At 59.4% G+C, this 109,984-nt stretch carries 86 protein-coding genes, 7 tRNA genes, 1 rRNA gene and 1 pseudogene; 38 read left to right on the top strand and 57 right to left on the bottom strand.

All coding sequences use genetic code 11. The annotated features are described in order from the left end of the window. Both folP and DWX25_RS07220 read right to left on the bottom strand, forming a co-directional pair. Positions 1-714: dihydropteroate synthase (gene folP / locus DWX25_RS07225; RefSeq protein WP_117807882.1), on the bottom strand; the 714-nt coding region annotated here is incomplete at its 3' end. A 94-nt stretch (positions 715-808) separates the two neighbouring features. Further along, entirely contained in the window at positions 809-1,561 is a 753-nt protein-coding gene (locus tag DWX25_RS07220; RefSeq protein ID WP_117798835.1) for an NAD-dependent protein deacylase, read from the bottom strand. 135 nt (positions 1,562-1,696) lie between these two features. On the opposite strand from DWX25_RS07220, the gene DWX25_RS07215 reads away from it, so the two are divergent. After that, positions 1,697-2,515 carry an exodeoxyribonuclease III gene (locus DWX25_RS07215; RefSeq protein ID WP_117743664.1) on the top strand — a complete coding sequence of 273 codons (819 nt, stop codon included), beginning with the start codon at positions 1,697-1,699 and terminating at the stop codon, positions 2,513-2,515. A 532-nt stretch (positions 2,516-3,047) separates the two neighbouring features. On the opposite strand, the gene DWX25_RS07210 is transcribed toward DWX25_RS07215, so the two are convergent. Genes DWX25_RS07210 through DWX25_RS09755 form a run of 4 tightly spaced genes read right to left on the bottom strand, consistent with a single transcriptional unit; the run spans position 3,048 to position 6,210 of the window. Then, a complete protein-coding gene (locus DWX25_RS07210; RefSeq protein ID WP_117798834.1) occupies positions 3,048-3,761 on the bottom strand; it encodes a DUF6580 family putative transport protein in 714 nt (237 codons plus the stop codon). Positions 3,762-3,765: 4 nt separating this feature from the next. After that, positions 3,766-5,199, bottom strand: a complete 1,434-nt coding sequence (locus tag DWX25_RS07205) for an ABC transporter ATP-binding protein (protein WP_233505201.1) — start codon at positions 5,197-5,199, stop codon at positions 3,766-3,768. Between the two features lie 20 nt (positions 5,200-5,219). Beyond that, positions 5,220-6,107, bottom strand: a complete 888-nt coding sequence (locus DWX25_RS07200) for an energy-coupling factor transporter transmembrane component T (protein ID WP_233514243.1) — start codon at positions 6,105-6,107, stop codon at positions 5,220-5,222. Continuing rightward, entirely contained in the window at positions 6,076-6,210 is a 135-nt protein-coding gene (locus DWX25_RS09755) for a hypothetical protein (protein WP_255412948.1), read from the bottom strand. Before DWX25_RS09755 ends, DWX25_RS07200 begins: the two co-directional genes overlap by 32 nt. Positions 6,211-6,306: 96 nt before the next feature. Between DWX25_RS09755 and glmU the strand changes: the two genes are divergently transcribed. The 6 genes from glmU to gltA all read left to right on the top strand — a co-directional run bounded on the left by glmU (position 6,307) and on the right by gltA (position 13,881). Then, positions 6,307-7,719, top strand: coding sequence for a bifunctional UDP-N-acetylglucosamine diphosphorylase/glucosamine-1-phosphate N-acetyltransferase GlmU (glmU, locus tag DWX25_RS07195; RefSeq protein WP_117798832.1), 1,413 nt, complete (start codon positions 6,307-6,309; stop codon positions 7,717-7,719). Positions 7,720-7,911: 192 nt separating this feature from the next. After that, positions 7,912-8,898 (top strand): ribose-phosphate pyrophosphokinase, encoded by a 987-nt coding sequence (locus DWX25_RS07190; RefSeq protein ID WP_089573682.1) that lies wholly within the window; start codon positions 7,912-7,914, stop codon positions 8,896-8,898. Positions 8,899-9,461: 563 nt separating this feature from the next. Beyond that, positions 9,462-10,478, top strand: coding sequence for an endonuclease domain-containing protein (locus DWX25_RS07185; RefSeq protein ID WP_233505614.1), 1,017 nt, complete (start codon positions 9,462-9,464; stop codon positions 10,476-10,478). A gap of 351 nt (positions 10,479-10,829) precedes the next feature. Further along, positions 10,830-11,459 carry an aminoacyl-tRNA hydrolase gene (gene pth, locus DWX25_RS07180; RefSeq protein ID WP_199412331.1) on the top strand — a complete coding sequence of 210 codons (630 nt, stop codon included), beginning with the start codon at positions 10,830-10,832 and terminating at the stop codon, positions 11,457-11,459. Between the two features lie 182 nt (positions 11,460-11,641). Further along, positions 11,642-12,481, top strand: a complete 840-nt coding sequence (locus DWX25_RS07175) for a sulfide/dihydroorotate dehydrogenase-like FAD/NAD-binding protein (RefSeq protein ID WP_006235793.1) — start codon at positions 11,642-11,644, stop codon at positions 12,479-12,481. Further along, complete coding sequence (gene gltA / locus DWX25_RS07170; RefSeq protein ID WP_117734771.1) at positions 12,472-13,881, top strand: NADPH-dependent glutamate synthase; 1,410 nt, start codon at positions 12,472-12,474, stop codon at positions 13,879-13,881. The genes DWX25_RS07175 and gltA overlap by 10 nt, the downstream gene beginning before the upstream one ends. A 232-nt stretch (positions 13,882-14,113) precedes the next feature. Here gltA and DWX25_RS07165 read toward each other — a convergent pair whose 3' ends face one another. Then, complete coding sequence (locus DWX25_RS07165) at positions 14,114-20,746, bottom strand: leucine-rich repeat protein (protein WP_117798830.1); 6,633 nt, start codon at positions 20,744-20,746, stop codon at positions 14,114-14,116. A gap of 173 nt (positions 20,747-20,919) precedes the next feature. Then, entirely contained in the window at positions 20,920-22,917 is a 1,998-nt protein-coding gene (locus tag DWX25_RS07160) for an LPXTG cell wall anchor domain-containing protein (protein WP_117798829.1), read from the bottom strand. Positions 22,918-23,143: 226 nt separating this feature from the next. Here DWX25_RS07160 and DWX25_RS07155 point away from each other — a divergent pair, with 226 nt between their 5' ends. Continuing rightward, complete coding sequence (locus tag DWX25_RS07155) at positions 23,144-24,547, top strand: helix-turn-helix transcriptional regulator (protein ID WP_117798828.1); 1,404 nt, start codon at positions 23,144-23,146, stop codon at positions 24,545-24,547. Between the two features lie 51 nt (positions 24,548-24,598). Here the strand turns inward: DWX25_RS07155 and DWX25_RS07150 are convergent, their stop codons facing one another. The 11 genes from DWX25_RS07150 to purF form a co-directional block, all read right to left on the bottom strand. Next, positions 24,599-25,222, bottom strand: a complete 624-nt coding sequence (locus DWX25_RS07150; RefSeq protein WP_055251542.1) for an AAA family ATPase — start codon at positions 25,220-25,222, stop codon at positions 24,599-24,601. Positions 25,223-25,393: 171 nt separating this feature from the next. Beyond that, positions 25,394-26,032 (bottom strand): amino acid ABC transporter permease, encoded by a 639-nt coding sequence (locus DWX25_RS07145; RefSeq protein ID WP_055285379.1) that lies wholly within the window; start codon positions 26,030-26,032, stop codon positions 25,394-25,396. A gap of 3 nt (positions 26,033-26,035) precedes the next feature. Next, the gene (locus DWX25_RS07140; RefSeq protein WP_117743673.1) at positions 26,036-26,782 is read right to left on the bottom strand and encodes an amino acid ABC transporter permease; all 747 of its coding nucleotides are present in this window, start codon (positions 26,780-26,782) and stop codon (positions 26,036-26,038) included. A gap of 25 nt (positions 26,783-26,807) precedes the next feature. Beyond that, a complete protein-coding gene (locus DWX25_RS07135; RefSeq protein ID WP_117763273.1) occupies positions 26,808-27,683 on the bottom strand; it encodes a transporter substrate-binding domain-containing protein in 876 nt (291 codons plus the stop codon). Positions 27,684-27,691: 8 nt separating this feature from the next. After that, on the bottom strand, positions 27,692-28,423 hold the full coding sequence (locus tag DWX25_RS07130) for an amino acid ABC transporter ATP-binding protein (RefSeq protein WP_055251548.1): 732 nt from the start codon (positions 28,421-28,423) through the stop codon (positions 27,692-27,694). 416 nt (positions 28,424-28,839) lie between these two features. Beyond that, positions 28,840-29,283 carry a GatB/YqeY domain-containing protein gene (locus tag DWX25_RS07125; RefSeq protein ID WP_006235801.1) on the bottom strand — a complete coding sequence of 148 codons (444 nt, stop codon included), beginning with the start codon at positions 29,281-29,283 and terminating at the stop codon, positions 28,840-28,842. Positions 29,284-29,337: 54 nt separating this feature from the next. Further along, positions 29,338-30,558: a peptidylprolyl isomerase gene (locus DWX25_RS07120; protein WP_117798827.1), complete on the bottom strand. Its 1,221-nt coding sequence runs from the start codon at positions 30,556-30,558 to the stop codon at positions 29,338-29,340. Positions 30,559-30,693: 135 nt separating this feature from the next. Further along, complete coding sequence (locus DWX25_RS07115; RefSeq protein WP_117798826.1) at positions 30,694-31,155, bottom strand: PTS sugar transporter subunit IIA; 462 nt, start codon at positions 31,153-31,155, stop codon at positions 30,694-30,696. Positions 31,156-31,310: 155 nt separating this feature from the next. Next, the gene (gene purN / locus DWX25_RS07110) at positions 31,311-32,012 is read right to left on the bottom strand and encodes a phosphoribosylglycinamide formyltransferase (protein ID WP_117798825.1); all 702 of its coding nucleotides are present in this window, start codon (positions 32,010-32,012) and stop codon (positions 31,311-31,313) included. Further along, positions 32,002-33,105, bottom strand: coding sequence for a phosphoribosylformylglycinamidine cyclo-ligase (gene purM / locus DWX25_RS07105; RefSeq protein WP_117798824.1), 1,104 nt, complete (start codon positions 33,103-33,105; stop codon positions 32,002-32,004). The genes purN and purM overlap by 11 nt, the downstream gene beginning before the upstream one ends. 157 nt (positions 33,106-33,262) lie before the next feature. After that, a complete protein-coding gene (gene purF, locus DWX25_RS07100) occupies positions 33,263-34,933 on the bottom strand; it encodes an amidophosphoribosyltransferase (protein ID WP_117734783.1) in 1,671 nt (556 codons plus the stop codon). Between the two features lie 285 nt (positions 34,934-35,218). On the opposite strand from purF, the gene DWX25_RS07095 reads away from it, so the two are divergent. Further along, positions 35,219-36,448: a putative ABC transporter permease gene (locus tag DWX25_RS07095; RefSeq protein ID WP_117734784.1), complete on the top strand. Its 1,230-nt coding sequence runs from the start codon at positions 35,219-35,221 to the stop codon at positions 36,446-36,448. Positions 36,449-36,538: 90 nt separating this feature from the next. On the opposite strand, the gene DWX25_RS07090 is transcribed toward DWX25_RS07095, so the two are convergent. The 15 genes from DWX25_RS07090 to rpsF form a co-directional block, all read right to left on the bottom strand. Next, positions 36,539-36,958, bottom strand: a complete 420-nt coding sequence (locus tag DWX25_RS07090; protein WP_117734785.1) for a molybdenum cofactor biosynthesis protein MoaE — start codon at positions 36,956-36,958, stop codon at positions 36,539-36,541. A gap of 64 nt (positions 36,959-37,022) precedes the next feature. Further along, positions 37,023-38,018 carry a class B sortase gene (locus tag DWX25_RS07085; protein WP_117798823.1) on the bottom strand — a complete coding sequence of 332 codons (996 nt, stop codon included), beginning with the start codon at positions 38,016-38,018 and terminating at the stop codon, positions 37,023-37,025. A gap of 35 nt (positions 38,019-38,053) precedes the next feature. Next, positions 38,054-38,518, bottom strand: a complete 465-nt coding sequence (gene purE / locus DWX25_RS07080; RefSeq protein WP_006235810.1) for a 5-(carboxyamino)imidazole ribonucleotide mutase — start codon at positions 38,516-38,518, stop codon at positions 38,054-38,056. Positions 38,519-39,257: 739 nt separating this feature from the next. Beyond that, positions 39,258-42,572, bottom strand: a complete 3,315-nt coding sequence (gene carB / locus DWX25_RS07075) for a carbamoyl-phosphate synthase large subunit (RefSeq protein ID WP_117798822.1) — start codon at positions 42,570-42,572, stop codon at positions 39,258-39,260. Between the two features lie 98 nt (positions 42,573-42,670). Then, a complete protein-coding gene (gene carA / locus DWX25_RS07070; RefSeq protein ID WP_233505199.1) occupies positions 42,671-44,176 on the bottom strand; it encodes a glutamine-hydrolyzing carbamoyl-phosphate synthase small subunit in 1,506 nt (501 codons plus the stop codon). A 317-nt stretch (positions 44,177-44,493) separates the two neighbouring features. Then, the gene (locus DWX25_RS07065) at positions 44,494-45,459 is read right to left on the bottom strand and encodes a hypothetical protein (protein WP_117734793.1); all 966 of its coding nucleotides are present in this window, start codon (positions 45,457-45,459) and stop codon (positions 44,494-44,496) included. A 19-nt stretch (positions 45,460-45,478) separates the two neighbouring features. Further along, positions 45,479-47,251, bottom strand: a complete 1,773-nt coding sequence (locus tag DWX25_RS07060; protein ID WP_117798821.1) for an ABC transporter ATP-binding protein — start codon at positions 47,249-47,251, stop codon at positions 45,479-45,481. Positions 47,252-47,454: 203 nt separating this feature from the next. Continuing rightward, positions 47,455-48,150, bottom strand: coding sequence for an NUDIX domain-containing protein (locus DWX25_RS07055; RefSeq protein WP_199406603.1), 696 nt, complete (start codon positions 48,148-48,150; stop codon positions 47,455-47,457). Between the two features lie 21 nt (positions 48,151-48,171). Further along, positions 48,172-49,476 (bottom strand): phosphoribosylamine--glycine ligase, encoded by a 1,305-nt coding sequence (gene purD / locus DWX25_RS07050; protein ID WP_117734795.1) that lies wholly within the window; start codon positions 49,474-49,476, stop codon positions 48,172-48,174. A 118-nt stretch (positions 49,477-49,594) separates the two neighbouring features. Then, positions 49,595-50,881: an adenylosuccinate synthase gene (locus DWX25_RS07045; RefSeq protein ID WP_117798820.1), complete on the bottom strand. Its 1,287-nt coding sequence runs from the start codon at positions 50,879-50,881 to the stop codon at positions 49,595-49,597. Positions 50,882-50,974: 93 nt separating this feature from the next. Beyond that, on the bottom strand, positions 50,975-52,372 hold the full coding sequence (gene dnaB, locus DWX25_RS07040) for a replicative DNA helicase (RefSeq protein WP_117734797.1): 1,398 nt from the start codon (positions 52,370-52,372) through the stop codon (positions 50,975-50,977). 218 nt (positions 52,373-52,590) lie between these two features. Further along, entirely contained in the window at positions 52,591-53,130 is a 540-nt protein-coding gene (gene rplI / locus DWX25_RS07035) for a 50S ribosomal protein L9 (protein WP_022094073.1), read from the bottom strand. 15 nt (positions 53,131-53,145) lie between these two features. Continuing rightward, positions 53,146-53,412, bottom strand: a complete 267-nt coding sequence (rpsR, locus tag DWX25_RS07030; protein ID WP_006235829.1) for a 30S ribosomal protein S18 — start codon at positions 53,410-53,412, stop codon at positions 53,146-53,148. Positions 53,413-53,484: 72 nt separating this feature from the next. Further along, positions 53,485-53,937 (bottom strand): single-stranded DNA-binding protein, encoded by a 453-nt coding sequence (locus tag DWX25_RS07025; RefSeq protein WP_117794619.1) that lies wholly within the window; start codon positions 53,935-53,937, stop codon positions 53,485-53,487. A gap of 48 nt (positions 53,938-53,985) precedes the next feature. Next, the gene (rpsF, locus tag DWX25_RS07020; RefSeq protein ID WP_006235831.1) at positions 53,986-54,279 is read right to left on the bottom strand and encodes a 30S ribosomal protein S6; all 294 of its coding nucleotides are present in this window, start codon (positions 54,277-54,279) and stop codon (positions 53,986-53,988) included. Positions 54,280-54,784: 505 nt separating this feature from the next. Between rpsF and DWX25_RS07015 the strand changes: the two genes are divergently transcribed. Both DWX25_RS07015 and DWX25_RS07010 read left to right on the top strand, forming a co-directional pair. After that, positions 54,785-54,875, top strand: a tRNA-Ser gene (locus DWX25_RS07015). Between the two features lie 48 nt (positions 54,876-54,923). Further along, positions 54,924-55,014 (top strand) — tRNA-Ser (locus DWX25_RS07010). A gap of 161 nt (positions 55,015-55,175) precedes the next feature. Here DWX25_RS07010 and DWX25_RS07005 read toward each other — a convergent pair. Next, complete coding sequence (locus DWX25_RS07005; protein ID WP_117743357.1) at positions 55,176-56,183, bottom strand: hypothetical protein; 1,008 nt, start codon at positions 56,181-56,183, stop codon at positions 55,176-55,178. A 303-nt stretch (positions 56,184-56,486) separates the two neighbouring features. On the opposite strand from DWX25_RS07005, the gene DWX25_RS07000 reads away from it, so the two are divergent. Together DWX25_RS07000 and DWX25_RS06995 are read left to right on the top strand one after the other, a co-directional pair. Next, the gene (locus tag DWX25_RS07000; RefSeq protein WP_233502136.1) at positions 56,487-57,176 is read left to right on the top strand and encodes a trimeric intracellular cation channel family protein; all 690 of its coding nucleotides are present in this window, start codon (positions 56,487-56,489) and stop codon (positions 57,174-57,176) included. Positions 57,177-57,282: 106 nt separating this feature from the next. Further along, positions 57,283-58,428, top strand: coding sequence for a polymer-forming cytoskeletal protein (locus DWX25_RS06995; protein WP_117734801.1), 1,146 nt, complete (start codon positions 57,283-57,285; stop codon positions 58,426-58,428). Between the two features lie 127 nt (positions 58,429-58,555). On the opposite strand, the gene typA is transcribed toward DWX25_RS06995, so the two are convergent. The 9 genes from typA to DWX25_RS06950 all read right to left on the bottom strand — a co-directional run bounded on the left by typA (position 58,556) and on the right by DWX25_RS06950 (position 64,902). Continuing rightward, on the bottom strand, positions 58,556-60,394 hold the full coding sequence (gene typA / locus DWX25_RS06990; protein WP_117734802.1) for a translational GTPase TypA: 1,839 nt from the start codon (positions 60,392-60,394) through the stop codon (positions 58,556-58,558). Positions 60,395-60,511: 117 nt separating this feature from the next. Then, entirely contained in the window at positions 60,512-60,961 is a 450-nt protein-coding gene (locus tag DWX25_RS06985) for a hypothetical protein (RefSeq protein WP_117734803.1), read from the bottom strand. Between the two features lie 30 nt (positions 60,962-60,991). After that, complete coding sequence (locus DWX25_RS06980; protein WP_117734804.1) at positions 60,992-61,381, bottom strand: hypothetical protein; 390 nt, start codon at positions 61,379-61,381, stop codon at positions 60,992-60,994. Beyond that, positions 61,382-61,882: a bifunctional nuclease family protein gene (locus DWX25_RS06975; RefSeq protein WP_117734805.1), complete on the bottom strand. Its 501-nt coding sequence runs from the start codon at positions 61,880-61,882 to the stop codon at positions 61,382-61,384. It abuts the gene before it with no gap. Positions 61,883-62,068: 186 nt separating this feature from the next. After that, positions 62,069-62,145, bottom strand: a tRNA-Ile gene (locus DWX25_RS06970). A 4-nt stretch (positions 62,146-62,149) separates the two neighbouring features. After that, positions 62,150-62,225: transfer RNA gene (locus DWX25_RS06965), tRNA-Ala, on the bottom strand. 67 nt (positions 62,226-62,292) lie between these two features. After that, positions 62,293-62,369 (bottom strand) — tRNA-Ile (locus DWX25_RS06960). 10 nt (positions 62,370-62,379) lie between these two features. Beyond that, on the bottom strand, positions 62,380-63,453 hold the full coding sequence (locus DWX25_RS09715) for a VanZ family protein (RefSeq protein ID WP_233502137.1): 1,074 nt from the start codon (positions 63,451-63,453) through the stop codon (positions 62,380-62,382). Positions 63,454-63,690: 237 nt separating this feature from the next. Continuing rightward, on the bottom strand, positions 63,691-64,902 hold the full coding sequence (locus DWX25_RS06950) for a Fic family protein (protein WP_117734806.1): 1,212 nt from the start codon (positions 64,900-64,902) through the stop codon (positions 63,691-63,693). Positions 64,903-65,232: 330 nt separating this feature from the next. Between DWX25_RS06950 and DWX25_RS06945 the strand changes: the two genes are divergently transcribed. Then, positions 65,233-65,826, top strand: coding sequence for a hypothetical protein (locus tag DWX25_RS06945; protein ID WP_117734807.1), 594 nt, complete (start codon positions 65,233-65,235; stop codon positions 65,824-65,826). Positions 65,827-66,158: 332 nt separating this feature from the next. Here DWX25_RS06945 and DWX25_RS06935 read toward each other — a convergent pair whose 3' ends face one another. From DWX25_RS06935 to DWX25_RS06895, 9 genes and pseudogenes are all read right to left on the bottom strand, one after another. Continuing rightward, positions 66,159-67,811 (bottom strand): RNA-binding domain-containing protein, encoded by a 1,653-nt coding sequence (locus DWX25_RS06935; RefSeq protein ID WP_117734808.1) that lies wholly within the window; start codon positions 67,809-67,811, stop codon positions 66,159-66,161. Positions 67,812-68,872: 1,061 nt separating this feature from the next. Beyond that, a pseudogene (locus tag DWX25_RS06930) lies at positions 68,873-69,097 on the bottom strand (dTDP-glucose 4,6-dehydratase); the annotation flags it as partial. 12 nt (positions 69,098-69,109) lie between these two features. Next, positions 69,110-71,860: a DNA gyrase subunit A gene (gene gyrA / locus DWX25_RS06925; protein ID WP_199406615.1), complete on the bottom strand. Its 2,751-nt coding sequence runs from the start codon at positions 71,858-71,860 to the stop codon at positions 69,110-69,112. A 41-nt stretch (positions 71,861-71,901) separates the two neighbouring features. After that, entirely contained in the window at positions 71,902-73,932 is a 2,031-nt protein-coding gene (gene gyrB / locus DWX25_RS06920; RefSeq protein WP_117734810.1) for a DNA topoisomerase (ATP-hydrolyzing) subunit B, read from the bottom strand. Between the two features lie 105 nt (positions 73,933-74,037). Continuing rightward, positions 74,038-74,601: a DciA family protein gene (locus DWX25_RS06915; RefSeq protein WP_117794617.1), complete on the bottom strand. Its 564-nt coding sequence runs from the start codon at positions 74,599-74,601 to the stop codon at positions 74,038-74,040. After that, positions 74,588-75,694, bottom strand: coding sequence for a DNA replication/repair protein RecF (locus tag DWX25_RS06910; protein WP_117734812.1), 1,107 nt, complete (start codon positions 75,692-75,694; stop codon positions 74,588-74,590). Before DWX25_RS06910 ends, DWX25_RS06915 begins: the two co-directional genes overlap by 14 nt. Before the next feature lie 9 nt (positions 75,695-75,703). Continuing rightward, positions 75,704-76,807 (bottom strand): DNA polymerase III subunit beta, encoded by a 1,104-nt coding sequence (gene dnaN / locus DWX25_RS06905; RefSeq protein ID WP_117734813.1) that lies wholly within the window; start codon positions 76,805-76,807, stop codon positions 75,704-75,706. Positions 76,808-77,045: 238 nt separating this feature from the next. Then, complete coding sequence (locus tag DWX25_RS06900; RefSeq protein ID WP_117734814.1) at positions 77,046-78,770, bottom strand: DnaA ATPase domain-containing protein; 1,725 nt, start codon at positions 78,768-78,770, stop codon at positions 77,046-77,048. 15 nt (positions 78,771-78,785) lie between these two features. Beyond that, positions 78,786-79,931 (bottom strand): ATP-binding protein, encoded by a 1,146-nt coding sequence (locus tag DWX25_RS06895; protein ID WP_117794615.1) that lies wholly within the window; start codon positions 79,929-79,931, stop codon positions 78,786-78,788. A gap of 345 nt (positions 79,932-80,276) precedes the next feature. Between DWX25_RS06895 and rpmH the strand changes: the two genes are divergently transcribed. From rpmH to DWX25_RS06850, 9 genes are all read left to right on the top strand, one after another. Further along, entirely contained in the window at positions 80,277-80,411 is a 135-nt protein-coding gene (rpmH, locus tag DWX25_RS06890) for a 50S ribosomal protein L34 (RefSeq protein WP_019127408.1), read from the top strand. Positions 80,412-80,431: 20 nt separating this feature from the next. Further along, positions 80,432-80,770, top strand: coding sequence for a ribonuclease P protein component (rnpA, locus tag DWX25_RS06885; protein ID WP_117763255.1), 339 nt, complete (start codon positions 80,432-80,434; stop codon positions 80,768-80,770). Then, complete coding sequence (gene yidD, locus DWX25_RS06880) at positions 80,767-80,991, top strand: membrane protein insertion efficiency factor YidD (protein ID WP_117584026.1); 225 nt, start codon at positions 80,767-80,769, stop codon at positions 80,989-80,991. The genes rnpA and yidD overlap by 4 nt, the downstream gene beginning before the upstream one ends. A 29-nt stretch (positions 80,992-81,020) precedes the next feature. After that, positions 81,021-81,791: a YidC/Oxa1 family membrane protein insertase gene (locus DWX25_RS06875; protein ID WP_117734818.1), complete on the top strand. Its 771-nt coding sequence runs from the start codon at positions 81,021-81,023 to the stop codon at positions 81,789-81,791. Positions 81,792-81,835: 44 nt separating this feature from the next. Next, entirely contained in the window at positions 81,836-82,405 is a 570-nt protein-coding gene (locus DWX25_RS06870) for a R3H domain-containing nucleic acid-binding protein (protein ID WP_117743372.1), read from the top strand. A gap of 97 nt (positions 82,406-82,502) precedes the next feature. Further along, a complete protein-coding gene (gene rsmG / locus DWX25_RS06865) occupies positions 82,503-83,240 on the top strand; it encodes a 16S rRNA (guanine(527)-N(7))-methyltransferase RsmG (RefSeq protein ID WP_233505198.1) in 738 nt (245 codons plus the stop codon). 134 nt (positions 83,241-83,374) lie between these two features. After that, a complete protein-coding gene (locus tag DWX25_RS06860) occupies positions 83,375-84,175 on the top strand; it encodes a ParA family protein (RefSeq protein ID WP_117743374.1) in 801 nt (266 codons plus the stop codon). Then, positions 84,168-85,073: a ParB/RepB/Spo0J family partition protein gene (locus DWX25_RS06855; RefSeq protein WP_199412330.1), complete on the top strand. Its 906-nt coding sequence runs from the start codon at positions 84,168-84,170 to the stop codon at positions 85,071-85,073. The genes DWX25_RS06860 and DWX25_RS06855 overlap by 8 nt, the downstream gene beginning before the upstream one ends. Next, entirely contained in the window at positions 85,063-85,317 is a 255-nt protein-coding gene (locus DWX25_RS06850; protein WP_117798819.1) for a hypothetical protein, read from the top strand. Before DWX25_RS06855 ends, DWX25_RS06850 begins: the two co-directional genes overlap by 11 nt. A 199-nt stretch (positions 85,318-85,516) precedes the next feature. Here the strand turns inward: DWX25_RS06850 and rlmN are convergent, their stop codons facing one another. Further along, positions 85,517-86,569 (bottom strand): 23S rRNA (adenine(2503)-C(2))-methyltransferase RlmN, encoded by a 1,053-nt coding sequence (gene rlmN / locus DWX25_RS06845; protein ID WP_117734822.1) that lies wholly within the window; start codon positions 86,567-86,569, stop codon positions 85,517-85,519. A gap of 85 nt (positions 86,570-86,654) precedes the next feature. On the opposite strand from rlmN, the gene DWX25_RS06840 reads away from it, so the two are divergent. Then, the gene (locus DWX25_RS06840; RefSeq protein ID WP_117798818.1) at positions 86,655-87,620 is read left to right on the top strand and encodes a D-alanine--D-alanine ligase; all 966 of its coding nucleotides are present in this window, start codon (positions 86,655-86,657) and stop codon (positions 87,618-87,620) included. Continuing rightward, entirely contained in the window at positions 87,614-90,508 is a 2,895-nt protein-coding gene (locus DWX25_RS06835; RefSeq protein ID WP_117798817.1) for a helicase C-terminal domain-containing protein, read from the top strand. Before DWX25_RS06840 ends, DWX25_RS06835 begins: the two co-directional genes overlap by 7 nt. Here the strand turns inward: DWX25_RS06835 and DWX25_RS06830 are convergent. After that, complete coding sequence (locus DWX25_RS06830) at positions 90,505-91,422, bottom strand: YafY family protein (RefSeq protein ID WP_117763249.1); 918 nt, start codon at positions 91,420-91,422, stop codon at positions 90,505-90,507. The genes DWX25_RS06835 and DWX25_RS06830 overlap by 4 nt on opposite strands. Then, the gene (locus DWX25_RS06825; protein ID WP_117763248.1) at positions 91,409-92,431 is read right to left on the bottom strand and encodes a YafY family protein; all 1,023 of its coding nucleotides are present in this window, start codon (positions 92,429-92,431) and stop codon (positions 91,409-91,411) included. The genes DWX25_RS06830 and DWX25_RS06825 overlap by 14 nt, the downstream gene beginning before the upstream one ends. Positions 92,432-92,629: 198 nt before the next feature. Here DWX25_RS06825 and DWX25_RS06820 point away from each other — a divergent pair, with 198 nt between their 5' ends. Together DWX25_RS06820 and DWX25_RS06815 are read left to right on the top strand one after the other, a co-directional pair. Then, complete coding sequence (locus tag DWX25_RS06820; RefSeq protein ID WP_117763247.1) at positions 92,630-95,827, top strand: hypothetical protein; 3,198 nt, start codon at positions 92,630-92,632, stop codon at positions 95,825-95,827. Positions 95,828-95,848: 21 nt separating this feature from the next. Beyond that, positions 95,849-96,067 (top strand): hypothetical protein, encoded by a 219-nt coding sequence (locus DWX25_RS06815; RefSeq protein ID WP_117743380.1) that lies wholly within the window; start codon positions 95,849-95,851, stop codon positions 96,065-96,067. A 66-nt stretch (positions 96,068-96,133) separates the two neighbouring features. On the opposite strand, the gene DWX25_RS06810 is transcribed toward DWX25_RS06815, so the two are convergent. Then, on the bottom strand, positions 96,134-99,565 hold the full coding sequence (locus DWX25_RS06810; RefSeq protein WP_117798816.1) for a SpaA isopeptide-forming pilin-related protein: 3,432 nt from the start codon (positions 99,563-99,565) through the stop codon (positions 96,134-96,136). Positions 99,566-99,862: 297 nt separating this feature from the next. Between DWX25_RS06810 and DWX25_RS06805 the strand changes: the two genes are divergently transcribed. The 11 genes from DWX25_RS06805 to DWX25_RS06755 form a co-directional block, all read left to right on the top strand. Further along, positions 99,863-99,937, top strand: a tRNA-Gly gene (locus tag DWX25_RS06805). 555 nt (positions 99,938-100,492) lie between these two features. Next, positions 100,493-101,839 carry an adenylosuccinate lyase gene (purB, locus tag DWX25_RS06800; protein ID WP_055251306.1) on the top strand — a complete coding sequence of 449 codons (1,347 nt, stop codon included), beginning with the start codon at positions 100,493-100,495 and terminating at the stop codon, positions 101,837-101,839. 128 nt (positions 101,840-101,967) lie between these two features. Continuing rightward, entirely contained in the window at positions 101,968-102,231 is a 264-nt protein-coding gene (locus DWX25_RS06795; protein ID WP_117629999.1) for a TIGR03905 family TSCPD domain-containing protein, read from the top strand. Next, on the top strand, positions 102,231-103,442 hold the full coding sequence (locus tag DWX25_RS06790) for a twin-arginine translocation signal domain-containing protein (protein WP_117734829.1): 1,212 nt from the start codon (positions 102,231-102,233) through the stop codon (positions 103,440-103,442). The genes DWX25_RS06795 and DWX25_RS06790 overlap by 1 nt, the downstream gene beginning before the upstream one ends. Before the next feature lie 152 nt (positions 103,443-103,594). Continuing rightward, positions 103,595-104,317: a response regulator transcription factor gene (locus DWX25_RS06785; protein ID WP_117734830.1), complete on the top strand. Its 723-nt coding sequence runs from the start codon at positions 103,595-103,597 to the stop codon at positions 104,315-104,317. Positions 104,318-104,328: 11 nt separating this feature from the next. Next, entirely contained in the window at positions 104,329-105,894 is a 1,566-nt protein-coding gene (locus tag DWX25_RS06780) for a cell wall metabolism sensor histidine kinase WalK (protein WP_117734831.1), read from the top strand. A gap of 118 nt (positions 105,895-106,012) precedes the next feature. Continuing rightward, a complete protein-coding gene (locus DWX25_RS06775) occupies positions 106,013-106,891 on the top strand; it encodes a phosphoribosylaminoimidazolesuccinocarboxamide synthase (RefSeq protein WP_117798815.1) in 879 nt (292 codons plus the stop codon). After that, the gene (locus tag DWX25_RS06770) at positions 106,892-107,467 is read left to right on the top strand and encodes a hypothetical protein (protein ID WP_117734833.1); all 576 of its coding nucleotides are present in this window, start codon (positions 106,892-106,894) and stop codon (positions 107,465-107,467) included. Positions 107,468-107,556: 89 nt separating this feature from the next. Beyond that, on the top strand, positions 107,557-108,837 hold the full coding sequence (locus tag DWX25_RS06765) for an aminopeptidase (RefSeq protein ID WP_117798814.1): 1,281 nt from the start codon (positions 107,557-107,559) through the stop codon (positions 108,835-108,837). A gap of 28 nt (positions 108,838-108,865) precedes the next feature. Continuing rightward, positions 108,866-108,941: transfer RNA gene (locus DWX25_RS06760), tRNA-Lys, on the top strand. A gap of 949 nt (positions 108,942-109,890) precedes the next feature. After that, a 16S ribosomal RNA gene (locus tag DWX25_RS06755) occupies positions 109,891-109,984 on the top strand; the annotation flags it as partial.

The following is a 109,984-nucleotide window of genomic DNA, read 5'->3' as shown; positions in this document are numbered from 1 at the left end:
GACCCGCTCGGCCGCCGGTGCCGCCTGCTTCTGCTCGTCCGCAGGCTCGGGCGCGGGCTCCGGGTCGCCAAACGGCAGCGAAGGCTGCACCACGCCGCCCGGAAGCTTGGCCTCAACCTTGGGCTCGCCCAGCAGCTTGCCGCGACGACGGCGAGCCGGCTTCTCGGCCTCTCGCGCGGCCTCGGCAGCCGCCTCGCGCGCCTTCTCGGCAACAAACGCCGCGGCCGAGGTATCGAGCTGCACCGTTGCATGTGTGCGGGTAGGTGCCGCGACCTCGCCGGCGTGCATCACGATGACGCCGCAGGTGCTTGTCGCGACAAACTCGACCATCTTGGGGTCGGTGAAGCCCGTCACGTCGTTGACGATCGAGGCACCGCAGCGCACGGCCGCCTTGGCAACCGCCACGTGGCGTGTGTCGATCGAGACGATGGCGCCCTCTTTTGCCAGCGCGCGCACCACGGGCAGCACGCGACGAGCCTCCTCGTCGGGATTGACCGGGGTAAAGCCGGGGCGCGTGGACTCGCCGCCTACGTCGATGATGTCGGCGCCGGCGTCGAGCATCGCCAGGCCGTACTCGATAGCGGCATCCGCATCGAAGTGCTCGCCGCCGTCGCTAAACGAATCGGGCGTCACGTTGAGGACGCCCATGATGCGCGGACGGTCAAAGCTGAGCTCGTACTTTCCGCACCGCCATGTCTTGCTATCGTTCGCCATGAACATCCTCCTAAAATGCCCACGCCGCCGCGCTTGGGCGCTGGCGGCGGGGTCGTTTTGCAATCAGTCTTTCTATTGTATCCGCGTGCGCGGGCTAGAACGCAAACGCGGCCGCGATGTCGCAAGAAATCAGCAGGTCGGCATTTGCATCCTGATCGGTGGGAGCGAGATTGCAAATGGCCAGCGTATCGCCGGTAAAGCAGCGCGTAAGGCCCGCCGCCGGATACACCACGAGCGAAGTCCCGCCCACAATAAGGGCATCGGCCGCGGCGATGGCGGCAACGGCGCCGGTCAGCACATGCTCGTCGAGCGGCTCCTCGTAGAGCACCACATCGGGCTTGATGCGGCCGCCGCACACAGGGCACGCGGGCACGCCCGCGGCATCCTCGTGATCGCGCGCACAGATCCACTCGGCGCTATAGACTGCGCCGCACGCCTGGCAAATGTTGCGGTGGACCGAGCCGTGCAGCTCGAACACGCGCTGCGAGCCGGCCATCTGATGAAGGCCGTCGATATTTTGCGTCACCACGGCGCTAAGCTTGCCGGTCCGCTCCAGCTCGACCAGTTTGGTGTGGCAGCGATTGGGCTTGGCGCCAAGCGCGATCATCTTGGTGCGGTAGAAGTCAAAGAACTCGGCCGGATGCGCCTCGTAAAAGCTATGCGAAAGCATGGTCTCGGGCGGGTAGGCGAACTGCTGATGATACAGGCCGTCCACGCTGCGGAAATCGGGAATGCCGCTCGCCGTGGAAACGCCCGCGCCGCCAAAGAACACCACGCGCTCGTGGGTATCGAACAGCTCCGCCAGCGCCGCGGAGGCCTGCTTGGGGTCCGATATTGCCTGCGTCATACGAGTCCTCCGTCCTGGTTGGTCGGGCAGCGTCGGGCAATATCCCAGCACGCGGCCCTTGGGTTGTCACGCGTGGTGCCCGCTCCGCCCTTGTTGCGCTAATCTTAAGCCTGCCAACCCCGTCGAAAGGACACCATGCCTCAGACTTACACTTTCGCCTCGTGGAACGTCAACGGCCTGCGCGCCGTGCTCAAAAAGGACCCGAGCTTTATCCAGATCGCGCAGGAGCTCGATGTCGACATCTTGGCGCTGCAAGAGACCAAGCTGCAAGAGGGCCAGGTCGATATCGACCTGCCCGGCTATCACCAAACCTGGAGCTACGCCGAGCGCAAAGGCTATTCGGGCACCGCGGTCTTTAGCCGCCAGGAACCGCTGCGCGTGCTGCGCGCCGATGCGCTGCTGCCCTACGCCGGCGAGGGCGAGGCGGCAGAGCTCGTTGCCCAGGCCGCAACCGAGGGCCGCGTCTGCGCGCTCGAGTTCGATAAGTTTTGGTTTGTCGACGTCTATACGCCCAACGCCCAAAACGAGCTCGCCCGCATCGATGTGCGCATGGCGTGGGATGATGCCTACCGCGGCTTTTTAAGCGCACTTGAGCACGATGCCGGTAAACCCGTGGTGACCTGCGGCGACTTTAACGTGGCGCACGAGGAGATCGACCTTAAGAACCCCAAGTCCAACCGCGGCAACGCGGGTTTTTCGGACGAAGAGCGCGGCAAGTTCACCGAGCTGCTCGATGCCGGCTTTACCGATACCTGGCGCGCGGCAAACCCCGACGTCGAGGGCGTCTACAGCTGGTGGAGCTACCGCTTTAATGCTCGCAAAAACAACGCTGGCTGGCGCATTGATTACTTCCTGGTGAGCGACGCAATCGCCGGCAACGTGCGCGACACGGGCATCCGCGGTGACATCTTTGGCAGCGACCACTGCCCCGTCACCCTCGCGTTGGAACTCTAGCCCAGCTGATTCCCAGGGATGGAGGAAAACGGGTCATTTTCGCCTCGCGAGCGTGTTCGCGCAACCCGCCCGCCACGAAACCTGCCCATCTACTACGTTTAGGCCGCCACCCTCAACCACAGCGAACAACGCGAAAAGAAAACCGCAGGTAGAAAGCCTGCGGTTTTTCATAAAACGCGGTCATGGTCGGGGGTATCAGGCTAAGCGTAGTAGATGGGCCGATTTCGTGGCGGGCGGGTTCAGCTGATTCCCGGGGACGTCTGGGGACGGAAGAAAACGGATCAATTTGGCTCTCTGAGGGCCACGATGCCCGTCATGTCAACCGGCCATTTCAAAACTATGCCGGTTTACGGGGCTAAATCGCAAACCCCCAACCATACGCAATTCCGAAATAATAAAACTGCAGGTAAACGGCTTACTCTATTTCGAAAAAAGCCGGTATGGCCTGCCTGTGCCAATCTAGCCCCGTAAACCGGCATAGTTTTGAAATGTTACTTCGACAGTATTGATTCCCGCCCCGGCACAACCAACCCTACAGCCCGTACTTCACGACGACTCGGTTGATGCGGCGACACCAGGGCTTGTACAGGGCGGCCAAAAACACGCAGGTCGCGAGTCCGTGCGTGATATCGAACGGCACTGCCGTGGCAAGACGCGCCACGGCGCCTGCCCACGTGAGCGGCTGCACAAAACCGATGATGTCGTATGCGTTGATCACGACGCCATAGAGCAGGCCCGATGCAAAACCGTACGCAAGCAATGCCGGCATGCGCACGGTCCCATCCGCACGGTCGAACGCACCCGCATGCGCCAGGGCGCCGCCAACATAGCCGACGAGTCCCCAGGCATACATCTGCCACGGCGTCCACATACCCTGGCCAAAAAAGAAGTTGCTGGTCAGCGCCGCCAGCGCGCCGACCATAAACCCGTTGCGACGCCCAAGCGTCGCCCCCGCGATAATGGCGATGGCACTCACGGGTTTAAAGTCGGGAATGGGGCCAAACAAGATACGCCCCGCCGCGGCCAACGCCGCCAGAACCAGCGTTGGCATAATCTGGCGCAGGCCGGGGCGCGACGCCTCGTAGCCCGCAAAGAACAGCGCGAGCACCAACGCCACCACGACAAGCATGGCAAGCGCCGCCTGTTCAACGCCCGCCAGCAACGCCGCAGTCATCACTGCGGGGACCGCCAGCAGCAGCGGGATTTCCATCTTTGTAAGTAGGTGCGAGACGCGATAATCCGCCATTCCATCACGCCCTATAAAACACGTTGTCGGCAAAGAAGTCGGTCGGCGGCTCCACGCAGGCGATCTCGCCGTCAAACATCATGGCGATTTCGTCAGCGACCTGCTCGGCAAAGTCCAGGTCGTGCGTGGCCATGATAACGGTGCCGCCGCCCTGCGCATGCTCACGCAGGGCTCGGGCGATAATGCAGCGACTTGCCAGATCAAGGCCCTTGGTGGGCTCATCAAGCAGCAACAGCTCGGGGCCAATCAGCAGCAGCTTTGCCAATGCAAGCAGTTGACGCTGTCCGCCCGAAAGATCGTACGGGTGGCGCCCATCCAGGCCCGACAGCCCCAGACTTGCCGCGCGCTCCTGTGCTACGGCCTCGTCGTACCCGCAGGTCGAAGCCCATTCCATTAGTTCATCGCGCACCGTCTCGGCAACCAGCAACGCTTTGGGATTCTGAGGCAGCAGCGCCGCCGAGGCCGTCCCACGCACCATGTGGCCACGCTGCAGCTTAGCGGTCTTCGCCAGCACCGAGAGCATCGTCGACTTGCCGCAGCCGTTTCCGCCCACGACCGCATGCACCACGCCGGCCGAAAACGCCACGTCGAGCCCGCGCAGCACCCAGCCGGACGTTCGACCGTAGCGAAACCAGCCCTCGCGGATAGCTGCCGCCGCACTCGTCGCCGCCACCTGCGCGGGCCAGCAAGAGTCCAAAGCCAAAAGTCCCTCGCGACTACCCAAACTCGCCAGGTCAACCACCTCGCGCACGCGACCGCCCTTAATCCGGTGCGCACACGTCGCATACTCGAGCATCGACCGCGGCTGGTGCGTTGCCACAACAACCGTGCAGCCCAGCTCGCGATTCACACGAAACAGCGCATGCAAAAAATTTTTCTCGGCGACGGGGTCCAACTGGGATGTGGGCTCATCGAGCAGCAGCACGCGCGGGCGCAACGCCAGCACGGCCGCCAACGACAGCAGCTGCTTGCGTCCGCCCGAAAGCGTGTCAGTATCGCGGTGGAGCCAATCCTCCAACCCAAAGAAATAGCTGGTCTCGGCCACGCGACGGCGCATCTCGTCGCGCGACATGCCCAAGTTTTCCAGGCCAAACGCCATCTCGTGCCACACGGTCTCGCACACAATCTGGTTCTCGGGATCCTGGAACACATAACCCACGCGCTCCGCAGACGCGCGCACGTCCATGTCGGCAACGTTCTCGCCCAGCACGAGCAACTCACCAGCGCATTCACCCGTCGGCGCAATCTCGGGCTTAAGCAGCGAGAGCAGCGTCGACTTACCCGACCCGGTACCACCAACGAGCAGCGCAAACGCGCCCTGGGAAACGCGCCAATCGAGACCATCGAACACCGGCGCCTCGGCCCCGGGGTAGGCAAAGCGCAGGCCTCGCACTTCAATCGCCGGCTCATCCGAGCCGCGCGCCGCGTCCGTCATCATGCTCCCGTCCAACCGAGTCATCAGCCAAACCTCTTTTCGTCAACCACGTGCAGCGCGCAGGGCAGTGCCATCCAAGCCGCGTATACAACATAGCCCGGCCACGGCGCCGGCACCGAAAGCTGCGGGTAAAACGAATACTGCGTCGTCGCAACCCATGCCACCGCTACCGCGGCGGCACCAAACGCCGCAAGCCCAACCAGCGCGGCAACATCGCCGCGCCCCAGCCGATACCGCGCGTACGTCGTGCGACGCGTCACGGCACCCCACCCGCGCGAGCGCATCGCGTCCGCACGCTCCAGCGAATCTTCCATGCCCCAGCCCATCAGCACGCTCGACGCCCGCAGGCGCGAGCGCACGGGGTCGGCCGGCGCGCGCCCCGGCACGTCAATCGCATCTTGCACCGCCAGCACCGTGCGGCCGCGGCGCAAAAACTGCGGGATAAGCCGCATGCACATCGAGATCATGAGCGCGATCACCGGCGCGGCGTTACCCAAAAGCGCAAGCACCTTATCGTATTCGAGCATCGACGCCGCGGCCTCAAACCACAGCACGCTCGCCACAAACAGCCCGCCCATGCACAGGCCGTATACCATGCTCTCCAGATACACCGCGCGCATACCAATACGGAACAGCTCCGTCGAGCCCGAGGCGCTAAACAGAGGATTGACCAGCGCGATAATCAAAATCACCGGCAGCTGCCAGCGAAGCGCCCCCAACGTGCGCGCAGCACCGCGCGTCGCAAGCCCGTACGCCAGCCCGCCCGCAAGCGACAGCGCGATCAGCACCGGCTGCATCGAGAACATGGTGAGCCCCAGCGTCAGCACCATATAGAGCGCCGGCACCGCCGGGTGCGACATCGAGAACGCCGCGACGGGCTCACTGCCCGATTCCTCTCGCGTGATGTCCACCGGCACCCCCATCCCCTCGCTCAAACGCCAACGCCGCAGCGCCGCCGGCGCCATACACAACCAGCGCAAACGCCACACCGGCGACACCGACATCGGCCGCCATGCACCAATCGTTACGCGCTCATCATATGCCTGCGGTATCATATTGCGCCGTGTATCGTTTCCAAACACACGTCTCTATAACGTAACAGGAGATCACATGGACGCAACCGCAATTATCCTCGCCGCCGGCGAGGGCACCCGCATGAAGTCGAACCACTGCAAGGTTTCGCACAAGATCCTGGGCAAGCCCATGGTTCAGTGGATCGTCGACGCCACCATCAAGGCCGGCTGCAGCCGCGTCGTGGTCGTCATCGGCAGCCACGCCGACGAGATGCGCGCCCTTATCGACGGCGCCTACGCCACCAGCGCCACCAAAGTCGAGTGCGTCGAGCAGACCGAGCGCCTGGGCACTGGCCACGCCGTGAAGGTCGCACTCGAGGCCTGTGGCATCACGCAAGGCCCCGTCGTCGTGCTCAACGGCGACCTGCCGCTCATCACCGCCGACACCGTCGCAAAGTTCGCACAGACCGTCGCCACCGGCGAGCTCGCCTGCACCGTCATGACCATGACCCCGCCCGATCCCTTCGGCTACGGCCGCATCAAGCTGGGCGCCGATGGTCAGGTCGAGCGCATCATCGAGCAGAAGGACTGCACGCCCGAGCAGGCCGCCGCGCTGCTGGAGTGCAACGCCGGCTGCTACGCCTTTGACGGCGCGCAGCTCGCCGCCCACATTGACGAGATCGGCAACGACAACGCGCAGTCCGAGTATTACCTGCCCGACATGCTCGAAATTCTCAAGGGCCACGGCCAGGCGGTCTCCATCTTCCACTGCGATGATTACCGCGACGGTCTGGGCGTCAACAGCCGCATCCAGCTCGCGCAGCTCACCGCCATCGCGCGCGATCGCATCAACGAGCACTGGATGGCCGAGGGCGTCACCTTCATCGACCCCACGCAGGCTTGGATCGGCCCCGATGCCGTCATCGGCCGCGACACCATCGTGTGGCCGCAGACGCACCTGATCGGCCACGTCACCGTGGGCGAGGAGTGCCAGCTCGGCCCCAACAGCCGCCTCACCGACACCACCGTCGGCAGCGGCTGCGTCATCGATGAGACTATCGCCATCGAGGCCGTCATCGAGAACGGCGTCGACTGCGGCCCGCGCGCCTACCTGCGCCCGGGCACCCACATGCTCGATGGCTCCAAGGCCGGCACGCACGTGGAGATCAAGAAGTCCACGATCGGCGAGGGCTCCAAGGTGCCGCACCTGTCCTACATCGGCGACACCACCATGGGCTCCGGCGTCAACGTGGGCGCGGGCTCCATCACCTGCAACTACGATGGCGTCCACAAGCACAAGACCGTCATCGGCAAGGACGCCTTCATCGGCTCCGACACCATGATGGTCGCGCCCGCCCAGATCGGCGACGGCGCGCTCGTTGCCGCCGGCTCCGTCATCACCGAGCCGGTTCCGGCAGACGCACTCGGCCTGGGCCGCGCCCGTCAGGTAAATATTGAGGGCTGGGCCGCCGATTATCGCCGCCGTCTGCACGAGGACGACGAGGTATAACGTTTTACCAAGCACAAAAGGAGCTGTTCCATGGAGCAGCTCCTTTTTTCTATCGTGACCTGCGCAACCGGATGAGTGGTCGGTTCGTGTCCGTTGACGGTAAAGACGTTATCAAGACTCGATAAACCCCATCGCGCGGTTACAATGCAACAAGGCATCTATATGGCATTCGATGTATAAAGGAGAAGGGTAATGCCGATTAATGATCCCGAGAAGTCGGAGAATATGCGCAAGTCCATCCGCGTGTATTCCGGTTCCTCCAACCGTCCCCTCGCTCAGAAGATCGCTGAGTACCTTGGGGTCGAGCTTTCGGGCCTTACGCTAAAGCAGTTCGCCAATGGTGAGATTTACGCCCGCTACGACGAGACCGTCCGTGGCGCCGACGTCTTCCTGATTCAGTCCGTAGCCGGCGGCAACGTCAATGACATGCTCATGGAGCTGCTCATCGCCACCGACGCTGCCAAGCGCGCGTCTGCCCGCTCCATCACCGCCGTCATCACCCACTACGGCTATGCCCGCCAGGACCGCAAGGCCGGCCCGCGCGAGCCCATCACTGCCCGCCTCGTCGCCAACCTGCTCGAGCGCGCCGGCGTCAACCGCATCATCACCCTCGACCTGCACCAGGGCCAGATCCAGGGCTTCTTCGATATCCCGGTTAACCACCTGTCCGCACTGCCGCTGTTCGGCCAGTACTACAACGACATGCACTTCGACACCGACAACCTGGTTGTCGTGTCCCCCGACGTGGGTCGCGCCAAGGCCGCCAAGAAGCTGTCCGACATGCTCGGTTGCGATCTCGCCATCGCCCACAAGGGCCGTCCGCGCCACAACGCCGCCGAGGTCATGGGCATCATCGGTGACATCAAGGGCAAGACCTGCATCATCAATGACGACATGATCGACACCGCTGGCACCCTGTGCGCCAACGTCAAGGAGCTCAAGGCCATGGGCGCCGGCGACATCTACGTGTGCGCCACCCACGGCATCTTCTCCGGCCCGGCCATCGAGCGCCTGAACGACGCCCCCATCGTCGAGTGCGTCGTCACCGACGCCATCCCCGTCGAGGTCGGCGGCAAGATCAAGACCATCTCGGTCGCCGAGGAGTTCGCTCAGGCCATCTCCGCCGTTTACCACGAGGAGCCCGTCTCCACGCTCGTCGGCGGCGACTTCGCACTGTAATCCAACGCGCATCGCATCATCTTTGATGCTTTTAAAGGGTCGGAAGCTCGCTTCCGACCCTTTTTCTATCCCTCGCCAACCTTCCCTGGACAATTAGTTCAGATACGTATTTTTTTAAAGCCCCAAAGGGCCGTTCGGAGCCTTCTGAGCTCCCCGGCGGATGCCATGCCGCCCAATGCTCATCGTTTTCGAGTACAACCGCCGCATATTTACCCTCAAATCGCCCTCGAAGGCCCTTAGAAACGCCTCGAACGCCCGCCGTCTTATACGTATCTGAACTAACTGTCCAGTAGCTATCGTCAACCTTCGCGGCAGAGCTCAATTTCCTGCAATCCCCTCAACCGATTCCATCGATTTCATAACACCCAGCCGTTCATGGCGCGCAGCGCCCCGCTGAGCGAAAAGAACGGTATGGCGGTCGCATTCTGCCGCCAACTTAGTACGTTATAGCTATGACGACCGTGATTTCACATCTCTCCGCCCTCCGCGCAATTCGTCGCGCACGACGGGCGTACTCTGCCCTACCCTGGGACTCCGTTGATAGTGAACAGCAAGCACAGGCCTTGGCTAGCTGCATTCCCAATAATGACGCGATAGACTTTGGCGCACTTTCGATACTCGACGCCTGGAATGAAGATGATTCCGAACTGCTCGATCTTCTCGTTTCAAGCGAAGACAACAGACGCCCCGACAAGCGACTTTTTCAGCATATTCTCTCCGCTCCTCTTCCTGAAGGTGCAATTATGCACGTCGAGGCCGACATCTACGCAACGTCTCCTGCCATGACAGCCATGCTTTGTTCCAAAAATGAATCAGTCGCCAAAACCTTGATGCTTCTCATGGAACTGCTCGGAACCTACTCCCTTCCTCCCGGGGCAACATACCCCATTGCCTATGACGACATCTGGCCCAAGGGCGATGGCTACGAAGCGATGGACGACCTCGATTGCCGGGGCGATCGGTCGGCGGCCGAACAGCAGAACGAAACCCGCTACGAACAGGCGCACTACAAATGCGAGCCCGCCACAACTATCGAAGAGCTTGAGGCGGTCGCGCGCTTCGCCAAAAGTAGCTCATACACCTCGTTTCGCACGGCAGTCAATCTCGCCCGACCCGGATCTGCATCCCCAGCCGAATCCCTAATGTTTGCCGTTCTCGGAGCGCCCATGCGCTTTGGCGGATTCGGATGCTGCAGCCTGCCCATGGGAGGCCTGCTACTCAACCATCGAATCGACTTCGACACTCTTGCGGTCAACATGTCCTCCGGCATCCCTTACGCCATCTGCGACCTATATTGCCCGGCAGCCGGAGTCGACAACGAATACAACGGAATTGGGCATGAGCTTCAAAACGCTCGCATCCACGATGGCAATCGAAATAATGGACTCAAAGCAATGGGCATCCACGTCCTGGTTATCAATCGCGACCAAATGAAAGACCTTGTTGCACTCGAAGCCTTCGCCCAAACGATGCATCGACTCGCGGGAGTCCGATTCCGGTATCGCATCAAGGGCTATCGCAAGCGTCAGGCCGCTTGGCTCAACGCTCTGCGGGCCGGAATCGGCCTTGCGCCGGTCTAAACGGCGAATCACCCGTGCGCCGTCGAGCAGGGCTGGACAGTCAGTTCAAATACGTATAAATGAACACAGTGAATTAGGCTGTTTTACAGCTATCTCTATACCATTCGCCCTATTTGAAGGCAGGGTAGACTTCAAAACGGCGCCATATGGACTAACTAAAGCTCCAAAACAACGTATCGGCATCGAATTAAGCACTTCGAGTCCTCAGAACTTATACGTATCTGAACTAACTGTCCACCTCGGATTTTGACGGGCGTCCAAACGCCCCCAAACAACCTCAATTGCCCTCCATTTGACAGTGGCAACAGGGTCGCTCACCATAGCAGGCGACAAATCAACGAAAGGATGAACATGGCAGCTGCACAGCCGCTCAAGATTCGCATGGTTGCCGGACTTGGCAACCCTGGCGAGGAATATGCCGAGACCCGCCACAACGCCGGCTTTAAGGCGATCGACGAGCTGGCCCGTCAGGCCGGTGTCACGTATTGGAAAAACCAGGCCGGCGCCGAGGTCGCGCTCATCAACATCAACGATGCCGAGGAAGAGGACGGCAAGCGCCAGATCGTGCTGGTCAAGCCGCAGTCGTACATGAACACCTCGGGCGGCCCCATCTCCAAGCTCTGCCGCGAGTACAAGATCAAGGCCGAGGAGCTGCTCGTCATCCACGACGAGCTCGACATCCCCGCCGGCGATGTGCGCGTCAAGGTGGGCGGAGGCCATGCCGGCCACAACGGCCTGCGCTCCATCATCGACAAGATGGGCAGCCGCGACTTTAGCCGCATCCGCACCGGCATCGGCAACCCTCCCGGCAAGATGGCCGTCGCCGACTATGTGCTCAAGCAGCTGCGCGCCCGCGAGGCCGAGGACTTCCAGGACACCTGCGCCCGTGCCGCCGACGCTGCGGGCCTCGCCATCGTGCACGGCGCGATCTATGCCCGCGATCACGTAAACGGCGCCGCTTCCGCCAACGGCAAGCACTAAAACCTGTCCCTTTTTGGCAGGTCACTTTTCCCACCTGCCGAAGATACACGCAAGCGACATGCCCATGAGGGTATAATTTGCACCGTATGTCTGCACAACGCCTGTGCGCGTACGGTTCTAATCGGGCTGCCGTCCATTTCCGTGGAGGCACGGTTCGGTCGCCCTAACAAGAGAGGGGTTCTATGTATAAGATCCTGGAGAAGACGCAGTTCTCGGAGAAGGTGTTCAAGTTCCGCATCGAGGCGCCCGCAATCGCCAAGCATGCGCATGCTGGACAGTTCCTCATGGTTCGCGCCAACGAGACGGGCGAGCGCGTCCCGTTCACCCTGGCCGGCTGGAACGGTGACGAGGGCTGGGTCGAGTTCATCTTCATGGTGATCGGCAAGACCACCGAGATGCTTTCCACCTACGAGGCCGGCGAGTCGCTGCGCGACGTCGTGGGCCCGCTGGGCGTTCCCACCGAGATGGCCGAGGGCCCCTGCGCCGTCATTGGCGGCGGCGTCGGCCTAGCAATTGCCTTCCCGGTCGCCAAGCACCTGGTCGAGACCGGTCACGAGGTGCACGCAATCATGGGCGCCCGCACCAAGGACCTCCTGCTCATGGAGGACCAGTTCCGCGAGCTCCTCGACGAGGACCACATCCACATCACCACCGACGACGGCTCCTATGGCGAGCAGGGCGTTGTCACCGCTCCGCTGGAGCGCCTGCTGCAGGACAAGGCCGTGAGCCAGGTCTTCTGCGTCGGCCCCGTTCCGATGATGAAGTTCTCGACCCTCACCGCCCAGAAGTACGACACCCCCATCACCGCGTCGCTCAACCCCATCATGGTTGACGGCACCGGTATGTGCGGCTGCTGCCGCGTCGAGGTGGGCGGCGTGACCAAGTTCGCTTGCGTCGACGGCCCCGACTTCGATGCCACCCTGGTCGACTGGGATGACCTTCGTGCCCGCCAGGCCGCTTACCGTTCCGAAGAGGGCGAGTCCCTCAAGGCCTATGAGGAAAAGAGCTGCGCATGCCACTAGTTAACGGTCGTTTCGTTGCCGATATGAAGTCGCCCCGCACCCCCGATAACGAGGAGCCGGCTGCCGAGCGCGCCTGCGACTTCCGCCCCGTCGACAAGGGCTTCACCGAGGAGATGGCGCTGGCCGAGGCCGAGCGCTGCCTCAACTGCAAGAAGCCGTTCTGCGTTGAGGGCTGCCCCGTCAACATCAACATCCCCCGCTTTATCGAGCAGATCCGCGAGAAGGACTTCGGCGGCGCCCTCGATACCATCCGCGAGGACTCCATGCTTCCCGCCATCTGCGGCCGCGTCTGCCCGCAGGAGAACCAGTGCGAGGGCAAGTGCATCCGTGGCAAGAAGTCCGAGCCCGTGGCCATCGGCCAGCTCGAGCGCTTCCTGGGTGACCGCCCCGAGCTCGCCTCCACGCCCAAGATGGCCCCCAAGAACGGCAAGAAGGTCGCCGTCGTGGGCTCCGGCCCGTCCGGCATCACCTGCGCCGGCGAGCTCGCCCGCAACGGCTTTGACGTCACCGTCTTTGAGGCATTCTTTACCGGCGGCGGCGTGCTGGTCTACGGCATCCCCGAGTTCCGTCTGCCCAAGGCGGTCGTCAAGCGCGAAATTGACGGCCTGGAGGACATGGGCGTTAAGTTTGAGTACAACTCCGTCGTGGGCAACATGGCCACGGCCGAGGAGCTGTTCGAGCAGGGCTTCGACGCCATCTACGTGGCGACCGGCGCGGGACTCCCCAAGTTCCTCAACGTCCCCGGCGAGAACCTGCCCAACGTCTTCTTCGCTAACGAGTACCTCACCCGCGTGAACCTGATGAAGGCCAACAAGTTCCCCGAGTACGACACCCCCACCAAGCACGGCAAGAACGTCGTCGTCTTTGGTGGCGGCAACGTGGCTATGGACGCCGTCCGTACCGCCAAGCGCCTGGGCGCCGAGCACGCCATCATCGCCTACCGCCGTACCGAGGATGAGATGCCCTGCCGTCGCGCCGAGCTGCACCATGCTAAGGCCGAGGGCGTCGAGGTTCTGCCGCTCGTTTCCCCGCTCGAGTTTGTCGCTGGCGAGGACGGCTCCGTGTGCGCCGTCAAGGTCCAGAAGATGGAGCTCGGCGAGCCCGACGAGTCCGGCCGCCGTCGTCCGGTTGCCATCGAGGGTGCCATCGAGGAGATCCCCTGCGACGTCGCGATCTCGGCTATCGGCACCAACGCCAACCCCTTCGCTGCCAAGATCGGCGGCAAGATGGAGCTCAACAAGTGGGGCTACATCGTCGCTGACGAGGAGACCGGCCAGACCACCGATCCCCGCATTTGGGCCGGCGGCGACATCGTCACCGGTGCCGCTACGGTCATTCTGGCGATGGGCGCCGGCAAGAAGGCCGCCGCTTCCATCACCAAGAGCCTGCTGGGCGAGTAATCACCTACAGCGCTAGCCATGAAACGGCAAAGTCCCCGTCGAGCACACGCCCGGCGGGGACTTTTTTGTGCCGGCCGTCCAAACCACCACAAAGGGGACAGGCACCTTTGTGGTGGTTTTGAACTCGCCTGGTCGTTTCGTCTCAATCTGTAACACCTTGAGTCCAAATATCTGGCTTGGTGTTACAGATTGAGATTTTGTAAAAGCCGAGAATGGGCGCCGCCACCAAAACCTAGCGCTTGCGGCGCTTGGTCACGGCGACGCCGGCCGCGGCAACGGTTGCGCCGGCGATGCCCAGGGCGGCGACCGTCATCGCGGCGGAGTCACCCGTGCTGGCAAGCTCCGTGCCGCCGGATTTCTTGCCGTTTTCGCCCTTACCCTTGGACTTGTCCGTCGTCACTGTGGTCGTCGTCGAAGTCGAACCACCCGCAGGAGCCCCGGTACCGCCAGAGCCATCCGCACCGCCACCCTGCTCGCCACCGCCAGGCGTCGGCTTGGGTTCCGGCTTGGGCTCGGGCTCCGGCTTGGGATCGGGCGTCGGCTCAGGCACCGTCTCATCGGTCACCGTAATCGTAATGTTCAGACGCTCGGAATACTCGCTGTACGACATGCCGGGGCGTTGTGCCGCAATGCGCACATACATGTTGCTATCGAGCGCAATAGGCTCGATGTACTTTACGCGGCCTTCGTCACGGCAGGGGCAGGTGTCGTTGGTGGTGTACCAAATGGTCGCGTTATCCTCCGCCGAAAGCTCCAGCTTCGTACCCTTGGGCACCGTAATGTAATTCTCCTTGGGCGACCACGAGCCAAACGTCGTCGCACCAATCGTCGCCGCCGGTCGCGCCGGTCGCACGGCCTCGGCAGACACGCGCACGTCAACCTGCTTGGACAGAGCCGTGCCATCCACCGCCGCCGTCAACGTCGTCAAACCGGGCAGAGCACCATGCAGCACAAACGTCGCCGCGCCGTCCTCGCCCGTCACGGCCTGGGTGGCATCGACAGAGCAGATAGCCGAGGACTCCAGCCCAACACTAACCTTGGCGCCCGCAAACGGCTTGCCCGCCTTATCGGTCACATATGCCACCAGCTTAAAGTCGCCGCCCTCAAGCATGGTCACAGCTTGTTCCACGTTGAGCTTGAGCCTGTCGGCACGAACGCCCACGGCAAGCTCCCCGCTTGCCCAGCGCGACATGGCCGTGCCGGCATAGTTCCGAACGCCATCAAGCTCAAACGCCACCGTCGAGCCCGCCTCACGCGCATCGGCATAGCGAATGCGCAGCACGCGCGACAACGGCTTGCCATTGGGATCGTCCTGCTTGTCGAGCCACGTATACGTCACGTCGCCCAAGCCCTGCGCGCACAATGCGACCAGGGCATCGTCGCTCGCATCCATATACTGCGCAAACTCAACCTCGATGCAATCGGTATAGGCATGGGCCGAAGCCACCTCGGGCGCCGCCGTCGACACCAAACCAATGTTCACCTCAGTCTGAATCGGCGGCACGCGCAGCCAAGCGGAGCACGCCTCCTCATACCCGTCCTTGGTCACGCGCACCTGATACCAGCCGGCCGGCGTATTCCAGTTGTACGCACCGTCCGCACCCGTTGCAAGCGGATTGTCCTGCTCATACTCCTCGGCATCCCAACGCGTGGCATTGGTGCCGGCGGCATCGTCGGCGCTCCACAGCTCAACCGTTGCACCCTCGACCGTATTGGACAGCAGGCCCTCATACACCACGCCCGCAGGATCAGGTGCGGCCTTGGCGGCCACATGGCGGTAACGTGCCTCAAAGATCGACTGCATCTTCTCGTCCGAGATCAAGCCGTCCTTGTTGGCGTTATAGACCTCGGCATCGGTCAGCTCACCCCAGTTGACCGTAATACGATTCTGGCACGCGCGCTCCACCTGCTCACAGGCGACATCGTAGGCGCACTCGGCATTGATTAACTTAATCGCGCGCTCCGAGCCCACACTCGTCGAAGCCGCATCATAGGCAGCGCCCACCACGATACCCGCCGAACCGGCCGTCAGCACGCCGGCGATTGTCATAATGGAGCCCACTGCCACATCGGTGCTGTCGTGGCAGAGCTGGCGATACAGCAGATCCTCAAACGCACGCGCCTTCTCCATGGCGTCACGCAGCGCGTAAATGCACTTCCAGTCGTCCTCGGTCTTCTCGGGCTTGGCAAGCAAGCGCATATGCTGAAGCTCATAGCCTTCGCGCTCGCCCTTCATCTTCTGCATACGGACGTTCACGTTCTCCCAGTTCTTGCTGGCATCGTTCACGCCGTAAATGCCGGTAAAGATGCCGATGCCCTGGGTCGCCGAGGGAAACGCCTGGCCAGCCGCCTTCCACGCATCGGTCTTAAAGACCTGTCCGAACATCTCGCACTCGATCTTATAGCTCTTGAGCGAACGGATCGTGCGGATGAGCTTCATATGGGCGCTCACGTCGCCGTTGAGCTTCCAGGCCATGAGCCATCCGCGCACCTTGGAGTTGTTGAGGCTATGGACCACATTCCAGTTGTCGTACAGGTTGTCCAGAATGTCGCACTGCATGGCAATCGAGTTAAACAGAAGCGCCTGGTTCTTGTTGTTATTGGAGTTCTCGATAAATTCCGACTCTATATAGGCCGTCTGCTCGCCATCGGGCGCGGCGACCTTAAAGCCCTTGACGGTATCGTCATCAGCCGCCTTGTAGCTCAGCGAGCTGCCGAGCGCCTGGCCCAAATCGTTAAACCCGCTCGTCGACTGCCCGTTGTACTCGCTGGCCTTAATGCCCGCACACTTGTTGAGCGCCGCAGCGGTTGCGTCATTCCAGCTTCCGTATTGGTTGAGCTGGCCGATACCCATCGACTGGCCTACCAGATCCTCGGCCTGCTGGGCAATAAACTCCGCTCGCGACGCATGGTCGACGAGCTCCTTGATGGCGGCCGCATCCGCAGCGTTCGCGCCCTGGGCCGCTGCAAGTTCCTGGTACCAATCCTCGCCGGTGCCGTACGCGTCCTCAAAGATCATCTTGTCCACGTTGACGCCATAGCTGTCGCCCTGCTTGGTCAGCAGCGCCGACGAGCCGCCAACCGCAGCCTTGAGCTCGGCCGCAAACTGCGCGGCCTCGTCGTTGCCAGCATCATCACCCTCGCCGTCGCTGGCGGCAGGGGCACGGCGGGCCTTGCGAGCAGTTCCACCTTGGGCTTCGTCCTCTTTACCGTCCTTGTCCTCCTCGGCAAACGCATCGGCGACCATCTGGTCAATCGCGTCGTTAAAGGCCTCGTCGACATCATTAAACGAGTTATCCATCATATACTCGTGCCACTGCTGTACGGCATTCGAGAACTCCTGTTGGCGCTCCTCGGCCGCGGCGGAATGCTTTTTGGCCGAAGCGTTGGCATCAAAACTCAGCATGGCCATAAGCTGAGCATTGGAGATGCGGTAGGTCTGCGGCATAAAGATCTGCTCAAAGTTTCCGCAGTTCACATAGGTTGAGTCATTCGTCTTGTTAAACTCGTCGAGCAGCTTAAGGTAACCCTCGTCCACATACTCCGCCACATAGCGCACACGGGTGCCCTCGCGCGACTTTTGAGTCAGAGGAATCGTCACCGTCTTGCCATCCACGCAGTCCACGTACAGGTCGAGCGTGTCGGCGGCCTCTTCGTTTCCCACCTCGAGCGTGATGTCAAAGGTCCAGTAGGCGTTCTTCTTTTGTGGCAGATGATGGAAGGTCCACAGGCTCTTGCCGGTGTCCTTGCCGTCCTTGACCAGGCTTTGCGTACCGCCACGATACGTCACATCAAAGTTCCAGACCGAAGCGCCCGGAACATAGCGCACATAATTGCGAGCCGTCACATCGGCGGCAGCCGCGGCAACGTCGGTCGAACCCACACGTGCCTCGAGCATCACGCGCTCGGCGGCAAGCGTATCCTGCGGCAGGTCGTATTCAATCTTGGCACGGCCGAGTTTATTGGTCTTGCCGGTGTACTTTGCAGCCAACGAGCCCGTCCCCACGGTGAGCTGCACGCTCTTGCCCGGCGCCGCATAGATGTAGGCCACGTTGCCCAGCAGGCTGTGAACGTCGGTGCTGTCGACCTCGATGCGCGAGGCGTTGACCTCGAGCGTCGTGCTCCCCAGCGGCAATGTCACCTCGCCCAGTGTAATAAGCGGCGAGATGGCATAGATACCCGCGGCCTTAGGCTTAAAGCGCACAAACACATCGGCGCGCTTGCCCTTCCTCATATCGAGAACGAGGTTGTCGCCTTCCCATGTCGCATCAGTCCACCAGGTATTGGTGCTATCGTCGGCTTCACGAAATCCGGCGGACACGTCCTCGACCGCGTCCTTGGCCAGCGGAATCTCAATCTTGGCAGCCTGGCTGTCCTTGAGCTCGTAATGAATGCGCAGCTCGGTCTCCACGCCAACGACCGCGGACGAATCAGCGATAACCGAGCCCGCCGCCAGCCCGCGCTCGGCACGATAGGTCTCCACGTCAAACGTCGGCAAGCCGAGCGTCACGTCGAGCTGCTTGCCGTCCTCGATCTTCACCTGTTTTTGCGCGATATGCTTACCCACGGTCAGTCCCAGGCGGCTAAACGTGGAATAGCTCGTCGCTTGGATGTCGTAGCTCGTCTTGTTAAAGGCGACGATGGTGTACGAACCGGCCTTAAGGCGCGGCGTCTCGGCCTTCATGATAGGCGTGGTGCCATCGCCTTCGTAACCCATCAGATAGGTGACACCGTCGGCAACTAGCTTGCCGTCGGACGTACGGAACACCAGCACGCGGTTGGCGCCCTGGTAGTCGCCCTTGGTCGTAACCGTCGCCGTGCCCCAGGGCTTCAAGTCGATATCGACCTTGCCGGCCGAAGGCTTCACCGTCGCCGTCGCCCCACCCAGCCTGAGGCTGTCCTTGGGCTCGAGCGTTATCTCCAGATCCTGGTCCGCGTCGGCAATGGCCTGCGACACCACGAGCGCTGTGCCCTGGATACGGAAGTCGTTTTCCTTGTCACCCTTGGCAGGCTTAAGCGTCTTGCCGCCGCTCTTCACCGTCAGATCGATGTTATCGAGACTATCGAGCTCAATGCGTTCGGTCTTATCCTGGCCCACAATCGGTTCAAGATAGCCCACGTTGAGCTCAATCGCGCGCGAGGCCGGAATCTTGGTAAAGTCCTCCGCCTTAATCTCTCCGATATTCCATGTGCCCGTCATCTGGTCGCCCGGGCGCGCCAGCACCATGTCATAGTAACCGCTGAGCGAAATGCGCAGGGTGGCTGCTGTCTTGGAGAGAGCGTCCGCTGTAAAGCTGCCGTCATCGCCAACCACCAGCGGCGTGGACTGCCCCGCCTGCACGAGTGTAGCCGTCGCACTCTGGGGAAGTTTGCCCGTCACCTGGGCCGCCTCACCCATCCACTCAAACGTGTAGGCAGGCTTCGAGGAATCGACGGAGTCCTTGCGATCGGCCACGGCATCGGCAAGCTTTTTGACCATCGAGGGGTTGCCAGCCGAATCGGTCGCATAGGCATAGATGGTCTGGCCTTCACTAAAGGGAATCGCATACGTTACGCCATCGATTGTCACGCGCTCATTATAGTCGCCCGAATAGCCCGCCTCACCAAACTGAAGATCGGGGTTCATCACGCGCAGGGCAACGGCATTATGGTTCGTCTCGTTTCCGTATCTCGTGTTCTCAAAAGCTCCCCACTCTATCATTTCCACGCTTTTGGGTAGCACAATCTCTTTGCCGGCAATCGCAGGATCAAGAGAGGCGAACGCGTGCGCTCCGATATATTTAACGCCGTCGCCGATCGTCACCGACGACACATGCGAGCACCCGTCAAAGGCATAGCGCTCAATCCGCTCCACCGTGCCCGGCACGTTGATCTGGGTAAAGGTGAGTACCGTTGTGTCCGAGACATAGAACTGTGGCACGCCGCAATTGGCGAAGGCACGATAGTCGATAGTCTTAACCGAAGGCGGCAGCGTTGCCACCACCTTGTCGTCAAGTTGTTCGCAGCCCTCAAAGGCCTGCTCGGGAATCGTGGTAAAGGCCGCGTTGTTGGGCCAGGTCACCGTCTGGAGCGTCTTGCTTCCGGTAAACGCATTCCAGCCCAGCTCCTCGACCGAATCGGGCAGTGCGATTTCCTTGATGCTGCTGCCGCCCAAACCGCCCACAGAGCGGATATGCGAATCGGGGGCAAACGTAATTGATGTGAGCGCAGCGCTTCCCATACCCGTAAGGCTTACGACATGCTTGCCGTCGATGGTCGAGGGTACCTCCAACGTGGTAATGCCCGCGTCGCCATACTCGATAGAAATTTCGTTGGTGAGGCTATCGATCGAGAAGTAGTACTGCGCGGGGGTCTGCTCGCCGGCCACGTGGCCATCATCGTCTTCACCTTTTACGCCCGTGGCGCCCTTCGAGGTTGCCCAGAGTTCAAGTTCCTCGTTCCAGGTTGCCTCGGCACCGGAAGCCTCCTCTTGCTTCTGCTGCTCGGCGAGTTCCTTGCCCTCGACAAGATCGGTGGCGAGCGTACCCGCAGGTGTGCTCTCGGTCTGTCCGGCGCCCGTCAGGCCCGCCGCCGATGCAATCTCGGAGGCCGGGGGCGTAGGGGCGTCACCGGTATCGAGCACTGTGGGGTCGGCAGCGCCGGCATCGGGCATGGGGCCGGCGGAAGCAGAGTCTGACGTTTGGACGTCAGCCGAATCGGCGGAAGCGGCGTCGCCTGCTTGGCCGTTATCCGTCTGTACAAAAGTGCCGTCGGTGTTGAGGGCCTCGGCAAACGCGCCCGCGGGCAACGAACCCGTCACCATGGTGAGGGTCACAGCGACAACGGTCAGGCGGCAACAAAGCGCTCGAACAGTGGTCCACCTCATGGTCGTTCCTTTCCTGAAAACCAAAAGTCATCCAGCGTAATCGTCGTCCAAAAACAAAGCGAACGGTAGGTTCATATATACGAACCTACCGTTCTACCTGCGCAAACCACCACAAAGGGGACAGGCACCTTTGTGGTGGTTGGGGTTATTCATCCGTCGTGGCGGAGCGCAACCTAACGCTTGCGACGCTTGGTCGCAGCAACACCGGCAGCGGCAACGGTTGCGCCGGCGATGCCCAGGGCGGCGACCGTTATCGCGGTGGTGTCTCCCGTGGTAGCCAGGACAGCATCGCTCTTCTTGGCCGGCGTGGCTTTCTCAACCGTCTTGGTCGTGGTGGTTTTCGTGGCCGGCTTGGCCGCTGGTTTGGTCTCGGGCTTCACTTCGGGCTTAGCCTCGGGCTTAACCTCAGGCTGCGGTGTCGGCTTGGGATCCGGCGTAGGCTGCGGATCGGGAGTCGGCGTGGCCTCGGGCGTAAACGTTAGATCGGTGTTGAGCCACAGGGTGTAGATCCAGCCGCTCTCGGGATCAACTACACTCGCTTCGCCCATCTGGTAGCCGCACTCCTGGCCGTTGATCACCAGCTTGGTGTCGGGCGTGAAGTAGAAGCCGCGCGCGGGCTTGAGGTAGATGCCGTAGCGATAGGTCACGCCGGGTTTAAAGGCGTCGATGTGATTGGTGATGTGCTGGTCCCAAAACTCAACGGAATTCACCTCACTGCCGTCGCTACCCGTCCAGTACTCACACTGAGGAAGGGAGTTGGAGCCCGTCGGAACATTCGCCGTAAAGACCGGCTTATCGCCTGCCTTGAAGGTGGTCGTGGCGCCGTTGATCTCGATAACGTCGATGGCACGCCATTCGTCAATCGGCTGCTCGCACAGCATATTGTCAGCATCGGGCGCGAAGACGCCGTTGACGGTCTTGATGTGGTGCGCCCAATGACCGTTGACGTACATCATGCAGTCATCGGCCACGGTATTGTCGCCCTTGAGCCTCAGCTCAACGGAGTACATGTAGAACTTGCCCTCTTCGAAGTGTTCGATCCTCCTCGCGCCCGTCGGATACTTGGCAGGATCGGAATGCCAGAAGGCAACGGGTACCGACTCCCCGGATTCCATGTCGAGCTCCATCTCCTCCCAGCACTCATACGCGATCTCATACTTGTCGGCATCGGCGGCGGGGATCGTCGCGGTCGCGCGGGGCACCTCGCCGGGCGCGTAGTCGGTCTTTACGTCGTTGACGTCCAGGTTATGAAGGGCTTCGTTTTCCGATGCAACAAGCGTAATTTCGCTATTGATGGCATAGCGGAGGTAATAGTCGTACCTGGTTTCGTTGAGGATAGTCGAGCTGCCTTCATAGTCAGTTCCGGTATACTCCAGTGCCGCGCCAATATAGAGAGCCTCATTGCGCGTGAGTCGATACGAGCCGCCCGCCGCGCCACCCGTAAAGGTCAGCGTCAGCCTCATGTGATTGCCAACGGGTTCGAAGCGAGCCGTCACGTCGGACATGGACGCATCCTGAACTTCGACCAGAGTGCCCGAAGCGGCATCGGCCCTGTAGTACTTAACCTCGACGACTTCGCTCGCAAGCGTTTCTGGAATGCCACCTTCTACATCGGGAAAATCATCATAGGTATACGGCTGGCCCTTTTCGAGTGTGACATCGCACGGAAGCACGCAGTCCGTGTAGCGGGGAACCACGGTCGTATTGACCCTAACGTCGCTGCCGCCAACAACATCGGTCACACCGCAGGGCATGATGGCGTTGCTCGCCGGCATGGCGGCGTTGTCGTCGCCAGAAGCGTTTTGCCCAGCGAGCGCAGCACCGCTAGACTCATTGGCGGCATCGGCTGGGATTGTCTGCTGAGGCTCAACGGTGGCTTGCGCCGCCGGAGCAGCATCGGTTGCAGGCGCGGTCGAAGCAGCTGGTGCGGTCGTTGCAGCCGTATCCTCCGCAACCGTCGGCATCACCGGAGCCGCGGCAACCTCATCCGTCCCAGCGGCGAGATCGGCGCATTCCGTCGCCAGCGCCACGCTCGGCAGCAGCAACTGACCGACCATAAGCGCACACGCGCCGGCACAAGCGATTTTGGCACCTACACAACGCCAGGTACCATGAACCAACGAGCAGGTGCGCTCGCGCTGAGTTTGCTTATCAAAGCGGCTTCCGTACATAACGGCCTCCTTGGTCGCAGGGGCATACCACCACAAAGGTGCCTGTCCCCTTTGTGGTGGTCCTGTACCACCAAGATGCGCCAAATGACTCCGTACGCCTAGGTTCATAGATGCGAACCTAGGCCTCTACCTGCGGTTTAATTCAATATGATTTCACCATCGCCACACTCGTCCCAGGAACGCTACAATCGAGGACACGATTATTCGTCCATCCAAAGGACCGTTCTTGAACCTGAGTAAGCCTAAAATCAACGCGCTTCTGGCACTTGCGCTCTTTACCTTTGTCTTTCTTGCCGCCGAGTTTCGATTCGACATTAATGTCGGGCTGCTCGCCGGTGCCGAGCGTGTTGTGATTGCGCAGGGCTTCATCCTCGGCGCCAGCGTGATCGGCTTTATCGGATATGCGCCGCTGCTCGGGCTCGCACAGCGCAAAAGCCGGCCTCAGGCAGTTGTCAGCGCCGCCGTCCCCATCGCCATCTTGGGGTTGACTCAGATTCAGTCCCCCACGAGCCCGCTTGCGCTCGAGATTCTGGGATGCCTCGCATTCCTCGGACTCGGCCTACTGGGCGGCGCGGCACACCATGCCTTCGCAACGACATTCCAAGACGATCCCAAGCTCGCCACCGGTGCGGGAGCAGCCTATGCCGCGGGCATCCTGATGCAGTTCGCCATCAACCTGCTCAATTGCGGCGGCATCGCAGAGCTCATCGTCCTTGGCACAGCGACGATCGCTATCTCCGCCCTCAGCGTCGTTCCCCAAAAGGCTGCTGAGAGCTCCAGCCCCGCCATCAATCCCTTTGTTGAGCCATCGCACGCCCTTGCCAAGCAGGCGTGTTGGAGCATCGCGCTCGTCATGATTCTGGCCTGTCTGTTCTCTACTCTCGATAACGTGGTCACGTTCTCCAACGCCCACGGCACCATCGCCGTGCAGACCTGGCCGCGCCTCTTTTTGGCAGCGAGCGGTCTTGCCGCCGGTCTTATCTTTGATCTTGCCGAGCGTCGCTACATGGGACTCGTCATGTTCGGCGTCACGGTACTCTCCACCATTTCGATCTTAGCCGTCGAAGCAGGAGCCGATCCCAACCTGGGCCTCATTGTCTTTTACCTGAGCTCGGGCTTTTTTGTCACGTTCTTTACCGCCACGTTTACTCAGCTGGCACCGCGCATGCACGTGCCCGCCTTCTGGGCCGGCATGGGCCGTGCAGCCAATAACGTGTGCGCGTTCACCACGTCGGGCGTCTCGCTTGCGCTTGTGACCTCTGGCAACGTCGCCCTCATCATGATTGGCGCGGTCGTGCTTCTCGTCGCCGCCTGCGCGGCATTCGTTGCCGCGGGCCTATTCCGCCTGCCCCAAACCGAGCAGGAGCGCGAACATCAACAGCTTGCCGAGGAGGCGCTGGCAGCACCGAGTATCGAGGAGCAGCGTCAGGTCTTCATCACCGATCACGCTCTCACCCCACGCGAAGTTGACGTGCTGGTGGCTGTGACCCAAGATGAGCGCCCGCTCAAACAGGTCGCCGAGGAGCTTGGTATCTCGATGCGCATGGTACAGCGCCACCTGAGCTCCATTTATCAAAAGACCGACACGCAGACGCGCGCCGGTCTCACCAAGGCCTTTCCCTCGGCCTAAAACAAAAACCACCACAAAGGTGCCTGTCCCCTTTGTGGTGGTTTTGGTCGGCTAGCCTTCGAGCTGGGCCACTTTGTAGCGGTAGGCCGCCGCGATGACGTCTTTGCAGCCCTCGCGACCCAGCTTGGCGCGATTGACGACGATGTCTTTACCGCTCGTCATCTTCCACTTTCCGGCGCTATAGCGCTTATAGAACGCCTCGCGCGCCTTCTGCTGCTGTTTGACCAGCTTGGCGCCCTTCTTTTTGTTAAGGCCACGCTTCTTGCGCACAATCTCGACGCGGTCCTCAAAGGGTGCGGTCACCAACACGGCAATGTGGTTGGGGTTGTTGCGCAGCAGGTAATCGGACAGACGGCCTTCGATAATGCAGCTCTCGGTCTCGCCCAGATCCAAAATCACCTGGCTCATCTTTTGGAACAATTTATCCGAGTACGAACGCGCATCGTAGCGGTCGGGCAGAAACGCCATGTTCTCAACGGCCAGACGCTCGTCATAGGCGGCCATCTTATCGAGCGACTCGCCCGCGCGCAGCGATGCGCGCACCAGCAGCTCGTTATCGTACAGCGGAATCCCCAACTCATCGGCAAGCATGCGGCCAATCTCGTGGCCCTCGGCGCCAAAGTCGCGCGCGATGGTAATGACCACAGGATTCTTCTTGTTCTCCAGATCGCTCATCGCGATTCCTTTCTAACAAATGAGAAAAAGGCAGTCTCTGTTTCCCATTTTGTCACTTACGCCGGTCCTGGTTTCCCAAGTGCGGCAGATTGCCCCGAAAGAGGAGCGCCGCGTACTAAATGTACGCAAGCGACGATTGAGGGGCAAGGTGCCGTGCTTGGGGAAGCAGGACTATGCGGCCACGATACGACGTTGATATGCCCTCACCAGCAACGAGATACCAAAGTTGAGCACAAAGTACATCGCAAACACCAGGCCGTAGAGCATAAGCACCTGCGACAGGTCGATCGCATGGGCCATCACGACGTTTGCCGTGTACATGAGCTCGGCCACGTTAATGCCCGAAAGATACGAGCTGTCCTTGATGACGGTCGTGCACTGGCTGAACAGCGCCGGAATGATCGTCTTAAACGTCTGCGGCAGAATGATGTAGCGCATGGTGGCAAAAAAGCCAAAACCCTGGCTCTGCGCTGCCTCAAACTGGCCGCGCGGAATCGAGTTGAGGCCGCCGCGCACAATCTCGGCCATAACAGCGCTGGTAAACAGCGTAAAGGCTATGGTCGAGATCACAATGTCCAAACCCTGCACCGTAAAGTAGATAAACAGAATCCACAGCAGGTTCGGCGTACAACGGAACAGCTCGATATAGGCGCTCACCAAAATACGGAACGGGCGAGGCGCATAGCTTTTAACGAGCGCTAGCACCGTGCCAAAGATGAGCGAGAAAAAGATCGACAGCGCCGAGATCTCGATGGTCTTAACAAAGCCGCCCCAAATGTAGAGCAGGTTGGTCGCGTTGAAGATTTCCATGCGCTAGGCCTCCTCTACGTTGTCGAGCCCCAGCTCGGCCAGGCTCACGCCGCGCGGACGCTCCTTGGAGCGGCGCTCGAGCCACTGCACCAGCATGGCGAGCGGAAAGCAGATGATGAAGTACATAAGGCAGCAGACGATGTATCCCTGCAGGTAACCGTACAGACTCACAAAGTTGTCGGAACGGTACATAAGGTCGCCACCGGCTACGAGCGCCAGCACCGACGTGTTCTTGACCAAGTTGAGCGCCTGATTACACAGCGGCGGCAGGATGATCTTGAACGTCTGGGGCAGCACGATGTACCAGTAAGCCTGCGCGCGGGTGAAGCCCTGGCTCTGGGCCGCCTCCATCTGACCGCGCGGAACGGCCTCGATGCCGGTGCGGATGACCTCCGAGATGTAGGCCGCGTGGTACAGGCCCACACCCAAGAAGCCCAGCACAAACGGCGCGATGCGCACCGGCTGGTCGGCGCCGGTTATGGCCTGCAAAAACTGCGGGCCGGCCATGTACATAAAGAGTACCTGCACGGGCAGCGGAGTGTTCTGGTAAAACTCCACGTACACGCGGCTGATGGCACGCAGCACGCGCGAACGGGTGGTCGAGAACACGCCCAGCAGCGTGCCCAGCGCCAGCGACAACAGCAGACCGGCAACAACCACCTGCAGCGTCACGCCAAAGCCCTCCCAGAAGGGCCCCATGTTTTGAAATGTCGTCGACCAGCGATCGGCGTCAAACAATCCTTCGAGCATTTGATTCCTTCCTTGGACGATGCGCCTACACAAGACCCCAGGTCTTGACCTCTTGATCGAGCCAGCCGTCGGCCAGGCGATCGCAGACCACCCGATCGACCACGGCCGAAAGGTCGCAGTCCTTCTTGGTCGCCACGCCGTAGCCCTGCTCGCCAAACTTGACCTCGGGCTGCAGCAGCTCGACGGTCTCATTCATATAGCCGGCCAGCGTGGAGCGGTCCATGGCAAAGACGTCGATATTGCCGGCGTCGAGCGAACTCTTGATGATGGGATAGCCACTAAAGGCCCTAAATTCGGGCTCGCAGCTAAAGCCGTTATCCTTGATCATCTGCTCGATCAGGCCCTGTGTGGTGGCACCCTGGCTCACGCCGATGACCTTGCCGTCCAGGTCCTCAATCGAGGAAAAGCCCGAACGCTTCTTGACCATGAGTCCCACGTAGTCGGTGCGATACGGCGTCGAGAAATCCCAGCTCTTCTTGCGCTCGTCGGTGATGGTGTAGGTCGCCGCGACCACATCGAGTTGGCCGTTGTCGATCAGCGGGCCGCGCGTCTTGGGCGTTACGTCGGTAAACTCGACCAACTCCTGGGCGCGGGCCTCCTTGTAGCTCACATCAAAGACGGCGGCGGCAATCTGGTAGCACAAATCGACTTCCATGCCCTCAAAGCGACCCTTGGCGGTGTCGTAATAGCCGTAGCCGGGAACGTCCTTCTTAACGCCGGCATTCAGATGACCGCGCGACTTGATGGCCGCAAGCTTGGAGCCCTTGTCGGAGGCCTCGCCGCTGGTGGAGTTGCCGCAACCGGTGAGCGCGGTCCCCGTCAGCGCGAGCATGCCAGCGCCCGCCAGCTGCAAAAAGTGACGGCGCGACACGGCCGCCCTCGTCATATCCGTCATGTCCATCACCGCGCCTAATGCAGAATCTTGGACAGGAACTCGCGGCAGCGCGGGTTCTCGGGGTTATCGAAGAAGTGCTCGGGCGTGCCCTCCTCCAGGATGCGGCCGTCCTCCATAAAGATGACACGGTCGGCCACCTGGCGCGCAAAGCCCATCTCATGCGTCACGCAGATCATGGTGATGTCCTCCTGCGCGAGCTCAATCATAACGTCGAGCACCTCCTGCACCATCTCGGGGTCGAGCGCCGAGGTCGGCTCGTCAAACAGGATGATGGGCTGCTTGGTGCACAGGGCACGGGCGATGGCGATGCGCTGCTGCTGACCGCCCGAGAGGTTTTGCGGATACTCGCCGGCCTTATGCGCCATGCCGACGCGCTTGAGCGCGGCGATGGCGATCTCGGTCGCCTCCTCCTTGCTCTTCTTTTGCAGCTTGATGGGCGCGAGCGTCAGGTTGCCGAGCACCGTCATGTTGGGATACAGGTTGAACTGCTGAAACACCATGGAGCTGTACTTGCGAGCCATCTCCAGGTGATTCTTCTTGGTGAGCGGCGTACCGTCGATGATGACCTCGCCCGATGTGGGCTCCTCCAGATAGTCGACGCAACGGATGAGCGTCGACTTGCCCGAACCGGAAGGCCCGATCATTACGAGCTTCTCGCCGCGCTTGACGGTGAGGTTGATATCTTTGAGCACATGCAGGTCGCCAAAGTACTTGTTGAGATGCTTGATCTCGATCATGTCTGCCATGAATGCCCCTTCCCTGCGTTTACACGAATTGCATCATTGTACGGAAAGAATCGCGTTTCCGCAGCCCACACTGCACCCCCGTAAAGAACCCGCAATCTTCCACCCACTCGTTGGCACCCATTGGGGACAGACTTAAATGAGTACCTGCTCATTGGGCACTCATTTAAGTCTGTCCCCAATGGGTGCCCCACCAAAAAGGGGCGCGACCATGACGGCCACGCCCCTCAAGACCCGAAAATAATACAACCGCCCTTGTTGAGCATAAGTCAGCGAAAACCCGTACACGCGAGCAAGGTGACGTGAAATGAAAGGGCGCAGACCTTATGGTCGCGCCCTTGAAATTGAACGTCAGATTGCCGTGTGTGCGGGTTTGCAGTGTCGAGTCGTTACGCGGTTTGGTAAAACCGCGTAACGAATTACGCCAATTTCGCTCCGACGATCTTTGCCGCAGCCGGCTTGTCGAAGTTGCCGCCGGTGGCCTTGCCGAGTGCACCCATGACCTGGCCCATCTGCTTCTTGGACGTGGCGCCCAGCTCGGCGATGACCTGCTCGATCAGGGCCTCGAGTTCCTCGCCCGAAACCTGCGCGGGCAGCAGGCTCTCCAGAATCTTGACCTGCTCGGTCAGGTTGTCGGTACGCTCTTGGTCGGTGCCGGCCTTGATGGACATCTCCAGCGTCTCGCTTGTCTGCTTGATCAGACGTTTGATCATGCTGTTGACGTCTTCCTCGGTCACGTCGCGGCGCTCATTGACCTCGATGTTCTTCACCTCAGCCTTAACCTGGCGAATGATGGACAGGCGAACCTTGTCCTTGGCCTTCATGGCCGCGATCATTTCCTTCTGCAGCTCTTCATTGGTCATCTGCAAATCCTCTCTAATAGCGTGGGCGGCACTCGCGCGAGCACCGCCCCATGATTACTCAGTTGTCGACGAATCGTCGGTCGAACTCTTGGTGACGCCCTTCAGGCTGACGTTGTACGGCACGTCCTTGGGCATGGGGTTAACGGTGATGTCGGCATCCTTCTTGTACTGCTCCAGCCACTCGCTATACGCAGTGCTCTCTGCCTGCGTCTTCACCACGTTGGAGACGTACTTTTTGATGGCCTTGGGCACCTGGTTGATGTCATCGACCTGATTATCGACATGGAAGTAGTCGGTGCACTTGATGATGTGATAGCCGTACGTCGACTCGACCACGTCGCTCACATCGCCCTTGTTGAGCCCCTCGAGTGCCGCCTGGTAGCTGTCGACGAAGGTGGTGAGCTTGTCCCAGCCCACGTCACCCTTCTTCTCCTTGGAGCCGGTGTCGTCGGAATACTGCTTCACGGCGTCTTCAAAGCTCAGCTCACCGGAGTTGATCTTGTCCAGGCACTCCTGCGCCTTAGCCTTGGCGGCAGCCTTGTCCTCGTCGGATGCGTCGGAATCGACCTTGATCAGGATGTTCGACGAGCGGCGGGCATCGTTGTAGTTCGACAGATTCTCGTTGATGTAATCGACGATCTCGCTGTCCTTGGGCTTGCTGGTGGGCGCCACGGCATCTTTGAGCTTTTGCTGCGCCAGGCTCTCCTTGAGCGAGCTCTTATAGGTGTCCTCGGTGTAGCCGTAGGTCTTAAGGGTCTTCTTAAAGGCCTTGGCACCGCCCGCGCTCTTGCACGCGTCCTTCCAAACCTTCTCGACCTCCTCGTCCGACACCGTCACGCCGTTCTCCTTCTGTGCCTGTTGAAGCAGAATCTGCTGCGTGTAGGAGTCGATGAGTTGCTTGCGGTACTTCTTGGGCGTGAGGTCGTTGTCGACCAGATACTGCGCCCAGTCCTTGTCCTTGGTGTAGCCGTAGGACGTGCGCATGCTCATGATCTGCTTGGTCACGGTGTCCTCGGTGAGGTTGGTGCCGTTGATAGTGGCAGCCACACCGCCGGTAAGCTTGTAGCCCGAGGTATCCTCTGCTTGCGACATAAGGCCGGAGCACGCCATGGCCGAGACGGAAAGCAGCATCGCCAGCACGCCGATGACCACCAGAACGATCTTGACGGTCTTAGACACGTACGTCTTGCGCTGCTTCTTACGAGAGTTGGAGGCAGCGCGAGCCTGCTGCTCGGGCGTCGGCGCGGCCTCGGAGTTCTTTTTCTTATTTGCCATGTTTGGCCTTTCACATCACGAATCGAACAAACGCCATTGTGTCACAACGCGGCCCCCGCGACAAAGGGGGCAACCCTGGCACTTGGGGACGTTCCTTTTCTGCCGGAAGTTAGGGACTGTCCCCAAGTGCCGGCTTTAAAAGTGGCGGCGGATGGCGTCGACCATGCCTTGAGGTGTGGTCTGGCCGAGCACATCGGCCGCGACATCCGCGTCCATAAAGATGTTCATGAGCGCCTGCAGGGCCTCGACCTGACCGCCCGGCTCGGCAATGCCCAAATTGATGATAACCTGCGCCGGCACGGGGGCACCCATGCCCGCCATAGCATTGAACGTCACGGGCGCAGCCGGCTTCACCACCGCAATGTAGGGCTTAGCCACAAACCCCGGATCGGTATGCGGGATGGCAATGTTGGCCGCCGGCATGGCAAGGCCCGTGGGATAGGCATCCTCGCGCATGCGGACGGCATCGAGCCAACCGGGCGCAGTGTAGCCGCGAGGCGCAAGCTCGTCCTCGAGCCGCGCAAACACCTCATCCGGCGTCGCGCACTCCCAATCAAAAAACACCAGCTCAGGCGTAAACAGCGCTTCGTTTTCCACCGTGCGCTCACCTCTCTCACCTAGTCACCTGCGACGTTCTTAAACGACTAGTCATTCAAGAACGTCGCAGGTGACTACCTAAAACAAAAGGTGGCCACGCGCGCCTTGGCGCCAATGACCACCCTGACCACTCGGCTAAATTGTACTGTGCGCCGCTAGCCGCGAGGCGCGTCAATTGCGACCCTGCCGCTCTCCAGCACGTGAACGCGGCCGTCGGCGAGCATCTGCACGACCTCGGGATACAGCACATGCTCGATCGCGTGGATGTGCTCCTCGAGCGTGTCGACGTCCCAGCCTTCCTCGACAGCCAGCGCACGCTGGGCGATGATGGGACCGTTGTCGTAGATCTCGTTGGCAAAGTGCACGGTCACACCGGTCACCTTGACGCCGCGCGCAAAGGCATCGTCGATCGCATGCGCGCCGGTAAAGCTCGGCAGCAGCGCCGGATGCAGATTTACCACGCGGTTGGGGAACGCCGCCAGCAGGGGCGTGCGGACCATGCGCATGTAGCCAGCCATGACCACATATTCGCAGCCGCGCTCGAGCAGCTCGTGCGCAATGATCTCGTCGGCGGCAATAGGGTCGGCATAGACATCCTTGGAAAGCGTCAGCGTCTGAATGCCCGCACGCTCGGCACGCTGCAGGCCCTTGGCCGAAGGACGGCTCGAGACCACCAGCTCAATCGAAGCATTGAGCTTGCCAGCGGCGATCAGGTCGATCAGCGCCTGCAGGTTGGTACCCGAACCGCTGATGAGCACACCGATCTTGAGCGGCTCGTCCGTATCGGTGCCGGTCGGACGGGCATAGGACACAAAGTCCAGGCCCTCGGCGGCAGCCATCTGCTCGTTAGCGCTCATCGGAGTACACGACCTTACCGGAACCCTCGACGCACTCGCCTACGCGGAACGGCTTCTCGCCCAGCGCGACCAGGGCCTCGGTAACCGCGGCCTCGTCCTCGGGGGCGACGATCAGGCACAGGCCAACGCCCATGTTGAAGGTCTTGCACGCCTCGTTGGGCGCGAGCTCGGCTTGGCGCGACACGTAGGTGATGACGGGCGGAACGTCCCAACCCATCTCAGCGCCGTTGCGGGTGACCACGGCGTCGACGTCGTCGGCGAGCGCGCGGTTGAGGTTCTCGGTAATACCGCCGCCGGTGATGTGGGCAATCGCGTGCACCGGAGCGCCGCCACGCAGCAGCTCAAGAATCGGTTTGACGTAGATGCGCGTGGGAGCGAGCAGGGCGTCAGCGAGCGATGCGCCGCCGAGCTCCTCGAGCGGACGGCTCAGCTCCTCGGCCTTAGCGGCGGCCTCGGGCGTGCCCGGCTTAATGCCGTCGACGCCGATGACCTTGCGCACGAGCGAGTAGCCGTTGGAGTGCACGCCGGTGGAAGGCAGGCCCAGGATCACATCGCCCGGGCGGACGTTTGCGGGGTTGAGCATCTTGGGACGGTCGACGACGCCCACGGTAAAGCCGGCGAGGTCGTAATCGGCGGGGGCCATGACGCCCGGGTGCTCGGCCATCTCGCCGCCCACGAGCGCGCAGCCCGCGAGCTTACAGCCATCGGCCACGCCCTTGATGATCTTTGCCATGTGCTCGGCCTCGATGTGACCGATGGCAACGTAGTCCAGGAAGAACAGCGGCTCGGCGCCCGAAGCCAGAATGTCGTTGGCGCACATAGCGACCAGGTCCTGGCCCACCGTCTCGTGACGGTCCATGATCTGGGCGAGCACGAGCTTGGTGCCCACGCCGTCGGTGCCGCTAATCAGGATCGGGTCTTCCATATCCTTAAGCGCGGCAGCCGAGAACAGGCCACCGAAGCCGCCGATGCCGCCGATAACCTCGGGGCGATTGGTGTCCTTGACCATCTGCTTAATCGCGTCGACGGCGCGGCCGCCCTCGGCGGTATCGACGCCGGCATCCTCATACGTCACATGCTTGCTGTCGCTCATCTGAGCCTTCCTCTCCCATTACCGTGGCGCCGCGCAGGCGCCAAACGGTGCTCATAGTTGCGTTCATTTCGGCGCGCGCCATAACAGCACGCGCCGTCATATCAACAAAACAGCAGGTAAAACCTACCAAAATAAACCTGTCCCTTTTTGGCAGGCTTTAGGCCTCGCCGTGTTCCTCTTCCCAGCTGCGGTCGTCGTATTTCTCGACCACGGCGTCGTCGTCAAAGTGCAGCGGCTTGTCCAGGTTGCGGGGCTTAAAGCCCTCCATAAATTTGTCGCGGCCAAAGCTCTCGGGAATCGCCACGGGATAGCGACCGGTAAAGCATGCATCGCAATAGCCGCCCTTGGGCATGACCTTCAGCAGGCCCTCGACCGAAAGGAAGGCCAGCGAATCGGCGCCGATGTACTCGCAGATCTCATCGACCGTCTTGTTGGCACTGATGAGCTGCGACTGCACGTCGGTATCGATACCGTAGAAGCACGGCCAAATGACCTCGGGCGAGTTGATGCGAATGTGAATCTCCTTGGCGCCGGCGTTACGCAGCATCTTGACGAGCTGCACCATGGTTGTGCCGCGCACGATGGAGTCGTCGATGACGACCAGGCGCTTGCCCTCGATGTTGTCGCGCAGCGGGTTGAGCTTCATGCGCACGCCCATGGCGCGCAGCTCCTGCGTGGGCTCGATAAACGTACGGCCCACATAGCGATTCTTGATGAGGCCCTCGCCAAAGGGAATGCCGCTCTCGTGCGAATACCCCTCCGCGGGCGGCAGGCCGGAGTCGGGCACGCCGATGACCAGATCAGCCTCGACGGGCTCCTCGTGTGCCAGCTGGCGACCCATGTCGTAGCGGCAGGCGTAGACGCTCTTGCCGTTCATGATGGAGTCGGGGCGGGCGAAGTAGACCTGCTCAAAGATGCAGTTGGCAGACTCTTCGGCTGCAGGTACGCCCTGCTCGGATACCAGGCCCTCGGCGCTGATGCGCAAAATCTCACCGGGGCGGACATCACGGACGTACTCGGCACCCACGATGTCGAGCGCACAGGTCTCCGAGGCAACGACCCAGCCGCCAGCGCGCGTGACATGGGTGGTGGCGTCGACCGTCGCGGCGTCGTCTTGCGACGGCAGCTGCGAAACGGATGCGGCATCGGCTTGGTCCAGGCCCTCGTCCACGAGCTTGCCCAGCACCAGCGGGCGAATGCCGTGCGGGTCGCGGAAGGCATAGAGCGCCTGCTCATTGATGAGCGTCATGGCGTAGCCGCCGCGCACGAGTTCCATGGTCTTACGAATGCCCTCGCGCAGATGGCCTGTACGCTGAGTAAAGTAGCCGATGAGCTTGGTCGCGACCTCGGAATCCGAATTGGAGAGGAACGGCACGCCCAGCTCGATCAGCTGGCGGCGCAGCTCGTCGGTGTTGACCAGCGTGCCGTTGTGAGCAAGCGCGATAATGACGCTGTTGATGGTAGAAAGATGCGGCTGAGAGGCTTCCCAGCTCTTGGCACCGGCGGTGCCATAGCGCACGTGGCCCACGGCCAGCTGGCCGGAGAGCGTCGACAGGTCGGCGTTGGAGAACACGCGGTCGAGCAGGCCCAGATCCTTGCGGACCATAACCGTGCCGCCGTCACCCACGGCGATTCCCGCCGATTCCTGGCCACGGTGCTGCAGCGCACGCAGGCCAAAGTACGTCAGTCGAGCCACGTCGCGATCGGGCGCCCATACGCCGAAAATGCCACATTCCTCATGCAGCTGGTCGGAGTCCGGATCATACGTCGACATGGTGTTCACCTGTCCCGCGGCACGCTCGGCCGCGCGGATGGTTTCTTGAGACATGGCATCCCCTCAGAGCCTCGTATTTTGGCGTTACCCACCTTATTATACGCACGGCAGGACAAGCACTCCCGCGTATGAACAGCGCTTTTTAAAAGCCCACCGAGCTAATAATCAGTTTTGTAGCCAAACATTTTATCGGTCTGTCCAGTGCAAGCGCCCGCGCCCCCAGATGGCCGCCGTGTCCACCGTTGGGGATTACAAAGTTGCAATTGGGTCGTTTGTCCTGTCTTTTGGCAGGTCGGCGGCGTATCCTTATAACCTGCAACAAAGCGAGAAAGGTTATGTATGGATCGAAATGAACTCGACCCCAGCGTCCCCAGCGCCACAGAGGTCAAGAAGATCCCCCTGATCATTAAGGTGTACGCCGCCCTGTGCATTCTGTCCGGCGTGGGCACGCTCCCGTCGGTCGCCGCCTTTATGTGGCAGGTCATCACCGCGCTCATCACCGGCAACACCGCCGCCAAGCTCGGCGACAACACGCTCGTCGCGGTTGGACTCATCGTCGCCGGCATCATGCTCTCTGCGGCAAGTGCCGTCATCCTGATCATCTTTGGCCTGGACCTTATCAAAAACCAGCGCCGCAACGCCGCGCGCCTGTCCTATATCCTTATCGCATTTACCGTCGTTGAGCTTTTGGTCGACGTGATGCTCCAGGGTATCGGGCCGTTCTTGCTGCGCCCCGCCATCCAGCTCGGCATCCTCGTCGCGCTTTCGGCCACCGTCGACCCCACGCTTCGTCAGGAGCGCGAACTGCAACGCCGCCTGCAAGAGATGCTCGATCGCGACGCCGCCGCCGAGGGCATGCTCGGCCGCGATGAGACCGGTGAAGGCTACATCAAGCTCAACTACTTCAACCTGTTCTGGGTATTCTTTGTCTGCTGCGTACTCGGCCTGATCCTGGAGGACATCTGGCATATGACGGTCGACGACCCGGGCGTCTACCAGAACCGCGCCGGCATGCTGTTTGGCCCCTTCAGCCCCATCTACGGATTTGGCGCCGTACTCATGACCATGGTGCTCAACCGCTTCTACAAAAAGAACCCCATCATTATCTTTTTGGTGAGTGCCCTACTTGGCGCAAGCTTTGAGGTGTTCGTGGGCTGGTTTATGCAGACCTCGTTCGGTGTGGTCTCGTGGAACTACTCGCACATGAAGCTCTTTGGCATGCCCGACCCACTCGCCGTCCTTACCGGCGGACGCACCTGCACGGGCTTTGCCTGCCTGTGGGGCCTGGGTGGCCTCATCTGGATCAAGCTGCTGCTGCCGAGGCTGCTCAATCTCATCAACATGATTCCGTGGAAGAGCCGCTACTCCGCTACCGTCATCTTTACCATCATCATGCTGGTCGACGGCGTCATGACGCTGCAGTCGCTCGATTACTGGTACCAGCGCGTCAACGGCACTGAGCCGGATATTCCCGTCGCGCAGTTCTACGGCACGTACTTCGATAACGAATACATGGAGAACCGCTTCCAGAGCATGACTATGAGCCCCAAGGATGCGACGCGCGTGTAGCGCCCACCTCGCCCAAAACGCAAAATGCCCGCCGGTATCACACGTACCGGCGGGCATTTTTATAAACGAGCCTTCTATCGACGTAAGCCTCTACGCCTCGCGCTCGACCTCACTCACACACTCATTTTTGATGGTGCCGACAAGCGACTGCAGGGCATCGACCATGTGCGGACGAACGTCTCCGCCAATGAGCACGAGCATGATGTCGTCGCCCACGGTAAGCTCGCCGCTTGCCAGCCACACGCGCACATAGCCGATACCCGGCATCGCGCGCGTGGCCTCGATAGCAGCCTGCACCTTCTGAGCATCGAAGCCAAACACCATGCCGCTCACCTTATGCCCAGACGCCACGCCATCGGTCTCGACTCCGCGCACCTCGGCCTTGGGCGTCGCACGCACCACACCGTTGTGTGTCAGGTACATGCCGCAGCCAGCCGCCGAAGCATCGGCCTTAGCCTCACGCAGCCAAGCATCAACCGAAGGCATCGTTTTGCCACTTTCAAGCATCATTTCTCCCTTACCGTCAGCGAGTAGCTAATTTGGGACGGGGCTCTTTTAGCTACCCCTGGATAATCTACTCCTCGACCGGCGTGAGCACCATGACGGCACGCGTGTTGCTCAGCGATAACGAACGACAGGTCACGAGCGTCAAGACCTTGGTTGCCGAGGCGGCGCGATCGGTGGCATCGCTCGCCACGGCAGAGGCACCGTCGAGCATCTCGGACAGGTAGTTCTTGAGCCCGTCATCGCCCTCAAAATTGGCCGCGCGCGCCTTGGAGTACGTATCCTCAACGACCTTGGTCGCCAGCGGACGCAGCTTATACGTCGCATCGCGCGTGATGTAATACACGCACTCTATGCTGTCGAACGTCGCCTGATCGGTCGTGTCCGAGATCACATTGAACATCGATCCGTCGTTCATGTGGTGACCATAGATCGTAGTCTGCTGATCCACCATGCCGGGCGCAGTGTCCTCGTAATCCAAGAAGATGGCACCCGATGCGTTGGACGTGCCATCGAACAACGTGTTGAGGTACTTGGAATTATCAGTAGCCTGCACTACGGGATAGTTAATGTTGGTGCCCGGTACGTAAATCCAACCGACGACCTCGGGATTTGTCTGGGCAAGAGCATTGAAATCGATAATCGGCACGCCGCTAGCGTCCTTATCGCTATACTGCCGTTCGATCTTTTGATACGACTCGCTCGCCTGCTTGTAGCCAATCTGCGCATTGATAAAGATGGCGGCAGCGGCAACGATCAGACCGATACCGATAATGATGAGCAGAATGGGAATGACGGACCGGCGTTTCTTGCGCGGCGGCTCGGTGTAATCCGACGGCGCGGCATGCGATGAAGACAGGGGCGGCTTCTTAGCGGTGCTATAAGATGAAGGTCGATATGCGGCCGGCGCGTCCTGTCGACGATGCGTCGCCGGCGTCACGGGGCGCGGCGCGCGCGGCTGCTGAGGAGAGGATGTCCGACCCTGCTGTGCCGCACGGGCAGCACCCGGCTTCGACGGATCGGGAATCTGAGGAACCTTGAATCGTTTTCCCTGATAGTCGGACATGGCTCTCCTTATACTGCGGTGAAACGGCGGAACGCCTAGGCGTCGGCCATCTCCTGCTTCATCTTCTCGATAACCTTGCGGTACTCGGGGTCGCATGCGCCCAGAATCTGCGTGGCGTAAATGGCGGCGTTCTTGGCACCGTTGATGGCAACGCAGGCCACGGGCACGCCCGAAGGCATCTGCACCATCGACAGCAGCGAATCCATGCCGCCCAGGTCACTCGTCTTCATAGGCACGCCGATGACCGGCAGCGGCGTAAACGCAGCCACGACACCGCCCAGGTGAGCAGCCTTGCCGGCAGCAGCAATAATCACCTTGATGCCGCGGTCGGCAGCAGTCGAAGCCCACTCGTGGACCTTCGCCGGCGTGCGGTGCGCGCTCGCAATGACGAGCTCATAGGGCACACCGAGCGCCTCGAGCTCGGCGGTACAGCCTTCCATAACGCCCAGATCGGACTTGGAGCCCATGATGATCCCGACAACCGGCTTCTGATCTGCCATAAACAAAGACCTCCTGTTGAGAGCGGTGACGCGGCGATCCGCGACCCTTAACTACTGAGAGTAGTATAGCTGCTCCCGTCCCTGCGGTCCCCGGGTGCCCCGCGGCGGGCCGGGTTTTTATCTTCGCTCCCCTTGCTTCGCAAAATCGCTCCGATAATAAACCCGGCCCGCCGCGGGGCACCCGGGGACCTACCGGGGATTGCTATGACGTACGTTGGCTAATTTGGTTTGGAATGAAAGGTTTGCGGAGGGTAGTGGACAGTTAGTTCAGATACGTATTTTTTGGCCGTGCCTCTTGGCGCTAATAAAGTGGTTTGAAGTCACTTTGAGCCCCATAATGACCCCTATCGCCCTTATATGAGCGTCTCCACCGGTTCGGAAAGTCAAATTCAGCCCAATCGGACTCAGGTCGGCCTTTACACACCCTCTGAAAAATACGTATCTGAACCAACTGTCCAAGGGTATGTTTCACCCCCCCCGGCAAAAGGCCTCCTGGCGAATCAAAATTCGCCAGGAGGCCCCATACAAAACGTGGGCGCCGTCGTTCAAACGAACGACGGCGCCCACACTCACTTTCTTTTTCAGCCCTAGTCATCGCGCAAAGCCCCTTCGGCAGCACACGGTGCAGCCGAGTCACCGTGTGCCGGGGCGGGAAGGCGGACCTTTCTCTCGGAAAACTTCGCGAAGCCCAGTTTCCGAGAGAAAGTGTCCGGCTGCCGCCCCGGCCGACCAGGTCACACTACATCGTGTACTGCGGCAGGTCCTGCAGGGCGATGACGTCCATACCCATGTCGTTGGCGCTGCCGTGACCCTGCTGGTCCTCGCGCACCGCCTCGATGGCACTCACGTATGTGTTGGCAGCGGACATCGCGGTCACGCAGGTCACGCCGCGGCGCACCGCCTCGGTACGCAACAGATAGCCGTCGCCGCGCGAACCCGGACCATACGGCGTGTTGATGATCACCGCAATCTTGCCATCGGCGATAAGGTCGCCGATATTGGGACGCTCGCCGTCATGCGGACCGCTGATCTTTTCCACGATTTCGCACGTCACGTTACCGCCGCGCAGCACGCGCGCCGTACCCTCGGTAGAGCAGATATCAAAGCCAAGGTAGCGCAGGATACGGGCGACCGAAAGGATGTGGCGCTTGTCGCGGTCGCACACGCTAATGAACACCTTGCCGCAACTCGGGTCGGGCAGCTTGTAGTCAATCGCCAGCTGCGTCTTGGCATATGCCTCGGGATAGCTCTTGGCGATACCCATGACCTCGCCCGTCGACTTCATCTCGGGCCCCAGGATAACGTCGGCTCCCGGGAAACGACCCCAGGGCATAACGGCTTCCTTCATGCAGAACCAGTCCAGCTGACGCTCGTCACTCGGCAGGCCCAGGCTCGCGATGGAATCGCCCGCCATGATACGCGCCGCGCACTTGGCCAGCGGCACGCCGGTGGCCTTGGAAATGAACGGCACGGTACGGCTGGCACGCGGGTTAGCCTCGATCACGTAGACGGTCTCGCCCTTGATGGCATATTGCACGTTGACCAGGCCGCGGACTCCCAGCGCCGTCGCGATGCGGCGCGTGGTCTCACGGAGCTTCGCCTGCAGGCTCTCGCTAAAGCTGAACGGCGGAATGCACGTCGCGGAGTCGCCGGAGTGGATACCGGCCTCCTCGATATGCTCCAGGATACCGCCGATGTAGACCTCCTCGCCGTCGCACAGGGCGTCGACATCGGACTCGATCGCACCCTCCAGGAAGCGATCCAGATACACCGGGTAGTCGGGGCTAATGCGCGCGGCCTCGGCCATGTAATCGCGCAGATGCTCGGCATCGTAGGCGATCATCATGCCGCGGCCGCCCAGCACGTAGCTCGGACGCACCAGCAGCGGGTAGCCGATGTGCGCGGCCACGGCCTCGGCCTCCTCAAACGAGGTAGCCTGGCCCGCCGGCGGGTACATAATGCCCAGCTTGTCGAGTAGGGCGGCAAAACGCTCGCGGTCCTCGGCAAAGTCGATGGCATCGGGCTTGGTGCCCATGATGTTGACGCCACTCTCCTCGAGCATGCGCGCCAGCTTAAGCGGAGTCTGGCCGCCGAGCGTCACCACGACGCCGTCGGGACGCTCAACATCAATGACGTCCATGACGTCCTCGTAGGTGAGCGGCTCAAAGTACAGGCGGTCGGACGTGTCGTAGTCGGTCGAAACGGTCTCGGGGTTGCAGTTGACCATGATGGTCTCAAAACCGCGGGCAGCCAACGCATAGCTCGCGTGCACGCAGCAGTAGTCGAACTCGATACCCTGGCCAATACGGTTGGGGCCGGCGCCCAGGATCATCGCCTTGGGCTTGTCCGCCGGCGTGGTCTCGTCGGGGGCAACGCACTTCTTGGCATCCGGGCTCGTGCGGTAGATGTTCTCGTACGTCTTGTAATGGTACTCCGTGGCGCTCGAGAACTCCGCAGCGCAGGTATCGACCGTCTTCATGCTGGGAACCACGCCCAGACCCTTGCGGTAGGCGCGCACAAAGCGCTCGTCCGAGCCGGTCAGCGCGGCAATCTCGGCATCACTCGTGCCATACTGCTTGAGCAGGCGCATCGCGTCGGCGTCAATGTCCTCCACACGCAGGCCGCGGATGCTCTCCTGGACCTGCACCATGTCGTTGATGCGGTTGAGGTACCACGGATCGATGCCGCAGATGGCATGGATCTGGGCGATGTCCCAGCCGCGGCGCAGGGCCTCGACCACAAAGAAGATGCGGTGCTCGGTCGGGGTTGCCACGGCTTGGGCGAGCTCATTGTCGCTCAGCTTATCGGCACCCTCCTTGCCACCGACACAAATACCCTGGTGTCCATCCTCCAGCGAGCGCATGGCCTTGCCAAAGGCTTCCTCGAAGGTGCGGCCGATCGCCATAATCTCGCCCACGGCCTTCATGCGCGTGGTGAGCGTGGGGTCGGTACCCTTGAACTTCTCGAAGGCAAAGCGCGGCACCTTGACCACGCAGTAGTCAATCGTGGGCTCAAAGCAGGCAGGCGTTGCTTTGGTAATGTCGTTGACGATCTCGTCGAGCGTATAGCCAACGGCCAGGCGCGCGGCGGCCTTAGCGATGGGAAAGCCCGTGGCCTTGGAGGCCAGTGCGGAGGAACGACTCACGCGCGGGTTCATCTCGATGACGATCAGGCGACCGGTCTGGGGGTTCACGGCAAACTGCACGTTGGAGCCGCCGGTCTCGACGCCGATTTTCTCCAAGATGGCGAGCGAGGCGACACGCATGCGCTGATACTCAAGGTCGGAGAGCGTCTGCGCCGGCGCCACGGTAATGGAGTCGCCGGTGTGCACACCCATGGGGTCGAGGTTCTCGATAGAGCACACGATGATGCCGTTGCCGGCGTGGTCACGCATGACCTCCATCTCATACTCTTTCCAACCCTCGATGGACTCCTCGACCAGCACCTCGTGGGCAGGCGAGAGCTCAAGGCCCTGGCTCACGATGGAGACGAGCTCCTCGTGGGTATGCGCGATGCCGCCGCCGGCGCCACCGAGGGTAAAGCTCGGACGCAGCACGCAAGGATATCCCACGCGCTCGGCGATGGCCTCGGCGTCAGCCACACTGTAGGCATAGCCCGAGCGCGCGACCTCCAGGCCAATCTCGGCCATGGCCTCGTTAAAGAGTTTGCGGTCCTCGCCGCGCTCGATGGCGGCAAGGTCGCAACCGATCATCTCGACGCCGTACTTGTCCAGCGTGCCGTCTTTCGCCAGCTCGACGGCGGCGTTCAGACCGGTCTGGCCACCCAGCGTGGGCAGCAGCGCGTCCGGGCGCTCTTTCTTGATCACGCGCTCGATAAACTCGGCGGTGATGGGCTCGACATAGGTGCGGTCGGCAAGACCCGGGTCGGTCATGATAGTCGCCGGGTTGGAGTTAACCAGGATGACCTCAAAGCCATCCTCCTTGAGCACCTTGCAGGCTTGGGCGCCGGAGTAGTCGAACTCGCAGGCCTGGCCAATGACGATGGGACCCGAACCAATAACGAGGATACGCTTGATGTCAGTACGTTTCGGCATGTTTAAAACCTCCTAGAGAGGCTGACTCAATGTTTTGGAAAAGTCAGCGAGGGTGCAGCTGGTGCATCAGGTTGCCGTGATGCGAGGGCGCGCTGGGCTTATGCCCGCGCGTCCGAAGCAGAACGGCAAGATGATGTGCCAGATGCAGCCGCAGCGTCGATCGGTCCGCCGTTCGGCAGAACGGCGGAACCATCGTCGGCGAAATTCCAACCGGCAAGGCGGTCCTTCGCGGTGTCGATGTCCAGGTAGTTCTCCTCGCCGTCCATGAGTCGCGTAAAGGCGGTAAAGAGATAGTGGGCATCGGTGGGGCCAGGCGAGGCCTCGGGGTGGTACTGGACCGAGAAGCACGGGGCGTCGAGCAACTGGATGCCCTCGGCGGTGCCGTCGTTAAGGTTCACATGCGTCAGGCGAATGCGGCCAAAGCGCTCGTTCATCACGACCGGCGCGATGCCGCGGCGCACCCAGACGCGCAGATCTCCATCGGCCGCATGCTCGGTCTCGCCGCCGGAAAGCTCGGGGACAAGCTTGCCCAAGCTGGGGAACAGCAGGCCAAAGCCATGATTTTGCGCGGTAATCTCCACGCGACGGCTTACCAGGTTCATGACTGGCTGGTTGCCACCGCGGTGACCGAACTTAAGCTTTTCCATCTGGGCGCCGCAGGCCAGGCTGATCATCTGATGACCCAGGCAAATGCCAAAGACCGGCACCTTGCCGATCAGCTGCTGCACCTGCTCATAGGTCTCCACCACGGCGTCGGGGTCGCCGGGACCATTGGACAAAAAGACACCGTCGGGATTCATGTCGAGCACCTCACTCGCGGGCGTATCCCACGGCACGACGGTAAGGTCGCAGCCGGCACGGACCAGGCCCTCCAGAATGCCGCGCTTGACACCGCAGTCGTAGGCGACCACTTTGTGACGGGCAGGAGCGGCAGCCGCAAGCGCAAAGTCATGCGTGGCAGGCAGGTCACTCGCGGCAAAGACGTGGGGTTCAGGGCAACTTACGGTCTTGACCAAATTCTCGCCCACCAGTGTGGGCGCTGCGGCCAGACGCTCGGCAAGCTCGTCGACGTCGAAGATCTCGGTCGAGATAATGCCCATCTTGGAACCATTGTCGCGCAGATGGCGCACCAGAGCGCGGGTGTCGACACCCTCGATAGCGACGATGCCGTGAGCGCGCAGGTACTCCGGCACGCTGACGGCCGAGCGCCAGTTAGAAGGCGTGGTGCACATGTCGCGGACGATCATGCCGCGCATGGCGGGAGCGCTCGCGGGGCGAGCGGTATCGCCGGGGAAGGCCGACTGGACGTCGGTCTCGTCGATGCCGTAGTTACCGATCTGCGGATAGGTCATGGTTACGATTTGGCCGGCATAACTCGGGTCGGTCATAACCTCAAAGTAGCCCTCGAGCGAGGTATTGAAGCAGACTTCGCCGGTCGCGGTGCCCTCGGCGCCGCATGCACGTCCATAAAAAATGGTCCCATCCTCAAGATACAGGATGCAGGGACCGCAGGTGCCCTTGCTGGTTTTGGCCAGCATACGCTGGCAAAGCTCGCTGGGCGCGAAGGTGCGGGCGGCAGCGCCCGCGGTATGGTTGTTCGCCATAGTTCTCCTTCCCGGTCTCACAGGACCGGCTTAAAGGTGTGTAGTTAGGCCTCGCGGTATTGTAACCGCAAGCATCACTTATGGCGTTAATTTCATAGAATTGTTTACAAAATGATAATTATGACTCCCCATGCATAATGATTCACAACCGCCATCGGGTAGTCTTTTTGGGACGGGGCTATTTTAGCTGCCTCGGCTGCTAGCGCTAGCGTTTTGTCTGATTGACGGCCGGGGTAGCTAAAATAGCCCCGTCCCAAAAAGACTACCCAGAAAAATCATCCCGCGTGGGCTTGTGGCTCACGCGGGATGATGGCCTCCTACTTTTTCTTGTCCTGTTCCAGCAGATCGGACGGTGAGCGATCGGGCTTGCCGCCGCGGAAAATCTCGCGACCATGCAGACGATGTTCCAGGTCACGTTCGGCCTTTTCCTCGTCAATCTTGGTCTGGCTCACCACCGGGTCCTCAATCAACGACGACACCGAGTTCACCTGCTTCTGAATGCGCTCGGCGATGGTGTCATCCATACTCACGATGCGCATCTTCCAGTCGATACTCGTGGCGTTGGATGAACTCTTGGTCCACACGAACGTCAGAATGGCGCTCTGGTGGCCCTGGGCGGGAAACATGCCAAAGAAGGAATCGTGCTGAATGTTGCTATCTTCGTCGATATAGGCGTGCACGTTATACACCACGCGGTCAATCTTATCGTTGAGCAGCGCGTTGGTCGCGAGTGCCGCGGCCTGAATCTGCCCGTTGGACAGCAGTTCGAGCTCGTTGGCAGACGATGTGTCCAACACCGTTGCCTCGACCGTGCCCGTACGCTCATCGGCCTCGTCGACGGAAAAGTCGAGCGGAAACTGCGTAAAGCCGTTGCCCCACTCAAGGCCGCCCTTCAGCGCCGTCGAAACGGTATCGACCGAAACGCTCTCGGACAGATTGGCGGTATTCAGACGGCGCATCACGCCGTAGCCGATCTGCATGCCCACGATCAGCACCAAAATACCGATGACCACGGCCATCGCGGTCTTCGTAATGGTATGGCTCACCTGCGAGCCCGAAGGATCGTCCTCGGACAGCGGGTCGATATGTTTTGCCTGGCGCGCGCGGTCCTCGCTGCGCAGCTGCGCTAGCGCCGCTTTGTCACCGCGCTTGGCCGCAGCCTCCTTCTCGCGCATGCGCTCGGTACGCTTTTTGGCAAGCGTAGGATCCAAGACGCCGGATGCATCGATTTCGGAGAATAACTCCGTCACCTCTTCCGGAGTCAAAGGGTTCTTGTCAGCCATAAACTTCCTGTCATATCAATCAGTCGAGCTCGTGCGCACGCGCACCTTCGAACTGCATTCGATAGTAACGGGCATAGGTGCCGCCACGGGCGAGAAGCTCCTCGTGCGTGCCACGTTCCACAACGCGACCATGCTCAACGGTCGCAATCTCGTCAGCATGCTTAATGGTCGAGAGACGGTGGGCGATGATAATCGTGGTGCGGCCGCGCGCCAACTCTTCGAGTGACTCCTGCACCGCCTCCTCGCTCTCGTTATCCAAAGCACTCGTCGCCTCGTCCAAGATCAGGATCTTGGGGTTCTTGAGAAACACACGCGCGATGGCGACGCGCTGTTTCTGTCCGCCCGAAAGACGGCTGCCGCGCTCGCCCACGACCGTGTCATAGCCCTGCGGCAGCGACTCGATAAAGGCATCGATGTTGGCGCGACGGGCGGCTTCGGCAATCTCTTCTGCCGTGGCGCCCGCTTTGCCGTAGGCGATATTCTCGCCAATCGTTCCATCGAACAGATACACGTCTTGCTGCACCAGGCCGATGGCACGACGCAGGCTCTGCTGTGTCACATCGCGCACGTCCTGGCCGTCGATGCTAATGGATCCGGCGGCCACGTCATAAAAGCGCGGTAGCAGCGAACAGGTCGTGGACTTGCCACCGCCCGAAGGGCCAACCAAAGCGATGGTCTGACCAGGCCTGATGGACAGGTCCATATGGTCGATAACGGGACGCTCGTCGGCATCGCCCTCGCCCAGCTCAACATCCTCGTAGTTAAAGCACACGTCGTGATACTCCACGGCGCCGGCGGTCACCTGCAGATCCGTAGCGCCCGGCTTGTCCTGGATATCCGGCGCGGTCGAGAGCACCTCGTCCATACGCTTAAAGCCGGCGATAGCCTTCTGATACATCTCGGCGGAATTGACAAGCGTCTCGAGCGGCGTGCAGAACAACGAAATGTAGAGCGCAAACGTCGCCATATCGACTGCTTGCAGCTCGCCCTGAGCCACCAGCCAACCGCCGAGCAGCACCACGATCACGTAGAGCACGCCCGAGAGCAGGCCATACGTCGCGGTATAGACGCCCATGGCGTGGTACATGTTCTCTTTGGACGAAAGGTAGCAATCGTTAGAGGCACGGAACTTGGCGCGCTCGGTCTCCTCGTTGGCAAAGCTCTTGACTACGCGCATGCCCGCCAGCGAATCCTGCAGTTGTGCATTGATGCCGCTGATCTTTTTGCGGTTGTCGCTAAAGACCTCGCGCATACGCATGTTCTGCCAAAACATGATGACCGCAAACACCGCCGTCACCACGGCCATGGCAAGCGCCAACACCGGGGCGATGGTAAAGAGGATCACAAACGAGCCAATGATCTCGATGCCGCAGATGATGATCCACTCGGGCACGTGATGCGCCGCCTCGCAGATATCGAACAGGTCGTTGACCACGCGGCTCATCATGTCGCCCGAGCTGTTGCGGTCGAAGTACGTAAAGCTAAAGCGCTCATACTGGTCAAACAGGTCCTCGCGCATCTTGGACTCCATGCGCGCGCCCATCACGTGACCCCAATAGCTCACAAAGTAGCGGCAGGCACAGCGGACGGCATACATCAGCACCAAGCCCACCGCGATCATACCGAGCGCCTGCATAATGGCAGCCTGACCCTGGGTAAACAGCCCACCGGTCAGATTGCGCAGAATAATAGGAAACGCCAGGTCAATGGCGGCAAGCACCAGGGCGCAAACCGTATCGGCAACAAGAAGCCCCATCTGGGGCCTGTAATACGACAAAAAACGCTTCAGCATAATCACCTTACGCGGTTTTACCAAACCGCGTTTCGTCTCGACGCTGCAAGTGCCCCATTTGGACAATCTGGCCTTCAATCGTCGGTCGCGTATATCCATACGCTTCCCTCCTCTTTTAGGCCACCTCGTCTCAAATGGAGCACTTTCGCTGACTTACACAAACCAGCGAGGTCATAACCCCGCCTCAACAAAGTAACCGCTCGCTACAGTTCGGCTCCACCAAGGCGATGCGCGATGCTGTCGCAGGCGAGTGCGCCCACGACGGTCTTGGCGTCTTCGATCTTGCCGTCGAGTACGGCGTCGATCAGCTCGTGCAGCGGCACCAGATCCACGTTGACAAACTCGTCATCGTCGGGGTTGGGCGCGTCGAACTCGAGCTTGGTGGCCAGGTAGATATGAATGATCTCGTCGCAGAAGCCGCAGGTCGTGACAATTGACGTCAAAAAGCGAATGCGACCGGCCCGAAAGCCCGTCTCCTCGTGCAGTTCGCGCTTGGCGCAATCGAGCGGATCCTCGCCCGGGTCGAGCTTGCCGGCGGGAATCTCGACCGTCACGCGGTCGATGGCGGTGCGGTACTGACGCACCAGCACAATCTTGCCGCTCTCGGTCAGCGCCACAACGGCCGCCGCGCCCGGATGGCGAATGATGTCGCGGGCGCTGCGGTGGCCGTTGGGCAGCTCAACCTCAAGACGGTGGACGTCGAGGATCTTGCCCTTCCAGGCGCACTCCTCCGAAAGAATCTTCTCGTGTAGCTCGGCATCGTGCGGGTCGTCATCGCCCAGCACCAGCACCGGCTCGTCAGCAACCTCGCCGCCAGGCTCGCCCTCGGCGTGCCCATACACGCGGCTGTCCTCCTCGACGATCTGCGCGTCCACGAGCTCTTCGTTCTTATCGTCCATCCGTCTCATTCCTCTCGGATTTTAGGCATCCCAGGCGTCGCGGCCGCGCAGCGCGCGCAGGCCAATGTCGTGACGCAGGGTCTTGCCCTCAAAATCGATCTTCTCGCAGGCCTCGTAGGCAAGGTCGCGAGCGTTCTCGAACGTGTCGCCCAGCGCGGTCACGGCGAGCACGCGGCCGCCGTTGGTCACGAGCCGGCCGTCCGCCACGGCGGTGCCGGCGTGGTACACCGTCACGTTCTCCATGGCCTCGGCATCCTCGATACCGGTAATGACCTTGCCCTTCTCGTAGCTGCCGGGGTAGCCCGCGCTCGTCAGGACAACGGCCACGGCCCACTCGTCGCGCCAGTCGAGCTCAATCTGATCGAGCTCGCAGTTGGCGCAGGCCAGCATGACCTCGACCAGGTCGTTCTTAAGGCGCGGCAGCACGACCTGCGTCTCGGGGTCGCCAAAGCGAGCATTGAACTCCAGCACCTTGGGGCCGGCGGGCGTGAGCATAAAGCCGCCGTACAGGCAGCCGCGGTAGTCAATGCCCTCGGCAGCAAGTTCGGCAACGGTCTGTTCCATGACCGCCACCATGGTGGCGTGCTCCTCGTCGGTCACGATGGGCACCGGGCTGTAGACGCCCATGCCGCCGGTGTTGGGGCCCTTGTCGCCCTCGAGCGCGCGCTTGTGGTCCTGCGAGGTGGCCATGGGGCGCACGGTCTTGCCGTCGGTAAAGGCAAGCAGCGAGCACTCGGGACCGGTCAGCATCTCCTCGATGACCACGGTGTTGCCGGCATCGCCAAAGGTGCCGCCAAAGCACTCTCGCACGGCCTCCTCGGCCTGCTCAAGTTCGGTCGCCACGATAACGCCCTTGCCCGCGGCAAGGCCGTCGGCCTTGACGACCAGCGGGGCGCCCTGCTCGCGCACGTAGGCGAGAGCCGAAGCCTCGTCGGTAAACGAGCCGTAGGCTGCCGTCGGGATACCGGCGCGCTCCATGAGCTGCTTGGAGAACAGCTTGGAGCCCTCCATCTGGGCGCCCTCGGCACCCGGGCCAAAGCACGGAATACCCGCCGCGCGCACGGCGTCGGCCACGGCCGCCACGAGCGGAGCCTCGGGGCCAATTACCACGAGTCCGCATCCGTGGCTCTGAGCAAACGCCGCCACGGCCGCAGGATCGCAGTCGTCGAGAACAACGTTCTCGCCGCAGCTCGCGGTGCCGCCGTTACCCGGCGCAATGTAGAGCTTGCCGGCGCGCGGTGATGCTGCGAGCTTTGCTGCCAAAGCATGCTCGCGGCCGCCGCTGCCCAACAACAGGATGTCGATGGTTTGAGTGTCCGCCTTCAAGGGTGCCTCCTCTATGGATGAATGGCCCGCTCCGCGCGAGCCCTTTGCAAGCAAATATACCCCTCGGCCGCCCACTTGGGCTGCAAAGGGGTATATCGCAATAACCAAATGGTCCCGATTACTTCCAGAATCGATTGATGATCTGCTCGCGACCAGCGCCAACGCCAATAAACGTCACGCGGGTGTGTGCCAGATCCTCGATAAACGCCACGTAGTCCTGGGCCTCCTGCGGCAGCTCGTCAAAGCTGCGGCAGCCGGTGATGTCGCACTTCCAGCCAGGGAGCTCCTCGTAGATGGGCTTGGCATTCTCAAAACGCACCTGATGCTCGGGCACGCTCGTATAGCGCTCGCCATCGACGTCGTAGGCGACGCACACCCTGATGGTGTCGAAGGCCGAAAGCACGTCGAGCTTGGTCAGGGCGATATCGGTGAGGCCGTTGACGCGCGAGGCGTAGTTGGCGATGGGGCCGTCGAACCAGCCGCAGCGACGACGGCGACCGGTGGTCACGCCGTATTCATAGCCCTCCTCGGTCAGCGTGTGACCGGCCTCGGACTCATAGGAAAGCTCGGTGGGCATGGGGCCCGAACCGACGCGGGTGATATAGGCCTTCATGACGCCCAGCACGCGGTCGACATTCTTCATGCCCACGCCGGAGCCGGTGATGGCGCCGCCGGCGGTGCAGTTGGAAGACGTCACGTACGGATAGGTGCCGTGGTCGATGTCGAGCAGCGTCGCCTGGGCGCCCTCAAACAGCAGGTCCTTACCCTCATCGATCATGTTGTTGAGCAGCAGGCTCGTCTCGGTGATGTAGGGACGCAGGCGCTCGGCCATGGGCAGATACTCGTCGCAAATCTGCTCCACGGTGTAGGTGGGCAGGTTGTAGATGAGCTCGAGCTCGGGGTTCACGCGGGCGAGAGCGGTCTCCAGCTTGTCGCGGAACAGTGCCTCGTCCAGCATGTCCTGCATGCGCAGGCCAATGCGGGCCATCTTGTCCTGATAGCACGGACCGATGCCGCGCTTGGTGGTACCGATGTTCTTCTTGCCGAGCTTCTGCTCAAAGGCGCCATCCAGATCGATGTGGTACGGCATGATGACATGCGCGTTGCCGCTGATCTTGAGGTTCTTGGTGGTGATGCCATCGGCCTCGAACATGTCAATCTCCTCAAGGACAACCTTGGGGTTAACGACGCAGCCGTTACCGATCACCGACACGTGGTCGGAATACATGATGCCGGAGGGCACCTGGTGCAGGCCGTACTTCTTGCCGTTGACGACGATGGTGTGGCCGGCGTTGTTGCCGCCCGAGTAGCGCACGACGGCATCGAAGTCGCCGGCGACCAGGTCGCAAATCTTACCCTTGCCCTCATCGCCCCACTGGGCACCGACCAAAACGGTTGACGGCATGTTTACTCCTTACATTCATGGACTGTCTACGCGCCACGCCGGCACGCAGAAGCACAAAACATTCCCAGTATACCCGTGCAACGGGCGCCTGTCCTACTCCTCGGCATGTGCCCCATCAAGCTCATAGAACTTGGTGGATGCCGGCAGGAACATCAGGTCGACGTCGCCGATCGGGCCCGAACGGTTCTTGGCCACGACGATACGCGTAACGCCCTCGTCGGGTCGATCGTCGCGTGAGGCTTCGGCCTCGTCGGCGGAGCGGTCCAAGAACATAACGATATCGGCGTCTTGCTCGATGGAGCCCGATTCACGAAGGTCGGAAAGCTGCGGGCGCTTGCCGGTACGGGATTCGACCTGACGCGAGAGCTGCGACAGCGCGATGAGCGGGATCTTGAGCTCCTTGGCCATGATCTTCAGACCACGCGACATCTCGGAGACCTCGACGGTACGGCTCTCGGAGCGGCGTCCCGGCGGAGGACTCACCAGCTGCAGGTAGTCCAGGATGATGATGGCCTTCTCCTTGTTGTGGAGCATGCGGCGGCTCTTGGCGCGAATCTCGGTCACTGTGGTGCCGGGCGTATCGTCAATCAGAATATCGAGCTTGGACAAGGTCTGCGTGGCCTCGTTGATATTGGCCCACTGCTCGGGGCTAATGCGGCCCATGCGGAAGTCACTGATCGAGATCATGGCGTAGGCGCAGATCAGACGCTGGGCAATTTCCTTGCCCGACATCTCCAGCGAGAAGAAGCCGACGGTATAACCAGCGGCGGCAGCGTTGAGCGCCAGATTCAGGGCGAACGACGTCTTACCCACAGCAGGGCGAGCGCCGATAATGATGAGCTGACCCTCGCGGAAACCCATGAGCATGCGGTCGAGCGACGGGAAGCCCGTGGGCACGCCCGCAGCCTGGCCACCGGCCTGGCACACTTCCTCAGCCTCGTTATAGGCCTCGACCATAAACTCGGTCAACGTCTTGTAGCTCGACTTGACCTCGCGCGCCGTGACCTTGAGCAGCTTGCTCTCGGCCAGCTCCACGACCTCCTTGGTGTCGGTAGGAGCGTTATAGGCCAGCGCGTTGATCTCGTTGGTGGCACCGATCAGCTCGCGCAGCATCGAATCGCGGCGAACGATGGCGGCATGGTGCTGCCAGTTCACGAGCGACAGAGTCTGACCCATCAGCTCCAAAATGTACGCCTCGCCGCCCACGGCATCGAGCTTGTTGATGCTTCGCAGGTAATCGATCAGCGAGATAGAGTCGATGGGAATGCGGCTGTTGTACATATCGACCATCGCGGTATAGATGGTCTTATGAATGGGCCGGTAGAAGTCATCGGGCTGCAGCTCGACCTGGGCCTCCTCGACCACCTCGGGCGATAGCAGCATGGCGGCCAGTACATTGGCCTCTGCATCTTGGTTTTGAGGGAGACCCAACTTTGAGCCGCGGTCCTCAACCGTCAGCCCCGTCTCCCTTTCGTCATATGCCATGAGCATCCTCATTCATATCGCTTGCGAGCATCCATAGTATCAGCCACGGTCCCAAAACGCGCCGCGCGCCGCCAATCATCACCGAACGAAACGGATGAACGGTCCCGTATATAGGACTTCGACGCAACGTTCACCATGACACTCACTCAGCGCAAAAAACAAAAGGGCGCCCCGGTTTCCCAGAGCGCCCTTCTTAGAACAAGATTGTTGCGTTGCAGCAAATGCTACTCGGCAGCAGCCTCAGTCTCGACCTCGGCGGTCTCGGCCTCGGCGACCTCAGCGGCCTCCTCGACCTCAGCCTCGGCAGCGAGCTCCTCGGCGGTAACGCCGACGAGAACGACAACCTCAGCCTTGATCTCGCGGTACAGCGAGATGGCAACGGTGTGGGCACCGGCAACCTTGATGGGCTTACCGAGCTCGACGCGCTTGCGGTCGATGTCCATACCGAGCTGAGCCTTGATGGCGTCAGCGATCATAGCGGCGGTAACGGAGCCAAAGAGGATACCCTCGTCGCCGACCTTGACGTCAACGGTGACCGTCTTGCCCTCGAAGGCGGCCTTGGTCTCGTTGGCGGTAGCCAGACGGACGGCCTCGCGCTTGGCGATGTTGTTGCGACGCTCGTCGAGCTGCTTGAGGTTGCCCTTGGTGGCGGCAACAGCGAGCTTCTTGGGGAACAGGAAGTTCTCAGCGTAACCCTGAGCGACCTCTACGACGTCACCCTCGCCGCCCTTGCCCTTGATCTCATCGAGAAGAATAACCTTCATGATGCGTCTCCCTTCTTAGCCGCGGTCGCGGTTGCCACGAGAGGAAACCACGGGGACGGTGTACGGCAGGAGAGCCATCTCGCGGGCGCGCTTGATGGCGTTGGCGATGTCATGCTGATGCTGCGTGCAAGCGCCAGTGACGCGACGGGGCTTGATCTTGCCACGGTCGGTCATGTACTTACGGAGAAGCTGAGTGTCCTTATAGTCGATGAACTCAGTGTTCTCCTTGCAGAACTGGCAGTACTTACGACGCGGCTGACGTGCAGAAAAATCATTAGCCATGTCAAAATACCTTTCGTTTGGCAACTTCGGCGAACCGAAGCCGCCTCTCACTCAAAAATAGGTGAACAACCCTTAGAACGGGATGTCCTCATCGTAGACGTCGACCGCGGGCGGCGTAGCCACCGGTGCGGCAGGACGTGCTATGGGCGCGGGAGCTGCGGGGGCGTAACCGCCCTGATCGTAACCACCCTGGCCACCACGGGAGCTCATAAACTCGATCTCATCGACGATGACCTCAAGCTTGCTCCGGCGCTGGCCGTCGCGCTCCCAAGAGCTGTAGCGCAGCTTGCCCTCGATCGCGACCTTGTTTCCCTTTGCCAGGAAACGGCTCACGGCCTCGGCGCGGGTGCCGAACATAGTGCAGTCGACAAAGTTGGGATAGTCCTCCCACTCGCCAGTCTGCGCGTTGCGGCGACGATCGTTCACAGCGACGCCAAAGGACAGAACCTGGGTTCCGCCGGCGGTGGCGCGCAGCTCGGGATCGCGGGTGAGGTTACCGGTGATGTTCACTCGATTGATGCTCATAACTCACTACTTCCTCTTGGGGCACAAGCCCAGTCCAAAACGACAGTCTTACTCCTGGTCGTCGCGACGGACGATCATGTGGCGGACCACAGCGTCGGTGATGCGCAGAACGCGATCAAGCTCGGCGATCTGGGTAGGATCTGCGTGGAAGTTGATGAGGGTGTAGTCACCATCGGTGAGGTCGTTGATCTCGTAGGCGAGCTTGCGCTTGCCCCACTCGTCAACGGAGTCGACCTTGCCAGCGCCCTCAGCGATCGTGGTATCGATACGCTTCATAACAGCGAGACGAGTCTCGGGGTCGAGCGACGGGTCAACAAAGAACAGCAGTTCATAAGCCTTCATATTGTCACCTCCTCTGGGCAAATGTGGCTTCAGGTCGTGAAGGTGCGCCTGAAGCAGGAAAAGACTTGGTAATAATATCTTTCAACCTCCTAGGCTGCAAGAATATGCAGCTACAACCTCATGACCTCCACATATGCCCATACTCGCACGACGTTTCATGCACATTCCAACCAAATGCTGACCAAAAGCTTGACGGATCTGTGGACAAGATACGGCGCCGTGGGGACAAGTCGCACCAAGCCGCAGGTCAACGGGCACAACGCTGTGGTCGCGAAATGCATACCAGTGGTCCACAACGCCAACCAAAGATTTTTAAATTCATTGCCAAGTCGCTTATGAATACCCTTTTTTGAACAATTGAGGTGATCAACCACGCTGGTCGGAAGCCGTTTTTCGGAACCTCAAACCCCACTGCAGCGCCAAGCGCGGCCAAGCGTTTTAAAAAATGCCAACTTTTCTGTTTGCACTTTGCGATTCCTCGTGTATACTGACTTTCGCATTTAACGGAGAGTTGTCCGAGTGGCCGAAGGAGCACGATTGGAAATCGTGTAGGCGTCAAAAGCGTCTCCAGGGTTCAAATCCCTGACTCTCCGCCAGTTAATTCCAAAGCAGGCCTTCGAGCCTGCTTTGTTTTTACCCCACGCGGAGGGGTGGCAGAGTGGTTGAATGCGGCGGTCTCGAAAACCGTTTGGCCTGTATAAGGTCACGAGGGTTCGAATCCCTCCTCCTCCGCCATTTTGGTTGAGAAAGCTCCCAACAATGGGAGCTTTTTTTGTTATCGAAATACGTCTCGATCCCACGCTTCCCCAAACATGTACGTCACCCTCCAAAACCGACATTTTTCGACATCTTTGAAGGCTGACGTACACGTTTGGATTGAGCTCACGGGAGTGGCACTATTCGGAAGGTGCCTCTTCGTCTCGCATGCCTTTCCAGTTGCGGATAAGCGCCTTGCGTAGTTCGTTTTGCTCTCGCTGGTGTCCGGTGTCGGTACAGCGAGGCATGCCGAGTGCTTCGCGAACGTTGTTCATGGCGCGGTGAAAGGCGAGCTGGCTGTCGAACTGAGCCGAAGTGAGTGTAACGATTCGATATCCCATTTGGGAGAGAACGGCCTCTCGCTCCGCATCTGCTCCTTTGCGCTCGAACTCATCGTGAAAGCCGCCCTTATATTCGATACCGAGCTCCCTGCGCTTGTAGGTAACGAGCGCATCGATTTTGAGTGTTCGAGCTTTGGCGCAATGCCAGAGACGTTGAGGGATCTCGAGCGGTTTGTTGAGTTCGATACCTCGGATGCCAACGCCGCCTTCGCTTGTTGGGAGTGAGAGGGCGATTGCCGAAGCGGTCTCCATAGGCGAGGCAGAGCGATCGTAGATGTGCCTGAGCGCGAGCCGTGCACGTGTGGCACCGGGTTTGCCGGGATGCCGATCGAGCAGTTCGATTATTTCATCCTTGGAGGTGGTGGCTGGTTGCTCGGTATAAGGGTCGGCGGGATTGAGCCTCATGCGATAATCGCCGCAAACTTCATAGCCATATTCGAGATATTCGATCCTATTCATCCACTCGGCAGCGAGCACGAAGGTGAAGGCTTCGTCGGTGATGAAGACTCCGGGCGTCAACTCGTTAATATGCTCGTAGGGAAGATTTTGTCCAAGCATGTGGCAAATGACGCCTTTGGTGCGAATTCGCTCGAATTCGAATACAACCGAGATATCGATAGTCTTGAGCATATCGGACGGAATGCCGCAGTCGGTAAGGGCCTGTCGTATGCGCGCAACACGTTGCTGGGTGGAAATGCCTTGTGCGCCTATCTGGTAGTCGTGCCGCGCAAGAGACTGAACCAAATTCTGGGGTGCATGATGGACAAGCCATGCGGTTTTATGCGAAATGAGAACAGGGGTGTCCATTGAGGGCCTCTCGCTCTGAGCCGGTATCCAACTCTTATGTCCGTTGAAGTGGGGAAATATACCGGATGTGAGTAAATCAACTCATTCATGCTGTGGGCCCAATCCAAACATGTACGTCAGCCTCCAAAGATGCCGAAAAATGTCGTTTTTGGAGGGTGACGTACATGTTTTGGACCCCTGACATTCCAGCAATGCCACGCCCGCGCCCAGTCCCTACCGTTTGCCGAGCAATAAGGTCTCAATCGCCGTCAACCATGTACTATGTACGGGCATTGTTCAAACCTACAACTCAAAGGACCCATCTTGCCCGTCGCCGCCGCTATGACCATTACTTCACATGCTTCGGATGCCATGGTCGCTATCCCATTTTGGCTCGAGATGTTCGCCGTTGTCGCGGCATCGATCTCGGGCGTGCTGGTCGCGCGCGAGCACAAGCTCGATCTGGTGGGCGCGGTCGCGCTCGCAGTGGTCTGCGGTCTGGGCGGCGGTCTCTTGCGCGATATGACGCTCCAGGTCGGCAACGTGTATATCCTCAACCAACCAATGGCGTTACCGCTCTCCATCGCCACGGCGGCCATCATCTATATCTTCCCGGCAATCGTCGATAAGCCCGACAAGCTCATTCCCCTGCTCGACATCATCTCGGTCGGCATTTATGCGGCCACCGGCGCGGACAAGGCGCTGGTCTACGGCTTTGCGCCCGCCGTATGCATCATGATGGGCTTCTTCACCGCAGTGGGCGGCGGCATGCTGCGCGACGGCTTTATGGGCGTGGTGCCGGGCATTTTCCAACGCACTAACTTTTATGCCATCGCGGCCATCGCCGGATCGACAAGCTATGTAGGCCTCGTCATGAGCGGGCTCATGAGCAATGTCGCGGCGCTGGTCGTATGCGTCATCGTGACCATGGGGCTGCGTTGGCTATCGCTGCGCTTTGACATCAAAAGCCCAACCGAAGACGACATCGCACGCTTTTTGCACCGTAAAAAGTAGGTAGCACGGCCCAGCCCTTCGAAATGCAACCGGCAGGTTCTTTTAGAGCGCTTGCGCATTGGGTACCCTGTTAGATACCTGTCGAGTATCTAACGAAGGATTCACTATGCCTTACAACCAAGTACCGTCAACCCGGCGCCGCAAAGCGCGGAGTCACATCGCTATCCTATTCGCGCTGATTGCGCTCGCGCTCACCGCACTCCCCACGGCATCGTTCGCCAGCACCGACACCGCGGGAAACGTGCTCGCGACCGAAGTTGACTCAACTCCGTCGGGTGTCGAAGGCGACCTGTACTGGGCCGGCCAAAGCCTCAACCTAGACGACGCCTCCATCGGCCGCGATATTATCGCGGCGGGCGAGAGCCTGTCGATTCGCGACTGCACCGTAGGCGGCGCCGTTCGCCTGGCGGCGCGTACCATCGATATCGCCAAAACCACAATCGATGGCAGCGTCACGGTGGCCGGCCAGCACGTCGTCCTCAACACCGGCAGTACTGCCAACTGTTTTTACGCGGCGGGCGAGACGGTCGCCCTGCGTGGCTCTGCCAAATCGGCGGCGCTCGCCGGCGACACCGTTACCATTGACGGCACCGTCGATGGCGATGTTGAGGTCTGGGCCGACAAGCTCATCCTGGGCAAAAACGCCCGCATCACCGGCACGGTGAACGCCCACGTCTCACAGGATCCCGAGCGGACAGAGGGTGCCCAGGTTGGAGCCCTCAAGATCGACCGAACCGAAAACGAGGACACCTCTACGGTCAACGACATTATCGGCGGCATCGTTGCCGCGGCGCTTTCCACCTGCTTTGTCGCCATCCTGCTTGAGCTTGTCTTTCCGCGCGCAACCGCCAGCGCCGCCGGCATGCTGCATCAGCGTCCCACGCCGCTGTGGGTAAGCGGTCTTCTGGGCACGGTTGCCGTCATTCCCGCCGTCGTGCTGCTCATCATCTCGATTGCAGGCCTGTCGCTCGCCGGCGCCCTCATGTGCGGCATCATCGGCATCGCCCTGGTCTCGGCGGCATTTACGGGCACCGCGATCGCACGCATGGTCGGACACAACCAGAATCGCTACGCCATGGCCGCCGTGGGCGGTATCGTCGCGGGCGCACTCACGGCACTTCCTCTTATGGGCAACTTTGTCAGCGGTGTAGCCTTCGTCTTCACACTCGGCTACGTCATCCAGATCATCTGGCGCAACGCCCACCTCAAGCCGCAGCAGCCGGCTAACACGCCGGGACTCCCCACCGCCTAACCACCAACCACCACAAAGGGGACAGGCACCTTTGTGGTGGTGCAGGCCGTCTCAATCCACGTGCACCAAAAAGGGCGACGACCATTGCGGTCGACGCCCTTTCATTTAAAGCTATGAAGCCCGGCGCTTATTTGTTGACCTGGCCGGCGCGGACAGCAGCCTTCTTGCGGTCGGTTGCGTTGAGCAGACGCTTGCGCAGGCGAATGTTCTTGGGAGTGATCTCGACCAGCTCGTCGTCGGCGATGTACTCCAGCGCCTCCTCCAGCGAGAAGACACGAGGCGGCACCAGCTGAACGGAGATGTCGGAGGTCGAGGAACGCTGGTTGCCCAGGTTCTTGGTACGGGCGATGTTGACGACCATGTCGCCAGCCTTGCTGCGCTCGCCCACGATCATGCCCTCGTAGCACTCGGTGCCCGGCTCAACGAAGAGCTGGCCGCGCTCCTGCAGCGTACCCAGAGCATAGGCAACGGCCTTCTCAGTGGTCATGGAGATCATGGCACCGTTCTGACGGTTGCCGATCTCGCCGGCGTAGGGACCGTACTCCAGGAAGGTGTGGTAGAACACGCCCTCGCCGTGGGTGACGTTCATGATGCGGTTCTTAAGGCCCATGATGCCACGCGTCGGGATCTTGAACTCGAGATGCGTCACGATGCCCGAGGTATCCATGCTCGTCATGATGCCACCGGAGGTGCCGAAGACCTCAACGACCTTGCCCGAGTACTCGTCCGGGCACTCGACGACGGCCTGCTCGACAGGCTCCATCTTGTTGCCGTTCTCGTCCTTCTTAAACAGAACGCGGGGACGACCGACCTGGAACTCAAAGCCCTCGCGGCGCATGGACTCCATCAGAACGGACAGATGCAGGATGCCGCGGCCCGAGACCTCGACGCCGCTCTTGTCCTCGAGCTCCTCGATCTTCATGGTCACGTTGTTCTCGGCCTCGTTGAACAGGCGCTCCTTAAGCTGACGGGCGCCCACGATGTCGCCGTCGCGGCCGACGAGCGGGGAGGTCGAAGCCTCAAAGACGATGGACAGGGTCGGCGGGTCAATCTCGATGGGCTCGAGCTCGACGGGGTTCTCGGGATCGGTGTAGACATCGCCGATATCGGTGCGGTCAATACCCACGACAGCGGCGATATCGCCGGCGCCGACTTCCTGGCACTCGGTACGGCCCAGGTAGTCGAAGGTAAAGAGCTGCTTGACGGTAGCGGTGGCGCTGGAGCCGTCGTTCTTCACAACCAGAATCTGGTCGCCCTGATGGATGGCGCCGGAATACACGCGACCGATGCCGATACGGCCAACGAAGTTGGAGTGGTCGATGGTCACACACTGCATGGCCAGCGGGGCGTTCTCGTCAACCTCGGGCGCGGGCATGTCGTCGATGATCATGTCGAGCAGCGGGTACATGTCCATGTTGCCGTCCTCAGGGTCATGACGGGCAAAGCCGTTGACGCCGCTGGCGTAGATAACGTGCTCCATGGCAAACTCGAGCTGGTCGTCGGTAGCGCCCAGGTCTGCCATAAGGTCGAGGCAGTCGTTGTAGGCCTTCTCGGGGTTAGCGCCCGGACGATCGATCTTGTTGATGACGATCATGATCTTAAGGCCGGTGTCGATAGCGTGACGCAGCACGAAGCGGGTCTGGGGCATGGGACCCTCAAAAGCGTCGACCAGCAGCAGGGCGCCGTCGGCCATACGCAGCACGCGCTCGACCTCGCCGCCAAAGTCGGCGTGGCCCGGGGTGTCGATGACGTTGATCTTAACGTCCTTGTACTCGATAGAGATGTTCTTGGCGAGAATCGTAATGCCGCGCTCGCGCTCCTGGTCGTTCGAGTCCAGGACGCGGTCCTCGACCTGCTGGTTGGCACGGAAAGCGTCCGTGGCACGCAGGAGCTTGTCGACCATCGTCGTCTTGCCGTGGTCGACGTGGGCGATGATGGCGATGTTCCTCAGATTGTCTACGCGCATGTAGTTCCCCTATCTTCTATCCATATACAAACGGCACGCGTATGCGGCCCGCCCAGCGATACAACGCTCAGCGAGAATATTGAGCCTTTTACCGAAAACTCGTTTATTTTAGCGATTTTAGATAAGAGGGGTTTCCTCACCTGCAGGTTCAGGGTCGCTCCACATAAAACCATCGCCGGCACCCATGCCCTCATACAGCACGTATGCCGAAAAACCGCTCTCGAGCGTGGTTTCGAAGAAGCTCACGAGCAGGGCGTCGTGATAGCCGCCGTCAATCTCGACGCAGCCGGTATAGCCGATAGCATAGCGGGCGATACGGCCCAGGCCCTCGTCCTTAAGACCCATCTTGTGCTCGGAGATAAAGTTGGTGGCAGCCTCCAGGCATGCCTCCTCGCCATCCTCGTCGAGCGCGGCAAGATAACGGTTGGAAGTGGCGTCCTCAATTGCCACAACCACGCCAGGGTTTTCGCCCGCGGCCAGGTCGTCCAAGAAGGCGCCAATCAGATCGCACACCATGGCGTCGAGCTCGGCGGAGACGTTACCGGCGTCCTGCATATCCTGTGCCATCTTTAGACCTTCCCATCGAGTCCGGAGTCGTTACAGTTCCTGTGCCTCGGCGGCGATCTTGGCGGCAGCGTCGCGGGCGCGCATCATATCCATCGCGCGCTTGTCGAGCACCTTGATCTGACTGGTCAGCATCACCGCGTCGACCACGCCCCAGATCACCAGGCCCGTAGAGATCGAAAACCCAAGCGCACCAACTGTACCACGAAGGCGCGAGCAGATTGCCGCGACAAGGGCGGAGATGACGACCATCTTGATAAACGAGCCGCGGCGCTCGCGAAGCGTGCGGGCCTGCGTCACATAGGCAATGCGAGCCGCCTCAAAAGCCTCTGAGCGCATCTGGGCTTCACGCGCGATGGCGGCCGCCTCGGCCGACATGCCGCCGGCCATCAGCGAACGCTCCGCAACCTGGACGCCCCGCATTTAGAAGTCATCGGGGGAGAGCGTATGGACGAACTCGTCGAACTTCTCGAACTCCCGCTCGTCGTCGACTTCCTCGGCGTGGGTAGAAAGAGTGCCCAGGCGATTCATGATGTCGTCCTCCACAAACATGGGAGCATTGCTGCGCACGGCAAGGGCAATGGCATCACTGGGGCGGGCGTCGATCTTACGCTCCTCGCCATCGGCCAGCACGACGATCGTCGCGTAAAACACCGGCGGCTCGGCGCGGACGATCTCGATGCGCTCGAGTTTGGCGCCCAGGGCGCCAACAGTATCGAGCAGCAGGTCATGGGTAATCGGGCGCTCGGCGCGGCCGCTATCGATGCCGCGGCTGATGGCAGCAGCTTCAAACGAACCAGTCTGAATGGAAAGGGAACGCAGCGGCGCGGGCGAGTCCGATTTGCTGCAGCGCTCGCGAAGCACGATAAGCGATGGCACGGGACCGGCGGCCATGACGATGGTCTCTATGTCGACACGAACCATGGAACACCTCCGGTACGTAGCGATTAACACACGGCATCTTCGCCGCATTGAATAGCTATACTACCCAATCTTTCGCACAGCACACAAAATTAAAGTAGTTAATTAGGGACGGGGCTTTTTTGACTACTTTCAGTAGGTAAGAAAAGAGCCCCGAGGCAATTGCCCCGAGGCTCTTCACAGTTTTGATGGTGGACCTGACAAGATTCGAACTTGTGACCTCCCGGTTATCAGCCGGACGCTCTAACCAACTGAGCTACAGGTCCATCATGGTGGAGGTTAGGGGGATCGAACCCCTGACCTCAGGCTTGCAAAGCCCGCGCTCTCCCAGCTGAGCTAAACCCCCACGGAGACAGTAATAAACACCCCAGCGGCGACTCGGCTCTCGCTGGGGTGTTTATTGCGAAAGAAAGTGGTGGACCTGACAAGATTCGAACTTGTGACCTCCCGGTTATCAGCCGGACGCTCTAACCAACTGAGCTACAGGTCCATCGCGGGGATTAATATAGCCCAGAGGTCGGTGGCGCGTCAACAACTTTTTTTTCAAATTTGTTTTGAAAAATGAGGCGGTACACGAATGAGCCAATACTCCAAGCTATAAAGACGCAGGTAACAGCCGTGATGTAGCCTGAGGCATCCAGAAACAAATCGAGCTTGTCGAAGTGACGACCAGGCACATACAGCTTGTGATACTGGTCGGCAAACGACGCCGCCGCGCAGGCCAGGATAGTCAGGGCGTACATGAGCCACGTTCTCCATATACGAATGTGGCCTCGACGGCTGCGACGGTGCGCCCATCCAGACATCCAGGCGAGCACGTTGAGGGCTATCACTCCGCCCAAAATGGCAAATTCGACCACGTGCGCCTGCTGGCGAACGGATAGACCATGGTTAGAGAACTTCACAGAAAGCAGCAGGATGTGAGCGGCCGTCCATTTGATTGGATCGTCCTCGAAGGCCGGAATCAGCCCAGCCTGCACCAAATAGGCCCCATGTTCGGCAAGCGAGCCCGCGCCGGAGGACAGGGCGGATGTGTCTGCGACCGACTGCTCTGTAAGGTAGTAGACGGTCATCGCCCCGAAAACAAGCAGGCCGAGGCACAAGATACGCGCGATCCAGCGGAGCGCAGATGCGCCGCGGCGAGGCTGAGGCTCGGCGAGCTGCTGAGACGTCTTGCGTGTGGGGCGCTCGGGTTTTGCCGGAGACGGGTCATAGGTGTCAGGATCGTAGGCCGACGGATATGGCTGCTGACCACGCTGCCCATATGCTGCCTGATCTGCAGGAAGATTCTGCCGAGATGTGGGCGGGCGACGCATTTGCACCGTTGGAGCATCCTGCATGATGCGGTGTTGTGGAGCCGTGCTGCCTGGCGATGCAACCTGGCCGTCCTGAACATTAGGAGACTCGTAGGGGCTCGGCTGCGGAGTCGCTGCTTGAGGGCTGGTGTATGGATCAGGCTGCAGCCCCGCAGGCCAAGAATCTGCGTAGGGGTTATTCACCACCGTCTTGTCGGCAGACGGGTAATCGCCAGATGGCGCATTTTCGTTTTGAAACGGGTAATCGTTGTTGGGCATGTTGACCCCCTTCCAAACGCCATCATTTTCCTACGGTTTTATTCCAAGCGCGGAAACTCAATGGAATGGGCATGAGGAGAAATGCGCGCAACACGCGATCCCACTTTATAAAGGTTCGATTACAGGGCCCTCTCCACACCCTGCAGTAAACCCCTTAAAAGAAAGAATTGACGATTTCTTTCTTTTAAGGGACTCCTGTTTGACCCATCTGAAAGAGGGGCACGTTTCTTTTTTCCGTTACCCAATGCCCAAAAGCTCGGCACCCACATCCGTCAACTTATAAATAGGAGGTCGCTGTGAGACCCTAGACATTAACTCCAGCCTCTCAAGCTCTTTCGCGCAGTTTCGAGCCGTCGGCAGTGATACATCCAGGTATTCTCGCAGCCCATCGAGCCTGATTTCCCCAAAAATGCTGTAAAGATGAATCTGCGCCGCGTAACAAAGCGCCTCGAGCTGCCTCTTGCTGAACTCCCCTTCCAGATTATGCACGCACTCAAATAGGCCATCTAGAGCGCGCTTCTTCTCCTCAAGATTCGCGATGAGCCCATCTTGCGCGTCCGAAATCAAATCCAGAATAGCAATGACGAAGCTTGTTGCATCCGATCTGTTTAATGGGCGCTCGACCGCATCGAATGCGCGATAATACGTTGCCTTGTTTTCTGCAATCACGCGAGATAACGATAGAACGGTCGGCTGAGACAGCGGTCTGCTCAACTGCAAAGCAAGCAGATACCTGCCGGTTCTTCCATTGCCATCAAAGAAGGGGTGAATATAACCGAACAGAAAGTGACACAGTGCCGCAGCATACAGCTCGGGAATGTCCTCACGTTGAGAAAGGCCGAGCCACGCGCTCATCATCTCTTCGATTTTCTGAGGCGGGTAAACCCCTTTGTGGACTGTCTTCCCATGCTGATTGAGTATCTCGACCGGCCCGGACCGAAACAGACCATCCCCCGGTAGGTCTTCGGGGGATATCGCATCCGCAACTACCGAGTCGTATATCCGCCTGATGTCTTGCAGCGATTGGGGCATAGGTGGATTGTTGCTCAAATTAAGATACAACTGAGCAAACTCAACAAAGGGTGCATGAGCCGACTTGTCGTTGGCGGCGAGAGCCTCCTCAATCTGACGCCGGGTACTGTGCACACCCTCAATCTCATTGCTATACACAACCTCATCCATAATGAGGGAGCGAACGTAGGCACCCAAGGCAACGATAGGCAGGTCCCTCCAAAGGGCAGACACCCTTCTCTCCTTGCGAAGCACTTGTTCCGTGTTATAGAGCAGCTCATGGGGCACAGACAGAAACATCTCGCCCGATTCGAGCTCAATTCCAGTTCTATAGGTCGATTCGCTATTGAATCTAGACGTATACAGTTCTTCGACATTTGCATATCGATCGGACGAAGCGTCCGCATAGAAAGTTTTTTCGAGAGTACAGTATGCCATCAATCCTCCCTACTTTTTTCTTTTACGGTAACAGGAAGTGCTTATAAAAGAAAGAAATCGCCGTTTTTTTCTTTTATAAGATTAAATCTACCCCAAGATAAAAGAAGCGTTTTTTCGCGTTTACACCGTTTGAATCGCAGACGAGCCGACCTCTTTCCACAATGAATATCACTCTCTTCGGCAGCGGCCCCACTCACATTGGCAATATGTCCAACCTCAACAGAGTTCAGACGCACCCCAGCAGGGGTCGACCGAAAACGTCACACGATATGTACGCCCTCTACACTTGGGCAGAATCAATAAATACCGACGACAAGGAAGTAATATCACATGGAGCTTTTTAGCGCGCTCGGAGCCAATATCGACCACCGAAATCTAATTCAACTTGACGGAACCTCCCCCTCGCAACATGCTCTATATGAGAGAAGTCCGGTATTCAGTGACACCACCACAAGCTCGCTCTCCAGGAAACTTGATTTGGAAAGCGACGATCGAAAGCGTCTGGAACTTTGGAAGCACTTTTGGCTCGAGTACATTGATTCCTTTGACACACTAGCAACCGTACGCCCCGACTCCGTCGCAACCGCCTATCTAGGTGGACATGCAGTTGAACTTGGGTTTAAGTATCTCCTGCTCGCCAAAACCAACTCCTTCATTAGAACCCACAACCTCGGTGTTCTTGCCGAGAAGGTCAATAACGCATATAGCCCGCTACCGGCGTATTGCGATTGGATTGTCGATTTCTGCACGTTATACCAAAAGTGCGTTGAGGAGGGACACATTGAATACTTTCGGTATCCAGAATACGGCGGTGCGGAAGGCAGCTCCCTATTCAAAGGCATGAAGTTGGACATTCACTGGATTTCATACAACCTCGCGCTGATTACGCTCAAGCTATTACATCTTGCAGGAATAGAAAGATAATTGCGTCGAGGTCCGCTTTGAAGAACTCGAAGTCGGGCCACATCCCTCCGGAAGAACTTGTCCTTCATGTGGCCGAAGACCTGCTCCATGGCGCCGTCGTCGATGCAGTTACCCTTCCGGGGCATGCTCTGCTCAATTCTCAATGACCACGGCACTCAGGAAGCGGTGGTCATTCGGACCACATCTTAGTGAACATCAACAGTGACTACACCGTCAGCTATGAGCCTTTTGAGACGATATCTAACATCACCCCATCTATATCGGACTATCTCTGTGGTATCGATATAGATGTCAGAGTTCCAGATATAGTTCGATATAGATATTGAGCCCCACTACTGGGAGCTCAGGACGTAATGGGCGTCCGGACCGCGTTTTGCCGACTTAAGCTCTCCAGCCTTGATCAACTTCCGAATTTCATAGTAAGCAACATCGGGATTAACGTGAAGGAGCTCCGCCACATCCTGCTTGGTCACACGCCCCTGTTCCCGCGCCAGTCTTAAAATGAGTTCTGGATAGCGGATCGAATCGATGTCCGCCTGACGTACATACTCCTTAACTCTTCCCGTGCGCTTATATACTTTTGAGCTCATACGGTATTCCCTATGCGCCGCCGAGCCAACTGCCTCAACCAGACCAGACTCGACCAGCAGCTCTACCGTCTGGATGAGTTGAGCCTTTCGAACGTCAACATGCTCTGTCAGCACCTCAATCGTAGCTCGACGCAGGCGCTTGAGCGCATCGAGGACAAGCAGGGTCTGCAGGGGAAGCGGCGCAGATCTCTTCTCCGACTCTTCCGCAATGAGCTTGATGAATTCCTGGTCCGGCTTGCTGCGCGCAATAAACAGGCTGACGCCCGTCGAACCGGATTCGGAATAATCCGGGAGAGGCCTGCCCGAAAGCAGGGAGCCTTCATAGATTCGGTCGATCCCTCGCCCGGTTCGCTCTGCGAGGCCGATGCGCTTAAGGGCGTCCATGAGACTCGGATTTCTTCCATGGGGATCGGCAGTGAGAAGGTTATCGATCGATATGCCTTCGATAAAACCGCCCGGATTCGAAATGGTTAAACCCGTGTCGTCAATCAGAACGCGGACCCTACCCAACATCGAGTAATCCCTGTGCCCGAATGCGTTTACAAGCGCCTCGCGAATTGCGCGGCCGTTAAACGTTTCAATCGGATCGCTGAACAACCCCAAAGATACTTCGGTGACGGGATTCCACGGTATGATCGCCTCGGAGACCTGCTCGATAGTGCGGAGCAGGGGGCCTTTATAGGTAAGGTTTACCCTCACATTCGTGCCCTCCAGCACCTGAAGGGTCGCCTCGGAAGTGGGGACGGCCTTGGCAAGAACATCTTCGCGGCCGATCATCAACAGTCCCGTCAAAGTTGGAATTGTTTGGTCTCCAACGGTTGCGACAAACCCCAACGCCCTCTCAAGATCCTCATCGTCGAGCTCTAGAAGCGATTTATCGCTGTTATTGTATTTCCGCACAACATTACGAAGATTTTCCATCGCCAACGGATCAAAATCTTCACGCGTAGTATCCGGGACGGGCTGGGCGGAGTAATCCAAGCGACCAAGGTCGGAGAGGCGGGTCGATATCTCGTACGGATACATTGGTATGCTCTCAGGTTCGCCGTTGGCCTTGAGACGCCGGCGCAGGATACGCCCCTGGGCGGAAGCGATGACGCTCGTGGAACGCGGAACCTCTATTCGAGTAATGTACTTTTCGTCTTCCACAAGGACGACCGTTCGCACGGAGACAGAAGGCACTGTCTTGTTCGCAATCATGGCGCTCATCTGCAACGGGTCTCGATGTTGAGGCTGAGCACCGGTGAGCGTTCCGTCGTCCTCGACACCAATGTACAGCTCCCCTCCATCGGTGTTGGAGAGGGCAACCACCTCATCTACGATGACATTTTCGGAGATGGTCTTACGATCGCTCTTAAATTCTACGATTAAAGATTCGCGCTGCGGGACACTCATATCCAACTCCTTATATCTGAATCTGTATCAGATTATATCTGTAATCAGATATATATATCGATAGTATAGATATAGTTTGATATATCGCCTCACGACGGGGCATATTCCAGCAATTAATTCCAAATTCCTCGGGAACGGCTTTTTTTCGATATCGTGAGACTAGAATGCCCTTTCAAGGACCTAACATGCACGCAATATGAATGGAGACGGCATGACTTGTGATCGACTCATAGAGTTAGCAGTTCAAATCATAAGCGCGATAGCAACTGCCACAGCGGTCATAGTCGCACTCCGAGACTCTCATCGCGCAAGAAATGTACACGATGAAGATATGCGGCGGCGCTCAGGTGGAAGGCGTCTCGTGCTGGCTTGAGGATCTCGGGCCCGACGACCACCCATACGACAGTGCTTTCCTATACATGCGGACTGTCTTGTCAAACAAAAGTGAATCTCCGGTTTACAACGTCGTCATAACTTGTGTTGGAATCCAGGGAAGCGGCCCTAAACCTAACGGTGAACTCGCCGGCCCTGACTATGAATGTCGTTCTTACATATCCGTTCTTCCTCCGGGTTCCTGGTCCACTCTTTTGCCAACTCACGGGCGCGGAATGGGAATTGTTCTTGGCTCAGAGATTGCTTTTACCGACGCCCGTGGCACATCGTGGATCCGTAGGGCGAACGGCCACCTCGAAACAATAGACACCTCTCCGATTAATTTCTATGGGATAAGCCTTCCGATACCATGGGCGACATGCGATCTCGATATATCCGACACCCTGATACACGGTCGGAGATGGGTGTGAATGTTATAGGCATTGGCTCTCCAGGGGGCTGGATAATTGACAATCTTGAAGTGCCGCTGAGGATTAGGACGAATGGCATCGCAAATCGACACGGATGAAGAGGCCGCTCCATGCCTAACCAACCCACGAAATGAGACGCCCCCATGGACCCGCCATCATTTGGGTCCACGGGGGCATCGTCAAACCAATGGAAGCCTCAGGCGAGACAGGCCCTTTCGGAAGACGCCAGAGAGGCCCGCCGTATTGACGCGGGCGGTCCTACTGCCCCTGAGATTTGTACCTGGCCTCGGTGGCCTCCTTGGCGGAGCGCCGCCGGGCCTCGTTGGCGCGGTACCAGCGGATCGTCCCCGCGAGGCCCGCGGCGAAGTCGGTGTTCCTCGGCTCCCAGCCGAGCTCGCGGCGGAGCTTGGCCGCGTCGATGGCGTAGCGGCGGTCGTGGCCGGGGCGGTCGCGCACCCAGTCGAAGTCGTCCTCGGGGCGGCCGAAGGCCTTCACTTACTCCTCGAGCAGGTCCTCCAGCGCCTCGTCACCAGAGCCGATGTCAACATGGTCGTCATCGGCCGGGGCTTCCATCGCGCCGGCGGCCAGCGGGTCGAGCGACTCCTGGCCCTCGGCAACGGCCGGAACCTTGGCCTTCTTCTTGGCACTCGTCATACGAGCCACAGCGGTGACGCGGTCGCCATCTCCCACGCTCATCATCTTCACACCCTGGGTCGCGCGACCGGTCTGGCTGATCTCGTCGGTCTTGACTCGAATGACCGTCGCGCCTTCCGTCACGATGAACAGCTCGTGCTGCGGGCCCACCGCCTTCATGGCCGCGAGGTTACCCTTACGCTCGGTCATTTGGATGGTGTAGACGCCCTGGCCGCCGCGATTCTGCTCCGGGTAGTCCGCAACCGGCGTGCGTTTGCCGTAGCCGCGCTCGGTAATGACGAACAGATCGCCGTTGCCGTTAGTGACTTCCATGCCCAGAACGCTCACGCCGTCCTTCATACCGATACCGCGAACGCCGCTGGTGTCGCGGCCGGTGGCGCGCACCTGCTCCTCGGAGAACATAATCGCCTTGCCCGCAGTGGTGGCCAGGATGATCTTGTCACCCTCGCGCACGCGGCGCACGTTCAGCAGCGCGTCGTCGTCACGCAGGTTGATAGCGATCAGGCCGTCGCGGCGGCTGCGGTCATATGCGCTCATCACGGTCTTCTTGACCATGCCGCTCTTGGTGGCAAACATCAGGTACTCGTCGGCCGGGAACTCGCGGCAGCTGATGACGCTCGCGATCTTCTCGCCCTCCTCGAAGGGCAGCAGGTTGACGATCGCGGTGCCGCGGGCCTGGCGGGTGCCCACGGGCAGCTCATGCACCTTGAGGCGGTACACCTTGCCGCGCGTCGAGAAGAACAGCACGTATTCATGGGTGCTGGCGATGAACATCTCGTCGATGACGTCGTCTTCCTTGAGGCTCACGCCGGAGACGCCCTTGCCGCCGCGCTTCTGGGCGCGGTAGGCGGCCACCGGGATGCGCTTCACGTAGCCGGTGTGGGTGATGGTCACGACCATGTCCTCGTCGGCGATGAGGTCCTCGACGTCGAGGTCCTTCTCGGCGTGGGTGATCTCGGTGCGGCGCTTGTCGCCAAACTTGCGGGCGATCTCGCGCATCTCCTCCTTGATCACGCCGAGGATCTTCTCCTCGTGCGCAAGCAGATCCTCGTAGTAGGCGATGGCGCGGCGCAGGCCTTCGAGTTCTTCCTCGATCTTGTCGCGCTCCAGGCCGGTGAGGCGGCGGAGCTTCATCTCAAGGATGGCCGTGGTCTGCTCGGGCGTAAACCCAAAGCGCTCGATCAGGCGGCTGCTGGCCTCGGAGTCGGTCTGCGAGGAGCGGATGATGCTAATGACCTCGTCGATATGGTCAAGGGCCATCAGGTAGCCCTCGAGGATATGCGCGCGGGCCTGGGCCTTCTTAAGGTCGAAGCGGGTGCGGCGGGTGACGACGTCGACCTGGTGGTCGATGTAGTGCTGCAGCATCTCGCGCAGGCTCAGGCATTTGGGCACGCCGTTGACAAGCGCCAGGTTGTTGGCGCCGAAGGTCGTCTGCAGCGAGGTGTACTTATACAGGTTGTTGAGCACGACCTGCGGAATGACGCCCTTCTTGAGCTCGATGACCAGACGGATGCCCTTCTGGTTGGACTCATCGCGCATGTCTGAGATGCCCTCGATGCGCTTGTCGTTAACGAGCTGGGCGATCTTCTCCTGCAGGGTGCCCTTGTTGACCATGTAGGGAATCTCGGTAAAGACCAGGCGGCTGCGGCCGGTCTTGGTGGACTCCACATGTGCCTTGGCACGCACGGTAATGGAGCCGCGGCCGGTCTCGTAGCTCTGCTTAATGCCAGCGCTGCCCATGATGATGGCGCCGGTGGGGAAGTCCGGACCGGGCATGATCTGCATGAGTTCGTCGACGGTGGCGTCGGGGTTGTCGATCAGGTAGCAGGTGGCCTCGATCGCCTCGGTGAGGTTATGCGGGGCGATGTTGGTGGCCATGCCGACGGCGATGCCCTGGCTGCCGTTGACCAGCAGGTTGGGGAAGCGCGCAGGCAGCGCCTGGGGCTCGGCGAGCGATTCGTCGTAGTTGGGCTGCCAGTCGACGGTATCCTTCTGCAGGTCGCGCAGAAGCTCCATGGCGGGCTTTGCCAGGCGGCTCTCGGTGTAACGCATGGCCGCCGCGCCGTCGCCATCGATGTTGCCGAAGTTGCCGTGGCCGTCGATGAGCGGCGTGCGCATGGAGAACCACTGCGCCAGGCGAACCATGGCCTCGTAGACCGCGGAATCGCCGTGCGGGTGGTACTTACCGATAACTTCGCCGACCGTCCACGCCGACTTCTTGTGCGGGCGGTTGGGGTAGATGCCGCTCTCGTTCATCGCGTACAGGATGCGGCGGTGCACCGGCTTTAAGCCGTCGCGCACGTCCGGCAGGGCGCGCGCCGTGATGACCGACATCGAATACTCGATAAACGACTGCTTCATCTCGCGACCGAACTCCGAAATCTGGAGCTGGCCGCCGTTGATATCCTCGCCGGCCGAGGCGCCACGGTCGACTTCGCCAAAGCTCTCCTCGAGCTCGGCGTCGTCGTCCTCTTCCTCCTCATCATCGGCATCGGGGTTATAGGCGTCCGGATCGCCGTCCTCGCCCTGCTCAGCACGGGCAAGCAGGCGCTTCAGATCGTCGGGCATACCGGCATCGCCGGCCTCGCCCATACCCTCGTTATTGTTGATATCGTCTGCCACGTTACCTCCTCTTAAGCGTCAAGGAATCGTGCATCATGTGCATGTTTTTCAATGTACTCGCGGCGATAGCCGACCTCGGAACCCATCAGCTCGCGCACGGCGCGGTCTGCCACCACGGCGTCCTCGATCGACACGCGCTGCAGAATACGGGTCTTGGGGTCCATCGTCGTCGAGGCAAGCTGCTTGGGGTCCATCTCGCCCAGGCCCTTGTAGCGCTGGACGGTATAGCCCTTGCGTTTCTTGGTGATCTTGCCATCCTTGGCCTTGCCGTCCTCGTCGTTGTCGTCGGGGTTCAGGCCCAGACTCTGGATGGTGTCGCGTAGGATCTCGTCTTCGGGCTGGCGGCCGTTGGGATACACGTAGTGGATCTTGTTGCGCACCTTAATGCCAAAGATGGGCGGGCAGGCAACATAGACGTAGCCGGCATCGATCAGCGGACGCATGTACTTGTAGAAGAATGTCAGCAGCAGGATGCGGATATGCGCACCGTCGACGTCTGCATCGGTCATGATGATGATCTTGTGGTAACGCGCCTTAGCAATATCGAAGTCGCCGCCGTCGCCGGCACTCGTCGTAACGCCGCAGCCGATCGCGGTAATCAGCGACTGGATGGTGTCACTCGAGAACGCGCGGTGGTCGCCAACGCGTTCGACGTTCAAAATCTTGCCGCGCAGGGGCAGAATCGCCTGGATGTCTCGGCGACGGCCGTCCTTGGCCGAGCCGCCTGCCGAGTCGCCCTCTACGATAAAGAGCTCGGTCAGCTCGGCATCGCGCACCGAGCAGTCAGCGAGCTTACCGGGCAGGGACGCCGTCTCGAGTAGGCTCTTGCGACGCGTCGCCTCGCGCGCCTTGCGGGCGGCATTGCGGGCCTTGCAGGCCTGCTGGGCCTTCTTGACGATCTCGCGGGCAGGCTTAGGGTGCTCCTCGAGGTAATCGGCGAGGCCGTCGGTCACGATCTTGAGCGTCAGCGCGCGCATATAGGAGCTGCCGAGCTTGGCCTTGGTCTGGCCCTCAAACTGCGGGTCGGGCAGCTTGACCGAGATAACGGCCGAAAGGCCCTCGCGCACATCGTCGCCGGTCAGGTTGGCGTCCTTTTCCTTGAGCAGATTCTGCTTGCGCGCGTAATCGTTGATTACGCGGGTAAGCGCGGTGCGGAAGCCCTCAAGGTGCATGCCGCCCTCGGGGGTGTAGATATCGTTGGCAAACGACATGACGTTCTCGCCGTAGCCGCTATTCCACTGCAGGGAAACCTCGACCTCGCCCATCTTGGCCACAGGCGCGTCCGGGTCCGATTTGCCCTCGATGTAGATGGGCTCCTTAAAGGCCTCGGGGACGTCCTTGCCCTCGTTGAGGAACTCGACGAAGTCTATGATGCCGCCCTCGTAGCAAAACTCCTCCACGTGGGGAGTCGCCTCGCGCTCGTCGGTCAGCACGATCTTGAGGTTCTTATTGAGGAACGCCGTCTCCTGCAGACGGTTGTGCAGCGTATCGAAATCGTAGATGCAGGTCTCGAAGATCTCGTCGTCGGGCCAGAAGGTGACGGTGGTGCCCGTCGAATCCGAGGTGCCCACGACCTCCATCTTCTTGACAGTCTTGCCGCGCGAGAACTCCATCTCGTAGGTGTTGCCATCGCGGCGAACCTGAACGACCACGCGCTTGGACAGTGCGTTGACGACGGAGATGCCCACGCCGTGCAGGCCGCCCGAGACCTTATAGGCCGAGTTATCGAACTTACCGCCGGCGTGCAGGATCGTCATGACGACCTCGAGCGTCGGAATCTTTTTAACAGGGTGCTCGTCGACGGGGATGCCGCGCCCGTTGTCGACGACCGTGATGGAGTTGTCGGCGTGGACCGTCACCTGGATCTCGGTGCAGAAACCGGCCATGGCCTCGTCGACGGAGTTGTCAACGATCTCCCACACCAGGTGATGCAGACCGCTGGCACTCGTCGAACCGATATACATGCCCGGGCGCTTACGAACGGCCTCGAGACCTTCGAGAATCTTAATCTCGCCGCCATCGTAATCGTTTTCGTTTGCCACACGTCCTCCTTCAGTCAAGAAAATGTGTACAGCCTTACTAGTTTATCGTAAAAAAATACCCTCGGGAACGAGGGTATTTGGCTCTACAAGGCCACCAGATGCGATTTAAGGCTCTTTTTTGCTTTGCACGCCCTTGGCCCACTCGGCACTGGCTCTCATGGCGTTCTCGAGGGCCTCGCGCAGTTTTTGGTCTTCGATGGGCGCCACTTGGCGCTTGATCTCGGTGCGCTCGGCCTCACTTAGGTCGGCGTGCGGGGCCGGCGGGCGCTCGGTCGTCGCCGGGCGCAGGCGCTCCTTGGCGACGGGCGGTGTGTGACCGGGTGCGGTGGTTTTGAACACCAGGCCGTCCACATGCGCACCGGCGCGCTCCATGCGCGCGCGGATGATCTCGCGCAACAGCGTCATTTCCTGCGTCCACGAGGGCGAGTCGAGATACACCAGCAGCTCATTGGACTCAGGCAGGTAGCGCAGCCCCGTCACATGCCGCCCCTCGCGCGTGCCCGAGCACACCGCGTTCCACGCGCGATAGACCGCGCGCGATTCCTCGGCAGCCTCCATCTGCGCACGGCGCTTAGGCGTCGCCGACGCCAGGATGCGCTGGCGCTCTGCGTTCAAAAAGCCACTGAAGGCGACCGTCTCGCTCTCGCGCTCGTAATTAGCACGTCTCACCCATGCTCACCACCTTGGCTCGATCAAGCAGGTCATCGGTAAAGTACCCCAGGTTGGTCGTGGTTATGACCGTCTGGATATCATCGCCGATCAGACGCAGGAAAGCACCGCGGCGCTCGCCGTCGAGCTCGCTCATCACGTCGTCCAGAAGCAACAGCGGGGCGGTGCCCAGGACATCGCGAGCCACGGCCACCTCGGCCACCTTCCAGGACAGTACCAACGTTCGCTGCTGTCCTTGGCTGGCAAATGAACGGGCGGAGCGACCCGCCACGGTAAACTCGATCTCGTCGCGATGCGGTCCTACCAGCGTCACGCCGCGGCGAATTTCCTCGTCGGCGTGCTCATCAAGGGCAGCCAGCATGCGCTCGTACGCCCAGCCCTTCAGCTCTTCGCGATCCTCGACCTGGGGCAAATCCCCCAGCGTGGACGCATAGGTCACGTTGGCGGCCTCGCCGGACGCCACTTGCCCGTAGGCAGTGTGCACATGGCCCGCCAGCCGGTCGAGCAGGGCCAACCGGTGCACGAGCAGAGCCGAGCCCGCGCGGGCAATCGAATCGTTCCACGCGCCGAGCATCTCACGGCAGCACCAGGTCTCCTTGAGCAAGGCGTTGCGCTGGGTCACGCAGCGCCCATAGGTGCTCACAAGATCGGCATAGCGCGCGCTCAGTTGCATGCCAAAGTCATCGAGAGCGGAGCGGCGCACACTGGCGCCCCGCTTAACCATGTCCAGATGGTCGGGGCAAAACAGCACGCTCGGCAGAACCCCGCGCACACCGGCGGCAGAGCATCTCTTGCCGTTTCGGCTAAACGAGCGCTTACCGTCCTCCGCGCTCAATCCCATATCAAGCACGCGGCCGTCGCCCTCGAGTCTCAGCTCGACCTTGCACGAGCCCACGCCGTCATGGACGAGCTCGGCTGCGGTCGGATGCCTAAACGAGACGCCGCTCGTCAGCAGCTGCAGCGCCTCTATGAGATTGGTCTTTCCCGCCGCGTTGGGTCCCGCAAGTATCGTCACGCCTTCGTCCAGGGCAAGGCGATAGCTATCGAAACTGCGGTAGTGCGCGACGGAAAGATCGCGGGCGAATATGGTCATGGCGCAGCGCTAGATGCGGACCGGCATGACCAGGTACAGGTAGTTGATCTTGTCGTAGGACTTGAAGATGCCCGCCTGCGAGTAGCTCTTGAGCTCCAGTGTGATCTCCTTCTCTTTGGACAGGGCATTGAGGCAGCCGAAGATGTAGTGGTAGTTGAAGGCGATGGTGCCCGACTCGCCCTCGGCCTCGACATCGATCGTCTCCTGTGCAAGGTCCTGGTCATTGGAAATGGAGGACAAGCCCATCTGCCCGTTCTCGACATCGATCTCGAACTTGACGGCGGGGTTGGCGCTCGCGATAACGGCCACGCGCTTGAGAGCGGCGTTAAAGGCGGCGACGTCGATCTTGACGCTTGTCACGCACGAATCGGGGATGAGCTGCTTGTAGTTGGGGTACACGCCCTCGATGCGGCGCGACACGTAGGTGGTGTTGCCGGCCTCGAAGACGACCTGGGTGTCGGTAGCCCCGATCATGATGGTCGCCTGGCTGGCCATGATGTTCAGTGCGTCGTTAAAGGCGTCCGCCGGAACGTTGAGCTCAAAGGAGCCCTCGAGGGTCGAGGTCTCGACCTGCGTATCGCACACGGCCAAGCGGAAGGAATCGGTCGCCACCAGGCGCACGGTGTTGTTCTCGACCTTCATGTGCACGCCGCCCAGGATGGGGCGGGCTTTGTCGGTCGAGGTGACGCGCCACACGCGGCCGACCATCTCGGACAAGATATCGGTCGGCAGCTCCACGGCACTCTCGATGGCATAGGCCGGAAACTCGGGGAAGTCATTGGCATCGAGCGTGTTCAGGCGGAAAGAGCTCTTCTCGCAACCAATCAGCACCTGGCGCTCGGACAGCTCAAAGGTGACCGGGGCATCGGGGAGAGTCTTGGTGATATTGGAGAGCATCTTACAGGGGATAACCATCTCGCCCTCTTCTTCGACATGCGCCGCGATGCGATGACGGATCGAGATGGTGTAGTTAGAGGTCTGGAATTCCAAGATGCCGTCTTGCGCCTTAACGAGCACGCCCGACAGGATGGGAAGGGTGGATGCCGAAGCGACACCCTTCATAACGACGCTGATGGCTTGTGTAAGCGAGCTCTGGCTGACGGTGAACTTCATCTTTTAATACCTTTCTATAGATATAAATATCTTAATAATAGTAATAGCACTGACGAAACTGTTGATTACTCCCAAAGACGCAGGTCAGACCCAAAAAGAGAATCGACAGCAACCTGTGTGCAACGGGGGTGGTTTTCCACGTTCAAAACCTGCGCAAAACTTTTCATCACCGCGGGTTGGGTTTTAGACACCTTATGCCCGTGGTTTCGACAAGTTTTCAACAGGTGTCTCTATTTCCCTACGAGCGCAGTGTAATTTTATCGCGCAGCGACTTGAGGTCTTCGGTGACGGTGCGGTCTTCCTGGATCATCTTCTGGACCTTTTTGTAGCTTGTACTGACGGTCGAGTGGTTGCGGTTGCCAAATTCGGCGCCCACTGCCGTGGTCGTCATCTCGCACATCTCGATTGCCAGATAGATGGCAATGTGGCGTGCTTTGGCGATGTTGGCGTTGCGCCGCGGGCCGATGAGCTCCTCGTGCGTCACGCCGTACTGCTCTTCGATGACGGACTGAACCGTTTGCACGTTGATCTTTTTGGCCGATGTGTCGAAGTACTGGCTGGCGATGGCGTCGATATCATCAAAGGTGAGCTCCCCGCCCTCGCGCTCGCGGTCGCCCGCCTCGCCGGCGCAGCGCTCGCAGAAGCTCTCGAGTTCGCGGATGTTGGTGCCCGAGACCTCGGCCATGTGTTTAAAGTGCTCATCGGTCAGGTGCCCGCCGTCGCCCCCATAGGCCGCCAGCAGCGAGTCGTCGCCTGCCTCGGGAGCGGCGACGATGGTGTTCTCGTAATAGCGCTGCAAGATCTTGTATTTCATCTCGTAGCTGGGCTCTGCGACCAGGCAGAGCATGCCGGCGTTGAAGCGGCTGGTCAGACGCTCGTCCATGCTCAGGTCCTTGGGGGCGCGGTCTGCCGCGATGACGACCTTCTTGTTGTTGCGGATGAACTCGTCCATGAGCTGGAAAAAGTAGTCCACGCTCGCGCGCTTGCCGATGATGTTTTGGATGTCATCGATGATGAGCACGTCCACGCCGTGGTACGCCTGCATGATGGGGGCGTTGCTCTTCTTTTGGCGGTCGAACTCGGTCATCAGGTCGTCCAGATATGCCTGGGAGTTGGCATACTTGACCTTGATCTCGGGCGACTTCTCGGCGAGCTCGTTTTTGATGGCAAGCAGCAGGTGCGTCTTGCCCAGGCCCGATTTGCCGTAGATGAACAGCGATGTGCACGTGCCGCGCTCGTCCGCGAGGGCGGCAAACTTGAGTGCCGAGCGATAGGCGTGGCTGTTCTCGGGGCCGTAGACAAAGTTCTCAAAGGTAAATTTTGAGTTCGCGGCGAGTGGGGCTCCATCCGTATTCTGCTCGGCCGGCACGGTCGGTGCTGGCATGGGTGAAGCGGGGGTCGCAGCTTGCGTGGATTTAGTCGGCGCTCCGCCCTTCATCTGGTTCATCATGCGACGAAAATCATCGGCCGAGAGCGTGTTCTTGATTGCAATGCCCGAATCCGCGCCCGCCGCTGCGTCGTGGGCGATGGGCATGTGCGTGACGGGTGCGTTCGTTGACGTCGCCGCCGCGGCCGGCAACGGTGCCATGGTTTCACGGGAAACATCGCCGTGCTGGTGCTCGATTGTCGGCGCGTCGCCTGCGGAGGCCGGCGCCGCCGGGGAAGTAGCGGGAGCCGTGGCGGGCGCCGTCGCGGCAGCGGATTCTGTCGCGGCGCCTTGCGGTGCCACGATGTCGAGTGCAATCGGTGCAAAGGCGATTTCTTCCAGATAGGCCTCAATAGTCGACTGATGCTTTTTGAGCTGCGCGATGGCAAAGCGCGAGGGCGCCTCGATCGTGAGCGTATCTTCGGTCAGGCTTATGGCGCGCGATTGCCCCAGCATATTGATGAGGCGTGCATCTTGGCCGTCGCGCTGGCAAAAGGCGATGGCATCCCCCAGGATGATGCTTGCTTCCTCGTCCACTGTCTCTCCCGTTCTTTAGCTCTGAGCTCGCACGCGAGCGGCGCCGAGTTCGGTCAGATGGTATTTCTGGCCATGCTTGATGACCAAGCCGGCCTGCGCCAAGTCATTGAGCGTGCGTGACCAAGTGGGGGCCGAGTTTCCAAACGCCCTCGCCAGATCGGTTGCGCCGCACGCTTGATTTTGCGCCAGATAGCCCAGCGCGGCGTTGCCGCGATCGCTTACGAACACGTCCGGTTGTGGCTGCGCATACTGATTTGCTGCATTAGGATACATCATTTGAGCTGCTGGTTGTTGAGAACTCTGCACCGGCGGCATTTGCTGTTGAAAACTTTGGGGCCACTGTTGGTAAGGCTGCGGAGGCATCTGCTGGGCCCAGGGGTTGTACTGCTGCTGCGGCATCTGCTGGTACGGCTGCTGATATCCCTGCTGGTACTGCTGCGGGAACTGCTGGCCATACCCCAGTGGCGGCATCTGCTGCGTTGCCATGGGCTGCTGCGCAAAAGCTCCCGGCAGGGGATATGTGGGCTGCTCCGTCTCGGGCCGCACGGCAGCACCGCGTCCGCCGGCACGCTCGATTTCCTGCACGCGCTTGGGGTCCAGACTTACCGTAACCACGGTGCCGCTGCCCATGTTGTCCTCGATGGACACGGCGCCGCCGGCATTTTCCAGGTATTCCTGCACCATGGGAAACCCAGCCCCAGTCCCGCGAATGTATCGCTTCATGTTGCTGTTTGCGCTGGTCACGCCAAAGTCGAAAGCGCGTTCCTTGTCATCGATGCCCGGTCCTTGGTCTGCAAAGCGGATAGTGTCGCCGCCGTCCAGGATCGAGATGATGGGCTCGGCAAAGTGGGCGTGGATAAAGTTTTCGACAATCTCGCGGATGACCATGAGCGAGATATGGCCACCTTGTTCTTTCATGCACTGGTAGACGGTGTTGGTTGTCTCTTCCAAATACGTGCGGACATCTTGCGGATCTATGACGATCACACGCGGCGTCGACAGCATATCGTCATAGACCGCTATGCGTGCGGCGTACATGGCTTTTGGCGCCTGCGTGGTCGTCTGCTCGCCTTCGTCGCGCTCTTCGCGCACGCCGGTGATGTGCTCGTTGTCGGGTGCCGGGTCTCCGGAATCGACCATGGTGTAAAAGTCGTCAGACATGCCGCTCGCAATCTTTCAATAGGTTTCGAACAAATAGTAGCTCACCGTGCAATGTTTCTCATCTTTCGACAAACTTTCAAAACCTGTTGAAAACTTTGGAAAACGGACGAAAAGTTCTCAACATTGCCAACATGACCTGTTGAAAACTCGATGAAATATCGTGAAAAGTTGCCACGCACCGCTAAATCGAGCTCGGCTTATGGGGGAACCGTGTGAACTGCGCAACCTTTTACCTTTGATTTCTTGACATTTGAACATTGATTTCCCTACAATCTTCAAGCTCACGTGTCTATATCTGCGTCCGCGCCCCCGCGGACACTCGAAATGCAGCAGGAGGAACTTAAGATGAAGCGTACGTATCAGCCTAATAAGCGTAAGCGTGCCAAGACCCATGGCTTCCGTGCCCGTATGGCCACCAAGGGCGGTCGTGCCGTGCTCGCCCGTCGCCGCGCCAAGGGCCGCAAGCGTCTCACTGTCTAGCAGCGATACACACATCTCGCATGAAGACTATTAAGTCTCGGCAAGATTTCGAGCATGTGTTCAGTCAGGGGCGTCGTTTCAATCACCCTCTGATTCGAATGACCATATGTGAATCGGTTGGCGAAGGCGACTCCGGAAGGGTCGCCTTCGTTGGTGCTAAACGGCTCGGTTGCGCAGTCGTGCGCAACCGTTCTAAGCGTGTGATGCGCGAGGCCGCCCACAGCTGCGGATTTCCCGTTGCGGGTTATGACATCATCTTGTTCGCAACTCCCAAGACGAGGGATTCCTCGCCGCAGGAGATGGACAAGGCATTGCGTTCGCTTATGAAACGCGCCGGCGTTGCCGGGGAGGAGCGATGAGCAATCACGTTTTGCGACGTGTTGCCATCGCTCCTATTCGCATATATCAACAGGTTATTTCGCCCTTATTGCCTGACGCCTGCATTTATTACCCAACGTGCTCGCAATACGCCATCCAGGCGATTGAGAAGTACGGTGTTTTGAGAGGCTGCTGGCTTGCCGTGAGGCGCATCGCTCGCTGCAATCCCCTGCACGTCGGCGGTTATGACCCTGTGCCTTAGCGGGCACTCGCTATCGGAGGAAAACTTACATGTGGGATTGGATCGTTAACATCCTTTTCGAGCTGCTCAAGCTCATCCAGACCTTTGCGGTCGACTGGGGCCTGTCCATCATCATCCTGGTGGTCATCATCCGTCTGCTGCTGACGCCGCTTATGCTCAAGTCGACCAAGTCGACGGCTCGCATGCAGGTGCTGCAGCCCAAGATGCTCGAGATCCAGGAGCGCTATGCCGACGATCCCCAGCGTCAGGCCGAGGAGATGCAGAAGTTCTACAGCGAGAACAAGTTCAACCCCATGGCTGGTTGTCTGCCGCTGTTGATCCAGATGCCTGTCCTGTTCGCCCTATTTACGCTGCTGCGTAACCTGCCGGACTACTTTAACGACGGCACGTTCTCGTTCTTTAATATTCTGCCCGACTTGACCACCACGCCGAGCGCCTCTTTTGCCGATGGCTTTATGGTCGCACTGCCTGCGTTGATCTGCCTGATCCTCTTTGCCGTCCTGACCTTGATTCCGCAGCTCTATATGTCGCGCAATCAGACCGGCCAGCAGGCGCAGAGCATGCGTATGATGGCCGTTGTTATGACGGTCATGATGCTTTGGATGGGCTGGAGCCTGCCCGTCGGCGTTCTGCTGTACTACGATGTGTCCTCTGCCTGGCAGGTTATCCAGCAGATCTTTGTGACGCAGAAGGTTATCGACAAGGCTAAGGCCGATGAGGAGGAGCGTCTTAAGAACGCTCCGCTGCAGGTCGAGGTCACTCGTCGCGAGAAGAAGCCGCGCCCGCACAAGAAGAAGTAGTGGGACAGTAATCTTATTTAGGTACCTAACTTTTGGAGTACGTTATGTCTGAAGAAATCATCGAGGATATGCTTGAGGAGGTTGCCCCGCAGGTCGCGGGCGATTATCCCGATATTGCACAGCGCTACAAGGCTGGTGAAGAGCTGACAGACGAGGAGCTCGACACCATTGCCGATGTCGCGATTTCCATCCTGCGTTCCATCCTTTCGCACTTCGATGCCGCCAACTCTCCTATCGATGAGTATGAGGGCGACGAGGGTGAGCTGATTTTGGATGTAACGGCTCCGGATCTTGCTGTTCTCATTGGGCGTCATGGTCGTACCCTTGATGCTCTTCAGGTCATGTTCTCTTTGCTGGTGAGCCGCAAGCTTGGCTTTAGGTATCCGGTTGTAGTGGACGTCGAGGGGTACAAGAGCCGCCGTCAGGACAAGGTTGCCTCCATGGCGCAGTCTGCTGCCGAGCGCGCCATTCGCACTCATAAGAGTGTTTCCTTGCCGCCCATGAATGCCTATGAGCGTCGACTGGTTCACATTGCCCTTCGCGGCAACGATGCCGTTGACACTCATTCCGAGGGCTCTGATCCCGATCGCCATGTTGTGATTGTTGCTCGATAATCTACTCGAGCTTATGCTTAGGGGACGTGGTTTCCACGTCCCCTTTTTTTTGTCAAAAGTTCTCGATACACTGATTTTTGTCAGAAAGGAGCTTTCGTTGTTGGTACTTACTGATCAGCAAGCTGACGAGATGTTGAGTCGTCTAACTTCCTATTGCAATGAGTATTCCTTGAGCGTAACTGATGTTGAGCTGAGGAAATGTATTCAGCATTTGGATTTAGTTCTGGAAACAAATAAGACAACGAATCTTACCCGTATCCTTAACGTAGAAGATGCTGCGATACTTCATATCCTCGACTCACTAGTTTTGCTCCCCTATATCAATAAGGCTCCTGAGGGGGCTTTGCTCGATATGGGAACAGGTGCTGGCTTCCCTGGTATTCCTTTAACCATAACCACGCATCGTAAAGCTACTTATATTGACTCTGTTGGCAAGAAGGTTGATGCCGTTAATTCTTTTGTTCATGCTCTTGGATTGAAACATGCTCATGCGGTTCATTATCGTCTTGAAGAATATGCTCGAAGCCATAAGAAGCAGTTCTCTGTCGTAACCGCACGCGCACTGGCCCCTCTACCGATTCTTGTTGAGTATGCGGCTCCGTATCTCAAGGATAGAGGGTTATTTGTTATCACCAAGGGCAATCCTTCGGATGAGGAGCTTGCTTCCGGCATGTCAGCAGCTAAGATCTGCGGTTTCACTTTGCTTCTGAATGACGCAATCGATTTGCCTGATGGCTTGGGCCACAGGGAGTTTATTGTTCTTAAAAAGAGTCATCCGGCATCCGTTTCATTGCCCCGTGCAAATGGCATGGCAAAGAAGAATCCGCTTGCCTAGATGTTTCACGTGAAACATAATGGATATTAACAACTTGCAGTGTTTCACGTGAAACATGGCAGTTGATATCGATTCGGGATGTTTCACGTGAAACATCCTCCGTTTGACAGCTTTAATACACACCAGGAGGGACCGTGGGATTTCGCGACGTTAAGCGCTCTAAGAGCGCAAAAGACACGCGTATCATTGCAATCATCAATCAAAAAGGCGGCGTTGGTAAGTCGACGACGGCTGTAAACCTTGCGGCAGCATTGGGTGAGCAGGGTCGTAAGACACTGATTGTTGATTTTGATCCGCAGGGAAATAGCACCAGTGGATTTGGAATTGAAAAAGAAGACCTTGATCACTGCATCTACGATGCATTGTTGAATGATGTGCCGGCAGAATCGCTTGTTCTTGATACAAATTGCAAAAAGGTATTCGTAATTCCTGCTACAATTCAGCTTGCAGGCGCTGAAATTGAGCTCGTAAGCGCAATTGCTCGTGAAACACGCCTCAAAGATTTGCTTGAGCCGATTCAGGATGAGTTCGATTTCATTTTTATTGACTGTCCTCCATCGCTCGGCCTGCTTACTATTAACGCCTTGACTGCAGCAGATAGCGTATTGATTCCGATCCAGTGCGAGTATTACGCACTCGAGGGTGTTACGAAGCTGCTTGAGTCAATGAAGATGGTCAAATCACGTCTGAACAAGAGCTTAGACACCTATGGCGTGCTTATGACTATGTATGACTCGCGTACTTCTCTGTCGAATCAGGTTGTTGAGGAAGTTCAATCGTACTTTGGTGATAAGGCGTTTAAGACACTGATTCCTCGTACAGTTAAAATCTCCGAAGCTCCGTCTTTTGGAGAGCCGGTAATTACCTATGCGCCACAAAATAAGGGTGCAAAAGCATATATGAACCTTGCAAAAGAGGTGATCAAGCGTGCCTAGTGCAAAGAAACGTGGAGGATTGGGACGTGGACTCAATGCTTTGGTCTCAGAGGCCGAGTATGAGACCGGTGGTTCGGCTGCATCTGCTTCAAATGCTGCATCTGAAACAAAACTACCTATTGAGGATATCGTTCCCAACCCAAATCAGCCACGAATTCACTTTAACGAAACTGAACTTCGCGAGTTGAGCGAGTCAATCCAAGAACATGGTGTTTTGCAGCCGCTTTTGGTTCGCAAGCATGGAAACGGCTATGAGATCATCGCAGGTGAGCGTCGTTACCAGGCATCAAAGCTTGCTGGTCTTGAGGAGTTGCCTGTCATCATTAAAGATGTTAATGATGAAGAGATGCTGGCTCTTGCACTTATCGAAAACCTTCAGCGTTCTGATCTGAATCCCGTCGAAGAGGCTAAGGGGTATCGCCAGCTCATTGATGCCAGCGGTATGACCCAGGAGGCATTGTCGAAGGCGGTAAGCAAGTCACGTTCTGCAATTACAAACTCGCTGCGCCTTCTCGATCTCCCCGAAGTTGTTCAGCAGATGATTTTTGAGGGTAAACTTACAGCTGGTCATGCACGTGCTATTCTTGCAGTTCCCTATGAGGATGCTCGAATTCGACTTGCTGAGAAGGTTGTTGCAGAGGGCCTTTCCGTTAGAGCGACAGAAAATCTTGCTCCGTTGTTTTCTGCCGGAGAGACACCTAAGACGCCGCGGCCTGCAACGCCTCAGTCTTTTAAAAAGGCTGCCCGCGTACTTCGTCAGGTATTTAATACCAACGTACGTGTGAAGAGCTCACGTGGAAAGAATAAGATCGAGATTGAGTTTAAAGACGAGGAAGAGCTCTCTCGTATTCTTGGTGAAATGATTCAGTTTGATCAAGGAGACCAAGATGAGGAATAAGATTTTTACTGCGATTGTATTGGCGACGACTGTTGCGGCTGGTGCCTTTGCTGGCTATAAGATTGCGACAGACGATGAGCTCCGAGGTCGTTTGCTTCGTGGTGCGCAAGATATTGTTGATACGTCCAAGAAGAAAATGGATGTTATGACTGAAGATGTTGCCATGCGTACTGCTCAGGTAACGAAGAATCCCAAGATTAATCAAGGTTGGGTTAGCAACCAATGGGAAAATGTAGGCTATTAGGTACCTAACAATTACCCAGCATTTTTTGCTGGGTAATTGTCTGATTCACACGACAAGGACCCCATATTTTGGCTGTTCTTAATGGGATCAGTAGCAGCTGATTCATAATCGAGGTCAATAAATGAAACAGCCCCGGTTGCATATCCTGCAACCGGGGCTGCTCGATGTTTCACATGAAACGTTTTGGGGTGTGACTCCCCTATGCGTTCTTTTGAACTTTGAAGCGCTGCTTCAGCTGTCCGCAGGCGGCATCAATATCATTGCCGCGAGAATTACGGATTGTGGTCTCGATGCCACGAGACTCAAGGCGGCGCTGAAGATCCTCAACCTTATGAATCGGCGACGGCTTGAGCGGGCTGCCCTCGATGTCGTTAAGCTGAATCAGGTTAACGTGGCACAGCGTTCCCTCGCAGAAGTCGCAGAGCGCCTGCATCTCGGGATTCGTATCGTTGACGCCTTCAATCATGGCATACTCATAGGTCGGGCGGCGGCCAGTCTTCTCGGTGTAGAGCTGAAGCGCCTCGTGAAGGCGAAGCAGCGTGTACTTCTTAACACCGGGCATGAGTTTATTGCGCGTCGACTGGATGGCGGAGTGCAGGGAAACGGCAAGCGTGAACTGCTCGGGGATATCGGCAAATTTGCGAATACCAGGAATAACGCCGCTGGTAGAGACGGTGAGGTGACGGGCGCCGATACCGATGCCATCGGGGTCGTTGAGGATACGCAGTGCCTTGAGAACCTCATCGTAGTTGGCAAACGGCTCGCCCTGGCCCATGAAGACAACGCTCGTGGCACGCTCGCCAAAGTCGTTGGATACATGAAGTACCTGGTCGACGATCTCTTGAGCGGTCAGAGAGCGCTTGAGGCCGTTGAGGCCAGTAGCGCAAAAGGCGCAGCCCATGCCACAGCCTGCCTGGGTGGAAACGCAGACGGAAAGCTTATTACGACGGGGCATGCCGACGGTCTCGACGGAAATGCCGTCGTGATACTCGAGCAGATACTTGCGAGAGCCATCTTTGGAAACCTGCTTGGTGAGTTCAGTCGGCGTGTCAAAGGCGAAAGCGCCTTTAAGCTGCTCGCGGAAAGCCTTAGGAAGGTTGGTCATATCGTCAAACGAACAAACGTTCTTCTCAAAGACCCATTCGATGAGCTGCTTTGCGCGGAAGGCGGGCTGGCCAAGTTCGGCCACGAGTTCGCGAATATCGTTTTGGCTCAAGTCGCGAATGTCCTGAGATTTAGTCCTGGGATTCATGGAAGCCTTTCAATTTTGGGGAAACGTAGAGTGTATCGCTACAATATGGTATCAGCTGCAGAAATTATAGAGGAGGGGTCTGCCCATGCCGGGTAAAAGCCTAGAGAACATGCACGTAGCGGTCTTGGCGGGCGGTCATTCCGCCGAGCGCGAGATCTCGCTCAACTCGGGAAAGAACGTCGTGGCGGCACTGAAGGAAGCCGGCTACACCTCGGTGGAGCTGCTCGACACCGCCGCCGATGACTTTATGGTAACCATGGCGACCGGCGGTTTCGATGTGGCATTTATCGCCATGCACGGCGCCGGCGGTGAGGATGGCGCCATGCAGGGTGCCATGGAGACCCTGGGTATCCCCTACACGGCCTCGGGCGTGCTTGCCAGCGCCTGCGGTGCCGACAAGGAGGTCTCTAAGCTCCTGTACGCCAAGGCGGGCATTCCCATTGCCCCCGGCCTCGCGCTCGAGGTGGGCGATGAAGTCGATACCGATCATATCGTCGAGGTTTGTGGCGAGCGCTGCTTTGTGAAGCCGGCCGTCAACGGTTCCAGCTATGGCATTTCCCTGGTCCATGAGTCCTCCGAGCTGCCCGCGGCAATCGCCAAGGCGTTTGAGTACGGCGACAAAGTGCTGATCGAGAAGTGCATCGAGGGTACCGAGATCACCGTCGGCGTATACGGTGAGGACGACGTGCGCGCCCTGCCGATCGTCGAGATTCGTAAGCCCGAGGACTGCGAGTTCTACGACTTGGACGTAAAGTACGTCGATCCCACTGACATCCATCGTATTCCGGCGCATATCTCGCCCGAAAACTATGCGCGTGCCCAGGAACTTGCCTGTGCGGCCCATAGGGCACTCGGTTGCTTGGGCATCTCGCGCAGCGATTTTATCGTGAGCGAGGACGGCCCCGTCATTCTCGAGACCAACACCATCCCCGGCATGACCGATACGTCACTGTATCCTGACGAGATTCGCCATACCGACGACATGACGTTCCCGCAGGTGTGCGACAGCCTAATCCGTATGGGTCTCCGTCGAGCGGGCGTTGCATGCTAATCGAGGACGCTGTATCTCCTGGAACGCCACAGTTTGTCATCGACTCCTATGCCACGCTTGCAGAACGCGCAAAGACACAATCGTTTGGCCTCATCGAAGAGGACGTTATCGTCCTCGATACCGAGACCACGGGTCTTTCGGTACAGGACAACGAGTTAATTGAGATTTCCGCGGCCCGTCTTTCGGGCCGCGAGATCATCGACCGCTTCGATACCTTCGTGCATCCCAAGCAGCTGATTCCCACCGAGATTACCGAGCTCACGAGCATTACAAATGCCGATGTGGCAGATGCCCCGTCGGCCGTTGAGGCCGTCGCCGCTCTCGCCGATTTTGTCGGTGGTTGCCCGGTGATCGCACATAACGCCACGTTCGACCGCTCGTTTATCGAGTCGGTCAAAGGCGGCGTCAACGTGAGCGATATTTGGATCGATTCGCTGGCGCTGTCGCGCATCGCGCTACCGCGCCTGGCCTCGCACAAGCTGTCTTTTATGGCCGATCTGTTTGGCTGTGACTCGGTATCACACCGTGCCAATGCCGACGTCGACGCCCTGTGTGGCGTATGGCGCGTGTTGCTCGTGGCGCTCACCGACTTGCCCCAGGGCCTCATGGCGCGCCTAGCCGACATGCACCCGGGTGTGCCTTGGTCCTATCGTCCTATCTTCTCATTCTTGGCGGGGCAGAACCCTGGCTCTATCTTCTCTCTCAGCGCCGCTCGTGCTGACGTTCTCAAGGCCGACCGCGCCGACGATCGGGTGGACGCCGACGAACTGCCGGTCCTCAAGATGCCGAGTCGTGAGGAGATTGAGGCAGACTATGCGCCGGGTGGCCTAGTCAATCGCATGTATCCCACCTACGAGCCGCGTGATGAGCAGATCGCGATGGCGCTCGAGGTCCGCGATGCGCTGGCCACGGGCACTCATCGTGTAATTGAGGCGGGCACAGGCGTCGGCAAATCGATGGCCTATCTGGTGCCTTTTGCCGAGGCAGCACGCCGCAACAACATCACGGTTGGTATCGCGACTAAATCGAATAATCTCGCCGACCAGCTCATGTATCATGAGCTGCCCAAACTTGCCGAGCAGCTGGACGGAGGCCTATCGTTTTGCGCCCTCAAGGGCTATGACCACTATCCATGCTTGCGCAAGCTTGAGCGCATGAGCCGCGGCCAAGTCGAAATTACGACTAAGCGTGATCCTGCCGATACGCTTACGGCAGTCGCGGTCATCATGGCGTACGTCTGCCAATCAGCCGATGGCGACCTCGACTCGCTCGGCATTCGGTGGCGCAGCGTCAACCGCCCCGACTTTACGACGGCTTCGCGCGAGTGTGTTCGTCGCCTCTGCCCGTTTTTCCCTGATAAATGTTTGGTCCACGGCGCTCGCCGTCGTGCGGCGCATGCCGATGTGGTGGTCACCAACCATTCCCTGCTGTTCCGCAATGTCGCGGCCGAAGGCAGGATTTTGCCTCCGATTCGTCATTGGGTAATCGACGAGGCCCATTCCATCGAGCACGAGGCTCGCCGTCAGTGGGCGCGCGTGGTGTCGGCGGATGAATCACGCGTTCTGTTTGAGCGCCTGGGCGGCTCGAGCACCGGCGCGCTAAGCCAGGTTTCCCGTGATTTGGCAACCTCCGAGGGCTCTACGCTCTATCTGGGCCTTACTGCCAAAGCGACCTCGACGGTTTCGCGTGCGAGCATGGCGATCGCCGACGTGTTTGATGGCGTTCGCGAGCTCGGCCGCCGTGCCCGTGGGGGTTATGACAATGCCAATCTATGGATTGGCCCCGAGCTGCGCGAATCTGACGACTGGCATGATTTCTTGCAGTCGGCCTACACTGCCATCGACGCATTGGAACAAGCTGACAAGAGCGTCGACGCGCTGGTACAAGCCGTCGCCGCCGACAAGCCCGAGGTTGTTGTCGACCTGGGTGAAATCTCGCGCCGCCTGCACGAGCTGGCCGAGAACCTCAAGCTCATCATTGACGGTACCGATGAGCACTACGTGTATTCGTTGCAAGTCAATTGCAGGCTGCGTGCCGGCGGCGAGTCGATGACCGCGGAGCGTATCGATATTGGCGAGGCCTTGGCAACCGAGTGGCTGCCCGAGGTCCACACGGCTATCTTTGCATCGGCGACCATGACGGTTTCCAAGAGCTTTGAGCACTTTAACCACGCCGTCGGCCTCGATCGCATCAGTGCCTCGATATCCTCATCGCTGCACTTGGACTCGAGCTACGACTTCGATTCGAACATGGCTGTAGTCGTTGCGGGCGATATCCCCGATCCGCGCGATCGTGAGAGCTATCTTACGGCGCTCGAGCGTGTGCTGATCGACGCGCATCTTGCCATGGGCGGCTCGGTGCTCACGCTGTTCACCAATCGGCGCGACATGGAAGACCTATACGCCCGCGTTGAGCCCAAGATGGCCCGTGCGGGTCTGGAACTCAACTGCCAGCAGCGCAACTCATCTCCTCGCCGTCTGCGCGATCGCTTTATCAACGAACCGACCTCGTCACTCTTTGCGCTTAAGGCCTTTTGGGAAGGGTTTGACGCCAGCGGCGAGACGCTGCGCTGTGTCATCATTCCCAAGCTGCCGTTCTCGAGCCCCACAGACCCGCTCTCATGCGAGCGCAATCTGCGCGAAGATCGCGCTTGGGCGCGCTATTCGCTGCCCGAGGCGGTGCTTGAAGTCAAGCAGGCAGCCGGTCGCCTTATCCGCTCATCGACCGATTGCGGCGTACTCATCTTGGCCGACCCGCGCCTGGTGACGAAGGGCTACGGCAAGAAATTCTTAACGTCGCTGCCCACGAGTTCCTATCAGCGCATCGAATCGGCACAAATCGGGCACTATCTACAGCTGTGGCGCGCACGCCACGAACGGCGCCGCTAAAGCGGACAGACGAGGGATTTTGCCATATCGCACAGACGCTCTGACAGGGCGGGGTCATCCAAGATGCGGATGGCCCCGCCCGCTGCGATTACCTGGCTCAGTAGCCAACGCTCGGAGCCATAATGCACGGTTAGCGTTGCCGTGTCTGCCCCGCCGCGCTCGATGAGGGTGACGCCGGCCCAGTCCAGATGCTCCGCCATATCGAATGGCATCAAGAGCTTTGCGCTACGCTGCGTCCGGGCAAGGGAATCGTGGAGGGATGCAACGTCCGGTGCGTGAGGCACGACGGAGTCTTCCGTCAGGGCGAGTCCCTCGATTTTATCCATGCGATAGGTGCGCTGCTCATCGACCGCGATGTCCCAGGCAATCAGGTATGTTTGGTCGCCGTTTGCCGTAATGCGCAAGGGGTCGACCAGACGCTCGCGTGGCCGTGCATCGTCCATCGAGCGATACGAGATACGACAGCGAACGCCGTCCTGAATGGCGCAGCTCAGCTGCTGCCAGTGCGACCCGCGGTTGACGGTGTCAAAGACGCGCTGGTTATAGCCGAGCTCTTCGGGTAGAAGAGCAGATCGAATCCGAGCCGCCGTCTGCGGCTCGATCCCCAACGATTCAAGTTCATGGTTGAGCACAGCGCCCTCGGCGGCACTCAGGCGCAGCGGTAACACACGCCCGGCGTCACCGGTGAGGACCACACGCTCGCCGTGGCATTCGCAGATGATGCGCGCACCCGATTCTCGATCAGCGAGTGTCGAGACGATCTCGAGAATCTCGTCGAGCGACACCCCCGTGATGTTAAAGCGACTGCAAATCTCGGTTCGAGTCATGCCGTTCTCGCCGGCGGCGTAGAGGGCCTCCATGATGTCGATGGCGCGCGAGAGCCTCTGCTCGCTGGTGAGTTTACGCACGGGCATGCTCGTGCACCGTCCTTTCAATGAGGTGGTTCCACGCCTGTTTGAGCGATTTGGGGGCCACGGGCCTCATGCCGTCCATGGCGTGGGCCATGCAAAATGAAGCGGCGGCTTCAAGGTCGCGCACGTCAACGGTCCAGGTCCATCCCAAATCGGTGTGTGCGAGCTCGCCGCGCCCGCGCGTGAGACCGTTGATCATATCGATCTGCGTCTGAGGGGCGAACGAGAACGTAGCTGCAACGGGCGGTCGGTCGGCAAAATCGAACTCAAAGAATAAGTAATCGTTGAGGTTGAAGTCCGCAGGGATGGCGTAGGCCTTCGAAGGACGCCAAGCGCGAACGATACGGTCGCAGCGGAATGTCCTGATGTCGTCGGTGACATTGTCGAGGCCGCAGAAGTACGCCACGCCCTCGCGCTCGAACATGCCGTAGACGCAAACGGTCCGCTCGCGTTGCTCGCCGCGTCCGTTTTGGTACAAAAAGCGCAGCGCGCAACGCTCGGCAAAGGCACTCCATACCGCATCGACGGCGGGAGAGCGGCGGATCGGTGCTTCGTCCACCGCCGTCCCACCGGTGAGGTAGGCAATTTTGGAGCGAATATCGGCAAGCGGCGCGGCAAAGGTGGAAGAGCCGGCCGCTAGCGTCTGGTCGATGGCGTTGAGTAGGATGTCGGCGTCGCCTGCGGTGATGAGGCCACCTGCGGCAAACGTGTGCTCGCGGTCGATTGTCCACGAGCTTTCCTCGGTCTCCTGCGCACCGGCGGGGCGAACCTCCTTGATTAAGATGCCACGCTCGAGCAGTTTGTCACGATCGCGCCGAAACTTGCGCTTATCCGAGTCGATGTTGCCCGAGCCATATCCCAGGTCAGAATCCAAGACGATCTGCTCGGTCGTCAGCGGTTCGGGGGAGCTGTTGAGCACAAAGAAAAGATTGAGGATGCGCTGAGCCGTTTTATCGAAACTGGGCTCCGAATTCCCCTTTTTAATTGTCGCGGTCGTGTCGCTTGCCGTCATAGAGTCCTCGCATGAGAAGGTGGTTTGCTGCCATGATTTTAGTCCGATATGGAGATTAGGCTATATCCTTGTCCGCTCGGGGCGTTAAGATGGCCCGAATTCGGTCGTTTGCGCTCGCTCGGGGTATACTTTCGACTATATACGGTTCTAATGTGCATGCATTGGGCCTATTTGTCGGATTATGGATGTGGAGCGCACATGGCGAACACCCAGAACTATATTAACCACCTGCTGCAGAACACCGGCATTACGCCGGCATGCAGTGAAGAAGAGCGCTTGGCTGCCGAGGATATCGCTCAGATCTTCCGCAACCACGGCTTTGATCCCGAGGTTCAGGAGTTCAATGCCCCGGCGCCCAGTAGGTTGGCATTTGCCGTTACCGGTATTCTTGCGTTTGCCGGCGCCCTGCTGATGGGCATCGGCGGCGGTATCGGCTTGGTCGGCACCTTGCTGGCCATTGTCGGTGCCGTGCTCTACGTGCTCGAGCGCACGGGCCACCCCGTGGTTTCGCGCCTGGGCAAGACGGGCGTGAGCCAAAATGTCATCGCCTACCACAAGGCCTCGGGCCCGCTTGCGTCTCCGCGCAACCGCCCGGTGGTCGTTGTCGCACACTACGACTCTCCCCGCGCTGAGCTGCTTGCCCGCGAGCCTTATGCTTCGTATCGTGCGCTCATCGCCAAGTTGTTGCCCGTTGCCACGGTTGCCCCCGCTGCCGTTGCCATCCTGCGTATCCTGCCGCTCCCCGGCGCGCTCAAGGTTCTGCTGTGGATTGTCGCGATCCTCGCTTCCCTCGTTGCACTTGCCAACGCGGCAAACATCATCTCTAACCGCCACATTCTTCCCTATACGTCCGGCGCGGTGTGCAACAAGTCTTCTGTCGCCGCTATGCTCGGCGTTATGGACAACGTTGCTCCCTTCCAGGGCGAAAACGAGTTTCCCGACGATGCTCCGTTCGATACCTATTTTGGGGAGCAAAAGCGTCGTGCCGAGGAAATGGCGCGCGCAGCGGCGGAGTATGCCGCGGCCCAGCAGCAAAACGACTACGGCAACACCATCGAGTATGAAGAGCCCACCTACGCCGAGGACGAGTTCGGTCAGCCGATTGCTCCCGACGCTCAGGCCGAGCCCGAACAGGGTGAGGCTTTCGACGAGCAGATCGAGGGCTTTGAGGGTGCGTCTGCCGACGAGACGCTGATTGGCGCCATTGTGCCCGAGGATCAGAATCAGGCTGTCCAGGCCGAAGAGTTCAATGACGAGGTTCCCGCTGTCGAGCCGGCGGAGGAGCCTGTCGCGCCCGACCCCGAGCCCAAGCTCTATCGCAATGCCGCCGGCAACATCCGTTTTGGTTCGGATGCCATCCGTGCTCTCGGAATGCTTCCCGAGTCCTGCACGCTCGATTACGAGGAGGGCGAGGAGCCGACGTTTGAGTCCGAGCCTGTCCCCGTCGTGACTGCGCCTGCGCCCGTTGCCACCGTGGATGATGAGTCTGCCGCGGTTGCCGCTGCCGTTGCCGAGCCCGAGGCAGTGTCCGCGATCGATCCCGCTGCAGGACTGGACGTTTTGGCTCCCGCCGCGCCGGCGCAAGACGTTGCGGACGAGTCTGACGACGATTACGTTGAACAGCCGAGGCTCGTGTCTTACGAGAGCGATACTGATTTCTCAGCCGAGATTCCCGCGGCAACGCCCCATGCCGATATCGCATCCGCGTTCTCTTCGATTGGCGCCAGCGCTTCCAACTTCTTTAAGAGTGCGCTTGCAAAGGGCAAGAAATTTGTCGACGATTTCGAGGAGAAGCGCGCTGCCGCACGCGAGGCTGCCGAGCAGGAGGCTATCGCTCAGCAGCAGGCAGCCGAGGCGGCACGTGAGCTCGCGGCGCAAGAGTTCGAGCAGAACGAGGCTATGCAGTCCGTGCCCGTCGATGCCGCCGAAGCTACAACGTCCTTTGAGTCCCAGCAGCCGACGTCCGCGGATATTGTTGAGGCGACAACGTCTTTCGAGGCTCAACAGCACGTCGATAGCACCATGTCGTTTGATGCCGCGCAGTTCGATTCCACGATAACGTTTGAAAAGCAAGGCACCGCGATTGCCGAGCCCCTTCCTGTTTCCGATGAGCAGGGCGATGCGGCAGACGATGACGAGCCTATTGATGCTGCCGAAATCCAAGATGCCGCCGAGGACGAGCCCGTCGAGGCCAACTCTGACGAAGAGCAATACGCGACAGCCGAGCAAGATGATTCGACCGAGGTCGAGCAGGAAGAAGTGCCTGCGGTTTCCGAGGCTCCCGAGATAGATGAGTCGAGGCCTTACTCCACGCAGATTTTCACCATGCCGACCCCGAGTGGTTCCGGTGCCACGGTTGCCGATGTTGCTCCCACCCAGGACGAAACGGTCGATTCCCTTATGGCCCAGATTTCCTCCCAGGCATCGCCGCGTCCGCAGATGAATGTTCCTGATCCGGCGTCGGCTCCGTCGCCTGCACCTTCCTCGTCTCCGTTGGCTTCGGTCCCCGATCCGTCGCTGCCGTCGATGAAGCAGGCAAACGTTGCGTCTCGCACGTCGCTGTTCGACCTTCCCGACCCCTCCGCACAGGCCAACGACCCCTTTGCTACCGCTCAGGGTCCCGAACCCACATCGGCACCCGTTGCGCCTCCTATGCCCGTTGCGTCGGGCGCTCAGCCGATCGAGACCATTTCGGCTCCCGCCCCGGCGGCACCCAAGTCTCGCAAGCGCGGCCTGGGCGGCCTGTTCGGTCGTAAAAAGAAAAACGAACAGGACAGCATGAGTGATTGGCTGGGCGTCGAAGACGATTACGATGCCAAGAAGTCCGGTCGCGGCATCGGTTCGTGGGATAATTTCGAGGACGATAACGATGGCTGGAAGGGCGGCGCTACGTCTTCCGACGGCGCTTCTTCTGAAGATATGCTCTCGGCTGTCGCCTCTATGGGCGATGATGAGCTGCTCGGTCACGATATCTGGTTTGTGGCAACGGGCGCCTCGGATTGTGATGGCGCCGGTATGAAGGCCTTCTTGGCTTCGCATCGCGATAAGCTCCGCGGTGTATTCTTCATCAATCTTGAATCCGTCGGCGCCGGTAGGCTTTCGGTGGTGACGATTGAGGGCGAACAGCAGCTGCTCAAGGGCGATCGCCGCATCATGAACCTGGTCAGCAAGGTGTGCAAGTCGTTCCATGTCGATTGTGGCGCGCTCGAGATGCCCTATGCCAAGACCGATGCCTACGCCGCGCTCGAGGCGAGCCGCCGAGCCCTCACCATCGCCGGCGTGGACGGCACGCGCCTGGCTTGCGCTCGTACCGAGGACGACCTGCCCCACAATGTCAACCCGACGAACATTGCCACGGTATCCGAGGTCGTGACCGAGGTTATCCGCCGTTCGTAGACGGAGCTCTAAGGAGTCAACGTGTTTTCGTATATTAAGCGCCATTGGCCTGTCTACGTGATTTTGACCTTGATCGCCATTGCGTTAGGATTTGGGGCTGCCTACATCGTGGGTGCGAAGGGCTCGACCCCCGCCTCCGCAATCAGCGAAGAGGTGGAGCAAGAACAGAGCACGGGTGCCGATGGGATTCCTGAGTCCGAGCAGGCAATCGTTGATGGTGGATCTTCGTCTGCAGGGTAGATACGGCGATTTAAATGATTGAAAGCGGGCGAGCCGGGGGACTGGCGCGCCCGCTTTTTCATCGCGCTAGCGCTTCTTTGGGATCGACCTAAGGCGAGCGAACCATATGGCTGCGGCACCCGAGGTCAGGAGCGCAGTGATGCAAGCGGCGATGGGAACTGATCCTGTTGCCGGTAGGTCCTGCGGTAGGGTACAGCGTTGAATGACGCGGTCCTCGTCATGTGACTCAAGTTTATCGCCGCCGCCGTTGCGGCAAAGATCGACGCGCGCGCTGTTGGTGAGTGCGGTTTGGGGCGTATAAGCCGACGTTGCCTGCATGTGCACGACTGCGCTCCGAGCGTCTGTGCCAAGGATTACTTTGGCATCGTCAAGGTCGTCGTGCTCATCTTTGAGATCATCATGGGTCCAGGAATCTGTATCGCTTCGAGTCGTAAAGTCGGCGGCTACCGCACCGTATTCAATGCGAATGCCCGTTACGATGGTATTGGATGCAAGGTCGAGTTCTTTCGCCTCGAGTGTGGTGGATTCTGTGGTCGAGACATCCGCCTTCCAGAGGTGCCAGCCGTCGTAATCGACGAGGCGGCAGTCCTCACCAAGGCTCTCCTTTACCTCGTCGGACTTAAGCCAAGGATTTTCGTGCCCATCGTCAAGTGTCGCGTTTGCCGTCTCATCGACGTCTGTCGAGTCCAACGGCGTCGTGCGATACCACACGTTGCACAGACCGTTGAGGTCGCCGATGGCGACGGGAGTTTCGATTGAGACGAATCTCGCCGTATCGTCCTCGGCACACTCAAGATCATCGGTAATCGTTAATTCATCAACCCAGGTAGCTGAATCGTTTCGAGCGTCGATGGTATAGGAGAAAAGTCCGTCCGTATTGGTTTGCGTTGCGGCGCGATTTTTACCATCGCCGTTGGCCAGCAGACCCTTCCCGATAGGTTGGACAATCTCCTGACGCTTGTCGACCTGTCCTTTGATCTCGATGGGCGCATCCTTCATCGCGACGGATTGGACTTCTCCCGTATCCTTTATTTCAAACGTTATCTCCTCGGCAAGGTCATAGGTCCGCGGAGACATCATTTCGCGCAACGAGTAGGTGCCGGGTGCAAGATGTTCGACGCGGTGCGGCTTGTCGGATGAGGTCCAGGAGTCTATTTCGGTTTTATCGGGACCATATAAGGTGAGCTGTGCACCTTCCACTTCCTGCTCACCACTTGCATCGACCTTGGAGATATCAACCTTGGTGTAATCGTTGGATACGTTAAGCCGTGCCTCCACAACGGGTGTTTTCTGGTCGGCATAAGTAAGGTCGACAATATGGGATGTCCGATCGAGTAAGAAGCCTGCCGGCGCTTGAGTCTCGACAACCTCGTAGCGCGCGGTACCAGATCCCAGCGGGAGGTCGTCCGCGCGTGCTTCTCCAGCTTCATCCGTCATGACAGTAGCGACAGTCTCACCGTCGAGCGCGGCAATGCTACCGTCGGGGCGCACGATATCACCCGAGGCGCGGATCTCAAAGATGGCGCCCGCGAGGCTGCTGCCGTCTACGGCATCGGTTTTAACGATCCTGATGTTTCCGGTCGCGGCGTGGTCATAATACGAGACGATTGCAACGGGCGTTAGGTTCATGTCGGCGGGTATGCTTACCTCGATCTCTTTGCCGACGAGATAGGGCTCTTTGGCCGAGGTTTCGCGTACATAATAGGTGCCCGGCACGAGCGATTCGGGCAGTGTGACGGTTCCGGTCGCGTCAGTCGTAAAGGTGTCCATTACGTTATGTGCTGGATACCAGCAAGTTTGTGAGACAGGTTCGTGATTGCTGTCGAGTAGTTGGAAGGTGAATCCGGCTAGTGGAACAGAAGCGCCTGCTTGGGCATCGCGTTTTACAATTTGGAGATGCGTCGACAGAGCGTGGTTGTCCACGATATATTGAAGCTCGGCGCCGTCGGAAATCTGATTGGCCTCGACGGTCCATTCCCCTGCCCGTTTAAAACCCTCGGGGACGGTTTCCGGAACCTCGCGAACCGTGTAGCCGGCGCGGTCGTATGGGATGGCTCCGTGGACACCGGCGGGTCGCTTGCCTGCGCCAAACCATGCTTCTGACTGATCTTTGGTTGAGGCAAAGCCATAGATGTTTGTGGTCAGTGTGCCAACAACCTGCTGAGAGCTGTTGCTGACAACCTCAAAGACAACACCTCCCGCCGGCTGCTCCAGGCCGGATTGGTCGCTATTGCCGTAGTCCTTGAATTTGGAAATCTCAAGGTCAAACGCAATGGGGATATCGGAAACGCGCGATTCGATCTCGACCACGCCTGAATCACCGAGCTGGTCGGCTCCAACGGTATAGGACCAGCTGTCGTTGGATGGCAGGTAGCCCTCGGGGGCTTTTGATTCATAGATGGTAAAGGTTCCTAGGGGGACATCGGTGAGGGTGGCTCGACCGCTTTCGTCGGTCGTGAGGATTTGCGCCCATCCGGGGGTTGATTGCGACACACACGTGAACTCTGCTCCTGCGAGTGAAGATCCCACCTGGGGGCCGGCATTCGTCGCGGCATCGAGTTTTACGATACACAGGTTGATGGTGCCGGGCTGTTCATCAATGGTGACCTGTCCACCGTCATTCCCCGTGGTAAAGGCGATGCGATCACGACGGGGGACATAGCCGGCCGGCGCCTTCGTTTCAACTAGGTAGTATGCCGTATTGGGCAGAAGTGCTGCCTGCGCTCGACCGTTGCCGTCCATCTGGATGGTGCCGACACGTGCGTCGCTGGCGCTCTCAAAAACATCGAATGTTGCCCCGTCAAACTGATAGGTATTGTTTCCGCTGGTAATAACGGTGTTCGCAGACTGCTTTTGGAAGGAAACAGAGACCGCCGGCAGTACATAGAGCATGTCTTGACGTTTGCTGCCGCCCGATACGGTTCCTAAATAGCGCCGCGCGCGGTGTGGAGCGGCTTTGATGCTTCCTGATTTTGCGTTGTCGTGGAGCCACCGCGCAGCCGCCACGACTTCATTGTCGGCGGTAAAGTGCCCACTCTTGGTTTTGCCCTGAGCGGTCGTGTAGGAGTAGGTGCCGTCGACATGGGTAGTGCCGTTGAGCATCCATACGGCAAGCTGGGTGGCGGCGCGGGCGCGATCTGGTGAAAGATGATAACCGCCAAACGACGTGGCGGTAGGATATCCGTGACAAACGATTGCCGCGAACTCGTCGTCGAGCCACACCCAGCCTTGATCAAAGTTGAGCCATGGGCCGCCCGGCTTGGTGGGCCCGGGGCGTTCCTGGTTCATGCAGTAGGCAATCGAGGCGTCCTGAGCTTCATATTTGCCGATGAAGAAGGGTCCACAATCATCGCTAATGGTGCGGAAGCCGAGCTGATCGTAGCCATCGACGGCAAATGCGGCTCCCGGTGCCAGGCAGCCGAAAAGCAGGAAGAGGAGTAGGAGCAGCGGACCTGTTGCGATTGCGCTGTGGACAGAGTGCGTGGGTGCGTTGGACATGGCTGCTCCTTATCCCTCGTGCGCCGCACGGGGAGGCTGCGGCGCGTAGGATGAGGCTACAGCCGAGGTTCATGCGGGTAAGTACCGGAGCCTGACCAAAAGCTTGCCCAATTCCTGACAAATTGAGCTCAAATACAACAATCAGACAAAAGCGCAGGTAGAAGATAGGGAGAACAGGAGGTCAAAGGTCCTCGTCTCCACAATTGATGTGATATTCAAACGAATCTCCACAGCTAAAACAAGCATCGCCACCCTTGTATCGAACAAGACAACCGCGTTATACTAGCCAACACACAAGCGGGCATCGCCAAGTGGTAAGGCATCAGCTTCCCAAGCTGACACTCGCGGGTTCGAGTCCCGTTGCCCGCTCCAGTTAAGAGCACAAGCACGGCACCATCACGGTGCCGTGCTTTTTTCAATAAAGTGCCGGGACTCGAACCCGACAGGGTGCGAGCGTAAAGCAAACGCGAAGCGTTTGTAGCGAGCAGGCGAAGGCGCCGACAGGCGCCTGAAGCCGGTGCGGATTTGCGAAGCAAATACGCGGACGTCCCGTTGCCCGCTCCCCCAGCAAAGGGAGACGCTGGGACACACGGCTCGACCGGGTCTCCTTCAGCGGTTCCGTGGACCGGAGCATGCCGACCGCAGCCGGTGCGGATTTGCGAAGCAAATACGCGGACGTCCCGTTGCCCGCTCCATCGAGCGTGGGAGACCTCGGGACGGCCAATTCAACAAAGCCTCCCCATCGTCTCCGTGAATCCGAGGAGATCGCCCACAGCCGGTGCGCGTCCGCGACGCGGGCGCGCGGACGTCCCGTTGCCCGCTCCAATTCCAAAATGTTAGGTTCATGCCTACTGTCCATACTCGCACCCGCGCACGGTACAATGGTTGGGTTACGACCAACGTGCCAATAACCAAAAAGGAGCCGCTATGATCGATCGCTATACCCGCCCGGAGATGGGACACATCTTCTCCCTCGAGAATAAGTACGCCATTTGGCAGGAGATCGAGGTCCTGGCCTGTGAGGCCCAGGCGGAGCTCGGCAAGATCGGCATTTCTAAAGACGAAGCCCAGTGGATCCGCGACCACGCCAACTTTGAGAAGGCAAAGGTCGACGAGATCGAGGAAGTCACGCGCCACGACGTTATTGCTTTCCTGACCAACATGAAGGAGTACATCGACGCCGATGTCCCCGAGGGCGACCCCAAGCCCAGCCGCTGGGTTCACTATGGCATGACCAGCTCCGACCTGGGCGATACGGCTCTGTGCTACCAGCTCACCCAGGCCTGTGACCTGATTATCGAGGACGTCAAAAAACTCGGCGAGATTTGCAAGCGCCGCGCCTTCGAGGAGCGCAACACGCTCTGTGCCGGTCGCACCCATGGCATCCATGCCGAGCCGATGACCTTCGGTATGAAGTTTGGCTCTTGGGCATGGGAGCTCAAGCGCGATCTGGATCGTCTTGAGGACGCCCGCAAGAACGTTGCCTTTGGCGCTATCTCGGGTGCCGTCGGTACCTATAGCTCCATCGAGCCGTTTGTCGAGGAATATGTCTGCGAGCACCTGGGTCTGGTTCACGATCCGCTGTCCACGCAGGTCATCAGCCGCGACCATCATGCCTACCTGGCCGGCGTCCTTGCCACTACAGCGGCCACCTGCGAGCGCATTGCTACCGAGGTCCGCAACCTGCAGAAGACCGATACGCTCGAGGCCGAGGAGCCTTTCCGCAAGGGCCAAAAGGGCAGCTCCGCCATGCCGCACAAGCGCAACCCCATCACCATGGAGAAGGTCTGTGGCCTGTCGCGCGTCGTGAAGTCCAATGCCCAGGTTGCCTTCGACAATGTCGCCCTGTGGCATGAGCGCGACATTTCGCACTCCTCTGCCGAGCGCGTCGCCCAGGCCGATAGCTTTATCGCACTCGACCACATGTTCCAGTGCCTTATCCGCGTTATCGACGGCCTGCAGCTGTATCCGGCTCGCATGATGGCCAACCTCAACAAGACTCGCGGCCTCATCTTCTCCTCCAAGGTCCTGCTGGCCCTCGTCGATACGGGCATCACCCGCGAGGATGCCTATGCCATCGTGCAGGAAAACGCCATGGCTACCTGGCACGAGGTGCAGGATTGCGTCTCCGGTCCCACCTTTAAGGAGCGTCTCGAGGCCGACCCGCGCTGCACCGTCAGCCAGGAGAAGCTCGACGAGATCTTTGATCCGTGGGACTTCCTCACCCGTATCGACACGGTCTTCGATCGCCTGGAGCAGCTGAGCTTCGAGTAGGTTCGGGCATAACGTTAGCTTTTTAGGGCGCTTTGCTGGTAATGTGTGTTGCCGGCAAAGCGCCTCGTTGCATTTAGGGAAAGACGGGGATAATAGTCGTCTCGAATAACATTCTGAGAGAGGATCGCATGATTTCGTTTGATTACAAGCCTCAGGGCGTGTGTGCTCGCAATATTCACCTTGACCTGTCCGATGACGGCAACAAGGTGGTGGGCGTCGAGTTTACCGGTGGCTGCAACGGCAATCTCAAGGCTATCTCCAAGCTGGTCGAGGGCGCTCCTGCCGATCGCGTCATCGAGGTTCTCGCTGGTAATACCTGCGGTATGAAGAAGACTTCTTGCGCCGATCAGCTCACGCGCGCTATCGAGGCCGCTCGCGCCGAGATCGCCTAATGAGTATCGCCGACCAGATCAAGAACGGAATATCGCGCCGCGGCTTTGTGCTCGGAGGGGCTGCCGCGGGCGCTGCCACGGTGCTTGCCGGATGCTCAAAGAAAACGGGTACCAGCGACGACGCTGCCGGCGAGCCACAGGTTATCAAAGACGACTCAAAGATTGTCTCGATTACGGATGAGTACGAAGCTGTTGATATCGATCTTGAGCCTGCGGCCTCGTGGACGCTGCCGCTGGGCACGCTACTGTACTACTGCGATGGTGACTACGCTGCCGCGATGATGGCGCCTGCTTCTGCCCTGCATGCCAATACGCTTGGTGTGCTCAACCTGGGCGATGGCTCGCTCACGACGCTTATCGAGGATCCCGTCGAAGGTACGGGATATTCGTTTTACGATGTCCGCGCCGGCGATGGCGTGTTTGCTTGGGTCGAGATGAACTTTGCGAACTCGTCATGGAAGCTCTATGCGCAAAGTATGGCAGGCGCGTCGCTTGTCGGCGATGTGGTTGAGCTCGACCGAGGCGGCAAGGACTACGATCCGCCGATGTTTACGGCGTTCGAATCGTCTGTCATTTGGTACAAGATGCCCTCAACGGGCGGAAATAAGACGAGTAGCGATTCGTATTGCTACCGCCGTTCGCTCGATGAGGCAAAGGTCGAGACCATTTGGAAGTCAACGGGTCGCTTTGCATCTGCCCCGCGCGTGAGTGACGGTATCTTGACCATATCCCCGCGCGTGCGCAATGACGAGGGTGTCTACTACGGCATGACGGCGATTGACCTGACGGACGGCAACAATACCAAAAGGGCTCAGCTGGTCCTTCCCTCCTCGGTGTCTCCCTTTGAGGCCGTATATATGGGTGACACATTTGTGTTCTCCATCGAGGCGACCTATAACGGCGTGGGAAGTCTTGGAAACATGGGCACCTATATTGGCAACGAGAACGGGACCTTCCTATTCCTGTCGCGTGAGCCGCTTGCATGTGCTGCCGGCAGGAAGAACAAATATCTGGTTAAGGTTCAGGCATCGCATTTTCTGATCGATACCTCCGCCAAAACCTATGGCTCGCTGCTGTCGCCCGACCGCGCCCTTGAATATGGCGATTATCCAGCTACGGCGGGTAAATCGAATACGTTTTTGACCTATGCCACGGTACGCAACAGCCAGGGAATCCCCGAGACGGTCACTGCCCGCCTATTCTCTCTTTAGTACCGAGGGGTTAAAAAGGCGCCAACGGGGGAATAAACGCGTTGTAATTGTGAGTACCGCCCGCCGAGCCGCCGCACTGCAGCGGTGCTCGGTGGGCATAGGTGCGTTAAAATGGGCTTGTTCTTAGCTAATTGAGACAGGGGGGCCGTGTTATGGCTTCAGATGCAAAAAAGATTCTGCTGGTCGAGGATGAGAAGGCAATCCGTGACGCTGTCGCTGCCTATCTCGAGCGCGAGGGCTATTGGGTTGTGGGCGTGGGCGACGGCCAGTCTGCTATCGAGGAGTTCGAGAAGCATCAGTTCGACCTGGTCGTGCTCGACCTCATGCTCCCTAAGATTCCCGGCGAGCGCGTTTGCCGCACCATTCGCGACACCTCGGATGTGCCTATTATCATGCTTACCGCCAAGGGCGAGATCGAGGACCGTATTATCGGCCTCGAGCTCGGAGCCGACGACTATCTGATCAAGCCGTTCTCGCCGCGCGAGCTTGTTGCGCGCGTTCGCGCTCTGTTCCGCCGTGCCCATCAGGCCGACGAGCCCGCCGTCGAGGTACTCGACTTCGGCGATCTGGTCATCGATATCTCGGGCCACAAGATTTTGGTCGAGAACAAGGAAGTGGACCTGACCGCTTCCGAGTTTAAGCTGCTCACCACGCTTGCTCGTCATCCCGGTCGTGTCTACAACCGTATGGAGCTGGTTGAGAAGGTTCTCGGCTACGACTTTGAGGGCTATGAGCGCACCATCGACAGCCACGTGAAGAACCTTCGCGCCAAGCTGGGCGACGACCCCAAGAAGCCTAAGTGGCTCTACACCGTCCACGGTGTTGGCTATCGCTTCGAGGCCCCGGCCAAGACCGATAAGGCGGACGAGAAATAGGGAAATCACATATGACACCTGCGCGCTTTGAAATCGGACAAAAGCACAAGCAGGAGAACGAGGCGGGTTCCAAAGCAAGTTGGAACACGCCTCGTTCCGATTCACGGCCAACGATGAGCTATCCCTCGCGTATGGCCCTGGCTTTTGCCCTGACGTCGCTCATGACGGTATTGGTGCTGGTGGGCGTTGTCTCCGTTGTATGGGGCACCGTCTTTTCGGATTACACGCGTTCCAATATCGTTGAGATCGCCAATTCTGCCGCCGAAAAGCTTGCGACGTCGTACGAGGAAAACGGCAATTGGACGGCGGGCGAGCTGCGCACGGTCGCGACATCGAGTTTGGTGTCCGACGATCTGGGCATGCAGGTCGTCAACAAAAAGGGTGTGATCGTTTATGACGACTCATGGCCTTCGGCAAGTGCGACCGCCGATGTGCGCGAGAGCGAATCGGCGTCGAGCAGCTCGAGCGGTAAAAAGGCCTCGCATAGCCCGGTTTCGTCGGCGCCCACCGACTCCGATAGTGTTGCCAACGTCGAAATCATAACGTCTTCCGGCGAGCATGTCGGACAGGTAAAGCTATGGGCCATCGGCTCCGACGCCCTGCTCACCAAGGCAGATTCTGCGTTTAGAGAGAAGACCTTTAACGCCATGGCCCTTGCCGCGGTTGTGGCAGTCTGCATCTCGGTCGTTATCGGATCGCTCATGTCGCGCATGCTCACCAAGCCGATTCATCGTATTACCAGCACGGCCAAGCAAATTCGCGATGGCGATCTATCCGCTCGCACGGGCTTGCGCGGCGATGACGAAATCGATCAGCTGGGTGAGACCTTTGACGAGATGGCCACCTCGCTCGAGAAGGATATGAAGCACGAAAAGCGCCTGACCTCGGATGTCGCGCACGAGCTTCGCACACCGCTTATGGCCATGCTTGCAACGGTCGAGGCCATGCAGGACGGCGTGTATCCCACCGATGATGAGCATTTGGAAACCGTTGCTTCCGAGACGCGTCGACTTGCCCGTCTGGTGCAGCAGATGCTCGACCTGTCGCGCATGGAAAACAGCACGGCGCCGCTCAACCTTGAGCAGGTGGACATGGTCCCCTTCGTGCGCTCCATCGTCAACGCTCAGGAGCGCCTGTTTGTCGACCGCGATCTGCGCTTGCGCTTTGCAGACGAGACCCAAGGTCACGATGATGTCGTCGAGGCCGACCCCGATATGATCACGCAATGCGTCATCAACCTCATGAGCAACGCCATGCGCTACACCCCCGAGGGCGGTTGGGTCGTGGTGTCGGTGCTCAGTGACCGCAAGCATGTCAGTATTGCCGTTTCGGATACCGGTATCGGCATTGCCAAGGACGATCTGTCGCGCATCTTCGGCCGTTTTTGGCGCGCTGATGCCAGCCGCGCCCGCGAAGCTGGCGGCCTGGGCGTTGGCCTCGCCGTGACCAAGCAGATCGTCGAGCGTCACCATGGCTACATATCCGTGGAGTCGGAGCTTGGAAAGGGTACGACTTTTACAATTCATCTGCCCCGCGAGCACACGGCGGACGCGGCATCTACTACAATGGAGCACTAGCTTTTCGCTATTCGGTGAAGGAGGAGCCGCGTCCCTGCCGCTCCGAGTTTGCGAAAACGTGTGGGAAAGAACCCGCATTTCTGTCGTATTTAGGTAAGGAGTGACTCACGTGACAACGATGGAGCGTCGTCCGGATTCCCGTGGCAAGGTTCGTGATATCTACGATGCCGGTGAAAACCTGCTGATGGTCGCCACCGACCGCATTTCTGCGTTCGACTTCATTCTTCCCGACGAGATTCCGTTTAAGGGAGAGGTGCTCAATCGCATCTCGGCGTTCTGGTTCGACAAGTTTGCCGATATCGTCCCCAACCATCTCGTCTCCATCGACCCGGCGGATTTCCCCGAGGAGTTTGCTGTGTATCGTGACTACCTCGCTGGCCGTGCCATGCTGGTTAAGAAGGCCCAGACGATTCCTATCGAGTGCATCGTCCGCGGCTATCTGACCGGTTCGGGCAAGAAGACCTACGACGAGAACGGCACCGTCTGCGGCATCCAGCTGCCTGAGGGCCTGACCGAGGCTTCCAAGCTTCCCGAGCCGCTGTTCACGCCGTCCACGAAGGCCGAGATCGGCGACCACGACGAGAACATTTCGTTCGAGCGTTGCTGCGAGATCGTGGGTGAGGACATCGCCGCGCAGATTCGCGACCTGTCCCTCAAGATTTACAAGGCCGCTGCCGAGTATGCCGCGACTCGAGGCATCATCATTGCCGACACCAAGTTCGAGTTTGGTGTCATCGATGGCAAGGTCACGCTGATCGATGAGTGCCTCACGCCCGACTCCAGCCGTTTCTGGCCTGCCGCCAGCTACGAGGAGGGCAAGATCCAGCCTAGCTACGACAAGCAATTCGTCCGCAATTGGCTCAAGGCCAACTGGGATATGACGGGGGAGACCCCGCACCTGCCCGCCGAGGTCATCGATGGCACGTCCGAGCGCTATCGCGAGGCCTTCCAGATCATCACGGGCTCCCAGTTCACAAGCATGAAGGAGAACGCGTAAGTGAGTACCCGCAGCGCCACGAACAAGCGCACGCAATCCCACGAGGTTACCGGGGTTGCGCGCAAGTCTGCCGCATCTGCTAAGCCCGCCCGCCAAGCAGCGAGCTCCGTTCGCGTCGTGCCGGCTTCGTCTAAGGCACGCCGCAAAGAGCTCGAGAAGGGTGAGAACCTCGAGGGCCTCTCTAAAGAGGAGAAGCGCGCCCGCAAGGCTAAGCAGCGCGCCAAGGAGGACCGCATCTATACGGTGTCGAATATCCTCCTCAAGCAGGATGAGGACTACACCAAGCGCCGTCGCATCTGGTGGGCCGTGCTCGCCATCGGTATGGTGCTCGTCGTGGCCATTTGGGCTTCGCTGTACTTCGCTCCCGCTGGCATGGTGTCCAGCCCCGTCCAGATGGTCGGCATCGTTTTGTCCTATGTCATCATTCTGGGTGACTTTATCTACGATTTCATTCGTATTCGTCCCCTGCGCAACATGTACCGCACGCAGGCCGAGGGCATGTCCGAGAACAAGCTCAACGCCCTTATCGAGCGCGCGGCTGCCGAGGAGGACAAGAAGGACTCCAAGAAGAAGTAGCGTTTGTATCCATACATATCGCTAAGATATAAGGCGCGTCGTTTTTGCGGCGCGCCTTTTTACTGTTCTATAGATAGATGGAGTGGCACATGATTCGAGCTGCCCTGACGGTTGAAGAAGCTCTGGAGGGCATGAAGGCCCTGGAGCCCAAGATTAAAAACTACGCTCGCCTGGTTGTCTGCAAGGGCGTAAACGTCAAGCCCGGCCAGGAAGTCGTCGTTCAGTCTCCGGTCGAGTGCGCGCCGTTTGCGCGCGTGGTGGTCGCGGAGGCCTATGCTGCCGGCGCCGGCCACGTGACGGTCATTTGGGCCGATGATGCCGTGACGAGGCTCACGTACGAGCATGTCGATAAAAGCTATTTTGAGCAGACGCCCGAGTGGAAGCGCCTGCAGCTGGATTCCCTGGCCCAGGACGGTGCCTGCTTTATCTTTATCGAGGGTGCGGATCCCGCAGCCCTCAAGGGCATCGATCCAGCCAAGCCGGCCGCGGCATCCAAGGCGAGGAATACGCAGTGCAAAGTTTTCCGCCGTGGGCTGGATTACAACATCAATCCGTGGTGCATCGCCGGCGCTCCGGTCGTGGCTTGGGCGCACGAGGTGTTCCCGGGAGACGCCGATGAGGTTGCAATCTATAAGCTGTGGAATGCGATTCTGCACACCGCTCGCGCCGATGGCCAGGACCCGGAGAGCGACTGGGAACTCCATGACGCCGCATTCGAAAAGAACCTGCGTTTCCTAAACGATAATCAATTTGATTGCCTGCACTACACCGCTTCGAACGGAACCGATCTGACGATTGGCATGACGAAAGGTCACGAGTGGGCCGGCGGCAAGGGCAAGACGCCCGATGGACATCCCTTCTTCCCCAACATTCCCACCGAGGAGGTCTTCACTTCGCCCGATCGCATGCGTGCCGACGGTATCGTGTATTCGGCCATGCCGCTCATCCACCACGGTAACAAGGTCGACGATTTTTGGATTAAGTTCGAGGGCGGCCGTGTGGTGGACTACGACGCCCGCGTGGGCAAGGCGACGCTTGCGAGCATCATCGATACCGATGAGGGCGCTGCTCATCTGGGAGAGGTCGCGCTCATTTCCAAGAACACGCCGATCCGCGAAAGTGGCGTTCTGTTCTACGATACGCTCTATGACGAGAACGCCAGCTGCCACCTTGCGCTGGGTGTCGGCTTCCCCGAGTGCATCGAGGGCGGGTATGACATGTCCAAGGAGGAGCTCCTGGAGCATGGCGTTAACGTCTCGAGCACGCATGTCGACTTTATGGTCGGCACGGACGACATCGATATTACGGGCATTACGCCTGATGGACGTGAAGTTGTGATTTTCCAGAACGGCCAATGGAGTTGGGAATAGACCCAGACCGTGGTACAATGCCACCTGCGGGCCGTTAGCTCAGCTGGCAGAGCAGGGGACTTTTAATCCCAAGGTCCAGGGTTCGAACCCCTGACGGCCCACCATAGAAAAGAAAAGCGACTGGCGGATGCCGGCCGCTTTTTTGTTGCCGGTACACGGGTTCGAACCCGTCGGGGCGCGGAGCTGAGTAAACGCGAGAGCGTTTGCCAGCGCAGCGCGCAAGGCGCGAAAGCGCCGCAGCGGCCGCCTGCGGAGCAGGCTGAACCCCTGACGGCCCACCATAGAAAAGAAAAGCGACTGGCGGATGCCGGCCGCTTTTTTGTTGCCGGTACACGGGTTCGAACCCGTCGGGGCGCGGAGCTGAGTAAACGCGAGAGCGTTTGCCAGCGCAGCGCGCGAGGCGAGAAAGCGCCGCAGCGGCCGCCTGCGGAGCAGGCTGAACCCCTGACGGCCCACCATAGAACAGAAAGCGATTGACTCCGGTTGGTCGCATTTTGTTGCCGAGCCACGGGTTCGAACCCGAACTTCTCTATATATAAGAACGCTTGGCGAACAAAACCTGCCTTTTACCGACGGGAAACAAATAGCTGATACTTTTGGAGTAAAGTGGCGCTCCAGAGATGACCGATGCCTTAACACCTATAAACCAGCTGGTCATCGCCAATATCAGAAGCTCTTGCTTCGAATACGGCCTCAGTGAAGCAACTGAGGGTTCTATTCATTTGTGAACAAAATATGGAGTGCGTGATTCCCGCCCCCGGGGCCCCTCCGGTCTGGCAATATATCTCCTTGCCGCGCGGCCCGGTCGAACCGGATGGACCGCGCAGGCGTGCACCTTGAGAACCGGATACTGCGAGGATGGACACATTCAGTGTCGCATCCGGGCAGACATCGAACCATTTGAAATGGTCTGACTTGGATTGTTTTTCGCAAGGCCGCCGAGAGGCGGCCCCGAGAAATTCCTTTTCCTATCAAACAGAACCATATGAATCGAACGGAACCGATCAGCGAAGAAGTTGTGAGGACCGGACGGGCTCGAAGCCCATACATTTTTGGACGGAGAGTTCGATCCTGGCTCAGGATGAACGCTGGCGGCGCGCCTAACACATGCAAGTCGAACGGCACCCCTCTCCGGAGGGAAGCGAGT

Source organism: Collinsella sp. AF18-8LB (assembly GCF_003459795.1).
In the GTDB taxonomy this organism is placed as follows: Bacteria; Actinomycetota; Coriobacteriia; order Coriobacteriales; family Coriobacteriaceae; genus Collinsella.
Note: the sequence above shows the minus strand (reverse complement) of the source record. Positions and strands in the feature narration are given on the sequence as shown.

What these genes read in the sequence shown, in the direction of transcription:
- DWX25_RS07220 (WP_117798835.1), bottom strand. Translation starts at nt 1,561, where the DNA reads ATGACGCAGGCAATATCGGACCCCAAGCAGGCCTCCGCGGCGCTGGCG.
- DWX25_RS07215 (WP_117743664.1), top strand. Translation starts at nt 1,697, where the DNA reads ATGCCTCAGACTTACACTTTCGCCTCGTGGAACGTCAACGGCCTGCGC.
- DWX25_RS07210 (WP_117798834.1), bottom strand. Translation starts at nt 3,761, where the DNA reads ATGGCGGATTATCGCGTCTCGCACCTACTTACAAAGATGGAAATCCCG.
- DWX25_RS07205 (WP_233505201.1), bottom strand. Translation starts at nt 5,199, where the DNA reads ATGATGACGGACGCGGCGCGCGGCTCGGATGAGCCGGCGATTGAAGTG.
- DWX25_RS09755 (WP_255412948.1), bottom strand. Translation starts at nt 6,210, where the DNA reads ATGGCGGCCGATGTCGGTGTCGCCGGTGTGGCGTTTGCGCTGGTTGTG.
- glmU (WP_117798832.1), top strand. Translation starts at nt 6,307, where the DNA reads ATGGACGCAACCGCAATTATCCTCGCCGCCGGCGAGGGCACCCGCATG.
- DWX25_RS07190 (WP_089573682.1), top strand. Translation starts at nt 7,912, where the DNA reads ATGCCGATTAATGATCCCGAGAAGTCGGAGAATATGCGCAAGTCCATC.
- pth (WP_199412331.1), top strand. Translation starts at nt 10,830, where the DNA reads ATGGCAGCTGCACAGCCGCTCAAGATTCGCATGGTTGCCGGACTTGGC.
- DWX25_RS07175 (WP_006235793.1), top strand. Translation starts at nt 11,642, where the DNA reads ATGTATAAGATCCTGGAGAAGACGCAGTTCTCGGAGAAGGTGTTCAAG.
- gltA (WP_117734771.1), top strand. Translation starts at nt 12,472, where the DNA reads ATGCCACTAGTTAACGGTCGTTTCGTTGCCGATATGAAGTCGCCCCGC.
- DWX25_RS07165 (WP_117798830.1), bottom strand. Translation starts at nt 20,746, where the DNA reads ATGAGGTGGACCACTGTTCGAGCGCTTTGTTGCCGCCTGACCGTTGTC.
- DWX25_RS07160 (WP_117798829.1), bottom strand. Translation starts at nt 22,917, where the DNA reads ATGTACGGAAGCCGCTTTGATAAGCAAACTCAGCGCGAGCGCACCTGC.
- DWX25_RS07150 (WP_055251542.1), bottom strand. Translation starts at nt 25,222, where the DNA reads ATGAGCGATCTGGAGAACAAGAAGAATCCTGTGGTCATTACCATCGCG.
- DWX25_RS07145 (WP_055285379.1), bottom strand. Translation starts at nt 26,032, where the DNA reads ATGGAAATCTTCAACGCGACCAACCTGCTCTACATTTGGGGCGGCTTT.
- DWX25_RS07140 (WP_117743673.1), bottom strand. Translation starts at nt 26,782, where the DNA reads ATGCTCGAAGGATTGTTTGACGCCGATCGCTGGTCGACGACATTTCAA.
- DWX25_RS07135 (WP_117763273.1), bottom strand. Translation starts at nt 27,683, where the DNA reads ATGGACATGACGGATATGACGAGGGCGGCCGTGTCGCGCCGTCACTTT.
- DWX25_RS07130 (WP_055251548.1), bottom strand. Translation starts at nt 28,423, where the DNA reads ATGGCAGACATGATCGAGATCAAGCATCTCAACAAGTACTTTGGCGAC.
- DWX25_RS07125 (WP_006235801.1), bottom strand. Translation starts at nt 29,283, where the DNA reads ATGACCAATGAAGAGCTGCAGAAGGAAATGATCGCGGCCATGAAGGCC.
- DWX25_RS07120 (WP_117798827.1), bottom strand. Translation starts at nt 30,558, where the DNA reads ATGGCAAATAAGAAAAAGAACTCCGAGGCCGCGCCGACGCCCGAGCAG.
- purN (WP_117798825.1), bottom strand. Translation starts at nt 32,012, where the DNA reads ATGAGCGCTAACGAGCAGATGGCTGCCGCCGAGGGCCTGGACTTTGTG.
- purM (WP_117798824.1), bottom strand. Translation starts at nt 33,105, where the DNA reads ATGAGCGACAGCAAGCATGTGACGTATGAGGATGCCGGCGTCGATACC.
- purF (WP_117734783.1), bottom strand. Translation starts at nt 34,933, where the DNA reads ATGTCTCAAGAAACCATCCGCGCGGCCGAGCGTGCCGCGGGACAGGTG.
- DWX25_RS07095 (WP_117734784.1), top strand. Translation starts at nt 35,219, where the DNA reads ATGGATCGAAATGAACTCGACCCCAGCGTCCCCAGCGCCACAGAGGTC.
- DWX25_RS07090 (WP_117734785.1), bottom strand. Translation starts at nt 36,958, where the DNA reads ATGATGCTTGAAAGTGGCAAAACGATGCCTTCGGTTGATGCTTGGCTG.
- DWX25_RS07085 (WP_117798823.1), bottom strand. Translation starts at nt 38,018, where the DNA reads ATGTCCGACTATCAGGGAAAACGATTCAAGGTTCCTCAGATTCCCGAT.
- purE (WP_006235810.1), bottom strand. Translation starts at nt 38,518, where the DNA reads ATGGCAGATCAGAAGCCGGTTGTCGGGATCATCATGGGCTCCAAGTCC.
- carB (WP_117798822.1), bottom strand. Translation starts at nt 42,572, where the DNA reads ATGCCGAAACGTACTGACATCAAGCGTATCCTCGTTATTGGTTCGGGT.
- carA (WP_233505199.1), bottom strand. Translation starts at nt 44,176, where the DNA reads ATGGCGAACAACCATACCGCGGGCGCTGCCGCCCGCACCTTCGCGCCC.
- DWX25_RS07065 (WP_117734793.1), bottom strand. Translation starts at nt 45,459, where the DNA reads ATGGCTGACAAGAACCCTTTGACTCCGGAAGAGGTGACGGAGTTATTC.
- DWX25_RS07060 (WP_117798821.1), bottom strand. Translation starts at nt 47,251, where the DNA reads ATGCTGAAGCGTTTTTTGTCGTATTACAGGCCCCAGATGGGGCTTCTT.
- DWX25_RS07055 (WP_199406603.1), bottom strand. Translation starts at nt 48,150, where the DNA reads ATGGACGATAAGAACGAAGAGCTCGTGGACGCGCAGATCGTCGAGGAG.
- DWX25_RS07045 (WP_117798820.1), bottom strand. Translation starts at nt 50,881, where the DNA reads ATGCCGTCAACCGTTTTGGTCGGTGCCCAGTGGGGCGATGAGGGCAAG.
- dnaB (WP_117734797.1), bottom strand. Translation starts at nt 52,372, where the DNA reads ATGCTCATGGCATATGACGAAAGGGAGACGGGGCTGACGGTTGAGGAC.
- rplI (WP_022094073.1), bottom strand. Translation starts at nt 53,130, where the DNA reads ATGAAGGTTATTCTTCTCGATGAGATCAAGGGCAAGGGCGGCGAGGGT.
- rpsR (WP_006235829.1), bottom strand. Translation starts at nt 53,412, where the DNA reads ATGGCTAATGATTTTTCTGCACGTCAGCCGCGTCGTAAGTACTGCCAG.
- DWX25_RS07025 (WP_117794619.1), bottom strand. Translation starts at nt 53,937, where the DNA reads ATGAGCATCAATCGAGTGAACATCACCGGTAACCTCACCCGCGATCCC.
- rpsF (WP_006235831.1), bottom strand. Translation starts at nt 54,279, where the DNA reads ATGAAGGCTTATGAACTGCTGTTCTTTGTTGACCCGTCGCTCGACCCC.
- DWX25_RS07005 (WP_117743357.1), bottom strand. Translation starts at nt 56,183, where the DNA reads ATGGACACCCCTGTTCTCATTTCGCATAAAACCGCATGGCTTGTCCAT.
- DWX25_RS06995 (WP_117734801.1), top strand. Translation starts at nt 57,283, where the DNA reads ATGCCTTACAACCAAGTACCGTCAACCCGGCGCCGCAAAGCGCGGAGT.
- typA (WP_117734802.1), bottom strand. Translation starts at nt 60,394, where the DNA reads ATGCGCGTAGACAATCTGAGGAACATCGCCATCATCGCCCACGTCGAC.
- DWX25_RS06985 (WP_117734803.1), bottom strand. Translation starts at nt 60,961, where the DNA reads ATGGCACAGGATATGCAGGACGCCGGTAACGTCTCCGCCGAGCTCGAC.
- DWX25_RS06980 (WP_117734804.1), bottom strand. Translation starts at nt 61,381, where the DNA reads ATGCGGGGCGTCCAGGTTGCGGAGCGTTCGCTGATGGCCGGCGGCATG.
- DWX25_RS06975 (WP_117734805.1), bottom strand. Translation starts at nt 61,882, where the DNA reads ATGGTTCGTGTCGACATAGAGACCATCGTCATGGCCGCCGGTCCCGTG.
- DWX25_RS09715 (WP_233502137.1), bottom strand. Translation starts at nt 63,453, where the DNA reads ATGCCCAACAACGATTACCCGTTTCAAAACGAAAATGCGCCATCTGGC.
- DWX25_RS06950 (WP_117734806.1), bottom strand. Translation starts at nt 64,902, where the DNA reads ATGGCATACTGTACTCTCGAAAAAACTTTCTATGCGGACGCTTCGTCC.
- DWX25_RS06945 (WP_117734807.1), top strand. Translation starts at nt 65,233, where the DNA reads ATGGAGCTTTTTAGCGCGCTCGGAGCCAATATCGACCACCGAAATCTA.
- DWX25_RS06935 (WP_117734808.1), bottom strand. Translation starts at nt 67,811, where the DNA reads ATGAGTGTCCCGCAGCGCGAATCTTTAATCGTAGAATTTAAGAGCGAT.
- gyrA (WP_199406615.1), bottom strand. Translation starts at nt 71,860, where the DNA reads ATGGGCGAGGCCGGCGATGCCGGTATGCCCGACGATCTGAAGCGCCTG.
- DWX25_RS06910 (WP_117734812.1), bottom strand. Translation starts at nt 75,694, where the DNA reads ATGACCATATTCGCCCGCGATCTTTCCGTCGCGCACTACCGCAGTTTC.
- dnaN (WP_117734813.1), bottom strand. Translation starts at nt 76,807, where the DNA reads ATGAAGTTCACCGTCAGCCAGAGCTCGCTTACACAAGCCATCAGCGTC.
- DWX25_RS06895 (WP_117794615.1), bottom strand. Translation starts at nt 79,931, where the DNA reads ATGTCTGACGACTTTTACACCATGGTCGATTCCGGAGACCCGGCACCC.
- rpmH (WP_019127408.1), top strand. Translation starts at nt 80,277, where the DNA reads ATGAAGCGTACGTATCAGCCTAATAAGCGTAAGCGTGCCAAGACCCAT.
- rnpA (WP_117763255.1), top strand. Translation starts at nt 80,432, where the DNA reads ATGAAGACTATTAAGTCTCGGCAAGATTTCGAGCATGTGTTCAGTCAG.
- yidD (WP_117584026.1), top strand. Translation starts at nt 80,767, where the DNA reads ATGAGCAATCACGTTTTGCGACGTGTTGCCATCGCTCCTATTCGCATA.
- DWX25_RS06875 (WP_117734818.1), top strand. Translation starts at nt 81,021, where the DNA reads ATGTGGGATTGGATCGTTAACATCCTTTTCGAGCTGCTCAAGCTCATC.
- DWX25_RS06870 (WP_117743372.1), top strand. Translation starts at nt 81,836, where the DNA reads ATGTCTGAAGAAATCATCGAGGATATGCTTGAGGAGGTTGCCCCGCAG.
- DWX25_RS06850 (WP_117798819.1), top strand. Translation starts at nt 85,063, where the DNA reads ATGAGGAATAAGATTTTTACTGCGATTGTATTGGCGACGACTGTTGCG.
- rlmN (WP_117734822.1), bottom strand. Translation starts at nt 86,569, where the DNA reads ATGAATCCCAGGACTAAATCTCAGGACATTCGCGACTTGAGCCAAAAC.
- DWX25_RS06840 (WP_117798818.1), top strand. Translation starts at nt 86,655, where the DNA reads ATGCCGGGTAAAAGCCTAGAGAACATGCACGTAGCGGTCTTGGCGGGC.
- DWX25_RS06835 (WP_117798817.1), top strand. Translation starts at nt 87,614, where the DNA reads ATGCTAATCGAGGACGCTGTATCTCCTGGAACGCCACAGTTTGTCATC.
- DWX25_RS06830 (WP_117763249.1), bottom strand. Translation starts at nt 91,422, where the DNA reads ATGCCCGTGCGTAAACTCACCAGCGAGCAGAGGCTCTCGCGCGCCATC.
- DWX25_RS06825 (WP_117763248.1), bottom strand. Translation starts at nt 92,431, where the DNA reads ATGACGGCAAGCGACACGACCGCGACAATTAAAAAGGGGAATTCGGAG.
- DWX25_RS06820 (WP_117763247.1), top strand. Translation starts at nt 92,630, where the DNA reads ATGGCGAACACCCAGAACTATATTAACCACCTGCTGCAGAACACCGGC.
- DWX25_RS06810 (WP_117798816.1), bottom strand. Translation starts at nt 99,565, where the DNA reads ATGTCCAACGCACCCACGCACTCTGTCCACAGCGCAATCGCAACAGGT.
- purB (WP_055251306.1), top strand. Translation starts at nt 100,493, where the DNA reads ATGATCGATCGCTATACCCGCCCGGAGATGGGACACATCTTCTCCCTC.
- DWX25_RS06795 (WP_117629999.1), top strand. Translation starts at nt 101,968, where the DNA reads ATGATTTCGTTTGATTACAAGCCTCAGGGCGTGTGTGCTCGCAATATT.
- DWX25_RS06790 (WP_117734829.1), top strand. Translation starts at nt 102,231, where the DNA reads ATGAGTATCGCCGACCAGATCAAGAACGGAATATCGCGCCGCGGCTTT.
- DWX25_RS06785 (WP_117734830.1), top strand. Translation starts at nt 103,595, where the DNA reads ATGGCTTCAGATGCAAAAAAGATTCTGCTGGTCGAGGATGAGAAGGCA.
- DWX25_RS06780 (WP_117734831.1), top strand. Translation starts at nt 104,329, where the DNA reads ATGACACCTGCGCGCTTTGAAATCGGACAAAAGCACAAGCAGGAGAAC.
- DWX25_RS06775 (WP_117798815.1), top strand. Translation starts at nt 106,013, where the DNA reads ATGGAGCGTCGTCCGGATTCCCGTGGCAAGGTTCGTGATATCTACGAT.
- DWX25_RS06765 (WP_117798814.1), top strand. Translation starts at nt 107,557, where the DNA reads ATGATTCGAGCTGCCCTGACGGTTGAAGAAGCTCTGGAGGGCATGAAG.